Origin of the sequence: Aminipila sp., from assembly GCF_032051575.1 — a bacterium.
Lineage (GTDB): Bacteria > Bacillota > Clostridia > Peptostreptococcales > Anaerovoracaceae > Aminipila.
This window is the reverse complement of sequence record NZ_DAMBYD010000009.1, coordinates 57,672-173,014: the sequence shown is the minus strand read 5'-3', so window position 1 is coordinate 173,014 and position 115,343 is coordinate 57,672. Positions and strand designations below refer to the sequence as shown.

Annotated in this window: 108 protein-coding genes, 2 tRNA genes, 1 pseudogene and 1 riboswitch (2 of these 112 cut by a window edge); of the genes and pseudogenes, 36 read left to right on the top strand and 75 right to left on the bottom strand. The window is 35.0% G+C overall.

Annotation, left to right across the window (positions count from 1 at the left end; all coding sequences use genetic code 11):
• From RTW14_RS13565 to RTW14_RS13540, 6 genes are all read right to left on the bottom strand, one after another.
• Positions 1 to 421 carry the 5' end (the start) of a glutamine synthetase gene (locus RTW14_RS13565; protein WP_312652292.1) on the bottom strand. 1,490 nt of this gene lie to the left of the window's left edge, so 421 of the gene's 1,911 nt are visible here — the first part of the coding sequence; it begins with the start codon at positions 419 to 421; its stop codon lies off the left edge, out of view.
• A 161-nt stretch (positions 422 to 582) separates the two neighbouring features.
• Positions 583 to 3,486: a UPF0182 family membrane protein gene (locus RTW14_RS13560; protein ID WP_312652290.1), complete on the bottom strand. Its 2,904-nt coding sequence runs from the start codon at positions 3,484 to 3,486 to the stop codon at positions 583 to 585.
• A gap of 12 nt (positions 3,487 to 3,498) precedes the next feature.
• The gene (locus RTW14_RS13555) at positions 3,499 to 5,154 is read right to left on the bottom strand and encodes a phosphoenolpyruvate carboxykinase (ATP) (RefSeq protein WP_312652288.1); all 1,656 of its coding nucleotides are present in this window, start codon (positions 5,152 to 5,154) and stop codon (positions 3,499 to 3,501) included.
• Between the two features lie 213 nt (positions 5,155 to 5,367).
• Complete coding sequence (locus tag RTW14_RS13550) at positions 5,368 to 7,146, bottom strand: zinc ribbon domain-containing protein (RefSeq protein WP_312652286.1); 1,779 nt, start codon at positions 7,144 to 7,146, stop codon at positions 5,368 to 5,370.
• 23 nt (positions 7,147 to 7,169) lie between these two features.
• Positions 7,170 to 7,637, bottom strand: coding sequence for a hypothetical protein (locus RTW14_RS13545; RefSeq protein WP_312652284.1), 468 nt, complete (start codon positions 7,635 to 7,637; stop codon positions 7,170 to 7,172).
• A gap of 183 nt (positions 7,638 to 7,820) precedes the next feature.
• On the bottom strand, positions 7,821 to 7,979 hold the full coding sequence (locus RTW14_RS13540) for a hypothetical protein (RefSeq protein WP_312652282.1): 159 nt from the start codon (positions 7,977 to 7,979) through the stop codon (positions 7,821 to 7,823).
• A gap of 171 nt (positions 7,980 to 8,150) precedes the next feature.
• Between RTW14_RS13540 and RTW14_RS13535 the strand changes: the two genes are divergently transcribed.
• The 3 genes from RTW14_RS13535 (at position 8,151) to RTW14_RS13525 (ending at position 9,831) form a co-directional block, all read left to right on the top strand.
• Positions 8,151 to 9,485 carry a radical SAM protein gene (locus tag RTW14_RS13535; RefSeq protein ID WP_312652280.1) on the top strand — a complete coding sequence of 445 codons (1,335 nt, stop codon included), beginning with the start codon at positions 8,151 to 8,153 and terminating at the stop codon, positions 9,483 to 9,485.
• Between the two features lie 116 nt (positions 9,486 to 9,601).
• Positions 9,602 to 9,677: transfer RNA gene (locus tag RTW14_RS13530), tRNA-Lys, on the top strand.
• 78 nt (positions 9,678 to 9,755) lie between these two features.
• Positions 9,756 to 9,831 (top strand) — tRNA-Lys (locus RTW14_RS13525).
• A gap of 47 nt (positions 9,832 to 9,878) precedes the next feature.
• On the opposite strand, the gene RTW14_RS13520 is transcribed toward RTW14_RS13525, so the two are convergent.
• From RTW14_RS13520 to RTW14_RS13495, 7 genes are all read right to left on the bottom strand, one after another.
• Complete coding sequence (locus RTW14_RS13520) at positions 9,879 to 11,624, bottom strand: S-layer homology domain-containing protein (RefSeq protein WP_312652278.1); 1,746 nt, start codon at positions 11,622 to 11,624, stop codon at positions 9,879 to 9,881.
• 174 nt (positions 11,625 to 11,798) lie between these two features.
• Positions 11,799 to 12,119 carry a hypothetical protein gene (locus RTW14_RS18685; protein ID WP_331654457.1) on the bottom strand — a complete coding sequence of 107 codons (321 nt, stop codon included), beginning with the start codon at positions 12,117 to 12,119 and terminating at the stop codon, positions 11,799 to 11,801.
• 20 nt (positions 12,120 to 12,139) lie between these two features.
• Entirely contained in the window at positions 12,140 to 12,553 is a 414-nt protein-coding gene (locus RTW14_RS18680; RefSeq protein ID WP_331654456.1) for a tRNA threonylcarbamoyladenosine dehydratase, read from the bottom strand.
• A gap of 48 nt (positions 12,554 to 12,601) precedes the next feature.
• Complete coding sequence (locus RTW14_RS13510) at positions 12,602 to 13,267, bottom strand: amino acid ABC transporter permease (RefSeq protein WP_312652276.1); 666 nt, start codon at positions 13,265 to 13,267, stop codon at positions 12,602 to 12,604.
• A 31-nt stretch (positions 13,268 to 13,298) separates the two neighbouring features.
• Positions 13,299 to 14,114, bottom strand: a complete 816-nt coding sequence (locus RTW14_RS13505) for an amino acid ABC transporter substrate-binding protein (protein ID WP_312652274.1) — start codon at positions 14,112 to 14,114, stop codon at positions 13,299 to 13,301.
• 48 nt (positions 14,115 to 14,162) lie between these two features.
• Positions 14,163 to 15,305 (bottom strand): trans-sulfuration enzyme family protein, encoded by a 1,143-nt coding sequence (locus RTW14_RS13500; RefSeq protein ID WP_312652272.1) that lies wholly within the window; start codon positions 15,303 to 15,305, stop codon positions 14,163 to 14,165.
• Positions 15,306 to 15,329: 24 nt separating this feature from the next.
• Positions 15,330 to 16,082, bottom strand: a complete 753-nt coding sequence (locus RTW14_RS13495; protein WP_312652270.1) for an amino acid ABC transporter ATP-binding protein — start codon at positions 16,080 to 16,082, stop codon at positions 15,330 to 15,332.
• 305 nt (positions 16,083 to 16,387) lie between these two features.
• On the opposite strand from RTW14_RS13495, the gene RTW14_RS13490 reads away from it, so the two are divergent.
• On the top strand, positions 16,388 to 17,506 hold the full coding sequence (locus RTW14_RS13490; RefSeq protein ID WP_312652268.1) for an alanine/ornithine racemase family PLP-dependent enzyme: 1,119 nt from the start codon (positions 16,388 to 16,390) through the stop codon (positions 17,504 to 17,506).
• 33 nt (positions 17,507 to 17,539) lie between these two features.
• A complete protein-coding gene (locus RTW14_RS13485; RefSeq protein WP_312652266.1) occupies positions 17,540 to 18,034 on the top strand; it encodes a GNAT family N-acetyltransferase in 495 nt (164 codons plus the stop codon).
• 56 nt (positions 18,035 to 18,090) lie between these two features.
• Here RTW14_RS13485 and RTW14_RS13480 read toward each other — a convergent pair whose 3' ends face one another.
• From RTW14_RS13480 to RTW14_RS13460, 5 genes are all read right to left on the bottom strand, one after another.
• Entirely contained in the window at positions 18,091 to 19,611 is a 1,521-nt protein-coding gene (locus RTW14_RS13480; RefSeq protein WP_312652264.1) for a VanZ family protein, read from the bottom strand.
• A gap of 77 nt (positions 19,612 to 19,688) precedes the next feature.
• Positions 19,689 to 20,840 carry a sensor histidine kinase gene (locus tag RTW14_RS13475; RefSeq protein WP_442871576.1) on the bottom strand — a complete coding sequence of 384 codons (1,152 nt, stop codon included), beginning with the start codon at positions 20,838 to 20,840 and terminating at the stop codon, positions 19,689 to 19,691.
• Positions 20,824 to 21,519 (bottom strand): VanR-ABDEGLN family response regulator transcription factor, encoded by a 696-nt coding sequence (gene vanR / locus RTW14_RS13470; protein ID WP_312652259.1) that lies wholly within the window; start codon positions 21,517 to 21,519, stop codon positions 20,824 to 20,826. The genes RTW14_RS13475 and vanR overlap by 17 nt, the downstream gene beginning before the upstream one ends.
• 201 nt (positions 21,520 to 21,720) lie before the next feature.
• A complete protein-coding gene (locus tag RTW14_RS13465) occupies positions 21,721 to 23,130 on the bottom strand; it encodes a sodium/glutamate symporter (RefSeq protein WP_312652257.1) in 1,410 nt (469 codons plus the stop codon).
• Between the two features lie 20 nt (positions 23,131 to 23,150).
• Positions 23,151 to 24,317: an alanine dehydrogenase gene (locus tag RTW14_RS13460; protein ID WP_312652255.1), complete on the bottom strand. Its 1,167-nt coding sequence runs from the start codon at positions 24,315 to 24,317 to the stop codon at positions 23,151 to 23,153.
• Between the two features lie 381 nt (positions 24,318 to 24,698).
• On the opposite strand from RTW14_RS13460, the gene RTW14_RS18870 reads away from it, so the two are divergent.
• The 4 genes from RTW14_RS18870 (at position 24,699) to RTW14_RS13445 (ending at position 27,486) form a co-directional block, all read left to right on the top strand.
• Positions 24,699 to 25,019, top strand: a complete 321-nt coding sequence (locus tag RTW14_RS18870) for a helix-turn-helix domain-containing protein (RefSeq protein WP_442871575.1) — start codon at positions 24,699 to 24,701, stop codon at positions 25,017 to 25,019.
• 548 nt (positions 25,020 to 25,567) lie between these two features.
• Complete coding sequence (locus RTW14_RS13455; RefSeq protein ID WP_312652253.1) at positions 25,568 to 26,044, top strand: hypothetical protein; 477 nt, start codon at positions 25,568 to 25,570, stop codon at positions 26,042 to 26,044.
• Between the two features lie 50 nt (positions 26,045 to 26,094).
• Positions 26,095 to 26,439, top strand: a complete 345-nt coding sequence (locus RTW14_RS13450) for a hypothetical protein (protein WP_312652249.1) — start codon at positions 26,095 to 26,097, stop codon at positions 26,437 to 26,439.
• Positions 26,440 to 26,763: 324 nt separating this feature from the next.
• Positions 26,764 to 27,486 carry an IS30 family transposase gene (locus RTW14_RS13445; RefSeq protein ID WP_312652247.1) on the top strand — a complete coding sequence of 241 codons (723 nt, stop codon included), beginning with the start codon at positions 26,764 to 26,766 and terminating at the stop codon, positions 27,484 to 27,486.
• 83 nt (positions 27,487 to 27,569) lie between these two features.
• Here RTW14_RS13445 and RTW14_RS13440 read toward each other — a convergent pair whose 3' ends face one another.
• The 3 genes from RTW14_RS13440 to RTW14_RS13430 form a co-directional block, all read right to left on the bottom strand.
• Positions 27,570 to 28,994 carry a sigma-54 interaction domain-containing protein gene (locus tag RTW14_RS13440; RefSeq protein WP_312652245.1) on the bottom strand — a complete coding sequence of 475 codons (1,425 nt, stop codon included), beginning with the start codon at positions 28,992 to 28,994 and terminating at the stop codon, positions 27,570 to 27,572.
• A gap of 158 nt (positions 28,995 to 29,152) precedes the next feature.
• Positions 29,153 to 29,836 (bottom strand): YoaK family protein, encoded by a 684-nt coding sequence (locus RTW14_RS13435; protein WP_312652243.1) that lies wholly within the window; start codon positions 29,834 to 29,836, stop codon positions 29,153 to 29,155.
• 26 nt (positions 29,837 to 29,862) lie between these two features.
• Complete coding sequence (locus RTW14_RS13430; protein WP_312652241.1) at positions 29,863 to 30,291, bottom strand: Lrp/AsnC family transcriptional regulator; 429 nt, start codon at positions 30,289 to 30,291, stop codon at positions 29,863 to 29,865.
• 232 nt (positions 30,292 to 30,523) lie between these two features.
• Here RTW14_RS13430 and speB (RTW14_RS13425) point away from each other — a divergent pair, with 232 nt between their 5' ends.
• Positions 30,524 to 31,468 (top strand): agmatinase, encoded by a 945-nt coding sequence (gene speB / locus RTW14_RS13425; protein ID WP_312652239.1) that lies wholly within the window; start codon positions 30,524 to 30,526, stop codon positions 31,466 to 31,468.
• Between the two features lie 489 nt (positions 31,469 to 31,957).
• On the opposite strand, the gene RTW14_RS13420 is transcribed toward speB (RTW14_RS13425), so the two are convergent.
• Entirely contained in the window at positions 31,958 to 32,350 is a 393-nt protein-coding gene (locus RTW14_RS13420) for an NAD(P)-binding protein (protein WP_312652237.1), read from the bottom strand.
• A complete protein-coding gene (locus tag RTW14_RS13415) occupies positions 32,347 to 32,769 on the bottom strand; it encodes a potassium channel family protein (protein ID WP_312652235.1) in 423 nt (140 codons plus the stop codon). Before RTW14_RS13415 ends, RTW14_RS13420 begins: the two co-directional genes overlap by 4 nt.
• 243 nt (positions 32,770 to 33,012) lie before the next feature.
• On the opposite strand from RTW14_RS13415, the gene RTW14_RS13410 reads away from it, so the two are divergent.
• From RTW14_RS13410 to RTW14_RS13390, 6 genes are all read left to right on the top strand, one after another.
• Entirely contained in the window at positions 33,013 to 35,706 is a 2,694-nt protein-coding gene (locus RTW14_RS13410; RefSeq protein ID WP_312652234.1) for a sensor histidine kinase KdpD, read from the top strand.
• Positions 35,699 to 36,415 (top strand): response regulator, encoded by a 717-nt coding sequence (locus RTW14_RS13405; RefSeq protein ID WP_312652230.1) that lies wholly within the window; start codon positions 35,699 to 35,701, stop codon positions 36,413 to 36,415. Before RTW14_RS13410 ends, RTW14_RS13405 begins: the two co-directional genes overlap by 8 nt.
• A 311-nt stretch (positions 36,416 to 36,726) precedes the next feature.
• Entirely contained in the window at positions 36,727 to 36,804 is a 78-nt protein-coding gene (gene kdpF, locus RTW14_RS18865) for a K(+)-transporting ATPase subunit F (RefSeq protein ID WP_442871574.1), read from the top strand.
• A gap of 19 nt (positions 36,805 to 36,823) precedes the next feature.
• Entirely contained in the window at positions 36,824 to 38,542 is a 1,719-nt protein-coding gene (gene kdpA, locus RTW14_RS13400) for a potassium-transporting ATPase subunit KdpA (protein WP_312652228.1), read from the top strand.
• Positions 38,543 to 38,555: 13 nt separating this feature from the next.
• A complete protein-coding gene (kdpB, locus tag RTW14_RS13395) occupies positions 38,556 to 40,610 on the top strand; it encodes a potassium-transporting ATPase subunit KdpB (protein ID WP_312652225.1) in 2,055 nt (684 codons plus the stop codon).
• A gap of 52 nt (positions 40,611 to 40,662) precedes the next feature.
• A complete protein-coding gene (locus RTW14_RS13390) occupies positions 40,663 to 41,295 on the top strand; it encodes a K(+)-transporting ATPase subunit C (protein WP_312652223.1) in 633 nt (210 codons plus the stop codon).
• A gap of 94 nt (positions 41,296 to 41,389) precedes the next feature.
• Here RTW14_RS13390 and RTW14_RS13385 read toward each other — a convergent pair whose 3' ends face one another.
• From RTW14_RS13385 to RTW14_RS13370, 4 genes are all read right to left on the bottom strand, one after another.
• Positions 41,390 to 42,523, bottom strand: coding sequence for a pyridoxal-phosphate-dependent aminotransferase family protein (locus tag RTW14_RS13385; protein WP_312652221.1), 1,134 nt, complete (start codon positions 42,521 to 42,523; stop codon positions 41,390 to 41,392).
• 18 nt (positions 42,524 to 42,541) lie between these two features.
• A complete protein-coding gene (locus RTW14_RS13380) occupies positions 42,542 to 43,075 on the bottom strand; it encodes an ECF transporter S component (RefSeq protein WP_312652219.1) in 534 nt (177 codons plus the stop codon).
• A gap of 217 nt (positions 43,076 to 43,292) precedes the next feature.
• On the bottom strand, positions 43,293 to 44,999 hold the full coding sequence (locus tag RTW14_RS13375; protein WP_312652217.1) for a C69 family dipeptidase: 1,707 nt from the start codon (positions 44,997 to 44,999) through the stop codon (positions 43,293 to 43,295).
• A gap of 224 nt (positions 45,000 to 45,223) precedes the next feature.
• Complete coding sequence (locus RTW14_RS13370) at positions 45,224 to 46,009, bottom strand: YlmH family RNA-binding protein (RefSeq protein ID WP_312652215.1); 786 nt, start codon at positions 46,007 to 46,009, stop codon at positions 45,224 to 45,226.
• Between the two features lie 123 nt (positions 46,010 to 46,132).
• On the opposite strand from RTW14_RS13370, the gene RTW14_RS13365 reads away from it, so the two are divergent.
• Positions 46,133 to 46,387, top strand: coding sequence for a TIGR03905 family TSCPD domain-containing protein (locus RTW14_RS13365; protein WP_312652213.1), 255 nt, complete (start codon positions 46,133 to 46,135; stop codon positions 46,385 to 46,387).
• On the opposite strand, the gene RTW14_RS13360 is transcribed toward RTW14_RS13365, so the two are convergent.
• The gene (locus tag RTW14_RS13360; protein WP_312652211.1) at positions 46,363 to 47,682 is read right to left on the bottom strand and encodes a D-serine ammonia-lyase; all 1,320 of its coding nucleotides are present in this window, start codon (positions 47,680 to 47,682) and stop codon (positions 46,363 to 46,365) included. The two genes, RTW14_RS13365 and RTW14_RS13360, sit on opposite strands and share 25 nt — an antisense overlap.
• Positions 47,683 to 47,769: 87 nt before the next feature.
• Here RTW14_RS13360 and RTW14_RS13355 point away from each other — a divergent pair, with 87 nt between their 5' ends.
• From RTW14_RS13355 to RTW14_RS13335, 5 genes are all read left to right on the top strand, one after another.
• Positions 47,770 to 48,942, top strand: a complete 1,173-nt coding sequence (locus RTW14_RS13355; RefSeq protein ID WP_312652209.1) for a cation diffusion facilitator family transporter — start codon at positions 47,770 to 47,772, stop codon at positions 48,940 to 48,942.
• Positions 48,943 to 49,073: 131 nt separating this feature from the next.
• On the top strand, positions 49,074 to 49,205 hold the full coding sequence (locus RTW14_RS13350; RefSeq protein ID WP_312652207.1) for a rubredoxin: 132 nt from the start codon (positions 49,074 to 49,076) through the stop codon (positions 49,203 to 49,205).
• Positions 49,205 to 50,314: an FprA family A-type flavoprotein gene (locus RTW14_RS13345; protein WP_312652205.1), complete on the top strand. Its 1,110-nt coding sequence runs from the start codon at positions 49,205 to 49,207 to the stop codon at positions 50,312 to 50,314. Before RTW14_RS13350 ends, RTW14_RS13345 begins: the two co-directional genes overlap by 1 nt.
• Before the next feature lie 273 nt (positions 50,315 to 50,587).
• On the top strand, positions 50,588 to 50,992 hold the full coding sequence (locus RTW14_RS13340; protein WP_312652204.1) for a hypothetical protein: 405 nt from the start codon (positions 50,588 to 50,590) through the stop codon (positions 50,990 to 50,992).
• A 19-nt stretch (positions 50,993 to 51,011) separates the two neighbouring features.
• Complete coding sequence (locus RTW14_RS13335) at positions 51,012 to 51,467, top strand: hypothetical protein (RefSeq protein WP_312652201.1); 456 nt, start codon at positions 51,012 to 51,014, stop codon at positions 51,465 to 51,467.
• Between the two features lie 77 nt (positions 51,468 to 51,544).
• Here RTW14_RS13335 and RTW14_RS13330 read toward each other — a convergent pair whose 3' ends face one another.
• Positions 51,545 to 52,828: an L-cysteine desulfidase family protein gene (locus RTW14_RS13330; RefSeq protein ID WP_312652199.1), complete on the bottom strand. Its 1,284-nt coding sequence runs from the start codon at positions 52,826 to 52,828 to the stop codon at positions 51,545 to 51,547.
• Between the two features lie 174 nt (positions 52,829 to 53,002).
• On the opposite strand from RTW14_RS13330, the gene RTW14_RS13325 reads away from it, so the two are divergent.
• Both RTW14_RS13325 and RTW14_RS13320 read left to right on the top strand, forming a co-directional pair.
• Positions 53,003 to 53,632, top strand: coding sequence for a GntR family transcriptional regulator (locus RTW14_RS13325; RefSeq protein ID WP_312652197.1), 630 nt, complete (start codon positions 53,003 to 53,005; stop codon positions 53,630 to 53,632).
• A 12-nt stretch (positions 53,633 to 53,644) separates the two neighbouring features.
• Positions 53,645 to 54,478, top strand: coding sequence for a deoxyribonuclease IV (locus tag RTW14_RS13320; RefSeq protein ID WP_312652194.1), 834 nt, complete (start codon positions 53,645 to 53,647; stop codon positions 54,476 to 54,478).
• A gap of 38 nt (positions 54,479 to 54,516) precedes the next feature.
• Here the strand turns inward: RTW14_RS13320 and RTW14_RS13315 are convergent, their stop codons facing one another.
• Positions 54,517 to 56,040: a coiled-coil domain-containing protein gene (locus RTW14_RS13315; protein WP_312652192.1), complete on the bottom strand. Its 1,524-nt coding sequence runs from the start codon at positions 56,038 to 56,040 to the stop codon at positions 54,517 to 54,519.
• 336 nt (positions 56,041 to 56,376) lie between these two features.
• Between RTW14_RS13315 and RTW14_RS13310 the strand changes: the two genes are divergently transcribed.
• On the top strand, positions 56,377 to 57,294 hold the full coding sequence (locus tag RTW14_RS13310; protein WP_331654455.1) for a hypothetical protein: 918 nt from the start codon (positions 56,377 to 56,379) through the stop codon (positions 57,292 to 57,294).
• Positions 57,295 to 57,422: 128 nt separating this feature from the next.
• Positions 57,423 to 57,947 carry a DUF4489 domain-containing protein gene (locus tag RTW14_RS13305; protein WP_312652190.1) on the top strand — a complete coding sequence of 175 codons (525 nt, stop codon included), beginning with the start codon at positions 57,423 to 57,425 and terminating at the stop codon, positions 57,945 to 57,947.
• Positions 57,948 to 58,060: 113 nt separating this feature from the next.
• Here the strand turns inward: RTW14_RS13305 and moaC are convergent, their stop codons facing one another.
• The 4 genes from moaC to RTW14_RS13285 all read right to left on the bottom strand — a co-directional run bounded on the left by moaC (position 58,061) and on the right by RTW14_RS13285 (position 61,760).
• Positions 58,061 to 58,555 (bottom strand): cyclic pyranopterin monophosphate synthase MoaC, encoded by a 495-nt coding sequence (gene moaC / locus RTW14_RS13300; RefSeq protein WP_312652188.1) that lies wholly within the window; start codon positions 58,553 to 58,555, stop codon positions 58,061 to 58,063.
• 109 nt (positions 58,556 to 58,664) lie between these two features.
• The gene (locus tag RTW14_RS13295) at positions 58,665 to 59,594 is read right to left on the bottom strand and encodes a chemotaxis protein (protein WP_312652186.1); all 930 of its coding nucleotides are present in this window, start codon (positions 59,592 to 59,594) and stop codon (positions 58,665 to 58,667) included.
• 77 nt (positions 59,595 to 59,671) lie between these two features.
• Complete coding sequence (locus tag RTW14_RS13290; protein WP_312652182.1) at positions 59,672 to 61,327, bottom strand: acetolactate synthase large subunit; 1,656 nt, start codon at positions 61,325 to 61,327, stop codon at positions 59,672 to 59,674.
• Positions 61,328 to 61,490: 163 nt separating this feature from the next.
• Positions 61,491 to 61,760: a GIY-YIG nuclease family protein gene (locus RTW14_RS13285; RefSeq protein ID WP_312652180.1), complete on the bottom strand. Its 270-nt coding sequence runs from the start codon at positions 61,758 to 61,760 to the stop codon at positions 61,491 to 61,493.
• 340 nt (positions 61,761 to 62,100) lie between these two features.
• Here RTW14_RS13285 and RTW14_RS13280 point away from each other — a divergent pair, with 340 nt between their 5' ends.
• On the top strand, positions 62,101 to 63,717 hold the full coding sequence (locus RTW14_RS13280) for a methyl-accepting chemotaxis protein (protein WP_312652178.1): 1,617 nt from the start codon (positions 62,101 to 62,103) through the stop codon (positions 63,715 to 63,717).
• Between the two features lie 46 nt (positions 63,718 to 63,763).
• On the opposite strand, the gene orr is transcribed toward RTW14_RS13280, so the two are convergent.
• From orr to RTW14_RS13235, 9 genes are all read right to left on the bottom strand, one after another.
• The gene (orr, locus tag RTW14_RS13275) at positions 63,764 to 64,849 is read right to left on the bottom strand and encodes an ornithine racemase Orr (RefSeq protein ID WP_312652176.1); all 1,086 of its coding nucleotides are present in this window, start codon (positions 64,847 to 64,849) and stop codon (positions 63,764 to 63,766) included.
• A gap of 61 nt (positions 64,850 to 64,910) precedes the next feature.
• A complete protein-coding gene (locus tag RTW14_RS13270) occupies positions 64,911 to 66,623 on the bottom strand; it encodes a GlmL-related ornithine degradation protein (protein ID WP_331654454.1) in 1,713 nt (570 codons plus the stop codon).
• 110 nt (positions 66,624 to 66,733) lie between these two features.
• Positions 66,734 to 68,944, bottom strand: a complete 2,211-nt coding sequence (gene oraE / locus RTW14_RS13265) for a D-ornithine 4,5-aminomutase subunit OraE (protein ID WP_312652172.1) — start codon at positions 68,942 to 68,944, stop codon at positions 66,734 to 66,736.
• Between the two features lie 2 nt (positions 68,945 to 68,946).
• Positions 68,947 to 69,321 carry an ornithine aminomutase subunit alpha gene (locus RTW14_RS13260; protein ID WP_331654453.1) on the bottom strand — a complete coding sequence of 125 codons (375 nt, stop codon included), beginning with the start codon at positions 69,319 to 69,321 and terminating at the stop codon, positions 68,947 to 68,949.
• A 44-nt stretch (positions 69,322 to 69,365) separates the two neighbouring features.
• A complete protein-coding gene (gene ortB, locus RTW14_RS13255; protein WP_312652170.1) occupies positions 69,366 to 70,772 on the bottom strand; it encodes a 2-amino-4-oxopentanoate thiolase subunit OrtB in 1,407 nt (468 codons plus the stop codon).
• Positions 70,772 to 71,071: a 2-amino-4-oxopentanoate thiolase subunit OrtA gene (gene ortA / locus RTW14_RS13250; protein WP_312652168.1), complete on the bottom strand. Its 300-nt coding sequence runs from the start codon at positions 71,069 to 71,071 to the stop codon at positions 70,772 to 70,774. The genes ortB and ortA overlap by 1 nt, the downstream gene beginning before the upstream one ends.
• Before the next feature lie 187 nt (positions 71,072 to 71,258).
• The gene (gene ord / locus RTW14_RS13245; protein ID WP_312652166.1) at positions 71,259 to 72,317 is read right to left on the bottom strand and encodes a 2,4-diaminopentanoate dehydrogenase; all 1,059 of its coding nucleotides are present in this window, start codon (positions 72,315 to 72,317) and stop codon (positions 71,259 to 71,261) included.
• 332 nt (positions 72,318 to 72,649) lie between these two features.
• Complete coding sequence (locus RTW14_RS13240; protein ID WP_312652164.1) at positions 72,650 to 74,041, bottom strand: sigma-54 interaction domain-containing protein; 1,392 nt, start codon at positions 74,039 to 74,041, stop codon at positions 72,650 to 72,652.
• Positions 74,042 to 74,143: 102 nt separating this feature from the next.
• Entirely contained in the window at positions 74,144 to 75,034 is an 891-nt protein-coding gene (locus RTW14_RS13235) for a DMT family transporter (RefSeq protein WP_312652162.1), read from the bottom strand.
• A gap of 58 nt (positions 75,035 to 75,092) precedes the next feature.
• Here RTW14_RS13235 and RTW14_RS13230 point away from each other — a divergent pair.
• Positions 75,093 to 75,176, top strand: a pseudogene (locus RTW14_RS13230) (IS3 family transposase); the annotation flags it as partial.
• A gap of 33 nt (positions 75,177 to 75,209) precedes the next feature.
• Here the strand turns inward: RTW14_RS13230 and RTW14_RS13225 are convergent.
• The 4 genes from RTW14_RS13225 to RTW14_RS13210 form a co-directional block, all read right to left on the bottom strand.
• Positions 75,210 to 76,565 (bottom strand): APC family permease, encoded by a 1,356-nt coding sequence (locus RTW14_RS13225; RefSeq protein ID WP_312652160.1) that lies wholly within the window; start codon positions 76,563 to 76,565, stop codon positions 75,210 to 75,212.
• 29 nt (positions 76,566 to 76,594) lie between these two features.
• Positions 76,595 to 77,293 carry a cysteine hydrolase family protein gene (locus RTW14_RS13220; RefSeq protein ID WP_312652158.1) on the bottom strand — a complete coding sequence of 233 codons (699 nt, stop codon included), beginning with the start codon at positions 77,291 to 77,293 and terminating at the stop codon, positions 76,595 to 76,597.
• Between the two features lie 231 nt (positions 77,294 to 77,524).
• Complete coding sequence (locus RTW14_RS13215) at positions 77,525 to 78,895, bottom strand: sigma-54-dependent transcriptional regulator (RefSeq protein WP_312652156.1); 1,371 nt, start codon at positions 78,893 to 78,895, stop codon at positions 77,525 to 77,527.
• A gap of 32 nt (positions 78,896 to 78,927) precedes the next feature.
• Positions 78,928 to 81,264: an ATP-binding protein gene (locus tag RTW14_RS13210; protein ID WP_312652154.1), complete on the bottom strand. Its 2,337-nt coding sequence runs from the start codon at positions 81,262 to 81,264 to the stop codon at positions 78,928 to 78,930.
• A 385-nt stretch (positions 81,265 to 81,649) separates the two neighbouring features.
• On the opposite strand from RTW14_RS13210, the gene RTW14_RS13205 reads away from it, so the two are divergent.
• Complete coding sequence (locus RTW14_RS13205; RefSeq protein ID WP_312652152.1) at positions 81,650 to 82,339, top strand: hypothetical protein; 690 nt, start codon at positions 81,650 to 81,652, stop codon at positions 82,337 to 82,339.
• Positions 82,340 to 82,467: 128 nt separating this feature from the next.
• On the opposite strand, the gene RTW14_RS13200 is transcribed toward RTW14_RS13205, so the two are convergent.
• The 3 genes from RTW14_RS13200 to RTW14_RS13190 form a co-directional block, all read right to left on the bottom strand.
• Entirely contained in the window at positions 82,468 to 83,472 is a 1,005-nt protein-coding gene (locus RTW14_RS13200) for an S-layer homology domain-containing protein (protein ID WP_312652150.1), read from the bottom strand.
• A gap of 306 nt (positions 83,473 to 83,778) precedes the next feature.
• Entirely contained in the window at positions 83,779 to 84,006 is a 228-nt protein-coding gene (locus RTW14_RS13195; RefSeq protein WP_312652147.1) for a BhlA/UviB family holin-like peptide, read from the bottom strand.
• Positions 83,987 to 84,535, bottom strand: coding sequence for an RNA polymerase sigma factor (locus RTW14_RS13190; protein ID WP_312652145.1), 549 nt, complete (start codon positions 84,533 to 84,535; stop codon positions 83,987 to 83,989). Before RTW14_RS13190 ends, RTW14_RS13195 begins: the two co-directional genes overlap by 20 nt.
• A gap of 394 nt (positions 84,536 to 84,929) precedes the next feature.
• On the opposite strand from RTW14_RS13190, the gene RTW14_RS18675 reads away from it, so the two are divergent.
• Together RTW14_RS18675 and RTW14_RS18670 are read left to right on the top strand one after the other, a co-directional pair.
• Positions 84,930 to 85,382 carry a MerR family transcriptional regulator gene (locus RTW14_RS18675; RefSeq protein WP_331654452.1) on the top strand — a complete coding sequence of 151 codons (453 nt, stop codon included), beginning with the start codon at positions 84,930 to 84,932 and terminating at the stop codon, positions 85,380 to 85,382.
• A gap of 10 nt (positions 85,383 to 85,392) precedes the next feature.
• Positions 85,393 to 85,668 carry a GyrI-like domain-containing protein gene (locus tag RTW14_RS18670; RefSeq protein ID WP_331654460.1) on the top strand — a complete coding sequence of 92 codons (276 nt, stop codon included), beginning with the start codon at positions 85,393 to 85,395 and terminating at the stop codon, positions 85,666 to 85,668.
• 91 nt (positions 85,669 to 85,759) lie between these two features.
• Here RTW14_RS18670 and RTW14_RS13180 read toward each other — a convergent pair whose 3' ends face one another.
• The 5 genes from RTW14_RS13180 to RTW14_RS13160 all read right to left on the bottom strand — a co-directional run bounded on the left by RTW14_RS13180 (position 85,760) and on the right by RTW14_RS13160 (position 92,278).
• On the bottom strand, positions 85,760 to 86,314 hold the full coding sequence (locus tag RTW14_RS13180) for an RNA polymerase sigma factor (protein ID WP_312652143.1): 555 nt from the start codon (positions 86,312 to 86,314) through the stop codon (positions 85,760 to 85,762).
• A gap of 15 nt (positions 86,315 to 86,329) precedes the next feature.
• On the bottom strand, positions 86,330 to 87,175 hold the full coding sequence (speB, locus tag RTW14_RS13175; RefSeq protein ID WP_312652141.1) for an agmatinase: 846 nt from the start codon (positions 87,173 to 87,175) through the stop codon (positions 86,330 to 86,332).
• Positions 87,168 to 88,025, bottom strand: coding sequence for a polyamine aminopropyltransferase (gene speE, locus RTW14_RS13170; protein ID WP_312652139.1), 858 nt, complete (start codon positions 88,023 to 88,025; stop codon positions 87,168 to 87,170). Before speE ends, speB (RTW14_RS13175) begins: the two co-directional genes overlap by 8 nt.
• A 2-nt stretch (positions 88,026 to 88,027) precedes the next feature.
• Positions 88,028 to 89,473: an aminotransferase class I/II-fold pyridoxal phosphate-dependent enzyme gene (locus tag RTW14_RS13165; RefSeq protein WP_312652138.1), complete on the bottom strand. Its 1,446-nt coding sequence runs from the start codon at positions 89,471 to 89,473 to the stop codon at positions 88,028 to 88,030.
• A gap of 483 nt (positions 89,474 to 89,956) precedes the next feature.
• Positions 89,957 to 92,278: a putative bifunctional diguanylate cyclase/phosphodiesterase gene (locus tag RTW14_RS13160; RefSeq protein WP_312652136.1), complete on the bottom strand. Its 2,322-nt coding sequence runs from the start codon at positions 92,276 to 92,278 to the stop codon at positions 89,957 to 89,959.
• A 240-nt stretch (positions 92,279 to 92,518) separates the two neighbouring features.
• Here RTW14_RS13160 and RTW14_RS13155 point away from each other — a divergent pair, with 240 nt between their 5' ends.
• The 3 genes from RTW14_RS13155 to RTW14_RS13145 all read left to right on the top strand — a co-directional run bounded on the left by RTW14_RS13155 (position 92,519) and on the right by RTW14_RS13145 (position 95,080).
• Positions 92,519 to 92,848, top strand: coding sequence for an ArsR/SmtB family transcription factor (locus tag RTW14_RS13155; RefSeq protein WP_312652134.1), 330 nt, complete (start codon positions 92,519 to 92,521; stop codon positions 92,846 to 92,848).
• Positions 92,849 to 93,110: 262 nt separating this feature from the next.
• Complete coding sequence (locus RTW14_RS13150) at positions 93,111 to 93,956, top strand: copper amine oxidase N-terminal domain-containing protein (RefSeq protein WP_312652132.1); 846 nt, start codon at positions 93,111 to 93,113, stop codon at positions 93,954 to 93,956.
• A 221-nt stretch (positions 93,957 to 94,177) separates the two neighbouring features.
• A riboswitch (cyclic di-GMP riboswitch) is annotated at positions 94,178 to 94,262 on the top strand.
• A gap of 11 nt (positions 94,263 to 94,273) precedes the next feature.
• A complete protein-coding gene (locus RTW14_RS13145) occupies positions 94,274 to 95,080 on the top strand; it encodes a copper amine oxidase N-terminal domain-containing protein (protein ID WP_312652130.1) in 807 nt (268 codons plus the stop codon).
• Positions 95,081 to 95,148: 68 nt separating this feature from the next.
• On the opposite strand, the gene RTW14_RS13140 is transcribed toward RTW14_RS13145, so the two are convergent.
• The 7 genes from RTW14_RS13140 to RTW14_RS13110 all read right to left on the bottom strand — a co-directional run bounded on the left by RTW14_RS13140 (position 95,149) and on the right by RTW14_RS13110 (position 101,000).
• On the bottom strand, positions 95,149 to 95,616 hold the full coding sequence (locus tag RTW14_RS13140; protein ID WP_312652128.1) for an HD domain-containing protein: 468 nt from the start codon (positions 95,614 to 95,616) through the stop codon (positions 95,149 to 95,151).
• Positions 95,617 to 95,717: 101 nt separating this feature from the next.
• Positions 95,718 to 96,662, bottom strand: a complete 945-nt coding sequence (locus tag RTW14_RS13135) for a hypothetical protein (RefSeq protein ID WP_312652126.1) — start codon at positions 96,660 to 96,662, stop codon at positions 95,718 to 95,720.
• 244 nt (positions 96,663 to 96,906) lie between these two features.
• The gene (gene rlmH, locus RTW14_RS13130) at positions 96,907 to 97,386 is read right to left on the bottom strand and encodes a 23S rRNA (pseudouridine(1915)-N(3))-methyltransferase RlmH (protein WP_312652124.1); all 480 of its coding nucleotides are present in this window, start codon (positions 97,384 to 97,386) and stop codon (positions 96,907 to 96,909) included.
• Positions 97,387 to 97,388: 2 nt separating this feature from the next.
• A complete protein-coding gene (locus RTW14_RS13125) occupies positions 97,389 to 98,186 on the bottom strand; it encodes an MBL fold metallo-hydrolase (protein WP_312652122.1) in 798 nt (265 codons plus the stop codon).
• A gap of 15 nt (positions 98,187 to 98,201) precedes the next feature.
• A complete protein-coding gene (gene yycI / locus RTW14_RS13120) occupies positions 98,202 to 98,930 on the bottom strand; it encodes a two-component system regulatory protein YycI (RefSeq protein WP_312652120.1) in 729 nt (242 codons plus the stop codon).
• 17 nt (positions 98,931 to 98,947) lie between these two features.
• The gene (gene yycH / locus RTW14_RS13115; RefSeq protein ID WP_312652118.1) at positions 98,948 to 100,438 is read right to left on the bottom strand and encodes a two-component system activity regulator YycH; all 1,491 of its coding nucleotides are present in this window, start codon (positions 100,436 to 100,438) and stop codon (positions 98,948 to 98,950) included.
• Positions 100,439 to 100,466: 28 nt separating this feature from the next.
• Positions 100,467 to 101,000: a hypothetical protein gene (locus tag RTW14_RS13110; protein WP_312652116.1), complete on the bottom strand. Its 534-nt coding sequence runs from the start codon at positions 100,998 to 101,000 to the stop codon at positions 100,467 to 100,469.
• A 221-nt stretch (positions 101,001 to 101,221) separates the two neighbouring features.
• Here RTW14_RS13110 and RTW14_RS13105 point away from each other — a divergent pair, with 221 nt between their 5' ends.
• Complete coding sequence (locus RTW14_RS13105; RefSeq protein ID WP_312652114.1) at positions 101,222 to 101,773, top strand: ribonuclease H family protein; 552 nt, start codon at positions 101,222 to 101,224, stop codon at positions 101,771 to 101,773.
• Here the strand turns inward: RTW14_RS13105 and RTW14_RS13100 are convergent.
• Entirely contained in the window at positions 101,757 to 102,899 is a 1,143-nt protein-coding gene (locus RTW14_RS13100; protein WP_312652112.1) for an aminotransferase class V-fold PLP-dependent enzyme, read from the bottom strand. The two genes, RTW14_RS13105 and RTW14_RS13100, sit on opposite strands and share 17 nt — an antisense overlap.
• 212 nt (positions 102,900 to 103,111) lie before the next feature.
• On the opposite strand from RTW14_RS13100, the gene RTW14_RS13095 reads away from it, so the two are divergent.
• Positions 103,112 to 104,713: an ATP-binding response regulator gene (locus tag RTW14_RS13095; RefSeq protein ID WP_312652110.1), complete on the top strand. Its 1,602-nt coding sequence runs from the start codon at positions 103,112 to 103,114 to the stop codon at positions 104,711 to 104,713.
• Between the two features lie 19 nt (positions 104,714 to 104,732).
• Here the strand turns inward: RTW14_RS13095 and RTW14_RS13090 are convergent, their stop codons facing one another.
• The 12 genes from RTW14_RS13090 to RTW14_RS13035 all read right to left on the bottom strand — a co-directional run.
• Positions 104,733 to 105,455, bottom strand: coding sequence for a DNA alkylation repair protein (locus RTW14_RS13090; RefSeq protein ID WP_312652108.1), 723 nt, complete (start codon positions 105,453 to 105,455; stop codon positions 104,733 to 104,735).
• Between the two features lie 53 nt (positions 105,456 to 105,508).
• Entirely contained in the window at positions 105,509 to 106,681 is a 1,173-nt protein-coding gene (locus RTW14_RS13085) for a DUF362 domain-containing protein (RefSeq protein WP_312652106.1), read from the bottom strand.
• A gap of 11 nt (positions 106,682 to 106,692) precedes the next feature.
• Entirely contained in the window at positions 106,693 to 107,172 is a 480-nt protein-coding gene (locus RTW14_RS13080) for a methylated-DNA--[protein]-cysteine S-methyltransferase (RefSeq protein ID WP_331654450.1), read from the bottom strand.
• Positions 107,169 to 107,684, bottom strand: a complete 516-nt coding sequence (locus RTW14_RS13075) for a SprT-like domain-containing protein (RefSeq protein ID WP_312652104.1) — start codon at positions 107,682 to 107,684, stop codon at positions 107,169 to 107,171. Before RTW14_RS13075 ends, RTW14_RS13080 begins: the two co-directional genes overlap by 4 nt.
• Positions 107,685 to 107,746: 62 nt before the next feature.
• Positions 107,747 to 108,127 carry a GntR family transcriptional regulator gene (locus RTW14_RS13070; protein ID WP_312652102.1) on the bottom strand — a complete coding sequence of 127 codons (381 nt, stop codon included), beginning with the start codon at positions 108,125 to 108,127 and terminating at the stop codon, positions 107,747 to 107,749.
• Between the two features lie 17 nt (positions 108,128 to 108,144).
• Positions 108,145 to 108,513, bottom strand: a complete 369-nt coding sequence (locus RTW14_RS13065; RefSeq protein ID WP_312652100.1) for a GntR family transcriptional regulator — start codon at positions 108,511 to 108,513, stop codon at positions 108,145 to 108,147.
• A 1,786-nt stretch (positions 108,514 to 110,299) separates the two neighbouring features.
• Entirely contained in the window at positions 110,300 to 111,511 is a 1,212-nt protein-coding gene (locus RTW14_RS13060; RefSeq protein WP_312652097.1) for an ABC transporter permease, read from the bottom strand.
• On the bottom strand, positions 111,502 to 112,269 hold the full coding sequence (locus tag RTW14_RS13055; protein WP_312652095.1) for an ABC transporter ATP-binding protein: 768 nt from the start codon (positions 112,267 to 112,269) through the stop codon (positions 111,502 to 111,504). The genes RTW14_RS13060 and RTW14_RS13055 overlap by 10 nt, the downstream gene beginning before the upstream one ends.
• An 18-nt stretch (positions 112,270 to 112,287) precedes the next feature.
• Positions 112,288 to 113,397: an efflux RND transporter periplasmic adaptor subunit gene (locus tag RTW14_RS13050; RefSeq protein WP_312652093.1), complete on the bottom strand. Its 1,110-nt coding sequence runs from the start codon at positions 113,395 to 113,397 to the stop codon at positions 112,288 to 112,290.
• A gap of 460 nt (positions 113,398 to 113,857) precedes the next feature.
• Positions 113,858 to 114,145 (bottom strand): DUF1294 domain-containing protein, encoded by a 288-nt coding sequence (locus RTW14_RS13045; protein WP_312652091.1) that lies wholly within the window; start codon positions 114,143 to 114,145, stop codon positions 113,858 to 113,860.
• 117 nt (positions 114,146 to 114,262) lie between these two features.
• Positions 114,263 to 115,177, bottom strand: coding sequence for a ParB/RepB/Spo0J family partition protein (locus RTW14_RS13040; protein ID WP_312652089.1), 915 nt, complete (start codon positions 115,175 to 115,177; stop codon positions 114,263 to 114,265).
• A protein-coding gene (locus RTW14_RS13035; protein ID WP_312652087.1) for a ParA family protein crosses the window boundary here: on the bottom strand, positions 115,177 to 115,343 show its end. The gene runs 607 nt beyond the window's last position; the window shows 167 of its 774 coding nt (coding positions 608-774); the start codon falls outside the window, past its right edge; the stop codon is at positions 115,177 to 115,179. Before RTW14_RS13035 ends, RTW14_RS13040 begins: the two co-directional genes overlap by 1 nt.

Sequence of the window (115,343 nt, the reverse complement as noted above, 5' to 3'; positions counted from 1 at the left end):
TGGAATCTCTAAGGATAACTCTTGAGCCAACTTCATTTGTGTCATTGTGTACCAAGAAGGAAGGAATCCTCAAAGTACCAACAGGAAGCCCTGAAGGTTCGTGAATAAAATCGAAGTTATGATCCACATACCAATTAACACTTAAATCCGGAATAATATCTACCTTTGCGTTGTTTAGTTCTGCAATAATAGGCAGTACTACACTGGAACCATCCGTCTGAACTCCATCAGTTAAGAATTTCTCCATATCCTCTAAAAACCTAGGTACTGGAATCTTTTCATCAGTATTTTGGCCACCTATGTCAAGGCCAACAAGAGATACAAACATAACCTCCGGGTGGCTGTTTAAAATCTCTCTTACTTTTCCTGGTTCATGATCTTTAGCAGGAATATTAAATAACATCTTATCGTATGCCAGCATACTGCCCTCCTTATAATTTAACTTTTTGTAATAGTAACCATAATATTTAATTCTACTACTTTTTTGCCACTTTTTAAACAGTTTTTTATAAGTTTTTTGTTTTTTATAAACAAAAAGATGCCTAAATGAAGAATCAGGCATCTTTTTATAGTTTTATTAATTTACTCTGCTGTCTGCTGCTGAACCTGTTGACCTGAACTTAAAAGTGTCAAGTACTTTTCAAGAGCAGTTATATGCTCACCATATCCAGCCCAGTCTCCATTTCTCTGTGCATTTTGAGCTAATTCAAATTCTTCGTTTGCCTTAGTAATTAATTCTGTTGTTGACATCTGATCAGGAGCTGTAGTTCCTGGTTGTTCCACACCAGTTCCCTGGGCCCCGTCCTTTATCGTAGAGTTGTCTCCAAACAGTGAGTCTAATGCTTCATTTAACGTTTCCTTATAAGCAATCTTATCCCCATAAGCAACAATTACTCTCTTGACTTCCGGAATACTTTCCTTTGTAGCTTCCAAATATACCGGTTCTACATATAGCAAGGACTGCTCAATAGGTATAACAAACAAATTACCTCTGCTATAGGAAGAACCTGATGAATTCCAGAGTGAAAATTCCTTCGATATTTCAGTATTCTGGTCAATCTGCGCTTCTACCTGCATAGGACCGTAAACCGTCTTATCCTTCGGTAATTGATAAAGCACAAGCTTTCCGTAATTCTCACCATCGTTTCTTGCTACTAATAATCCCGTCATATTCTTCTTATTCTTAGGTGTATATGGAATTGTATTTACGAATTCTGCGCTAGTCTCACCTGGAAGTTTCATAATATAATAGTTTGGCTTTATTGTAACTTCATCAGTTCCATAAATTTCATTTGCAATATCCCAAAGGTCTTCACCCTGATAAAATACCTTAACATCGTTCATGTGGTAACGCTTATAAACGTTTGCCTGAATATTGAATAATTTGTTAGGATATCTAATGTGTGATTTAAGACTTTCAGGCATTTTCTTAAAGTCTTTAAACAATTCAGGGAAAATCTTTTTATAAGTTGTTGCAATAGGATCCTTATTGTCTACCAAATAGAAAGAAGTGTCCCCATTGTATGCATCAATTACAACCTTAACGGAATTTCTTAAATAATTGTGTCCTGATTCAGAAAATGGTTCCGAATACGGATAGTTTTTACTTACAGTATATGCATCAACCATCCAGTATAGCTTTCCATCTGCTGTTACAATATATGGATCATCATCATACTGTAAATATGGCATGATTTTCTGTATTCTCTCTTCAATATTTCTGTTAATTATAATCTTTGAATCTTTTGTAATATTAGTGGACACTAATAGTTTCAAGCTCTGTTCTCTGATTGCAAACATAGCACGATTTAAAAGATTTAGCTTAATACCAGCCTTACCGTTGTAAGTAGCATATTTGTTTTCATTTCCATCAGGGTAGTCAAATTCGTCTTCATTGGTATTCGTAAGGATATAATTATTTGTAAGCTCACCAAAGTAAATCTCAGGGCGTGTAATCTTTATTTCATCAATCTGGGATATAGGTGGAACACCTGCAATAAGCATATCTGGCTGACCGCTGTTCGTAACTTTATCTACTCTTGATAAGGTTATTCCATAGCCATGCGTATACTTTAAGTGTTTAATTAGCCATTCTTCTCTAATTAATGTCTCATCAATTTCTCTAGCTGCTAAGAAGGTTTGCGTATACTCCCCATTAACAAGATATCTATCCACATCTACATCATTAAAGGAGTAGTAAGTTCGAATACTCTGTGTCTGATTATAAAATTTCTTTGATGGATCATAGTCATTAATTCGAATATTGGAAATAGTTTCCATATTATTTAAAATATCATCTTTTGACAATGTATTGCTCGAAGCAAACGGTTTAACTGTTACATCTTGCAAGTCATAAGCCATCTGCGTGTATTTAATGTTATCCTTTAAATACTCGCTTTCTTTATTGATTTCATCTGGCGAAACAATAAGACTCTGGACTAATACTGCAGCTCCTGTTCCTACAACACCAATTGCAATCATAATAACAGGCACTGTAAGTATTACTCGATACTTCTTCTTTGCTATGCCTGCTGCAAATACTACAGCTGCAACTACAGAAAGTACCATTAGGGCTCTATAAACCCAAAGCGTAACATGTACAGCTGTAAAGCCAGCTCCATAAACAACTCCACCTGAATTTGTAAACATTAGGGTAAATTGTTTAAGTAAAAAGTCTACACCAATCATTAAAAAGAACAAGACGCCCAAAATAATTATCTGCCTTGAGGCAATGCCTAAAAGATGTTTAAAATTGCTATCATCAAATTGCTTTTTCTTCTTAAAGGGTTTGTTAATATTACCACGGCCGCCCATAGCATCATTAAACTTTTCAAACATGTCTCCAAAAGATCCACCAAAATGTGTTTTTCCAAAGTTTCCTTGTCTGACATTGTCATTTTCGTCCGTAGTGTGTTCTGGATCTGGGGATTGATTTTCAAAAAACTGTGGCTTCCTAAGAGAAAGCAGCACCGTATAGAAAATAAAGGTTAAAATTGCAAATGCAACGATAAGCCCTAAGCCCATGCTGTTTAAACCTCTGATAAACTGTAGTTTAAACACATAGAAACTTACATCATTTCCAAACAGTGGATCCTCTACCCCAAAAGCTGTGCTATTCTGATACTCTAATATCTGAAACCATAAATTTGATGCGATAGTTGTTGATATCAAGGCGCCAAATACTGCTGATAACCCTAATGCCACACGATTTAATGTCTTCTCATTAACAACATCATTTGACTGTACCTTCTTAAAGTATCCTCTTTTCAGAACTTTAAGGTATGAGAATGCTAATATGGTAATGATTACAAACGCAGGAATACCTATCTTCAACTGGGTAAACAACTTTGTAAAAAACACACTAACATAATTCAATTCCTTAAACCATAAGAAATCAGTAAAGAATCCTATAAGACTAACAAACAATCCCACTAAGATTATAAGCACCAGCAATATAATCGCTGGACTCTTCTTGCTCTTTTTCAAATGTTCTCCTCCTTATTTTATTTTAGCTATAATTGCTTCAATTGCCCCTCTAGCTTCTTCGGGAAGGTCATCTCTTCCGCCCTTAAATTCCTTTAAAGAGTTCAGATAATTTACTCTTCCCATCATTCCGCCTTTTAAAGCATTAATATAATTTTTATCTGTAAAATCAGGAATAAATCCTTCTACGTCCATAGATTTTATTTCTGAAATCATACCAAAATTTTTAAATTCAGCAGTCCCATCAACAATCTTTTCAATAATCCCAATAGTTACTTCCTTGGGAATCTTCTTATCCATAAAGTGTCCTGTATTGATTATGTAGTTAGAAACTGCTCTTTCTTCAAATAGCGCTTTAAACTTTTCATAATCCTGTTTTAACGGATACGTTCTAAATGGATTTGCATAAGGCTCAAATACTAAGGCATTCATATCTACACCATCAGCAAGTTTTTCTGCAGTAGAACGTTTTGTAGCAAGGCAGGCACCCATTACTGAAGCAAGTATTGAATTTTCAACCTTTACCACTGGTGGAAGGGTATGATCCTTCATCAGCCAAACAATTGTATTAATTGGTTCATCCATCTTGTCGACTCTGTTTGCCGCCCAAAGCTTTGACTTAATAGCTCTGCCATTACCATTTCGAATATCTTCTGTAACAAGCACTAGCTTCCCTTCATCATCAAGTGTTGCCCCACAATTCTGAACTGTAAGCAGATACTTGTTGTCCTTTGAAGTTAAAGGATAATCTTGAGTCTTGTCAAAATATGAAGGCTCTAGCGCAACAGTCGAGCCATTTTCACTTGAAATAATATAAGCATCGTCATGCAATACGGTTACATCGTATTTTCCTGCATGTTTTGCATGGGTTAATGTTGATTTCCCTGAACCAGATAAACCAAATACACCAAGGACATGCGCTTCTCCATTCTTCTTAACACATCGTTTAAGTCCTCCATGGCAGGATGCATACCCATTTCTGTTAGCAATGCCCCATGCCAGAGTAAGGGTACCTTTTTTATGCTCTCCAAAATATCTCATTCCTAACAAGCATGCACAGTTATGTTCTGGGTCAAAATATGCAAGTCCATTAGGGAACTTAGGATGTCTGTAGTCTGGATCTGACAAAATAAAAATATCAGGTTCATCTCCAATTTCTTTGGACTCCTTATACATATCATTATATTCAGCAGTTTTGTATTGGAAATTTAATAACCAATTTAATAATGTGTTTTCATAGGTTTCGGGAATTAAAAGGTGCGCTTTTACCATGAAATCCTTATCCAATCCTATGTACGCTTCTGAGTGATACATCTTTTTGTATCTTGTGTTGTATACAGCTTCTCTAAGTACCTTTGCAATCTCTGCTTCCTCAACGCCTACTTCACCAAGTATAATACGTGCGCCTGCAAATCTGCCTACTGTTTCTCCGTCATTAAACAGTAAAATTTTTGCATTTTCTGGAAGGCCAATCTTTTCAGGTTCATAGATTGGCATGTCTGTTTGAATAGTACCTGTTGCATTTCTTGCCATTTCATAGGCCTGCTTCAGGTCAAGAACCTTTTCCACATTATTCCCATAAAAAGCAGTCTCAATGGTTGTTCTGGATGTGGAAAATGCTTTGTTTCCTGTACCAATCTGCTCTCTCTTAAAGTTAGCTTTCGTCGCCATTTTTCTTAACTCTCCCTTTCTAACAGGTAATGTAATTTTTCCGTTTTCTACGGTACCTGCATAAAAAAAATAATTTAATTAATATAATTAATATAATAAACCCTTAAATTAATTAATTTCCGGCAGGATTTATTGAATTAACAGAGCTGCAACAAGCTAAAACTAGCTCAAATACAGCTCTGCTAATATAATTATCTAAATTGTTATTGCAGACTAAAGTTTTTTATAACTTACAATCTTCATCTGCTTGGCTACAGGTTCAAGGTAATAAATATAGTTGTAATTAACCTGCTTGACTTTTCCTTTTTCATTTGTGGTAATTGCTTCATATACCCAAATGTAAAAGCCATTACTTCCTTGTCTTATTTCCCCTATTTTCAATTCATCAAAGTCCTCTGTAATTTTTCTTAAATTCAAAAAGTTTTTAGTCTTTGTGTAGGCCTGAGAACCTTCTTTGGTGAATCCTAAAACAGAGTCATCTTTTTTGTTTACATAGTCAATCCATGCAGAATCAAACTGGATTATGGTTTTTACTATTTCTTTGTCATAATACACAGTATTTCCATTTTTATCTTGATACCAAATATTATTTTCAATTGGCTTAGAATTATTTATGTTTTTATCTCCATAATCCATATTTTCTTCATATGCAAGGCTATCATCTGCTATTATGGCTTTTATGTTTTTATTACATACTAATTCTTCTGCTATTAATTTTGCTTTATCAGGGTTCGGAACTGGATCAGGCTGCACAACTGCATTTACTTCTTTTGTTTCTTCAGTTTTACCCTTTTCTGCCTCTTTGTCTGGCTTTTTTTGTTCTTCTTGATCTTTGTTGCCGCTCTTTAACAAGTCTACCCAATTTACTGCAACACCCAGTTTGTCGTTTATAAAAGCTGCGGCGCTGCTTTCCGGCAAAAAACACTTTATCCCTAAAATGGCAACTTCAAAGGCAAGAAGCACAATTATAATGGATAAAATAACACCTATTGGTGAAATCTTTTTTCCTGCATCCTCGTCCGTAAATTCACCTACAGGGCTTTCCATTTCATCCCAAGGTAATGGGGAAGATACTTCTGCACTTTGCTCATCTTGTTTTTTATCTGATAAATCTGCATCTTTTTCTACAATCTGCTCTTCCTTTTCTTCACTCTGCTCTTCTTTTTGCTCTAAAGCATTCATTTCTATCTTTTCTATCTTTGTTTCAGGTTTTTCTTGTATTTTTTCAACTGTATTTTCGATTTTCTCTTCTGTTCTTTCTATTAGTGGCTCTAAACTCTGTTCAACAGGCCCATTTATCTCTAATTTTGCTATATTAGATGGGATTTTCGGCTCAGGATAAACAAAATCTGGTGCCTTCTTTAGACGTTCATATTCTTTATCCAATAGTTTTTGAAATTCCTCATTCTTTTTACTGAACGTATAAAACTTGTCAATTTGTTCTTCTACTGGAGTATGTAATTTATCATTTATACTATTTTTCGGCTTAAACAGTTCTTCTTCCAAAGTAGTTTCCTCTATAGGTTCCCTTTGGAATATAAGAGTATCTTTGTTATTGATTTTAGTGGCTTTCTCTTCTTTAAGCTGTTTATCAAATATTTCAAAAATATCAGGTTTAGTTTCTTGCTTTTCTTCATGCATTGTTTCAAATCTAAGCAATTCCCGTTTATCCCAGTCAACTTTTATATCTTCTGTTTTCTTAGGTTCTTCACCTGCCACTGGGAATCCTTCTAAATTCCAATGTGGTTTAGACTGCTTGTCCAGACTTTTGCCATTTATTTCGTGCCATGTCTGAGCGATAGTCTTTTGTGGCGTCCCGGTTGTTCCCATACTTTCAACTGGTATTTCTAATGTAGGTTCATCATTATATATAACTTCCTCTACACCTTCCCCAATATCTATGTTTTCACTTCTTTCAATGACTTGTGCACCACAATAGCTGCAGAATCTATCTCCATCCAGTAAGGTTTTTCCACATTTTCTACAAAACATCTATTTCCTCCCAGCAATTTTATCTAAAACTGTATTTGCTCACGTAGCATTTCTTCTGCGTAAATTTTCCCTGTTTTTCCTATGTTATATCCAGGTTTTATAATTGTCCGTTCATCTTTATCCATTTTATCAAAAACTATTTTTGCCGTTTCCACTTGTTTATCATCCTGTGTAGTTTTTGTTAAGCATTCTTCTTCCAAAGGTGTTCTTTGCTCCAAAATCTCAGCTTCCATTACTTTTATTGGTGCCTCCATTCCTATATTGTCAGGCAGAATTTGTTTAATTTCCTGTAAGTTTTTATCGATGTTCTCTAATGTCCTCATTTGATCATTTATTCTCCAATACCATAATCGCACACTCCTAAACAAAAAAAATATCAGACTTATCACCATCAAAAGTATAAGCGCAATAATAATAACTGCGCCAATCGCCTCCACTTGAAGGTTGTTTTCAATATATTGAATTGTTGATATTACATAATCTGTAACCATTTCAAATACACCTTCCTCTGAATACAGAATATACCTTTTTATATTATACAATAAATTTATAACAATAGCAATTGCCAGAACGACTAAAAACTACACAATTATCACAAAAAACAACAAAAAGAGCGGGGTTTCCCCGCTCTGTATCTAGAAGAGAGATTAGGCCCTGGCTCTTTTTGTGAGAACTTAGTAGTCTGAGTTTTCCATACTGGATTTAATGCTTGAAGAATTTCTACTCTTCTCTTCTGTCTGCTTATTGCTTCTTACCTTTGATGTTTCCATCTTGTCCTTACAGTTGTTTGCCCTATTTTTGTTATTTGTATTGTTGTTTGTGTTGTTTTTCATATCTAATCCCTCCTTAGTGAATATTTTGTGCAATATATCATTTGATATGTAAGGAAAAAAGAGGAATTTAATCATGAATGTTTGTCTTTTGCATAGACTTATTATATGTAAATTCATGCTAAATTAATAACGATTTGCGTTAAAAGTATAAAATTATTAGGAGGAATTGGTGTGAGTATAATAAAAGAAAAAGTTGAAGCTTTTGGTGTAAAGAAAACCCTTAAATACTTGGATTCCAACCCAGAAGAAAATATGCCAAAGGTTTTCAATTGGTTAAAAAAACTCGATTCCGAAAACAAATATACTGGAGCTTTTAACTTGGGAGAAAAAGCAGTAAATGATCCTAATGATGTCTGGCATAAATATTTAATCAGCTTATTTACGGATATTGATCGTGATGTTTCTAAAAAGTTTTTTGAAAATTTTTTAGTTAACTCAGTTTTAATTGGCAGCAAGACTCGGAGAAAACTCGAAAAAAAATATGACTGTAACATTCCCTGGACATTACTGATGGATCCAACGTCTGCTTGTAACCTGCATTGTAAAGGTTGTTGGGCTGCCGAATATGGTAACAACTTATCCCTAACTTACCAACAGCTTGACGATATTATAATTCAGGGTAAAAAACTTGGCATGTATATGTATATTTATACCGGAGGTGAACCTCTTGTTCGTAAAGAGGATATAATCCGCCTTTGTGAAAAACACGGTGACTGCATTTTCTTATCATTCACAAACGCAACTCTTATTGATCAACCTTTTGTGAAAGAAATGCTGCGGGTGAAAAATTTTATTCCTGCTATCAGTGTTGAAGGTTTCGAAAAGGAAACAGACATGCGCAGAGGAGAAGGTACATATAAAAAAGTAGTAGAAGCAATGGCTTTGTTAAAAGAAAACAAATTGCCATTTGGTTTCTCCACTTGCTATCATAAAGAAAACGCTGAAATTATAGGCAGTGAAAAATACTTTGATGATATGATTGAAAAAGGCTGCAAATTTGGCTGGTTATTTACATATATACCTGTTGGCACATCTGCTATACCCGAGTTAATGGCAACCGCAGAGCAAAGGGCATTTTTGTATTATCAGGTTAGAAAATTCCGCTCTAGTAAACCTATTTTTACTATGGACTTTTGGAATGATGGGGAATATGTAAATGGTTGTATTGCTGGTGGAAGATGCTATTTGCACATTAACGCAAACGGAGATATTGACCCATGTGCCTTTGTGCATTATTCTGATTCAAATATAAAAGAGAAATCACTACTTCAGGCTTTACAGTCCCCACTTTTTATGGAGTATCGACACCATCAGCCTTTTAACGAAAATAGACTTCGTGTTTGTCCTTTACTCGATAATCCTGGTGCACTTGCTGCGATGGTTCATGCCTCTAATGCTGCATCCACAGATTTAGAAAGCCCTGAAGATGTAGATATTCTTACAGAAAAATGCAGAACCTGTGCCGAGAACTGGCAGATTATTGCTGATAAAATTTGGTATAAATAGGTCCTATGCTGCCTTTACTTATTGGCAGCATTTTCTATTGCATTTTTGAAAAAAGTTGTTGACACGGCTTTTTAAAAATGTTATATTATAAAACGTGCCAATTATGTGTACAATGTGCATCGTTAGCTCAGTTGGTAGAGCACCTGACTCTTAATCAGGGTGTCCAGGGTTCGAACCCCTGACGGTGTACCAATCTAAAAAATACATTTTTAGGACAAGCTCCTATAAATGTTATAATACACAGACGTGCAAATTAGAGCACGCCAATGCGCATCGTTAGCTCAGTTGGTAGAGCACCTGACTCTTAATCAGGGTGTCCAGGGTTCGAACCCCTGACGGTGTACCAATAAATAAGAGAACCATAGCAAAAGCTATGGTCTTTTTATTTATCTTTTATATTTGCGGAATTTCAACTGATTCAACCTTATAATTTATGGTTTTGGTTTTAGTGATAGTTTTACCAGATGCACTTGTCAGTACAAATTCAAATGTGTTATCCCCTTCCTTTAGTGTATAGGACTTTTCCCAATTACGATTATAGTCTGCTGTAGCTGAACCCACTTCTGATCCATTTATAGTAAGTACTGTACTGTAATTTTTATCGTAAATGCTACCTCTTATTGTGACGTTATCACTTTTTACTTCTGATGGGCAATATGAAATAGTTAATTCCGGTTCTGCAACACCATAATTAATTGTCTTTGTCTGGGTACTTGTTTTACCAGAAGAACTGGTCAGCACAAAATTTAATTTATTTTCTCCTTCCTTAAGATCATAGGTCCAGTTCCAACTGCTACTATATCCTGCACTGGAAGAACCTACTTCTGTTCCGTTTATAGTTAATACTGTACTGTAATTTTTATCATAAATTGTTCCTCTTAATGCAACACTTTTATCTGACACTTCCGTAGGGCAGCTTAAAATCGACAATTCCGGGCCCCCAACAGTATAGTTAATCGTCTTTGTTTGAGTAGTTGTTTTTCCTGAGGTACTGGTCAGCACAAAATTTAGTGTGTTTTTTCCTTCTTTTAAGGTACAGGGCCAGAACCAATTACATGTTTTTCCCTTCGTGGAAACGTCTATTTTAGAGCCGTTTATAGTTAGCACAGTATCAGAATTTTTATCAGACATACTACCTGTTAAAGTAATATTCTTCTCGGATACTTCCGATGGGCAATAACTGATTGTTAAAACCGGGGCATCTAATTGATAAGTCGCTGTTACACTTAATGTTTTTGTTTTTCCTGATTTTGTTCCAACAATTGTAAAAGTTTTAGCCCCCTCTGCAGTAAACGTATATGGATATGTGCCCTCATATGCGCCAAATCCATTATTACTTACAGATATGGCTTTCCCATCAACTGTAACTTTTGTGCCTTCTTCTGCTTCAACTTGTACAGTTACATTCTTGGGGTCGTTACTACTAACAATTTTTGCAGTTATATTCAATTCACTATTTATTGACGTTACTGCCTGCTTAGTAGCTCTGTTTAACAAAACTACAGCTTCTGCTTTGCTTATGCCCTGTTGCGGCCTAAATGTGCCATCGCTATAACCAGATATTAAATTCCGTTCAGCCGCAATGCTTACATAACCTAACAAGGATGCTGAAATACTGCTTGCATCTGAGAATTTATAACTAGCACTATTTACATCCTGCGCATCTTTATCCGTAAGCCCCATCATTCTAACTAATGCAACAGCAATATCTTCTCGTGTAGCGGTCTCAGCAGGGTGGAATGCTGGCGTGCCGCCAAATGGATTGGAATACCCTGTCAAGAAGTCTTTACTAGTTTCCACATATGTATTTGACCATCTGCTTATTGGCACATCTGAAAATGTGGGCGCAGTAGTATTTTTCAATGGAGCATTAAATGTCAATACCAGCATTTTGGCGAATTGTTCTCTTGTAACCTTATTGGCAGGATTAAACTTACCATTCCCATCCCCCTCAATTATTCCTCGCGAAGTAAAAGAACTAATTGCCTCAGATGCCCAACTATACCCATTTAAATCATTAAATGAAACAGTATTTCCATTTCCAACTATCTGAATGGTAGTATCCGCATTAGCCGTAACCGTGCTAAACATCATTAACAAAAGAATAATAACTGATATGACTTTACTTTTTTTTAGCATTATAACATTCCTCCCTATATTTAGTTTTCTTAACTCTTGTTGTGAGTTGAATTGTAAATATAGTATATCATTATATTTAGCAAAATCTACCATATTAAGAAAAAACTCCAGGCACTAGCCTAGAGTTTTATTTTTCATACATCAGATGGTACAATTAGATTCCTTCCAAATATTTTACTTAATTAAATCTTTAATAACTTTACCAGCAATAATAAGCCCCACTACAGACGGGACGAAAGCGTTACTTCCAGGTACCTGTCTGCGTTGTGTACATTTTCTTGCTGTTCCTGGCGGGCAGATGCAATGGGCATGACAGCTTATTGCCATGTCTCTTACTGGCTCCAAAGGAGTTTCCTGCGAATAAACGACTTTCAGTGCCTTTATGTCATTTTGGCGGCATAGTTTACGCATTACCTTTGCCAATGGACATATGGAAGTTTCGTAAATATCTGCAAGTTTAAATGCTGTTGGATCAACCTTATTTCCTGCACCCATTGAACTAATTATTGGAGTTCCTAAAATGAGCTGTATCTTTTTACAAGTTCCATTTTACCTGTAACGGTATCAATTGCATCAATTACGTAGTCATATTTTAAAAAATCAAACTGCTGAGAAGTATCAGGCATATAAAATGTTTTATATTTATTTACCACGGTGTCAGGATTGATTTCTTTAATTCGTTCCTCTGCCACATCTACCTTGTATTGCCCTACAGTTTTATGGGTTGCATAAATTTGACGGTTAATGTTGGTCAAGCAGATTTTATCATCATCAATGATATCTACCGTGCCGATACCACTGCGTACAAGGGCCTCCACAGCATATCCCCCCACACCTCCGATTCCAAATATTGCAACACGCGAATGAGCAAGCTTTTCCATTGCCTCTTTACCAAATATTAGTTCTGTTCTAGAAAATTGAGTCAGCATCGTTCTCTCTCCAATATTTTTATCTTACAATTGTATATCATATAATTACTAGTTTGTCTGTAAATTCATCCTTTTTTCCCCATAATGCTGCAATTGTGTAAGTACTGTACAAAACATTAAGTAAATTACCGCTACTTCGCAATAAAGAATGAGTGGCTCATACAGTTTTGCAGCTATTTGCTGAGTCGCCATAAACATCTCTGTCACAGTAATACTTGCGGCTAGCGAGGTGTCTTTTACCAGTCCGATAAAAGAGTTAAATAAAGGGGGAAAGGCTGTTTTAAAAGCCTGGGGCAAAACAATAAGCCTCATTGCCTGTACATAAGACAAGCCTACACAGTATCCTGCTTCCAACTGACCTTTTGGGACCGATAATATTGCTGCTCTAAGTGTTTCTGAGGCATAGGCTCCAACGTTTAGAGAAAAGGCAATAATGGCGGCTGGAAATGGATTTAATACAATTCCAACACTAGGCAATCCATAAAATATAATAAAAATCTGTACAAGTAACGGAGTTCCCCGGATAATCCAAATATAAAATTTTGCAATCTGCTTCAGAACTCTGATATCTGCAATTTGTACGATTGCAGTGAAAAGAGCAAGAACTATTCCTAGAATAAAGGAAATCAATGTAAGCGGAATAGTATAGACTAATCCTGGAATTAGTATTTTAAAAAATGAATCTTGTAAAATTTCTATTATTCGAGCATCCATTGCTAGTACCGTCCTTTCGTGTTTTACAATTTTATTGTTTTACAGAAACATCTACACTAAAATATTTATTAGATATTTCTTTTAGTGTACCTTCTTCAGCAAGTTCAGCCAATGCATCATCAATAGCTTTTACCAATGTATCGTTTCCCTGTCTGATCAAAATTGCATTTTCACTGCTTTCTTCCGATAATGCTGCTATTTTCACATCAGCATCAGGTTTCTGGGTGACATAATCATAAAATGTTAAGTTATCGTTAATCGTAGCATCTGCTCTTCCTGCAAGCACCAAATCAATCGATTGATTGAATCCATCTGTTCCAACTAATTCAGCTCCGTAACTCTCTGCGGACTTGCCCCAATTACTTGTAAGTGACTGGGCGGATTTCTTACCTGCTAAATCTTCAAAGCTTTTAATATCTTTATTGGATGCTGCTACAATCAGTGCCCCTTTTGTATAAGTATAAGGCGTTGAAAAACTGTATTTTTGTTGTCTTTCTTCCGTTATACCAACCTGATTTACAATAATATCAAAGCGCTTAGCATCAAGACCCGCGATAATACTATCCCATTTTGTTTCTACAAATTCTGCTTTTACCCCTAATTTCTTTGCCACAGCCTGTGCAACTTCTACATCATATCCTACTAAATCACCCTCATCATTGTGAAAAGTATATGGGGCATATGTCCCTTCTGTCCCGACTTTAATAACTCCAGCGTCTTGAATGCTTGCAAGTAGGTCCTTCTCAGTGGTTTCGGCTTTTTCTGTTCCTTTAGCCGCACCGCATCCAGTTAAGGCTGCCGTAATTAATAGACCTGTTAATATAGTAGCAATTGTTCGTTTTTTCATCTTATTACCTCATTCTTTCTTATCTTTATATATCTTTTATTTTCTTCTTTATATTTTAGCTTTTACAAGAGCATTAGAAATATCTTCTAAAATGTCCTCTTCATGCTCCACACCTATAGCCAGCCTAAGTAATTTGCTATCAATTCCAATTTTCTCCTGCAACTCCAGAGCATAGGACTCATGTGTCATAGAAGCCGGATGGCAAATTAGAGATTCAACTCCGCCTAAACTTACTGCTAGATCAAAAATTTTAAGGTTAGCAATAAATTTTTTACTATCCCATCCATCATTTAGACGGATAGATAGGACCCCTCCATCACCTGTGGCTTGGGAACGCTGGATGTCATGATTTTTATGGCTTTTTAATCCAGGGTAATAAACATCTTTTACTGCTGGATGTTTCTCAAAATATTGAGCTACAAGTAAAGCATTCTTTTGATGTTTGGCAAGTCTTAGACTTAACGTTTTAATTCCTCTTGTTAATAAAAAGGAATCTATTGGACTAAGAATTCCTCCATATGTATTTTGAAGGAACTTTAACTTTGTAAAATGTTCATCATCATTCAGCAGAACAAGACCTGCTAGAATATCAGAATGCCCCGCATAATATTTTGTTGCTGAATACACAACAATATCTGCTCCTAAATCCAAAGGCTTTTGAAAATATGATGTTAGGAAAGTATTATCCACTACAGTTACGATGTTTCTTTTTCTGGCTTCCTTACTTACTTTTCTAATATCCGTAATTTCTAATAGCGGGTTGGAAGGCGTTTCTATAAAAATCATTTTTACGTTTGAATCAGCATCATTGAAATTATAATGATTAAAATCATTTACTACTTCATATTCAATGCCATGATCTGCAAAAATGTTTGAAACATATCTCCATGTTCCACCATATACATTATTATTTATTAAGACTTTGTCTCCTTGCTTCAGCAGTCCAAAGACAAGACTTGTTGCGGCCATACCAGATGCAAGTGCGAGTCCATACTTAGCACCTTCTAAGTCAGCAGCTAACTTTTCCACGTTGCTTCTAGTAGGATTACTGCCTCGGCTATACGCAAATTCCTGAAACTGATCAAGACTTGGTTGCGCAAAGGTTGAAGATAAATAAATGGGGTAATTTACAGCATCTTTCCCACTATCCTCAGATTTTCCGCCATGAATGGCTATTGATTCATATCTCATTTTTTAATCTCCTTTGTTTGATTTCTATATTGCATAATCTGTGTAATTATTTATTCTTCTTAAGAACTGCTTTGTTCGTTCCTCTTTTGGATGTGTAAATATATCAGCGGGGGGGCCCTGTTCTACAATTTTACCTTTATCCATAAAAATCACCTGGTTTGCAACCTCCTGAGCAAAGCTCATTTCATGGGTAACTACTAGCATGGTCGTTCCTTCCTTGGCCAGGTTTTTCATAATAGAAAGAACCTCTGAAATAAGTTCTGGATCTAATGCCGATGTAGGCTCATCAAATAAGATGACGTATGGATTAAATGCAAAAGCTCTTGCAATGCCTACTCGTTGCTGCTGCCCACCGGATAACTGTGAAGGATAAAAATCATATTTATCCTTCAGTCCCACTTTATCCAACGCGTTCTTTGATATTTTGTAGGCCTCTTCTGGCGAAATCTTTCTGGCATGAATTAATCCTATGGCAACATTGTCCAGTGCAGTTTTATTGTTAAATAAATTATAGTTTTGGAATACAAAACCAGTTTTTTTACGAAGTGTAGAAATATCCTTTTTTGTAATGTTAGTAAAATCTGCAGACACATCATCGAAAGTAATTAATCCACTATCCGCCTTCTCAAGAAAGTTAATACAACGAAGAAGAGTGGTTTTGCCTGAACCACTTGGTCCAAGAAGAACAACAACATCCCCCTTTTCAATTTTTATATTGATACCATCCAGAACCGTATTGTCTTTAAAAGATTTACAGATATTTTTAATTTCTAGCATGATTCCACCTCATTCTTATTCATACATTTCATATCGGATTAGTATGAAATGTAACTTGTTTTGTAGTATACAGATATCAAATAAACTTGTCAATGGAATTTAACTAAAATTTTTATATTTTCTGTTATGAGATACAAAACAGCCTTACTAATGGCTAAAAATTAGTGATTCCATAACTTCTTCTTTTATTATCCAAATCTTGTTATTCGCTGCAACATGATGTAGAATCTATTTAAATATTATATTTTTTATCTGCTTTTCCTAATTTAACCACTCATATAAGCAGTTTTAAAGGAGGTTTAGGTATGGAGACCTATCAAAGCTATCCAGTGTTAGAAATTAACCTGGAGGGAATTTATCATAATTCAAAAGCAGTAGTAGATATGTGTCAGAAAAAAAACATTCAAGTTACTGGGGTTGTAAAAGGAACAGACTCCTATGAAAACTCATATTTAGAAGTTGCCAAGCAAATGTTAAATGCAGGTTGTATCTCTATTGGAGACTCAAGAATGAATACCATTAAGCGAATGCGTGAATTAGGTATGACTGCTCCTGTTCTCCTAATCAGAATTCCTATGCCCTGTGAACTCGAGGACGTTATCACATACACAGATATAAGCCTTAACTCTGAAATTGAAAATATTAAAGTTCTTAATGAAATCGCTAAAAATCAAAATAAGAATCATAAGGTTATACTTATGATGGATTTAGGTGATCTTAGAGAAGGTTATATAAAAGAAGATGACCTTATAAAAGATGCTGTTTATATTGAAAGACAGTTAAGTAACATTACTCTTTATGGTATCGGAACAAACTTGGGATGCTTTGGTTCCATTAAGCCAAATGAAACAAACCTAGGTACACTGGTTTCTATAGCCAATAAAATATCAAAGACTATCGGGCGAAAACTTGATATAGTATCTGGCGGTGCAACCTCTTCTCTGCCTATGGTACTAAATGGGACAATCCCAGAAGGTATTAATCACTTGCGGGTAGGCGAAGGTATTGTAAATGCAAGAGACCTGCAAGATATTTGGGGGCTGGATCTTCCTATGTTCCGTAGAAATAATTACGTAATCAAAGCGCAAGTAATAGAGGTAAAAGAAAAGCCTTCCTATCCTATAGGAGAAATTTTTGTAGACGCCTTTGGCAACACACCTGAGTATATGGACAAAGGGTTAAGAAAAAGAGCTTTAGTGGCTTTGGGAAAGAGGGATATTGGAGATATTTTCAGTGTACTTCCCAAATTAAAAGGTGCATCAGTAGAAGGTGGTAGCAGTGATCATTTAATACTTGATGTTACTGATTGTGAAACGGATATTTCCTTGGGGAATATTATTGAATTTGAAGCCTGCTATGGAGCAATGATCCATTCTACATACTCCAGTTCCGTAACTAAAAAATATGTTTACCCAGAAGATTAATTTATAATTGTAGTCAGAAAGGATTGTTTTATTATGATTAAGACCTCTCGTCTAAATATTGTAGAAGCTGAAGAAGCTGACATTGATACCATCATTCAAATTGAAAGTCATAAAGATAATCGTGATTTCCTTTGGATAGGAACCTACGATGAGCACAAGTCGGAAATCAAAGATCCGAATCATCGGCTTTTGGTTTTTAGAACTAAGGATAATAAAAAAACGGTAGGCTATGCTTTGATTAGGCTGGATTTTAAATCAGAGATTTTCGAGTTACGAAGAATCGCCATTACCGAAAAAGGCATTGGCTATGGAAAAGAAGCTATGCTGTCATTATTTGCTTACGCCTTTAACGATTTAAAAGTAAATCGATTTTGGCTCGATGTTTACCCTGACAACTCTATTGGTATCAAACTATATGAAAGTCTTGGAATGCATTGTGATGGGGTTCTCAGGCAGAATTATAAAGCTGAAAGAGGTTATCTTGACCAAATAATTTATTCATTGCTTAAAAGTGAATACCCTTTATAATATAACAAGGAAAGAGCGCAATCAATATACCTAAGAATACGTTCTTTCCTTATTCTTTATCTTCCCCTTCTTTCTTCCATTTCATTGTATAATCCCAGGCTGTCTTTCCATCTACCTTCTTCTGTGCTTCCCATAACTACGCCGATGTATATATCCCCCTGTACCTTTGCAGCAGATACGAGACAACAGCCCGCGCTTTCGCTTTTCCCTGTTTTAAGCCCAATGGCTGGTTCATAATAATACGGACTTTCTGGATTTATTAATTCATTTGTATTGTGATACGTCACATTTTGCCCACTAATCCACTTGTCAGAAATGCTATAAGAACCAGCTATAGATTTCAATTTTCTGCAATCTAAAAATTCTTTTGCAATAAATGCAAGATCTTCAGCTGTTGTATATTGATTCTCAGAATCATACCCATCTGGACGTATAAAATTAGAATTTTTTGCACCAACCGATATGGCTTTTTTATTCATGGCTGCCATAAAAACTGTTAGCGCTTCATTAATGGAAAGATTTTCATCTCCGGCTATTTTTCTTCCTGTAAAAACCCCAAGAGCATAGGCCGCATCATTTCCTGATGGTAACAGAAGTCCATCGAGTAATTGGTGAACGGTTAATTCATTTCCCGGATAAAGCCAGGCTCTTGAAGCATTTTCTGTAATTAATTTGACTTCCTCGCCTACGTTTACCTCCTCATCCATATCACAATAATCTAATGCGGTTAAAGCGGTCAGCATCTTCGTTGTACTTGCAGGCGCAATTTTTTGTTGACTCTCCTTTTTATAATATACTGTATTTGAAGATACATTAATAAAATATGCATTCTTTGCTATAAGGTCTGGTGAAAGCATCTCGTCTGCGGTTTTTACCTTTGCTGCTGCTACTTTTGCAAGTACTTTTTCATGAAATTGATTTGTTTCTACCAAATTCCCTCTTTCTGCAAAACCTGTTGTAAATACAGAAATAGCAATTACAAAACATAAAGCAGTAATAACTCCAGTATCATTTAGTCTTCTTCGATACTTGCCATCTATTTTCTTTATTACGCCCACTCTCCGACGTAATGATGGAATGATAAGCAATAGTAATTTTCCCACTATATAACCTGCAAAGGTCCCAATTGTATTTAATATAACGTCATCCACGTCCGTACCCCGTGACTCAAACAATTGTATAATTTCAATGAATAAAGAAATGCCCATTCCTATCAATAACGTTACATGAAGCTTCTGACACTTGTACGACAAAAGTACCAACAAAACCCCTATAGGAACAAACATGAGCATGTTACCAAAAAAATTCATTGGGTTATTTGCTATATTTTTTAATACCATAAAAGGATTTAAATTTATGTTTTTCCCAACGCTGCTTATGGATACCCCCATATCAGGTGAAATGGTAACAGAAAAGACAATAGTTAGGTATAATCCCAAACATATTAGCAGTACCCTGTGAATCACCGCAACATGTTCATGCCTTCTTTTTAAATTAATTTCTGATGTGAGTAAAACAATTACACTTGCTATCAGCCCTGGTAAGATGTAACCCTTCATTGCCACAATATATGCCATAAAACAATATCCCCTTTCGACAAATTTATTTTATCACAAGGGGATAGTTAATGTTTTAATATCTAATTATTAATTTATTAAGAATTTGTGAAGAAATCTTTTATATTGGGTAGTGTTATTTTAAAAATTATTTTTCCTTCTTCACAAATTGCCTCTATGGAGCCTCCATGGAGCTTTATAATATCTTTGGCAATAGCCAGCCCCAACCCTGCGCCTCCTGTGGCGCTGGATCTGGCATAATCAAGCCGGTAGAACTTTTCAAATATTACACCAATCTTTTCTTTTGGAATAACACCAGGGTTTTCAAATCGAATAATTGCATTGCTCTCCTGAATTTCTCCATAAACATCGATGATACTATTGGGTGGACTGTACGAAATAGCGTTCTTTAATATATTGTTAAATACTCTTGCCAGTTTTTCTGAGTCCGCAAAAATTGTTAAATTCTCAGAAGCATGGATTTTTACTTTTTTATTGCTTGCCACTAATGCTGGATAGGCCTCGTCAGCAATTTGCACAAACATATAATACAAATCAATCCTCTCTTTATTTAATGGTATGGATTCAAGATTGTACCGGGTAATTTCAAAGAATTCATTTATAAGCTTTTCTAACCGATAAGCTTTTTCTAAAGTTATATGTACATACTTTGCTTTTTGTGCTATGGGCATGTCCATAATTTCATCCATCAAGCTTAAATATCCAATTACAGAAGTAAGTGGCGTTTTGATGTCATGGGCAAGATATACAACCAGATCATTTTTTCTTTTTTCAGCTTCCTCTTTTGCTTCTGCCCTTTTTGCCAGCTCTTCTTTTACCTGATTTAGTTTTGATTCCATAAAATTAAGTTCTGGAGACATAATTATTCTATTCTTATCTTCTCTGACCAGTTGATCTACACCTGATACAATTTCGTCAAAATATTTTGTAAACCAGGATAAAGAAAACCGGAACAGAATTATAAAGAAGATAATGCATGTAATCATCATTACTGTATCAATTTGACTTCTTATATATCCAAAATAAAGATCGCTTGCACGCTCCCAGTCTGCGCCCGTAATGGCGCAAATAACTTCAGTAATTTTATTTCCAATATATCCTCTTCCTGCGGAGCGAATGATGATAACCAACACTATGGCAACTAAAACAATCATCAGACACTGCAAGAAAATCTTTTGAATAAGCTTTTGATATACTTTATCTCCTAAAATACTATTTTTCAATTTTATACCCTACCCCCCATACCGTTTTGATATATTTAGGGTTTTCAACACAATCTCCCATCTTTTCTCTTAAATGGCGGATGTGCACAGTAATGGTATTATTCCCTTTGCTAAAATATTCGTCCCCCCAGATTTCATAGAAAAGCTGTTCAGAACTAACAACATTTCCTTTCTGCAAACATAGAATTTTTAAAATTGAAAATTCTGTGGGGGTAAGAGCCAGCGGCTTTTCATTCAATAAGCATTCATGAGTATTCGTATCGATCACCAGCCCCGAATGAACAATAACCGAGTCTGGCTCTACAGGAGCCGAATTATACTTGGTATATCGTCGCAGCTGCGCTTTAACTCTTGCAACCAGTTCTAGCGGCCTGAATGGCTTTGTAATGTAATCATCGGCTCCAAGAGTCAGTCCGGTTATCTTATCGGTTTCTTCCTCTTTTGCAGTAAGCATAATGACTGGATAGGTATACTTTTCCCTTATATGCTGACAGATACTAAACCCATTGCCGTCTGGAAGCATTACATCCAAAAGTGCCAAATCTATTTTCTCTTCATTAATGCAGGCCAAGGCTTCTGCAGCTGTATAAAACTTAAAAACTTTATACTCTTCATTATTCAGATATACTTCAACTAAATCGGCAATTTCCTGTTCATCATCTACAATAAGTATACTTTCCTTCATTTATTTCAATCCTCCTAACATGCTGGGTTTCTTCTTCTATTTTATCAGAACTAATTTACTATTTGTTATTAATTCCTTAGGAAAATATTAAGATTTTCATTAATTTTATAACAAAGGAATACAAAGAGCTAAAATAGAAAAACGGCGAGTCCTATATTTTATAGAACCTCGCCGTTTTTTTATTTTAGCTTTGACCTAAAGCTAAGCAATATCAGTTTTAGTTATTACACTATTATTCTCTTCAAATTGAACAGCTGATCTTCCACCAAGAGGTATCTTCCAATACCACCATTTAAAAATGGTATTAATGAAAATACATACTACACCTATTAATGCAAAAATCCCAACAAATGCCCAGTGCTGCCCTCCAAGTAACATGGCCGGCCCAGCAGACCACGCAAATAATTCTATTGGTGTATTCAGGGAACCAACTATGGCGGTATCCGAAAGAGTCTTAGACTTATTGTCTGGATCCACTACCCTTAATAATGTAAGCCCTATGGCAAATACACCAGTAGCATATCCATAAACAAATATTGACCGTTCAAACCAGCTTTCGTTGTTCATCACTGGTCCCATTACTCTTAACATTAATACAACTACCAATATTCCTGATATCATTAATAATCCCAGCGGTAATGCATATTCAACAATTACTGGTAAGTTTATTGAAGCTACCCCAAAAAATACCAAATAATCAGTTGCTGCGCTGCCTATTCTATTGATTATTTTATCGTCAACGTATTTGTATACACCTTTTTTCCCTTTTCCTAACAACATAAACATCACCAATGCAATCACAAATGCTACTGTAAATGTTGGGAATTCAAGGCCCCATCTTGTTGCAATATATGTATTTAATAAATATCCCAGGCCTGACGGTATAAGTATCAGTGCTGTATGAAATGCTAGCGGATCCAGAGCAATAGAAGAAACCGTATCTGCTCCCATTGCCACTCTATTTTCTTCTTTAACTAAGCCTGTCTTTAGGTCTTCTGATATCTTTGAAAAATCCTTAACATAGTGAGTATATCCTTTTTTTGTTGCCCATTTTATAAAGATAAGTCCTCCAAAAATACCTGTTAAAATACCTACCGTTGCTGCTGTCATAGCCAAATCCGTTGCTGCAGACCACCCTAATTTTTCAAAGGACGATCCTATTGCAGCCGCGGTTCCATGTCCTCCATAAAATCCTGCTACTAACACCATACCAAAGCCATTATTTATTTGAGGATTTATTTTTGATATTACTAAAATAGAAAAGGCAATAGGTATACAAAATTGAGCCGCCATAATTAAAATCTTATACGATGCATAGGCACCCATCCGATTAAGGTCTTTTTTCATATTCCCAGGAGAAAAAGAAAAGCCGTTAATACCTACTGAAGCAAATACAAAAATGGTTATTAACCCCGCATAGGTACTAATATCATCTGAAAAAGGCAAAATATTTAAGAAGTTTTTGCCTAAAATCAATCCCATAAATCCGGCTATCAGGCTTGCCGGAATAAAACTTTCCTGAATAAATTTGACTTTAGCTCGAAGCAACATTCCTATTAAAATAAGCCCACTTGCACAAGCTAAATCAACTAATAATGTGTATACTGTCATCACTTAGCTCTCCTTCTTCATTAGATTTTATAAAAATTATTTGATCTAGATACAGTAGCTGGTGGTGCCGGATCCAATATTTCATTTGATATTTTTAATATATCTTCAGGTCTTATCCATGGTCTGTTTTGAATCGCACTTGTTTCTTCATGAGTAAGATATCCTTTATACGTTGTTAAACTTCTCCTTAAATAGCCATCTCTTATACATGCTTTTTCTATTCCCAAGTTGAGAATGGAACGAAGGTGTGGCAATATGGAGGCCGCATATGCTTCTGATACCGACCTTGCAATGGAACCTGGAATATTACTTACGCCGTAATGCACAATCCCATTTTCTACATATGTTGGAGCTTCAAATGTTGTTTCATGAAAAGATTCGATTGCCCCAGGAGTATCATTACTTATGTCTACAATTACGGACCCTTTTTCCATTAAATTGAGCATATCACGATCAATTAAGTAATCTGTACAACCCTTAGGCCATTTTACACTATTGATAACCAAATCGGTTTCGGGAAGAATCTTTTTTATATTTTGCTTAGTGGAAAATTGAGTGTTTACTTTTTCATTATATACTTTCCCGATATCTCTTAGCGTTTCCATACTAACATCCATCACAGTGCACCATGCTCCAAGGGAATGGAGAACTTGCAGCGCAGATTTTCCAACTAATCCTGCTCCAAGTATAAGGACTTTTATTCCTGGTGCCCCAGCTAAACCACTTACAAATTTTCCTTTTCCTCCATTATAGGAAAGCATTGAATACAAACCCATTAAAGCCCCCTGTTTTCCAGCTGCTTCACAGTTAACCGAACCAAATCTATGTGAATCTTCCGCTGTAAAGGCAATGCACTTCTTATTAAGTAAAGCTTGGATTTCTTCTTCATGTGCCGCTGGATGTATACATGTGTATATGAGTTGTCCTTCTTTAAGTAATTTATACTCGGACTCCTCTATTTCTTTAACTTTGGCTATAAAGTCACATTCTTTGTAGACTTCCTCTGCCGTTTCTACTATTTGAGCGCCTGACTTTTGATAATCGCTATTTGTAAATCCTGCCTTTAGTCCAGCATCTTTTTGAACAAATACAATATGACCATCACTTTTAATACTATTTACTTCTGAAGGAGTTGCAATCACTCTGTTTTCTCCTTCTTTTATATCTTTTAGTACACCAAAGATCATTTCAGTACCACCTTCTTTATATTATTTTTTTTGTTTTGATACGTATCAACTATCTTTAATAGCAACTATGATGCCAAAATTTTCTGAATATGTCACATTTCTTTATAATAGTGACAAATGTTCAATTGCCAACAATTATTAGCTAATACTCATGGTTTTATAATCCTGCAATTTTTTTGTAAAATGAACAGAAGATAAGTTACTGTTAGGACAATTGGGGTATTATTGTTATATTTAGGGCACCTGTTTTTATATTTTGAATACGTAATGTTATATTTTGGGCACTTAATGTTATTTTCTGGGCACTTCGTTATTATTTTCAAAAATTTGTTCGGTTGTTTATATGGCGAATTTATAATCTAAGTGCAACGCATAAAAAATATGACTCATAAGAAAAATCCGAGTAAAATAGTCTTTGCGAATACAACTATTGAAAGGATTAATTCTATGAGCCAGTACACACATTTTACCACCTTTGAGAGGGAAAGAATATTATTTCTACTTGGTCAATGTAAATCTTTAAGCTTTATTGCAAGTAAACTCAATAGAAACAAATCATCTATATCAAGAGAAATCAAAAGAAACTCAGTTAGTAACGGTACTTATTCTCCTTCTATAGCTCAAAGAAAATATTTAAAGAGACGTAAAAACTGTAAACGTAAACAACTGCTATCTAATAAAGCAATTCATGATAAGGTATAGGAACTTTTTTTGCAACACCAATGGTCACACTATAAGAATGCACAAATTTATACAGATGTGGCATTGAAGGGCACAAAGAAGAAGCCAGTAAAACATACGGTAACGGTGAATACCTATGGTGTATGAAGATGATTGGACTGTAGACGGTAAAATGTAATGCTATGGTCATATGCGAAGGAATAACAACTTTTAGCACCTTGGGGATGCTTGTAGTCGGAGTTATTACCTTGTGTATGCCCCAAAATAGCAACAGCCGCTTAAACCTGAGAATTTAAGCGGCTTCGTTCATTTTAGGACTAACTGCCACTCTCAAGGCCAAGAAATGCATTTATAACTCAAAAAATAAATGTAGAAATATGTAATATTACGAAATAATATGTAATATTTTGAAATAATATGTATTATCTTATTTGATAAACACATGATTATATGATGATATACTTGGGGAACAGGATGAGATTATTGAAAGACAAAGGGGGAATTTTTATGAAATCTAAAAGGCACTTTCATGTATAAAGTTTAAGTAATAAACGAAAGGATGTATTCATATGAAAAAATATATTAAATCTATTTATTTGGTTTTGGCCATTGTTTTATGTTTCCAAACAACAGCTTTTGCTGGTGAAATATCGCCTTCCAGAATTGGAGGAAGTGGGGTTGGGTATACAGAAGAAGTCACAAGTGATGTTATCTATAAAAGTGATGCATTTATAGCATGGCATCCTGACTTTAGTGGTTATCAGAAAAATATCTCTGCGTATTTCTTCCTAAGAACAAAAGCATCAATTAATATTTCTATTGGAGGAACATATGCAAGTGTAAGTTACAATCCTGCTTCAAATGGTAGTGGTTTTGTAGTTGCAGCAAATTCTTCAAAAGCAACTAGACCTGCAATTTACGGAGATACTTATAAGATTACATACAAAGCAGGAATGTATAACTATAACACGAAGAAATGGCAAAGCTATTCTATTCAAACTCGTTATGCTGTTCGTGATACATATATCGTTGCTGTTGAAAAATAATAATTCTAAGACTGTTATTTATTTTTGTAGTTTATTTAGGAGGTATAATATTGAAAAATCGTTCGTTTGGCGTGTTTATATTAGCATTTGTTATTATCATTGGTGGAATTTTTGTTGCAAATATACTGAATAATTATAATTATGATTATTTGTTTTATAACGAGCGATATTATATTATTACCAACGAACCTGTTCAGGAAGACCAAATTGCCAATGAGGTTGGGCAGGTCAAAAGAAATATTTCTATCAAACCTATTAGTGGTAATCAAGATTGGGATTCTAATTTATTAACGGAAGGAACATCAATCTATAAAATGAAGAGTATTTCAGAACAAGAAGCATTGATTGCAAAATATAACGACAAGTATCGAAAAATTTCCCCTATCAATGATTGATTCTTGTAATTAAACATAAAAGGTGTGTTTGCAAACTAAAAGCTAAGAGCGTGTCTCTGCAATTATGTAAGCTCCATAGTGATATTGATAAAAATACCCTTCTTAAGGGTATTTTTATTAAATATTTTATTATAGTGATGACATGTTAGCTGGAGGTTGTTTTATATGTGTATGTTGTAAATAAAAATAAGCTTGTCTTAATGCTATTAATGATGTTTAAAGAGTAGATTTAACAGTCTGCTCTTTTTTAAAGAGACGTAAAAACTGTAAACGTAAACAATTGCTATCTAATAAAGCAATCATGATAAAGTACAGGAACTTTTTTTGCAACACCAATGGTCACCAGAAGAAATTTCAAACCGATTAAAACTAGAGAATAATTCTATAGTGATTAGCTATTCTACAATCTACAGAGGCATCTATAATGGCCTTTTAGAGGAAGGACTCTTATCACATGGTCAACGAGGTATTGCTCGTAAACTTAGACATCGGGGGAAAACAAGACGTGCAAAGGGTTACATTGAAAAAAGAGGAAAAATTCGTATTAGCCACCCTATAGAAGAGCGCCCTGAAGTTGCGAATAATCGTAAACGTATAGGGGATTGGGAAGCTGATACGGTTGCTGGTCAAACAGGTAAGGCATGTCTAGTAACACTTACAGATAGAAATAGCCGCTTTCTCTTATGTGAAAAAGCAGCTAAGAAAGAATCTCAAGCGGTATCTGATAAAATGATCAGTATGTTATCAGGACAACCTATACAAACAATCACACCAGACCATGGTAAAGAATTTGCACAACATGCTAACATTACCATGGCATTAGGAGGTATTCCTTTCTATTTTCCAGCACTACATCATCCATGGCAGCGTGGTACAAATGAGAATACTAATGGACTTTTACGTGAATATTTTCCTAAGAACGCAGATTTAACAGATGTCTCAGATCGTATTATTCAAGAAAAAGTATTGGAATTAAACAAGCGACCTCGTAAATGCTTAAACTGGAAAACACCTTATGAAATGTATTATGAAAAATTGTTCACTTGACTTGACAATTCGCCATAGAAAAAAATAGGTGGCCATGAAAATGCCACCTATTAAACTTTTATTTAAAGATATTTTTACATAAATTATGTTTTTACACAAAATTTTTGCTGTTCTATATTATATTTTATTATTTTCTTCTGCAGTGTTTGTCTAGGTATTTCAAGAAGCTTTGCAGCCTTCGATACATTTCCTTCCGTTAATTTTACTGCCCTTTCAATCATGTCTTTTTCAACAGATTCCAAAGCTGAATTCAATGGGGAAACCTGTACTTCACAATGCCCTTGTTCATCATTTGCCATGCCTTCTGTTCTATTTTCAATATGTTCCATATGAATGGTATTCTCAGAAACATCAACTAAAATCATTGCATACTCCACCAGATGTTGTAATTCTCTAACATTACCAGGCCATGAATACCCTCTGAGGTATTCATACACTTCTTTGGAAACCATCTTGATATTCTTACTAAAGGATATATTATATTCATTAATAAAAAAATTAAGAAGAATTTGTATATCGTCTTTTCTTTTCCTAAGAGGTATCATTTCTAGCGTTAACACGGAGAGCCTGTAATATATATCTTCTCGTAGCTGTCCATTTCTTAAGCATTCCTTTGGATGTAGGTTTGCAGCTGATATTACTCTTACATCAACTCTTTTCTCTGACTTATCACCGAGTCGTCTTATGTAACCATCTTGCAAGACTCGCAGCAATTTAGATTGTAGGTATATAGGCATTGAATTTATTTCATCAAGAAAAATAGTGCCGCCTTCAGCTAATTCAAATAAACCTGGGTTATCATAAGCACCTGTAAAGCTTCCCTTTGTTGTTCCAAACAATATACTTTCTAAAAGGTTTTCAGGGATAGCCGCGCAATTTTGTGTTATAAAAGGTCTTTCGGCTCGATTACTTGCATTGTGTATGGCATGAGCAAATAGTTCTTTGCCTGTTCCAGTCTCCCCATAGATAAAAACCGGTGCAGAGATATCTTTGATTTTTTTAATAAATTCTTTCTGTTCTAAAACATCTTTATTGCCAGATATTATATCCTCCAAAGTATAATGGGCTTTATTCGAATATAACCTTTTGTCCATGGGCTTATAGCCTTTAAATTCATCAGGTGTCATGATTACAACATTATTCAGAGATTGCTTGCTAAGATCTTTTGATACTTCAATAGCTCCGATAATTCTATCATTTGCTTTTAACGGTACCGATATATTTTTAGTAAAAATAGTATTACCGTATTCGTCCATCACGCCTTGCCTATTGCTATATACTGGTTTTCCAAGTTCCATAGCTCTCATTAAAGTACTGGTCTGCCCTTTAATATTTGGGAAAGCTTCACACAATTTTTTACCTATAACATCCTTGTTATCATCCTTTTTATCCGGATTAAAAGCTGGATTAAACTTTACAGAAAATAATATATTTCCGAAAGTGTCAATTATTGTAATCCCATCTGCATATTGCATGTCATTCAAAAAATCATTCTTTCCTATAGACATCGTGCTTCCACCTCTTCTATATTACCTACAATTTTCCTTATTTTTAAAATTACTTTACTTTATAAAATATTCTAAAATTCAAAATATTAATTATAATTAATCATATTATAGCACAATTTACCATTATTACCACCTTCATGGGCAACTCATTTATATGTTTAGGCGTCTTTCGACTTTTCTGGTTTTTTTATCATCAGTAAAAGTACGACGGCAAGTCCAAGGCAGGAAAAAAGTACAGACTTAACTTCATAAACATTTGTTAAATAGCAGCCTATTATGGCACCAAGAATAAAAAATAGAATCACAATAAGGTATTGAAGAGTAACTTTAAGATCTTCCATATTTTTTAAGCTGCTGTAACGGAAAAAATGCTCACTTGCACTTCTTAAGTTGCCTGTGCACATAGTTGAAGCATAGGCATTTCCATTAAATTTTCTAAAGCTCTGTGCCTGCAGTGAGCACACAAATGACACTACAATAGTGGCTATTGCATTGTATCTGCCTTCTGGTAAAAATGCTATGCCCAATAATAATATCAACTCTATAGCTATTGCAATTTGTCTCCAATGTAAAGTCTTGTTAATTTTAAACTTAGCTTTTATAAACTCCACAAAAAAAACTCCTACAAAAAATGTTATAATAGGTACTAGATAATACAACGCTCTTAGAAAATTTCCCTGAGCCAGTTGAATCCCCAAAAGTACCATATTTCCTGTTTGCGCATTTGCAAAGACTTGGCCTCTGCATATATATGTATAAGCATCTAAATACCCGCCTACTATTGCTAATATAATTCCTACTACATAAGTTTCCGACATTTGTTTTTCTTTGTTCACTACCATAATCTCATATCCCTGCCTTCCTCGGATTATTTAATTTCCCTTCGCTTAAAGTAACTTTTTAAAAGCACAGAAGTCTGAGATATTCCATAATCTTTTATGTGGCTTAGTAATACTTCAAGCTGATCCGAATTTTCTACTGCAACACGAAGCAAGGAATTATGCACACCAATTATATGATGATGTTCAATAATTGCCTCTGTTTCTTCGCAGAATTTGCAAAATAGTTCATATTTCTTTGGATAAACATCCACGTTCACGTAAGCAGAAATCGCCTTGCCCAGCTTTGACATATCAATTTGCGCAGCGTATCCAGTTATCACTTCTGCTCCTTCCAGCCTTCTTATTCTCTCCGTAACAGCCGGTGAAGTCAATCCTACCTTCTCTCCAATTTCCTTGATGGTACTTCTGCCGTTTTTCTGCAAAATATTTATAATATTAATATCCGTATTATCCATAATATCCCTCATATTGTTTTCTAGATTTTGTGCTTTATATAATAAAGTATAACCCTTAAATACTTAATTATATTAACCATTTTCATTATAACAAATTGTTTCCTCTATGTACACAATTTCTTTACAGAGTTATACTTGTTACAATCAAACAAGAAAAAACAACAAGAAAGTTTTTATTATATAAAAATTTAGAGCAAATTAAGTTATATATAACAAGTATGGAGGTAAGAAAATGGTAAAAATTAATCAAGCAATTACAGGTATTTGTTCCTTTGCAAAATTTCCAATTTGCATGGACTTAGATAATTTAGATGATGCAGATATGGCAGTTTTAGGTGTGCCTTATGACTTAGGCGTCGGCTTTCTTAGTGGTGCCAGACTAGGCCCACGTAGAATCAGAGAAGCTTCAACCCAGTACGCTAAAGGGCCTGCTGGATTTTATGACTTCGAGGAGGATGAACAATATCTTGCGGCTCCCTTAAAAATAGTAGATTGTGGTGATGCCGACATCCTTCAAGGTGATTTAGATTATTCTTTTGAAAGAATTGAGTATGCTGTCAGAAAAATAATTGAAAATGGAACGATTCCGATTATTATGGGCGGGGACCATTCCATTACTATTCCGGTGGGAAGAGCTCTTGAAAGTGTGGGAGAAAAAGTAAGTATTATTCAGTTTGATGCGCATTTAGACTGGACTGACCATGTAGGTCCTCAGGCATTTGGAAACGGCAGTCCCATGCGCCGTCTATCCGAAATGGATCATATAGACAAGATGGCTCAGATTGGATTACGCGGGATTGGCAGTGGTAAAAAGTCTGACTACATGGACGCGAAAAGTTATGGAAGCCAGTTGATTTCTGCAAGAGAAGCACATGAAATTGGTGTTGAAGGCGTCCTAAAGAGGATTCCAAAAGCAGATAAGTATTTTATTACTTTTGATATAGACGGGTATGATATGTCTATTGCTCCTGGCGTTGCATCTCCTTATCCGGGTGGGCTGTTTTATGACCAAGCTATGGATATATTCAAAGGAATCTGTGGTATGGGACAAATCGTGGGAATTGATCTTGTGGAAGTTGCTCCTCAATATGACCCTTCTGGTATCACTGTAAGGCTTGCAGCTTTAACCTTAATTAATATGATGGCGCAAATTGGAAAACTTCAATTGAAAAAATAGATTTATGTCAAAAAATAGCATTGTACTATTAAATTAATACAGTGTTACAATACTAATGTTAATTTTGTATTATTGTATTAAATGATTAATACAAAAGTACAATTTTACCCTTATGCCATATTATCTGTAATTTCGACATCCCAGTTATTGCAGATATATGATAAATGCCCCGAAACTTGCTGGCTGATAAAGCAAGGGCCGGGGCATTAATTTTAAGGAATATTTTTTATGTTTTTTATTTTTTAATTAATTATTTTAGCTTTTTTTGATTTGGCGTTTATAATTTAAAATTTATTATTTTTTAATAATTTTTGAATTTCAGTTATAATAATCCAAGAATTCGTGAATTTTTATATTTTTGAATTCTTGGATTATTGTTTTTTGTTTTTTATTTATTTTGATCTTTGATATTGATTAATTTTTGATTATCGATTCTATTTATAATTTTTATATTTTTTGTTTTTCCTAAATTTTGAGTTAATAATAAAATTAATTATTAATACAAGACAAAACAAATGTATTCGTATCTATAACAATGTTTACACCTAATTTATGAAATATGTCTGTATTTTTAGGGCAATTTATTATAGCCGCAGTATTTTGTATATGAAAGGTATTTTTACATAGTTCGCAAATCACAAGATTCTCAGAGTCATTAAGTGACATAGCAATTACCATATCAAACTTTTTTTCGTTTGCTTCGCCTAATGTTAGCAATTCCGTACTATCGCCATTAAGTATTAATATCTCTTCATATTGGTCTGCCAGTTGTTGGCAATATGTTATATCTGTATTTAGAACAGTCACACGATGCTGTTTTTCAAGTAAAGTATTTATAATATTCCAAGACCGTTTGCTGTCACCGGCTAATAAGATTTTCATAGAGTTACCTCCTCCTTAAAAACATCCAGCCATAAATCTGACGTCCATATTGTTTTAATCCCAAGTTCCTGATATGCATCTTTTCGATTATGATCATAAAGGCTCGCAAAAACATTTTTTACATGATAAATATCTTTTGCAACTTTTGATACAAACATATTTAAAACGTCATCCCCTGTAACAGCAATTATTGCATCTGCATTTTCAATTCTTGCTTCCAGCAAAACGCTGGCATCATTTGCATCCCGGTCTAAAACAAATCCACCAAAATAAGCTGGCAATTTCTCAAAAGTGTTTTTGTTTTTATCAATTACAGTTACACTATTTTCTTCTTCTGACAATTTGCCTGCAATATAGGCTCCCAAAGAACCACAGCCTACAACGATGATATGCGGGCTATCTTTTTTTAATCCAAACACCTTATTTATCTCCTTTCAAGAGTTTTACAAAAGCATAACGCAGAAAATCCGTAAAAGCCATATTTACGGCATCAAGATTTTTTCCTCCGCATTAAGATTAAATAAGGGTTTAAGGTCTATATTATGTATTGTATTCCGTAATTTTTTGTATCTTAATGTAATCTTAATACCACAGTGAAAATTATAACGCTACGCTGATTTTGGTTATGTTATACTATTTAAAAAAGAGAGGAGTATATATCAATGTCCATACATCAAACTAATTCTTATTCCCTGCTAGAACAGCTTTCCACCTTACCGACAGGTAAAAAACGGGGCAAATTGAGAATCTATTTTGGTTATGCAGCTGGTGTCGGTAAAACTTGCGCAATGCTAAATGATGCTCATGAAGCAATGTCAAATGGAATTGATGTGGTTGCCGGCTATATTGAGCCTCACATTCGCCCAGAAACCATGGCGCTCTTAGAAGAATTGCAATCTTTATCTCCTCTAGAATTTTCATACAAAGGCATACTCATAAAGGAGTTTGATTTGGACCGTGCCCTGCAAAGAAGACCCACTCTTATCCTTGTGGATGAACTGGCTCATACTAATGCAGTCGGCTGCCGCCATAAGAAAAGATACCAGGATGTAGAAGAGCTTTTGCAGGCGGGAATTGACGTATATACTACAATTAATGTCCAGCACATCGAAAGCCTGAATGACATCGTAGAATCTATTACTGGCATCTATGTACGGGAACGTATTCCGGATAGCGTATTTGACAGTGCTGATCAAATTGAACTGGTTGATATTGAACCTGATGACCTGATAGACCGCTTGAACAAAGGAAAAATATATCGGGAAGAACAAGCTCAAAGGGCTCTTGTCAATTTTTTTACTAAAGAAAATCTCATAGCACTGCGTGAAATTGCACTTCGCCGAACAGCCGATCATATAAACAGGATTTCAGTGCAAAATGAGCCTTCAAAAAATAACAGCTCTTATGCGAATGAACATATTTTAGTATGCCTGTCATCAGCTTCCTCCAATGCTAAGGTTATCCGAACAGCTGCAAGGATGGCGGATGCTTTTCACGGCACATTCACAGCATTGTTTGTGGAAACATCGGATACAAAAGAATTGGAAGATAAAAACAGGGCAGCATTAAAAGAAAACTTAAGGCTTGCTGAACAGCTTGGAGCACAAATTTCTACAGTGTATGGTCAGGATATTCCCACACAGATTGCAGAATACGCAAAAGCGAGCCGAGTTTCTAAAATTGTCTTAGGGCGTTCATCTCGTACGAAAAGATGGTTAAAATCAAATTACGTCGATAGGCTTACTGAGTTGGCTCCAACGATTGATATTTACATCATTCCTGACACGCAGCCATCTTTCCATATCAATATACTTAAGCTTTCGAAACCGTCAAATCTGTCGCTAGCTGATACCGCTAAATCCATTGCTCTTTTATTTATTTGTACTTTTATAGGGTTTTTGTTTGATTACTTAGATTTTAGCGTGGCCAATATTATAACCGTTTACATTTTGGGCATCCAGTTAAATGCTGTACTTACAAAAGGCAGATTATACAGTGCCGCGTCCTCAGTTTTATGTGTACTGATATTCAACTACTTCTTCACAGAGCCGCGCTTTTCTTTGCAAGCATATGATCCTGGCTATCCGGTAACATTTTTGGTTATGCTGGCAGCCTCTCTGATTACCAGCACGCTGACAAAACGGGTAAAGGAACAGGCACATCAATCAGCGCAAAAGGCATTCCGGACAGAAGTTCTTCTGGAAACAAGCCGTAAATTGCAGCAGGCCAAAGATAAAGAAGATATTTTGAGTGAAGCAGCACAACAAATGGTAAAATTATTAGACCGAACTATAATTTTCTATCCTTCACAACAAACCAATTTGGCGGACCCTTTGATATTTACAAAAAAAGATGCCACAACTGACACTAAGTCATATCTCAAAATGGAAGAACGTGCCGTGGCCGAATGGGTATACAAAAACAATAAGCGTGCTGGTGCTACAACCAATACTCTCTCTGCTGCCAAATGCTTATACTTTGCTATCAGAGGAAACGGTACGGTGTTTGCCGTTGTGGGTGTTGCCATGGATAAAGAATCGCCCTTGGAGACGTTTGAAAAAAGCATACTAATTGCCATGTTAGGAGAATGTGCTTTAGCTCTGGAAAAAGAAGATTTGAACGAAACTCAAAAACAGATTTCCATGCAAATGCAACAAGAACAGCTCCGCGCTAACCTGCTTCGGGCAATATCCCACGATTTGCGAACTCCACTCACAAGCATTTCCGGTAACGCAGGTATTCTTATGGGAAATTCCAAAGTATTAAATGAATCTAAAAAGCAAAGCCTTTATACCGATATTTATGATGATTCAATGTGGCTTATTAACTTAGTAGAAAACCTGCTTTCCATAACCCGAATTGATAACAGTACGCTGAATTTAAATATGCAGCCCGAGCTTCTTGAAGAAGTTATAACAGAAGCCCTGCTCCATATTAATCGAAACAGTGTATATTACCAAATAGAAACTATTCTGAGTGATGATCTTTTAATGGCAAAAATGGATTCCCAACTCATTATTCAGGTAATTATTAATATCATAGACAATGCTATTAAGTACACTCCACCTGGTTCACATATTACGATTTCAGCTAGAAAAGACGGACAATTTGTTCGCGTAGAAATATCAGACGATGGTTCTGGTATTTCGGATGAAGCAAAGGCTAAACTATTTGATATGTTCTATACTGCTGATAATATTCGGGGAGATGGACGGCGTGGACTTGGGTTAGGACTTTCTCTATGTAAATCAATTATTAATGCACACGGTGGCATCATTTATGTAAAAGATAATATTCTGCATGGTACAGTCTTTGGCTTTACTTTGCAGGCAGAAGAGGTGAATATACATGAATAAACCTTTAATTTTGGTTGTGGAAGACGATAAAGCCATAAGGACGCTAATCACCACAACTCTGGAAACACAGGGATATCTCTATCACACGGCTGAAACAGGCGAAGCTTCAATATTTGAATCTGTCTCTAAGCCTCCAGATATCATTATCTTAGATTTAGGACTGCCTGACATGGACGGAGTAGATATCATCAAAAAAGTACGTTCGTGGTCAAACACTCCTATTATTGTTGTCAGTGCCCGTAGTGAGGACAAGGATAAAATAGATGCACTGGATGCCGGTGCGGATGATTATCTGACAAAACCATTCAGTGTGGATGAACTCTTGGCAAGACTCCGAGTAAGCCTCCGCCGTATCCGTTACGATAATGAAAAGCTACTCAAAGATTCAACAGTTTTTACAAACGGTAATCTGAAAATTGATTACGCTGCGGGGTGTGTCTGGCTGGACGATGAAGAGATTCATCTTACCCCCATTGAATATAAACTACTTTGTCTTCTTGCTAAAAATGTAGGTAAGGTTCTGACCCATAATTTTATCCTACATGAAATCTGGGGAAACTACACTAGTGATGTTCCAGCATTGCGTGTTTTTATGGCAACTCTGAGAAAGAAAATCGAAAAGAATCCATCTCAGCCTAAATATATTCAGACCCATATCGGTGTTGGATATCGAATGCTGCGAGTTTTAGATGACTGTAAATCTATTTAGCTTTTCTCAAATTAAGTATCATAAGTAAATATATACAAAAATAATCCGTGTCAGCAATTGCACGGATTATTTTTTAGCATTAAAATCGAGAAATCATAATTCTTATCTTAATATCATTTTAATTCTGCCCGAAAAACCCTAACACCAAACTAATAGTAAAAATGCTAGACTGTATGAAAATCTAAATAAGAGGAGGAATAAATATGGATTTTTTAATGCTTGGAATTTTGGCAGTCAGTTATCTTCTAATCAAGCTGCTTACAAACTGGTGCGGGCGCCAGATTGAAAAATTATAGAGGAGGTCTTGTATTATGATATTTCTTGGAATTCTTATTATTTCACTAGGAATGTATTTATTATATGCCTTGGTTAATCCAGAAAAATTTTAAAAGAAAGGTGAAAAAAACAATGTTACAAATTATTTTAATTTTGACAATATTTGTTGTCCTTGTTATTCCCATGGGCAAATATTTATATCATATTGCTGTAGGAGAGCCAACATTTGCCGATCCTGCATTTAACCTGATTGATAATTCCGTTTATCGTGTGTGCGGTATTGATAATAATGGCATGAATTGGAAGCAGTATGCGCTAGCTATGCTTGCAACTAACGCAATTATGATTTTCATTGGTTATCTGATTCTTAGGATTCAGTGTCTTCCGATTTTAAACCCAAACGGCATCGGCGGAATGGAACCCAGCCTGTCATTTAACACGATTATTAGTTTTATGACCAATACAAACCTTCAGCACTATTCTGGAGAATCAGGACTTTCATATCTTAGTCAAATGATGGTAATTATCTTTATGATGTTTACCTCTGCAGCTACTGGCTTTTCCGTTTTCATGGCCTTCGTGCGCGGACTTGCCGGAAAAACAAAAACCGTAGGGAACTTTTATGTTGATCTTATCCGAATCACAACACGAGTTTTGCTGCCTCTTTCCATACTAGGAGGATTGGTTCTCGTTTCTCAAGGTGTGCCGCAAAATTTATCTGCGAATATGGTAGTTCAAACGGTTGAAGGCACCTATCAGGACATTGCTATGGGCCCCGTGGCTTCCCTTGAGATCATCAAACATCTGGGTACAAACGGTGGGGGCTTTCTCGGAGCCAATTCAGCCACACCAATTGAAAATCCCAATATAATTACAAATATGGTAGAAATGCTTTCCATGATGCTGCTTCCCGGTTCATGCATCATAGCTTTCGGTCATATGGTACGCAACCGTATAAAAGAAACAAAAAAAGGTAAAGAGAAAAAGATTCTAATTGGCAGCGAGGCAAAACCTATTTTTGCGGTAATGTCTATAATTTTTGTAATTGGTCTGGTTATATGCTTTGTAGCTGAAAGTGCTGGTAACCCTTCACTGGAAAATGTTGGATTAAGTCAGAGCATGGGCAATATGGAAGGTAAGGAAGTCCGATTTGGAATTGCCCAGTCAGCCCTTTTCACAACGGTTACTACTGCCTTTACCACCGGCACTGTCAATAACATGCATGATACACTTACACCCTTGGGGGGTGCCGTCCCGCTAATGAACATGATGCTTAATGTTGTGTTTGGCGGCAAGGGAGTCGGCCTGATGAATATGATTCTGTATGCTATTCTTTCTGTATTCATCTGCGGACTGATGATTGGACGTACGCCAGAATATCTGGGCAAAAAAATAGAAGGAAAAGAAATGAAGCTGACAGCATTGGGAATTATCATTCACCCTCTGCTGATTCTTGGCTTTTCCGCTTTGGCTGTTGCTGTACCAGCCGGTTTGGCGGGAATCACCAATCCAGGGTACCATGGCTTGACACAGGTGCTGTATGAATACTCCTCTTCTGCCGCCAACAATGGGTCCGGTTTTGAAGGCTTAGGAGATAATACATATTTTTGGAATATTACCACAGGACTGGTTATGTTTTTCGGACGCTATCTGTCTATTATTATTCAATTGTCCATAGCGGGCTCACTAATGGTGAAACAACCAGTTAGCGAATCTACCGGTACATTAAAGACAGATACAAGTACATTTACCATATCGCTGCTCATGGTAGTCATTATTATTGCTGCATTGACTTTTTTTCCGGCAATGGTACTAGGCCCCATAGCGGAACATTTAACCCTGTGGCGTTAAGGAGGACACTTTCATGAGTAAAGAATTAAAAACAAAATTTATTACAAAGGATATTTGTAAAGCTTCTATTAAAGGGTCCTTTGCAAAATTAAATCCGAGATACATGATGAAAAACCCCGTTATGTTTGTGGTAGAAATAGGGTTTGCCATAACACTGTTACTTTGCTTTTTTCCTAATATTTTTGGAAATGAAGGAAGCAATCTGAGGCTGTATAACGGCGTCGTATCTTTCACTCTTTTCGTTACTATACTGTTTGCAAACTTTGCAGAAGCTGTTGCGGAAGGCCGAGGCAAGGCTCAGGCTCAAAGCCTCAAAAAGACTCAAAAAGACATGCAAGCTCGTATTGTAAGTAATGACGGCAGAGAAACGCTCATAAGTGCAAGCATTCTTAAAAAAGGAGATATTGTACTGGTTAAGACCGGTGAAATCATCCCTAATGACGGTGAAGTCATCGAAGGAATTGCCTCGGTAGACGAATCTGCCATTACCGGAGAATCCGCACCTGTGTTAAAGGAAAACGGCGGTGATTTTGCCTCTGTCACTGGTGGAACAACAGTAGTTAGTGATTGGCTGAAAATTCAAATCACATCCAACCCAGGAGAATCTTTCCTTGACAAAATGATTTCTTTGGTAGAAGGTGCTTCCCGGAAAAAAACGCCTAATGAAATCGCTTTAAACACCCTGCTAGTAAGCCTGACCATTATCTTCTTAATTGTAATTGTCAGCTTATACCACATTGCTGCTTACATCGGTGTTCATCTGCAGATTTCCACCCTTGTTGCCTTGACCGTATGCTTAATCCCAACGACTATTGGCGGACTGCTTTCTGCAATAGGCATTGCTGGCATGGACCGCGTTACACGCTTTAATGTCATTGCTATGTCAGGAAAAGCAGTAGAAGCCTGCGGTGACGTTGATACAATGATCTTAGATAAGACTGGAACTATTACTTACGGAAACCGCATGGCCTCCAAATTTATTCCAGCAGGCAATACGAGTGAACAAGAACTAATCCGGTATGCTGTCCTCAGTTCACTAAAAGACGATACCCCTGAAGGAAAATCCATAGTAGAGCTTGGAGAACGACTGATTGGTGAACATCATGAAGACATACTGGGTATGGAATTTATAGAATTTACAGCACAGACACGTATGAGTGGTGTTAATTTTTCTGATGGTACAAGAATACGCAAAGGCGCTTATGACGCTATTCAAAAATATATACAGAATCTGGGAGGACCCATACCGAAGGATTTGGATACCAAAGTCAATGAAGTCTCCAAGCTAGGCGGTACCCCGCTTGTGGTCTGCACTGGGAACCGAATTCTGGGAGTTATTTACCTGAAGGATACCATCAAGCCGGGCCTTGTGGAAAGGTTTGCAAGGCTTCGTGATATTGGGATTAAAACAGTTATGTGTACTGGTGATAATCCACTGACTGCGGCCACAATTGCACAGGAAGCTGGTGTAGACAGCTTTATTGCCGAATGCAAGCCGGAGGATAAGATTCAGGCCATAAAAACCGAACAATCTAAAGGAAAAGTTGTAGCTATGACAGGTGACGGTACAAACGATGCTCCTGCATTGGCACAAGCTGACGTAGGGATTGCTATGAACAGCGGAACCTCAGCCGCCAAAGAAGCGGCAAATATGGTTGATCTGGATTCTGACCCCACCAAAATACTTGATGTTGTGGAAATCGGAAAACAACTTTTGATTACCCGGGGCTCTCTGACAACTTTCAGTATTGCCAATGACGTCGCCAAGTATTTTGCAATTATTCCTGCCATGTTCATGGCCGTCATTCCACAAATGAAGGTGCTAAACATCATGGGATTGTCAACACCATACAGTGCAATACTCTCTGCCTTGATTTTTAATGCCATCATCATCCCTTGCCTGATTCCCCTTGCTATGAAAGGGGTTAAATATAAACCGCAGCGCTCGGAAAAACTGTTGTGCCATAATATGTTGGTTTATGGGCTTGGGGGGATCATTGTCCCGTTTATAGGCATAAAGATCATTGATTTAATCATCAGCCCACTGCTAGTGGTTTTAGGACTTTAGCTTGTGGTAGTTTAGTTGTTGCGCTTTTCTAATTAAAATAGGAGGTTTCATAATGAATAAATTTTTGAAAGGAATAAAAAGGCCTTTTTTGGTAACTTTAGCGTTGCTCCTGATTTGTGGTTTGGCTTACCCTTTGCTGCTCACAGGAGTCAGCCAAGTAATTTTCCCAAAGCAGGCCAATGGCAGTTTGGTTACTATTAATGGCAAGGCGGTGGGCTCAGAGCTTGTAGGTCAGGATTTTACTGATGCACGTTTTATGAAATGTCGCCCATCTGCAGTAAACTACAATACTTATACTCAAGAAGATAAGAAAAATGGGGATTATACTGGCATAGCTTCTGGATCTAAAAATTACGGTCCTACTAATCCAGAGCTTTCCCAACGTGTTCAGGAAGATATGACTGAATTTTTAAAGGCAAATCCTTCAATAAAAAAAGAGGATATCCCCACCGATTTATTGACGGCATCTGGTTCCGGACTTGATCCACACATCAGTCCAGAATCAGCTTCTATACAAATACCAGCATTGGTACAATCAACCGGTTTATCAGAGGATAGGCTGAAAGAAATTATAAAGGAAAACACTCAGGGAAAATTTCTTGAAGTATTTGGCGAAGAGACGGTTAATGTGCTGAAAGTAAATTTAGAAATTGCTAAAGATTTAAATCTGACAAATAGCATATAATAACACTTCATACTCATAATAATTCTTTATCATAAAAAACAAAAGGCATTGAATAACAAAATTTTTCTGTTACCCAATGCCTTTTTTATCACTTCTAGTTATTTAATTCTTCTAGAAAAACTTCTGCCATGTTGCATTTAACAGGAAAATCTATATCCTGTAATGTTTTAGTCAGTGCCTCAAGAACCGCCGCCATATCTTCTCTATTTGAATTTTCTCCCATGTGGCCTATTCTGATTACTTTACCTGCTAAAACATCGAAACAACCAGAGATCATAATATTATACTTTTCTTTTATAGTATCAAGTATTTGTTTATCTGTAAAACCATCTGGAACTCTGACTACTGTAACTGTATTGGAATATCCATCTTCAAGATAAAGATCTAAGCCACCTTCCGTTATAGCTTTTCTAGTTGCTTCTGCAATTCTGGCGTGTCTTTCTAAAATATTTTTATCTGCAATAACATTGTCTACCGCTGCACGCAATCCGTAAATGTCACTTATTGGCATAGTATATGGAAACCATTTTTCCTTATAATAATCTTTGAAAGTCAAAATATTTGCATAGAATGCAGCAATTGGTGTCTTTCTGTTTTCCATTGCTTCTATAGCTTTATCACTTACCCACAGCATTGTTAATCCTGGAGGTGCTGACAATGCCTTTTGTGAACCACCACACAGAATATCAATTTTGCTTTCATCCACATTTACATATTCCCCAAACATACCAGCAACAGAATCCACCACAGTTAAAATCCCATAGGAAGCAAGTAAATTACAAATATCCTTTATAGGATTTAGTACACCACTTGGTGTATCGCAATGAACAACTGTAGCATATTTAAAACTGGAATCCTTTTTCAGAAACGCTTCTAGTTCTGTTACAGAAACTGGTCTATGATAGTCCGAAACAAAAGATACTGCTTCGCCACCATACATTGTGACAAAATCGGCAAATCCTCTTCCGAAGATACCATTATCAATTACTAATGCCCTGTCCCCCTGCTCTGTTAATGAAGCACATGCTGCTTCTAAACCTAAAATCCCTTCTCCACCTAAAATATAAACATTATTTCTCGTATACATCAACTGGCCTAAAAGGTCACAGGTTTCCTTATAAAATTCACAAAATGCTGGATCTATATCTGGATTAGTTGTTTCCAAGCTTCTTGCCATACGCACATTCTGCCTAACGTTAGTAGGTCCTGGAGTCATGGTTTTATACATATCTTATCTCCCCCCTGATTATATAGCCAGCTTTTTTAACCGTTCTACGATTGGAATGACAACAATTCCTCCCACTGCGACCTGCAAAACGTTGGCTGGAATGGATCCCAATGGAAGATACCAATTCCCGTATATAATTACTTCTGCAAAATAATATCCTACAACCTTTATAATAAGTGCCACAACAATAGCAATCGTATTTACCACAACTGGTTTAAAGTGAAGTTTTTCTGTAATAAGACCTACCATAAATCCCATAATTCCTACTATTACAAAGGTAAATGGTGCCCATATAGCCCAGCCAGAAACAATGTCAAACATTCCCATGCCAAATGCACCTGCTATAGCCCCCGTCTTTTTACCATAAACAATAGCCGCTATAAACAATGGAATGTTGCCAAGATGTGCAAGTGCTCCATTCCCCATACCCATAAACGGTATTGTAACATTTATAAACGTTGCTACCAATGTAAGTGCAATAAATAATGCGTTTATCACTAATGTCTTGGTTGCATTCCTTGTTGAAGAAATAGTCTGTGTATTTGTGCTCATTGCTTTGCCCTCTTTCATAAATGTATTCATTACAATCTATTTTGTATATATATTACATTAAAATTGACAATATTAAAATATGCAATTTCAACTATTTTGTTATATACAATTGCTTATTTTCTCTTTATTTTATTCAACTGTATACATAAAAAATAACCATTTTAGTTTTTACACTGAAATGGTTATTTTTTTCATATTATTACAAAGTTTTTAATGATTAAAAGGTCATTGCTAAATCCAAAGGAATATAAGTAGTTCCCTTTTCTTCCAATGGAGCAAATGATAATTTAACTTCTGTTGCCTTTCCACCCTTAGTAACTGTGCAAGTGTCCTTGCCAACAGTAAAGCTATAAGAGGAAGAACCGTTTGTTAAAACAATTGGATTGTTAGTTCCAGTCCATTTTACAGTATAGCCCTTGGCAGTTGCTGCATCACGAATTGAAATCTCTGGAACAAAAGGTCCACCAAGCTTTGCAGCTGTGCGTCCAAACCGATCCATCATAAAGAATAATAAGTTATCGTATAAGTGATCTGCATCCTTACAAGCTTTTTCAGCAATCTGCATATGTAAATCTGTTACGTACTTCTTTGCCTTTGCAGGATCCTCAGCATATAACTTTATCATCTTTTGTTCTGCAATCTTCATATCGTTATAAAGATCTTCTTCATAGAAGTTCCAGTAATCCTTTACACCTTGACCATAGAAGCTTCTGTTCTGCTCTGCTAAAGTACAGATTCTCTTAAATTTCCAATATGCACCTGCTGGATTGTAATCTTCTCCGTCCACTTTGTAAGCTGAATAGGTATCCGTAATGCCGCTAAAGTTTGGAAGGAATACGGAATGTTCTGAGTTACCAAAAGCTAGCCACTGTAATGCAGAAATTTCCTTAGGATAATTATCCTTAATCTGGATTACATGAATTTGTGACTGACGTTCAACTCCAATTACTCTTAAACCTTCATTTCCTGGCAGGGAAGCATCAAATTTAGTTCCTTCATATCTGTTACGAAGTACATCCATAACTTCTAAAGCAGATACTTTCTTTGCTGAATCATAGAACAATGGATACATTGTATCTGTTTTGTATTCTCCAACGGTTGCTGGTGCAAGAAGTTTATGTCCCATCCATGTACGCATGTTTGAATAGTCTTCTCTTGGTTCAGCAAAAGTTGCTGCCAAATGAACCTTTCCATCTACCAGCTTAGTCCATTTATTTGCATCCGCTGTTTTAAATAAGTCTTTCTGATACATAAAGTTTTCTGTATCAGCAGGATCAACAGTCCCAATCATAAACTGATTTCCAAATACAGCCACCTTATTTGTAGGCATTTTCTGAGCAGCCCATAAGTGTCCACTGTAAACTTCAAAAATCCAAGCTTCCTTCTGGTCAGCAAGCATAATAACATTGCCTTCCTCAGAACCATACTTTTCAATAATACTGGCAAGTTTTTCTACGCCTTCTTTTGCAGTTTTACAAGTGGAGGCAACAATGCCTGTAAGAACAGCTTCTCTAAGGCTGCCTTCAACAAAAGGATCCACCTTTTCAACTTCAGGTCTTGGGGAAGCAGAAACTGTAGCCGATATACTTAGACCGTATTCATTTGTACAAGCTCCCATATAAGGACCGTCTCCTGCACCAGAAGTATCAGGAACCATTGTGTACTTATAAGTAGTTGCCGGTAATGGATATGAAAATCCCTGTACGTCATCTAAAGTACGACCCGGTACATTTTCTACTCGGTCTACAACAAGAAACATTTTGTTGTAAGCTCCTGTTCCCTGGTCTTCACTTCTTGCAATAATTGTACTGCCGTCATTACTTACGTCTTTACCCACGTATACTGCTGTACATGCAAACGCACTAGTTGTGCCAAGTAGTAGTGTTACTACCATAGCAAAGGCTAAAACTCTAAGTTTCCTCATTTTTTCTCTCCTCTTCTTGTCGTCAAAAAAAATAATAATAATAACGAGTAAGGAACTGTTTGTGACTTCTCCTTATAAATATTATTTTACAATATAAGTAAAAATGAGTCAAAGTATTCCAAATAAAATTCAAAATTATATGAAAAAAAGAGCAATTCTGTATATTTTCTTGCTCTTTATAAATAAAAACCACTGCTTAAATAGCAGTGGTCTGTGTTATCACTTTACTTCATTATCATAAGGGTAATAAAAATACGATCCTTTCTAGTACTCCCTCCAATTTCTTTTAATATAACTTTGCCTTTTCCTCTTAAAACCAGTTTATCTCCTTGGTTTACAAGTTTTTCAGGTTTTTCAACCTGCAAATTATTCACAAAGACGATTCCACCTTTTATTGCCTCTGCCGCATTGCTTCTGGAGGTTCCAAAAGCGGATGCCACAACATTATCTAGCCTTAAAGACGCAACTGTATCACTTTTTTCTACCACACGCCCCTCTGGAATAGCTATATGCTCTATATCCGCAACGGTGAGCTCCAAATACGTCCGCCCTGCTTTCCCGTAATTTATCAAAATAAATTCAGCCATTTCTCGAAGCACGAGAACATCGGCACCTTCTTTATCAACAAGAATATCCCCTATGGCCTCTCTTTTTATACCCATTGCCGTTAAAGATCCTAAGTAATCCCTATGTGATAAGTCTTTATACCCATTATGTTTTGCCCTTATTAAGGTTAAGGGGTTATCTTCTTTATTCTTTAAAAAATATTCATGCAGATCTTCTTCTGTTTCGGCTTCAATATATTCTGGTATAAAAATGGTAATCCTCCGCTCAGCATCTGGGTATCCCCCATAGAAAAACCCTTTCACCTCAGCATTATTCCTTAACAATTTTCTGCAAAGTGTCTGCTGTCTCATATCTAAGAACCCTGTATTTGTTATCATGTAATTTTCTTGGCACTGCATGATCTTGTCCTCTGCAATTGCCACAATCAATTTGTCCTCGTTCATAATCTCCTCACCTAAGTTGCTTTCTAAAACTTGTTTAGATACTTTTTCTTGTGGTATAATAATTTCTGATGGACTTTTTAAAAGCATCGAAACGTATTATATATAATGAAAGGAAGTAATACTATGGAATATAACTTTAATCCTCGTGGCGTATGCGCTCAAAGCCTGTCTTTTGAAATTGAAGATAACAAGATCAAAAATGTGAACTTTCACGGTGGCTGCAACGGCAACCTAAAGGGTATTGCCACTCTTGTGGAAGGTATGCCAATTGATCAGGTAAGAGATAAATTGTCTGGTATTAAATGCGGGCACAAAACTACATCATGTCCTGACCAATTAGCTCAGGCGCTTAATCAAATTTTAGAAGCTAAAGAATAATAGTGCTTCATTTCATCTTCAGGAACCATACTTCCGCCGGTCGCCCACAATATGTGAGTGGCCGTTTTTATTTTATCATGCAACCCATATAGTTCTAAGTAGTCTTCATTTTGCATAACTCTTGCAATAGTATCGAAGGTTGCACAAGCAGATGGTTCTATATAAATTCCCTCTGCATCTGCTAAAGCCTTTAAATAATTATAAAGCTTATAATCGTCTATTGTCGATATACCATCCAATAATGTTTCCAACGCTTTTCCAACAAGTCTAGAGGCCCTACCTACTGCAAGTCCATCCGCAGCAGTTTTCCCATCAAGTCCTATATTCTCTACACAAATTCCATCGTGTAGGCCTGTGGACATACCTAATACCATACATGGTGCATGGGTAGGTTCTGCAAAGAAGCAATGTACATTTTCTCCAAATACTTTCTTTATTCCATAGGCAACTCCTCCCGGAGCTCCACCTACACCACAAGGAATATATACAAATAGTGGATGTGCATAATCCACCGTTACATTCAATTCTGCTAACTGTTTTTCTAATCTTTTTCCAACAGTTGCGTATCCAAGAAATAAATCTAAAGATCCTTCATCATCTACAAAATGACACATTGGGTTGCCCTCTGCCTCTTTTCTTCCTTCTGCCACAGCCTTTTGATAACTGTCAGGATATTCAATAACCGTTGCTCCCCTTGAGCGAAGTAAATCCTTTTTCCATTGCCTTGCATCGGCAGACATATGAACGGTCACATCAAAACCAAGCTGAGCACTCATAATTCCTATGGATAAACCCAGATTTCCTGTAGAACCTACCGCCACACTATATTTGCTAAACAGTTGTTTAAACTTATCTTCTGCTAATATTTCATAATTGTGGTTTTTGGTAAGCATTCCAGCTTCAAAAGCTACATCCTCTGCAAACTTTAAAACCTCATGGATACCTCCACGTGCCTTAATAGAACCCGATACCGGTAAATGGCTGTCACACTTTAAAAGTAATCGTCCTTCATGTGTATAACCAAGCATATCAGATAAAACCTTCTGCATATTGGGAATTTCTTTAAGGGGTGATTCTATAATTCCACCACTTTTTTCTGTTTCTGGAAAAACCTTTTTTATGTATGGTGCAAATCGTTGTAGTCGTTCTTCTGCTTCATCGATTTCTTTTTGAGTAATGTCTTTATCAAAAGTATTTTCCATCCCTTTGGGATTTATCCAAAGAGTTTCTTTTGCATCCGCTAATGCCTGCACAGTTTCATTATATTTCCCTAGTTCTTTTAACTTGTTTAACATTGCAACCTCCCAAAATTTAGCATACAATAAAATAGTGTATTTACCCTTAGTTTTGCACATATTATATCATAGTATAGGGAGATTGAAATGGGTACATTTTTGTTTAAATTTTTTATAAAAGATTTTCAAAACACAAAAGATCCTATCGTAAGAGATCAATATGGCAAGCTGGCCGGGGTTGTTGGTATTATTTCCAATGTGATTCTATGTGCCATGAAAGTACTGATTGGAATTTTTACAAACAGCATTGCAATAATAGCAGATGGAATTAATAACTTAGCAGATGCTTCTTCTTCCATTATCACCTTGATTGGTTTCAAACTTGCGGCAATGCCCGAAGACCAAGACCATCCTTATGGACATGCCCGAATTGAATACCTTACAGGGCTTCTTATTTCTGCTGTAATTATTGCCCTTGGTTTTCAACTAATAAAAACTTCTTTTGATAAGGTTTTACATCCTGACCTTATGCAGTTTAGTTACATTACCATAGTAATTTTAGCTATTTCTATTGCCGTTAAAATCTGGCAGGCACGATTTAACCGTTCTGCGGGCAAAAAAATTAACTCTGTAGCCTTAATGGCAACAGCCACAGACAGCCGAAATGATGTTATTTCTACCAGTGCTGTTTTAATCAGCATCATCATCGGTAAACTTACAAACCTCCAACTGGACGGTATCATGGGCTGCTTCGTAGCCTTATTTATTATTTGGTCTGGTATCCAGCTTATTCGTGAAACCTCAAGCCCTTTACTTGGGGAAGCTCCTGACCCTGCGCTTGTTACCGCAATACTAGAAGGGGCTGAATCTTATGAGGGAGTTATTGGTACGCATGATTTAATGGTTCACAATTATGGTCCTGGCAGAATTTTTGCTTCTATACATATTGAGGTGGATTCTGAACGAGATATTATGGAAAGTCATGATATGATAGATAACATAGAAAGAACTTTAAACCAAAGTCTTAAAATCAATTTAACTGCGCACATGGACCCAGTAAAACTTAATGACCCCCTTACTGCTGAACTTCGTTCCATTTTAAAAGAAACCATTGCTCCTTTAGATGGAGTCCTGGGAATACATGATTTGCGAATAATTCCAGGATCAACTCACACAAATATTATTTTTGATGTTGTTCTGTCCTCGGAATGTAAACTAAAACAATCAGCGGTGCAGGCTATAATCAATGAGAAAATTAAAGAAATAAATAAAAATTATTTTGTATCCATTACCTTTGATAAGGCATATACAAAACCTTAGCGTTACTTCTTTGTTTAATTTTTACCATAATTGTGTATAAATAAAATAGACATGCAACATAAGGTGAGGTATAATCAAGGCAAAATTATAATAGTTTTATAAGCTAAATAAAAAGAAAGGAACTGAGTGATATGAAAAAATATGTATGCGAAATTTGTGGTTACGAATATGATGGAGAAACTCCATTTGAAGAACTTCCAGATGATTATGAATGTCCCATTTGCGGTGTAGGTAAAGACCAGTTTGAGGAGCAGGAAGCATAATGAAAATTACTGACAATGTATACAGCGTAGGAGTTGTGGACAAGGATGTAAGAATATTTCATGGTTATTATACTCCTATCGGGACTACTTATAACTCTTTCTTAGTTCTTGATGAAAAGATTACGTTAATTGATTTTGTAAAACAAACATTTACCGATGAGTTTTTAAAAAATATTGAACAGGTTCTTCAGGGAAGAACCATTGACTATATCATCTGTAATCACGTTGAACCAGATCATAGTGGGGCTTTACCTAAAGTGATGGAAAGATATCCTAAGGCCATGGTTTATGGAACTGCAAACTGTGAAAAGGGTTTAAAGGCCTATTATCCAACTGAAAAGTATGACTTCACAGTTGTAAAACTGGGGGATACTTTAAATACAGGTAAGTATAATTTTAAATTTATACCTATGCCTATGGTTCATTGGCCTGACAGCATGTCTACTTATTTGGAGGAAGAAAAAATATTATTTTCAAATGATGCTTTTGGACAACATACTGGTACCGGTGAGATTTTTGATACAGAGAATGGCCTAGATAAGCTGATTGACAGGGCCGCTGACTACTATGCAAATATTGTTTTGCCCTTTGGCATGCAAGTTGGAAAACTTATTGCATCTGTCTCACCTCTTGATATTAAAACAGTTTGTCCCTCTCACGGAGTTATCATAACAAAGTATCTTCCTGAAATCCTTCAGAAATATATTTTTTGGAGCCAAAATCAAACAGATGATAAAAAGGTTTTAATTGTATATGATACCATGTGGGGTACAACGAAAAAACTTGCAGAACAGCTTAATGAAGAATACAAAACAAAAGGGTTTGACGTGGAACTCATAAACCTTTCAGAAGATCACTATTCACACGCCATGTCAAGAACATTGGAGGCCAAATATATTTTTGTAGGTTCCCCTACTTTAAATAACACCATGCTGCCTTCAGTCATTGCTTTTCTCACCTATATGAAAGGTCTGAAGCCTAAGGGGAGAATTGGCAAAGCCTTTGGTTCCTACGGCTGGAGTGGAGAATCTATTTCTCAAATCAATGATATCTTATTATCTTGCGGTTTTGAGACAGAAGAACCTTTAAAAGTGATGTGGAATATTTAAGCAAAATTAAAATGCTTTCAACTGATATTTAAATGTCGGCTGGAAGCATTTTTTGTTTTAATTTTTATAATAAAGAAGAACAAAAATTATTTTTTAGAATAATATGAAAAAGTATGGAGCCTCGCTTCATATCTCAATCAATTTCCCTTTAAAAATTGATTTCTATGCAAGTAAAATTTTTTTTAAATGAATATGACTATAAGAGATTATGTCTATGTAAAAAAAACTAATCCATGTATACTATGGATTATATATCTTGGGAGGATTTTAATAATGGCAAATGCTATAAGTTATGAATTATTTACTGCAAAACAAGGCGCAGCTAATGGGATTGCTTCACTTGATGCTACAGGTTCAGTTCCCGTTGCACAGTTACCTGCCGGAGATGCCAATGGAGTAGCTTCACTAGATATAAACAGTAAGATTCCAGTTGCCCAGCTACCTGACGTGGCTATTGACAGTTATAAAGGTGTATTTGCTGATTCTGCTGCATTAATTGCCGCATATCCTACAGCAGAAATATCTGACTATGCTTATGTAACAGCTACAACTTCTTATTGGTACTGGAATGCTGCATTAGGAACACCTGCGTGGGTAAACCAGCAAATCACAGAAGCTGCCTATACTGCATTGACAACCGCAGAAAAAGCAGGAGTGCCTTATATTGTAATTGCTTAAACTATGAATGGGAGGAACTATGAGCGGAGCAATAAGTTATGAACTGTTTAGTGCACGAGTCGGCAGCACCAGCAGCGGATTTACTCCAGAAGGCGGAATTTATGAAACCTTTGTCAATAACACAGGCACTAGCGTAAAAGGTACTATTGTTATTGCATCTACTACGACTAATAATGCTGTTGATATTGCACCTACAGGTTCCACAATGCCAATCGGAGTTATCTATGAAAACGCGGTTCCTAATGGCTCGCCTGTAAAGGTTGTAGTTTATGGTAAGGCGGAAGTTCTTCTGGAAGACAGTCAAGATGCTACTGTTGGTTATTGGTGTAGTGTAAGTACTACAGATTCTGGCAAAATGTCTCAACAAATTTCTGAACCAACTGACACGAATCATAATCGTGAAATTGGTCACAGTCTTCAGTCTGTAACTGGTGGTACTGACGTGTTGGCATTAATACAATTGCATTTCAATTAAGCAATCTGCTATGTATAAACGGGCTCCTGGTTCATATACCTCTGTATGTTAACCAGGAGTCCTTATTTTAAGCTAATTTAACACTCATCACCAATCATCAAATGGAGAATCTCCGTATCCGTTTCTCTCATACCATCTCGGCCAATATAGCCTATATTTTCAATCGTTTTCTCTATATCGTCTGTAACAATTCCTTCACCGCTTTGAAACTTTCTTTTCTGAGTGGTCATACTATGTGCCATAATTGCTGCATCCAGTGCAGATGCAATTTTTGCAGCGCATGAGGCCTTTGCTCCATCGCATAAAATGCCGCCAACATTACCCACTGTATTGATGATTGTGGAGGAAATATCTTCAAAAGAGCCTCCATGTAAATATGTTATGGCAGCACCACTGCCACAAGCCGCGCTTACGGCACCGCAAAACGCGGACAGCTTTCCAATGTATTTTTTGATATGTATGGAAATCAAATTGCTGATAATCAATGCACGATACATTCTTTCTTCACTAACACCTAGTTCTTTTGCATATTCTACTACAGGGACTGTGACTGTAATCCCCTGATTTCCGCTGCCGGAATTAATGACTACGGGCATTGAACTTCCCGCCATACGAGCATCAGAACCTGCCGCTGCTTTTGCTTTTGCTCTGTTCTTTATATCATTGCCATAAGACTCCAACAAGGTTTTTCCTACAGAAGCACCATATTCATTAGCTAGACCCTCTTCTGCAATAGCGGTGTTCACACAAACCTGATAATCCAGCATATCTCTTACATCATCTATCTTTACTATATCAGCAAAATCAATGATGTTTTTTACGTTAAGAAGCTTTTTCTTTTCCTCTAGTTCTGTGCTGATTTCTGCAGAATTCTTTTCAAATAGGATGTCTGCATCTTTTTTTATTAAAACAATATTTGTATGACTATCCTTTACTATAACTTGAGCACTATGTTCCCGGCAAGTAACCACGATATCAATATATAAGTTACTTTCTCCATCTTGAAGCATACACTTGCAAAAGTTTTCCTGCACAAGTATCTTTGTTTTTTCTAAATCAGATTTAGTAACATGATTTAGCACCTCCAGCTTATGGTCTGTCGCACACTCTCCTGCTATAGCTCCTAAAATAGCTGCTGCTTCTATTCCTCGAAGCCCGCCTGAATTGGGTACAACTACACCTTTTACATTTTTTATTATGTTCCCACTGCATTTTATGCTCATGTGCTCTGGGAAATCCCCCAATGTCTCTGCCGCCTTTGCCGCTGCATAGGCAATCGCTCCAGGCTCTGTACACCCTAGAGCTGGAACTAATTCACTTTTTAGAATTTCAATAAAGGCAGTATACATTTCTTTATTCATATCTTTTTACCTCCATTAACTTCCTGTTTTATGGGTTAATTTACTTATTAATTTCTCACCTTATTACTAATAATATCAGAGATATTATTATACGTCAACTATGCAAATCCCTTGAATTTCTTTCGGCTCTCTGCTATGATTAAGTAATCAAATTAAAGAAAATTAGGAGAAATTATGTCTAAAAACACTAGTTTAAAAGGGATGATATATAACGAAGTATTCCAAAGCATTATCAAAGGGAAATATGCTGCAAATGACATAATCAGTGAAAAAATGCTTGTGGAAAAATATCAGGTTAGCAAGTCACCTGTCCGTGAAGCCTTGGTAGAACTTTGTAATGAAGGTATTCTCAGAAGCATGCCGCGCTACGGTTATGCAGTAGTCCAGTTGACTAGAAATGATATAGAGAACATTTTAAAATACCGTGTCATACTAGAAGGTGGTTCCCTGCGTGACTGTATACACAACATTACTGAAACACAACTTGTAATGCTGGAAGAAATCGATACAGCCTGTGCCGCACATGAATGTTCCTGCGATTTCTTTACCCACTGGGAGCATAACATGGAATTTCATCTAAAATTAATTTCTTTTTGTGGTAATGAGTTTTCATACAATATGTTGAAGAAATCCCTAGATACTTTAACTCGTGCCTATGCACAGTTTTACTGGAACAAGTGGAATAATATAGAAATACCTACAGATACTAAATACCATGTGAAAATTATAGATTGCTTAAGAAAAAATGATTTAGAAGGTGCTATTCATTTTTTAAAGGAAGATATAAGCGATTTTGGAATATAAGGAGGCACAAACATGCTTAACATAGGATGCCACTTGTCTGCTTCAAAGGGATTTGAAAATATGGGAAAGATTGCACTTTCCATTGGTGCGAATACTTTCCAGTTTTTTACAAGAAATCCCAGAGGTGGTAAGGCTAAAGAAATAGATGAGAAAGATGTAGAAGCTTTTTTATCCCTTGCAGAAGAAAATAATTTTGCAAAATTAGTAGCTCACGCTCCATATACAGTTAATCCTTGCTCTAAAGATACGAAAACCCGTGAATTCGCCCGTATGATTATGGAAGACGATTTAAAAAGAATGGAATATATTCCTGGAAACTATTATAATTTTCATCCAGGCAGCCATGTGGGACAGGGAATTGACACGGGCATTGAAATCATTGCAGAATTACTAAATGACATAATAAAACCAGAGCAATCAACCATCGTTCTGCTGGAAACTATGTCTGGCAAGGGAAGCGAAGTAGGCAGCAGATTTGAAGAATTAAAAACTTTAATTGACAGAGTTGAATTAAAAGATAAGATTGGTGTTTGCATGGATACCTGCCATATTAATGATGCAGGTTATGATATAGTAAATAATCTTGACGGAGTTTTGTCAGACTTCGACCAAATCATCGGGCTTGATAAATTATATGCGATGCATATAAACGACAGTTTAAATCCTCTTTCTGCACACAAGGACAGACATGCAAAAATAGGTGAAGGCCACATAGGACATGAGGGAATTTGTAAGGTTATAAACCATCCTAAATTGTGTCACCTGCCCTTTATTTTAGAAACACCAAATGAACTAGATGGATATGAAAAAGAAATAGCAATGCTTCGCAGCAGCTGGCATTGCTAAGCATATTAAGAAAGAGCGGAACTCTACCGCTCTTTCTTCTACCCTTTTAATAAACGTTCAACAATCGATTTATTTTTCTCATATTCAAGTTCTTTCTTTAATTGATTGTTCTCTTCAATTAAGCTCTCTATTTGCTGTTTTATCCCTGTATTTTCTTGTTTTATTACTCGATTTTCTTCTTTATATTCGTTTAATTTATTTTGAATACTCAATATCGTTTTTTTACCCTCCACCGACTGCCGTTCACTTTCTTCTAGGTCATTTTTCATTTTCTGCTGTAATTCCATAAACACATCACAGTTTTCATCAGACTTCTTTTTTTGTTCTAAGAGTTGAGTAATTTTTTCTTTATAATCATCAATAAATTTTTGCTTCTTCTGCATTTGAATTCTTAAAGATGCCATTGTCTTTTTTAATTGTTTATTTTCTGATTTATCCCGATATAATTGTATTTTCAAATTTTGAAGTGCATCTACTTTTTCCGGTACATTTATTTGCTTTACACGGTCTTGATTTTCTTCAACCTGATTAGCCTGGTATTTTACTGTTTTCTGTGTTTTTACTACAAATTGACTTGGAAAAAATAAATTTAACCCAGATTGACCCACTCCATAAACTTCTCTTTCTTTAATAGCTAATTGTTTGTCGCAAGCTATATAAAAATGATACCTCTCAACTTTATCATCATTACCCTTGTTAACGTTGATAGGTTTGCTCCAATTTATGCCATCGAATACTGAATAGGCTATTTTATTTTCTTCCAGCCAGCAGGAATATAATTTATTATTTAGTTCAAATAAAAGAGGTTCTCTCAGTTCCATTTTACTTTCACAAATTCTGAACTCCTGAATAGCCCCGCCCACCTTTACATGTACATGTTCCAGGTAATAGGTAGAACCTTCTCGGTACTTGTTTAATATATGCATATTCTGCTGATCATTCAGCATATCAAAATCGATGTCATCTCCCTGAATACTATAAAGCCTTTTTTCAACAGTCCATCTATGTTTTTTATATCTGCTATAATTTAAAGAAATTTCTTCACCTTCATCTGTTATAAAAAGCATATCAATATTATTCATCTTGTCTACTTTTACTATATAATTTTCCTTTACTTTAGGGGTCAAAATAATATCCAATAACTTGGGATCTTTAACTTCTTTACCATCCCATACACTGTGTATTAATACTCCGCGATTACTATCACTGGTTTCTACTAGTAGATAGAAGATATGCATCTCACTGCCAATAATGTTGATTTTTAAATCATGTATTTCAAATTCATCACTATCCATTAGGTAGACTGTTTTTCCAATCCACTGGTTATCCTTCAATGTACAGTATTTTATTTCTCCTTTTGTATTGCTGTATATAATATGTATCTTCCCATCTTCTTCTACATAAACAGCAAAACCCAGGATGTTTTTATCAATGGTACTTTCCTTGGTCCATTTCCCTTCTCCATACATAATGCTATAGCACAACTCTTTATTGTCATTTTGTGAAAACTTCCATATATTATTTGTATAATCAACATATATCCAAGAATATAAACCACGCATAATCTCTATCACCCCTTCGTTCAATTATATTCTTATGAAAGCTGATTATTCTCTTTTAGTAATCCATAGACCACTTTTTCATTCCATTTCATATAACATATGCGGTTTCTTGCAGAGTAATATTTACTCTAGAATAAAAAATTTTTTTTATTCTATTTTTATATTGTCACCTCTTTTTTATTATTACATATGATGGAGTATAACAAAAATCTCTGTAGAGATGAATCAGGGTAAGACCCCTAAGTACATGAGGAACTGCGAAAAATATTTAAAATACAGTGCTCTTGTATTTTAAAATTATATAAAATCATAACCTTTTAATAAGGAGGAAAACTTATGTCTATTAACTTTAAAAAATTTGTACCACGTCCCGGTCTTGTTAATAAACAGGGGCTTTTACCAGACCCTTCAGAATTGGTTTGCATAGAAGTTCCTAAGATTTTTGATCAATGTTTAATTAAAAGATGTCTAGTTTATGGCAAAGGGCTTGATACAGATACAACAGATTGCGAATTGAGAAGCGATCCACTTGATAATCCAAAGAGATACATTCGTAGTAGAGACTTTAATGTAACACTTATTTCAGTGGACAAAATTCCACTTAGGAAAAAAGCTAACTTCAAAAAAATAATACTTCATTACATGATATCTTTTTATGCCGACTATATTGACTGCGATGGCGTAAACAGAAGCGAATTCTATGAAATCAATAGAACTGATGTAATTGGTAAATTCTATTGTCCTGATTCTATAGCTCAAATCTCAGCTAATTATGTACCAGATAAACACTCAAAAGATGTAGATGGAAATATTATAAAAATTGAAATGGTAGCTGAAGCACTAGATGGCAAATTGTCACAAGATAAAGAAGAGAACTGTTACCTAGATATTACTTTAGGGTATTTCATTATTGTAAAATGTGAGCTTATTGTTCAGCTCCTTGTCCCAGCTTATGGCTACTGTCCAGTTCCAGAAAAACCATGTGAAGAAGAACCTGAAGAAAATCCATGCAGCAGATTTAACAACGCGCCAATTCCAAAATTCTATCCAGATCAGAACTTAAGACCATTATTCCCTGACTATTGTGAAAATGATCGATACAATGATGAGAGATACAATGATGAAGAATACGACGAAGAACCTGATGATGAGGACTTTGAATGTAGGGGATTTGAATGTAAGGAATTTGGCTGTAACCAATGTAATGATAATGAACTTGATGATAGATACGTGAATGATGAAGATGATAGGTAGAATATAACCATCCTCTATCTTCACTAATACTATGATTATTCTTAAGTTATAGTAAATACACTTAAAATGCCAATACTTAGATTATCTTTTAGATAATTTAAAATTTAGAAAATATGGAGGTTTTCACTATGAATTCTAATTCAAGATATAATGACGATTGCGATGCTTGTGCAAAAGATCGAAAAGATTATTACCGCCCTAGAAAAGAAGCATGCCCAACTATTATTAAATGCAGCTGCCCTGGTGCAGTTACAATTCCTGCTGCGACTGTTGTAAACACTACTTTCACACCGGCTTCTTTAACGATTAATACTTCTAAGTTAGAGAGTCCATGTGCTAAAATTGAATTTACAAGTAACGTTGTTGGTACACTTTTTTCTGGTACTTTAAGCTTCCAATTGTTCAAACAATGCTCAAATCAATTGGCACCAGTCCCTGTAGGCCCTGCATTCAGTTATACAAGAGCTGTCGCAATTACTACTTCAGATACATTCACATTCTTTGTCTGTGATTGTGACTCTTGCTTCAATGACTGCTGCACTTATACAGTAGTTATAACTGTAAATGCTGTTACAGCTGGCGTTTTGTCTATCAGCAATGCAACTATTGGAGCAATTGCTACTTGCAGCTCATGTAATAGTGGATGTTGCTAAGATAAAAAGTGTTAAATAATTATTGACACTTCTTTTAGATTGTTAATTTGGAAAAAGCTCTATCAGCTCTGCTCATATCGAGCAGGGCTCAATTTTTATCTGCCGCGTTATCACTAATCGTTACCACACCAGCTGTATAACCCACTTTTTCCACCTTTTTTTGTTACTAAATGAATATTTTCAATACAAATATCCTTCTGTACTGCCTTGCACATATCATAAATGGTAAGTGCTGCTACGGAGACTGCCGTCAGTGCCTCCATTTCAACACCTGTTTTTCCATTGCAGCTTACTTTACTTGTGATTTTAATTTTTCCGTGACTATTGCCAACTTCTATCAGTTCAAAGTCCATATCTGCGCCTGTTATGAATAACGGATGGCACATAGGTATGATATCTGATGTCTTCTTTGCACCCATTATTCCTGCGATTTGTGCTGTACCAAGTACTTCACCCTTCTTATTCTTGCCATTTTTTATTATCTCAAGGGTTTCTTTATTTACTAAAACGTAACCAACTGCCTCAGCGATTCTCTCGGTGATGTCCTTTTGTCCTACATCCACCATTTTTGACCGTCCCCTCTTATTTATATGTGTAATTTCTCCCATCTTCACTTACACTCCTTCTATATTCATCATTCTTTACGGCCAAACTTAAATTCCTAGAAATCAAAAAAGCAGACATAATAAACGTTATCATGTCTACTTTCATTTTAAATTAATGATTTTCGGTTAGCTGGTCAATTAGAGATACTAATTTGCCAATCTCTGGCTTACTAATCTGTTCGTCAGCGCCCAGCTGCTTTCCTTTGATACGCATTTCCTCACTTATTAATGATGAGAATAGAATTAAAGGAATCTTTTTAAGCACTAAATCATCCTTAACAAGCTTTGTTAATCGGTGTCCATCCATCAAAGGCATTTCGATATCTGATACGATACAAGCCACATGATCTTTTATCGGATCTCCAGATTCTTTTGCTTCCAGTAGATAATCCCATGCTTCCTGTCCGTTATCTGTTTTAATTGTATTTTTATAGCCAGCCTTATGTAAACACTCAATAATTAGTTTTGAAAGCAGCATAGAGTCTTCCGCTACCAAAATAGTTTTTTCCATAGTATGGCGTTCTCCCATTTTCTCAATGCTTTCAACCTGTATACTGGACTCAGGACTAATTTCTGCAATAATTTTTTCAAAATCTAGTATTGTTATAAGACGTCCCTGAAATTCTGCGATTCCTGTTGCTGCTCCATCCTGTCCACCATAAACTGCTTTATCCGGTTTTTTAATTGCAGTCCAAGATATTCTATCAATACCTACAACTGTATGTACGTGAAAAGCAAAGCTTAAATTATTAAAATGTGTAACAACAAAAATGTCACGGCCAGAGTTTTCACATTCAGGAAGACCTAGATATTTAGCAAGACTTATTACCGTAATAATCTCATCCCTTGGCTTAAATACCCCTTCTACTACGTGATGTGAATTAGGCATCGGTTTTACCGCTTGAGCCACCATAATCTCACGCACTTTAGCAACATTTATTCCAAAAGTTTCATCTGCAACGGTGAATTCAATAATTTCAAGTTCATTTGTCCCTGACTCTAAAAGTATACTAGTCTTATTAGCACTCTCTGGAATTGCCATATCCATTCCTCCCATACAAATTTAATTTGTAAAACTTAACATATAATATTGTTAAAATATTACTTCATTATACAACATTAAATCTCACTTGCATAGACTTCTTTTAAATGTGCCGTTAGTTTTGTGTTTTCATCATAATCAACCCTGCAATCAATAATGCAGGCAACGTCTTGCCTGAACGCTTCTTCCAGCGTAGGAATTAGGTCCTCAGCAGCTTCAATTCTATAGCCTTTAGCTCCAAAGCTTTCAGCATATTTAACAAAATCAGGATTTGTAAAATTCACATAGCAGCTTTTATTAAACTTATCCATTTGCTTCCACTTAATTAATCCGTAATTGCTATCATTAAAAATAAGTACTACAATTGGTGTCCCAATCCTTAAAGCTGTTTCTATCTCTTGTGAATTCATCATAAATCCACCGTCACCAGTTATAGCAAGAACCTTTTTATCTGGGTTAATCAGTTTAGCCGAAACTGCACCAGGTACAGCGATTCCCATAGTTGCAAATCCATTTGAAATAACACATGTATTTGGTATCCTACAATGGTAATGTCTTGCAATCCACATTTTATGTGCACCTACATCGGATATTACTATGTCATTGTCACCCATTACTTTTCTAACATCATATAAAATTTTCTGAGGTTTCATTGGAAAACTAGTATCATTTGCATAAGACTCATATTCCGCCTCCATAGCAGCTCTAACCTTTAATGCATATTCAGGCTCAGTATTTCTATGTACTCTTCTTCTGATCTGAGTAAGAGAATGGGCAATATCTCCTACTACTTCAACCTCTGGTTCATAAAATTTATTTATGTGTGTTGGCCGTGTATCTACATGAATTATTCTGCGCTGCCCCTCCTTATTCCATCTAACAGGTGCATATTCTACAATGTCATATCCAACCGCTATAACAAGGTCAGCCTGATCAAGTACTTTGTTTGCATAATCCTTCTGTGGAATACCAATTGTCCACATTGAATATTTATTGTCATAAGGGATAATGCCCTTTGCCATCATCGTATTAATTACTGGAATTTTTAAACTTTCAGCAAACATTGTCAATGCCTCACAGCACTTACCTCTTACTGCCCCGCTTCCTACTAATAAAACAGGATTTTTTGATGAAAATATTGCTCCTGCAGCATCTTCAATACTATTTATATCTGCCATTTCCTGTGGTGCCGTCCTTTTTTCAAGCGGCCTTTCATCGTCACTAACTTCCATCCCAGCTATGTTAACAGGTAAATCTATATGGCAGGCACCTGGTTTTTCATTTTCAGCATATTTAAAGGCTATTCGAACAATTTCGCTAACTGTATCAGGTCGTACAATTTGCTTACTTCTTTTGGTAATAGGTTCAAACAATTTGCATAAATCTAAAGCTTGATGGGAAGTAATATGCATTCTCTCCGTTCCAACCTGACCCGTTATGGCAATTAGCGGCGCCCCATCTTCATGAGCGTCAGCCACACCCGTAACTAAGTTTGTTGCTCCAGGTCCTAAAGTTGATAAACAAACACCAGCCTTACCTGTTAATCTTCCATAAACATCGGCCATAAATGCTGCTCCCTGTTCATGTCTTGTTGTAATAAATCGGATTGGTGAATCATACAATGCATTCATTACTTCAAGGTTTTCCTCTCCAGGAATACCAAATATGTACTCTACATCTTCTTGCTCCAAGCATTTTACTAACATCTGCGCTGTGTTTAACTTCTTACTCATTTTAAATAATCCTCACTATTTTTTTGGTTAAATAATATTTTCCTTGGAAAGTGTTTTTTTCTTGGAAATCGTATACATTTTTAAGTTATTTTTATTCTAGCACAGCTATTTTTTAATTCAATGACTTTTTGGCATTGTACAATTTAAATACAATTACTTAATTTTATAAAACTATCTTGCTGTCAATTAAGTCTTTTTTCCCAGCTTTAGTTAATTTTTTAATTGAACATTCTCTTTTTAGTGCTTCTGATTTATTTTCATATTCTTCAAAATATACTAATTTTACTGGTCTCCTGCCCCTTGTGTATTTTGCTGCTTTAGGTCCAGTCCCTTCATTATGGATCCTAACTCTTTCCTCAAGGTTTATAGTCCACCCAGTATAATAGGTCCCATCACTACACTCTAATATATATACAAAATTTTTCTTTTCCATAAATACCTTCTTGCTATTTTTAATTTTTCATTTACTAATAGGTTTTTACCGTATAATACCATATAATTGTTCATTTAGATAATAAAAAACAATTAAAGCAACTTTTCAGTTGTATCAGAAGATTCAAATTCAGATTTTAGTGATAAGTAATTAGTCTCATATAGTCCTATAATTTGCAAAAAGATGCCAATTTACGGCATCTTTTTTGATGTTTACATAGACACTTATCATTTAATGTACTATACTGTAATTAAGATGTATTTTTTGTCCGAATTTGTTTTAAAAATGCATTTAGATTATTATATTTAGCAATTACATAGACATTGTGAGGTGTATCATTATGGCAAAAAATAAAAGTTTATCTACAAGAATAGCTACAATTTCCGCTATTGCTTTAGGTGTTGTTTTTATTCTACTTATTTTAATTACAACCTATCTTAAGGCAACAGCCTTGACAAATTCTATTGGTTTTCTCATAGGATTTTATCTGGTTGCTCTTGTGATCTTAGTTCTAATTATTTTTAATGTAACAAAACAAACCTTGAAACCATTTAACGATATAGTTTGTGCCGCAGAAAATCTTACAAAGGGTATTCTTGACGTAAATTTAGATACCAACAGAAGTGACGAAATAGGACAAGTATCTATAGCTTTAAATACCTTTGCAATAGCTTTGAAGAATTTTATTTTAGATTTAAATTCCTTGTTATGTGAGATGGCAAATTATAATTTTGATATAAAAAGTAAAGACACAAATATTTATGTAGGTGATATTAAAAGTACTCTAGGTTATCTCACAAACATAAAAGCTAATATGTATGATATGATTTCTCAAATACAGAAATCTTCATCTCAGGTCAATCTTGGTGCAGAACAAGTGTCCTCAGCATCTCAGTCTCTATCACAAGGTGCTGTACAGCAGGCAAGTAGTATAGAAGAACTATCTGCTACAATTTCTGAAATTGCAGAGCATGTTAAGCGCAATGCTAAGAATGCACAAGATGCTAGTTCTCAATCAAACGAAACAGGTGCTGGTGTTATGGAAAGTAATGCACAAATGGCAGAAATGATTTCCGCTATGAATGACATCACTGATAAATCCAATGAAATTGGTAAAATTATTAAAACAATTGAAGATATCGCTTTCCAAACAAATATCCTTGCCCTTAATGCTGCTGTTGAAGCCGCTCGGGCAGGCACTGCCGGAAAAGGGTTTGCCGTTGTTGCGGATGAAGTTCGTAACTTGGCAACAAAATCTGCTGAAGCAGCTAAGAATACTACAGACCTTATAGAACAGACCGTTTCTGCTGTTGCCCATGGTTCAAAAATTGCAGATGAAACAGCAACATCTTTACTTACAGTAGTTGATAAAGCTAGTAAAATAACTGATTTAATTGGTGAAATCGCTAAGGCTTCTGAAGAACAATCAAATTCTATTGCCCAAGTAAGTGCTGGCATAGATCAGATTTCAGGTGTTGTTCAGAATAACTCAGCTACAGCAGAAGAAAGTGCCGCTGCCAGTCAGGAACTAAATGCTCAGGCTGATTTATTAAAAAACTTAGTTGATAAGTTTACAATTGATAACAATTCTAATACACATATTTCGGCAACAGTGGGTGGATCTAAGGATTCTGTAAAACCAAAAGCGGTTACAGTTACTCCAGTCTCACCTTTGAAAGATGTTAAAACAGATTCACTTGTTAAAACACAAAAGAATCCAGAAAAAATAAAAGTTAAAGAAAAAGTTAAACAACCGGAAATCAAAGTTAAAAAAGATTCCGAAACACTAAGTGATATACAATCTGAAAAATCATCAGAAAGTTTAGTTATAAAAAAAGAAACCTTTAAACCAATAGTAGAAAGTCCAGTATTTGAATCAAAAAAAGAACCTACTACAGTTCCGAAAGCAGTTACTCCAGCAGGTACTGCCATTAACGACTTTAGTGATAAATATTAAACAAAAAAGTAAAGGGGAGATTCCATTGTGGAATCTCCCCTTTACTTTATTTATACCCCTTCTCAACATATGGGCTTGTAGAAGTCTTTAGCATACCGCCGTAACCCAGTTCAAAGGTCACAATATCGCCTACCTTATAAACTATACCTGACTTTGTTACATCAAGTATCGTATGGTCTGAACTTCCCCCTAGAATTTCAATTTTTTTATCCAGCGGTATCATACTATCCAAGTCAGTATCTTGTTTGCCGATACCAATAATCGCACGCTTTATAATGCCCCTATCCTCATAATAAGGTATCTGTCCAAAAGCATCAACACCAACTTCACCAATCGGTAAAGAAGGTTTTTCCTGAAGTTCTATAATCTGTGCTTCCAATAATAAAGCATCCCCTGTAGTCCCATCCAATTTGTCACCATACGCAGTATCATTACCAAGAAGGAAAGCCTCTCCTAATCTTAAATTGTTTATGCCTTCTGGCAATTCCCCCTTACCAACTAAGTAAATTGAACTGGAATTACCACCTGATACCATACTTAGTTTAATATCAAATTTCTTTTCTATCTTTTCAGCTAAACCAGTTAATACCGATAAATTATCATTCTTAGGAATAATAGCTCCATAGCAAGTCAGGTTTACACCTATTCCGTATAATTCTATATTGGACATAGCTAAAATTTCCTTAATCGTACTGAAAATTTTATCTTCTTCCTTAAAGAAAATGCCCTCTCTTAAATCACCAAGGTCAATCATTAATAATACTTTATGTTTTTTCTGCTGCTTTATAGACTCTTCATTTAGCAGGCTTATTGTAGATATTTCAGAATTAAAACTTAAATCTACATACTTTATAACCTCCTCAATTTCACTATGCATTGGAAGTCTTAAAAGTACAGTCAGTTTACCATTTGCTCTTGCCATATCTGCATAGGTAGCAATATTCTTTACTCTGGAATCTGCCATAAAATCTACCGCCTTATGTTCTGCAACCAGCTTAACCATCTGTGCATCTGCACAAAGACCTTTTGTAACAATCATTAGGGAACACTTTCCCTGTTCTTTGGTTATTTTAGCTACAGCATCAAGATTGCTACTTAGCTTCTTTAAATCAATTATTAATCTAGGATACATTATTTTTACTCCTTTTTATTATATAAAAAAATATCTTTTAGAAACTGATTCTTTATCGTTCTTAACAATTCTTACGATTTGGACAGTGAGGTCTTGTACAGTGTCTGCAATCATGATTGCAGTCTCCCATGTTTTGTTGTCCTGCCCATTTGCCCTGCACACCTTCTCCGCTTCTTATGCCTGTTTTTTCATCGTCTATGGCTGCTTCCACGGCATTTATCATCTTCTTGTTTGCTCCTCCTATTTGCTCTTCCTCTTTATACGCACTCATATCGTAACCAAGAGCTTCGCATTCTTCAATATGTTTCTTATATTCTTCTTCTTTCTTTTTAGCTTCTTCACTTGTTCTATTGATTTCATCAATATACATTGCTTGATAAGAGGTTTCCTTTTTTTCAGGGAATTGATAATTCAAGCTTTTTTCCAGCAGCCGGATAGCCGCTTCTTTGTACCGCTTTGATAAAACACCAAGTGATGCCATGATATAATCATTATCTACCAATATCTCCGCATGCTCTCCAGGAAACAACATCATTCCGGTTTCGTTATGTTTAGCAATTTCCTGCATGATTTCCACCCTATGAGGCAGTCTTGTAAGTGCCCCGCCTGTGCCTACAATATATTTTACTTGTGTCAAGTCCTTTCCTTCAGCAACAGAGCTTCTTCCAGTCGGACCATAAATATACCTTATCTTTCCTGCATGTCGTTCCACCGCTTTCAAAACAGCTTCCTTTGTAAGCCTTTCCACTAGTTTAAATTCATCGTCATTCTTGGGAATGGCTACATAAGACTCCAGAGTTTTGTCAAAGTCAATTCCCATTTTTTCACATTCTTCTCGGAGTTTTTCTTCGCCAATGGACTCTATTACCTTCATTCGGTTTACATAAACACCAAGGTCTCCTTCTACCGTCCTCTTTGCCTTAGGCTCAGGTGAAATCATAATTCTTGCAATCTGATCAGATTCCGTTGCTACGGAATGGAGATCCGTAGTAGCGCCTCCTACATCAAGGACAATTAAATCACCAATACATTCATATAGAAGCTTTGTGCACTCCATTACTGCCCCTGGAGTAGGTATAATAGGGCCGCTTACCATATCTCTTACATGTTCCATCCCTGGTGCGTTAGTAATGTGTTCTTCAAAAGCATTCTGTATAACCTTTCTGCAAGGTTCTACATTTAGGTCATCTATCTTAGGGTATACATTTTCTACATTATATAATTTCATCCCGCTTTCATCATCGAAAATCAGCTTCATTTCATCTTGGTTTTCGCAATTTCCAGCATATATAATCGGGGTTTTTAGCCCCATTGAACGAATCATTTCTGCATTGTCAATGGCAGTATCCCGTTCACCATAATCAACACCACCTGCTATAAGTATTAAATTGGGGTTTATTTCTTTTATCTTTGCAAGGTCAGTTCTACGAAGTTTTCCTGCAGTAACATAATGAATAATACCGCCAGCTCCCAAAGCTGCTTCCTTAGCTGCTTTTGCTGTCATATCGTATACTAACCCATGTACTGTCATTTTTAATCCGCCTGCTGCTGATGATGTTGCCAGCATTTCATCATATTCAAGCTTTTCTATATTTGTTTTCTTACATAAGTCGTCAATTGCACCTTGAAGTCCAATTCTTACATCTCCATCAAGCACAGATGTTGGTGCCTGGCCTTGTGCCCAAAATACAGGATTGTCTGTATTTATATCAGTAAACGCATTTACTACTGTTGTGGTTGAGCCTATTTCAGCTACTAAAATATCAACTTTCATCTTTGCTCTCCCTCTCTAACACTAAAAAATAAGGGCGGGCATGATGCCCGCCCTTATTCATACATATTTTAAAATCAGCTTTTTATTAAATTGGCAAGTGTTTATTTAAACTATTTTCTACGTCTCATTGCCTCTTCTGCTAAGAATGTAGCAACGTCAATTCCGTGAGAATCTCTTCCAAAACCTTCATCAATGCCTGTCTTACGTGCTTCTTCAGGAATAACCTGTGTACCACCTGCAGCAATGATAACCTTATCACGGATGCCTTTTTCAATAGCTAGCTCGTTGATTCTCTTCATGTTCTTATAGTGAACATTATCATGTGAAATGATTGTAGAAGCAAGGATTGCATCTGCATTCAATTCTACTGCTGCATCAACTAGCTTTTCTACTGGAACGGAAGTCCCAAGATATTCAACCTGAATACCCCACTTTTCAATACCCCCGTGCTTAATGTTGATGATTTCACGAAGTCCTACAGAGTGTTCGTCTTCTCCAACCGTACCGCAAACAACCTTTAGCGGATGATCGTTAAATTCTTTGTAAAGAACTTCATCACTTAGATAGTGTGGTTCCGGTGGAATAACAAGAGTGGCAGGATCAATATCAAAGGCAACTTTACCCTTCATTTCGATTCTTGTACCTTCTGCTTCCTGAAGAACTTCTTTACTGATTACTTCAGGGTTTTCAAGTCCAAGCTTTGCACCAATCTGAAGTGCCGTTGCTTCTGCAACTCTCTTATTTGCAGGAATGCACATAGTAAGAAGGATTGTTCCATCTCCACACCATTCTACTTCTGGCTTGATTGCTTCGCCATCTAAATACTTTTTAACATTTTCAAGTCTTACGTTAACGCTATCTGTTTCATCTAACTCATCGATGAATACGATCTTGCTTCTGTCTTCAAATGTACAACCACCGATTAAAGCTGCTGGATTCTTAGGATCTCCGCCATACTGTTCCACGTTATTGTATCCATAATGAGCAGTTACAGGAGCCATATAGTCTTCTTCTCTTTCGAAAATGTAACCATATCCTACGCCGCCTTCGATTTTTCTTGCGATACCGTCACCATTTCTTTCAGGATATCTTGCTGAGTCAACAAAGAATCCTTCCTGTACGGCCTGGAAGTAACCACCAACTTCAATGATTTCTTCCATGAACAGACAAGCTCTTTCCTTAAGTTCTCTAGCCATATCTCTTAATGGACCGTCTTTCTTTAATTCAACCATGTCCATTAAACCATCAAGACCTACTAAAGTCTGTTTCGCATTGTCACAAGCTTCTATGTTATAGATATGCCAAGGAACATTTCTTCCTTCGTCCGGTGTAATAGTGGACTGAATATCTGCACTTGTAAGCTTTGAAATCAGCATATTTAAAACATGAGTTACTGTTGCTTCTCTTGCAGAAGAACAAATATACTTAGTGTTTTGCTGTGCTCTCATCTTATATCTACCACAAATGTCTCTAAGTGCAACCGCATATGGTAAATCCATGTATACACAAGGAGCAGGAGTTGCAGTAGGCGGTACTGTTGACAAACTGATTAAATCAGGGCTAATACCAACCTTTTCTGAGAACAGGGAGTTGATTGAATGCTGCACTATAAGCTCAGGCATGATTTTCCAAGCTTCTCTTGCTGTTGCATTGGCATTGTGAGCTCCATCAATCTGTAGCATTCCTGCCCAAGCCATAATTTTTTTGGATTCGCAAGCATCTACAAATGATCTTACACAGTTAATGTCTCTGTAAAGTACGTTGTACTGAGGATCCTGATGGGCACCATTGATACCTTCTTCTGCAAACATTACAGCTACGTCTGGACCCGCAACGCCAGACACATAAGAATGGTAATTAATTGGACGTCCAACTTCATCTTCTATAATGTCAAGAGCCTTTCTCTGTGCTCTAACCTGTTTTCTTGTAATAGGAACACCACCAATACCCTGTGGAGTACCTTCCATTAGTCCATCAATATGTGATTGGCCCATGTGTCTGATAACCATGATATGGTCAGCGCCATGCCAAGCGGCCATTCTCATTCTTCTTACATCATCTTCAAATCTTCCAGAAGCAATTTCTGTTGTAATAACAGGAAGTGGCTGTGGATCGATGTCTCCAAAAAATTTAGCAGGAGGAAGTCCTACACTGTTCTTTAGAGGTTCTGAGCAGTCTTTATATTCAAAAGGTCCCATTTTGATTCCAGGAGCAGGTTTTCTCCAGGTCCAGCCTCTTCTTCTTGGAGCATATTGATCAAGGTCTTTCAAGATGTTTCTTACATCCAATTTTTCGTTTGTTTTTAATTCCATGTCTGCCATCTCTATTTACCTCCTTTAAATAATGCTACTGCTTCATCCCAGCCTTCACCTTTGGATAACATTTCTCCTGTTTCTCGAATGGAAATGCCTTTTTCCTTTGATAACTTATATACAACATGCCCTGTTCCGTGTCCCATAAGACCTCTATCCATACACCCTTCTACAATCTTCTGTGTGTCAAGTGATGAAATGCCCATTCTTAATAGCACGGCTCTCTCAACAGAAGGTGTTGTATTTTTTCTACCAAGTTCAAGTAGAGGAGTTACAACCTGCTCTGTTAAATTCCAAAATTTAGCATAAAGTTCTTCGTCAGTTAGACCAGCAATATGCTTACGTCTTTCCTGAAAATCATCGTCTCTTCTCATTCCTGATTTCATTCTTGAATCTCCTTTTTATCCTTATTATAAAAGTCTACTCGGTTTTATAAACTCTTAATAACTTCCTTAACAAAGTCTACATCTGTCTTTGTTTCTACTGCAAGGAACTCCATGTCAGCTTCTGAAGGATTTGTCACATTATGTACTTTACAAGCTTTCTTAATTAAAGAAGCTCTGAAGTGGTTAATGTCAGCATCTACACACTTAAAGAAGCTTGGATCCTGTGGAAGTATAACATTCACTCCTGGTTTTTCATCTTTTGGATTTCCGAAAAGTACTTCTACTCCGTTATCTTTTGCAAATGAAAGCTGAGGCTGAACATGCTTTCCAGCTCCTGTGTATTCTGTTTCACTTACAACTAGGATTTCATCTTCAGGAAGTTCCTGAGCAAGTGAGAAAGCTGCTGCCAATGAAGTGTTTCCTGCAGGACCTCTTTCAATACCTTCTAAGTTTGCAAGAGCTTCTGTCATATACATAACTTCGCCCTGTGATACTGTTACATAACGATCCATGTAACGGAGTGGTCTTGCCGCACTTCTAGGTACATCTGAGTGGTCGGGATCTGTAGCATAAGGAACACCAAATCCAGTATGGCCAGTTGTACATGACTTTAAGTTGAACTGTTTGTCTGAAGCCATATGTAATCCTGTAAGGTCTATGGAAGCTGCTACCACTTTTGTATCCTTAGCACCAGCCTTAATCAAACCACGTGCAGTACCAGTAACCATTCCGCCGCCAGCATTTGTACAAACTACCATAGCAGGATCTTTACCTAACTTTTCACGGCACTGAAGCGCAATTTCATATCCTAATGTTTCTACACCTGCAATACCAAATGGTGAATATAGTGATGCATTAAAGTATCCTCTGTCTTCTAGTATGGATAAGAATGTATAGAACAGTTCAGGTCCAACTGTAAGCTGAACAACTTCTGCGCCTAAAGCTTCGCACTTTCTTGCTTTTTCTATAATTTCAGGCTGTCCAACACCATGTGAATCAAAGCATTCCTGACAGATAACACATTCAAGTCCCTGCATCGCTGCCTGTGATGCAACTGCCGCACCATAATTTCCTGAAGTTGCTGCAATAACGCCCTTATATCCTAACTTCTTAGCGTGTGCAACAGCACAAGCTGCTCTTCTGTCTTTAAAGCTTCCGGATGCATTTGCTGCTTCATCTTTAGCAAAAATTCTTGCACCATATCCTGGCTTTGCATACTTTCTTGCAAGTTCTGTTAAATTTCTTAGTTCAAGTAATGGAGTGTTACCTACTCCAGTTCTGCTCTGGATTCTATTGATTTCATCCAGTGTATACTCTGTTGATTTCATCAGAGCTTCATAATCAAATGCGATTGAACCGGATTCAAATTCCTCATAGTCCAAACCAAGTGCTTTTTTCATTATATCGTTAGATCTTCCCATAACGGAATCATAATCTTTTGCTAATGCCATTATTTGTCACCTCCGAACATGATATCTCTTAACTGCTTATCAATCTGAACCAATTCAGGGATAAACTTGCCATAGCTATGTTTCCAATATGGGTTAACCTCAATAAGAGTACCCTTTTCCAAACGGTTAGCAGCAGTTTTTACTGTAACTACATCACCAATTTCTGCATCTTCCTGTAAAAATCCTTTTGTCCACATTTCAAGTGGGCATGCCTGTGTGTCCGATGGAAGCTTTGCAGTTCTTGCAGATGCTTCAAGAACAATTGAGTGAATTCTGACCCATTCTCCTTTTTTAACCATTTTAATTCTCCTTTTTATATTGTATAGGACACTCCTGCCGATCCCAAGAGTGCCCCTTACAATTTTTTAATTTAATTATTTTTCAAAGTTTTTTCAAAATTTTTCAATTCAATATTTTAATTAAGACTATTCATTATCTAGACTTATTCTAAACTCAACTTAACTTTTATATAGTCCTAAATTTTAACTATTTTACAATCTTAGCTTCTGGGCTGATAAGATCTCTCATATCTCCCATGATAACCCTTGGAACTGGAAGGTCAATCATTGTATGTAGACCTGGTCTAGCATTAATGATGTGAGGAATCATGTTTACGCACATTGCGATAGTTCCAATTCCTCCTGGAACTTCTGGTGAGTTAACCATGTTAATGTTTGGAGTACCTTTGATGATTACATAGTCACCAGTATTTACGCCAACCTGTTCAGGTTCAATCTGCTGAGGGTGATCCATTTCAATTCTTAATTCGCCGTCAACATAGCCAGCACCCTTCATTGCAACACCAGCAACATTTCCTGCAGCAGCAAATCCATAAGGTGATTTTCTGTCAACATCTGTCATAATTGGTTCCATTGAAGTTGTAATCTTTTCAACTGGCCAGCCAATAGCGTCACCAATCATTCTGATTGATTCATGGAAACCAACATGTCCTGATAAGTGTCCAGTCTTAACGCCATCTTCAAATTCTTTCTTAGTGATACCAATACCCTGTTCTTTCATTACAACAGGTCCGAAAGGAGATAAGCTGTTAACTCTTCTTGAAACGATATGTTCAACTTCTTCGCAGCATCCAGTCATAGTAACTACTAGTAAGTCCATGATAAGACCAGGGTTGATACCAGTACCGATAATGGATACTCCGTTAGCCTTTGCAATTTCATCTAACTGCTTAGCTAGTTCAGGTTCCTGTGCCATTGGGTATGACATTTCTTCTGCAGAAGAAACAACATTGATTTTCTGTTCAAGGACAAACTTAAGTCTGTCAAATGCAACTTTTGTAAATGAATCTGTGCAGCAAAGAACTACGTCAGCAGCGCCTTCTTTGATTACATCTTCAGGAGCACCAATAATAACGTCAGGTCTGCTGCCTCTTTCAGTTTCAATGAAATCATACATTGACTTACCAATTTTAGAACCTCTGCCAACAGCGCCAACAATGTCAACACCTTTTTTCTTTAGTAGCATGTCAGCCATACCGCCGCCCATTGCGCCAAGACCCCAGATAATTACTTTTACATTTTCCATAACATACTCTCCTTTTCACTTTCAATAAATATTAGATTCATTCTAATTTATTAACACAATTTATTATGGCTTGGAAATGTCCTAATACTTCTTTGGACATGCCCGTACAACACCTATATAATACGCAAGTCTCGTGCCAACAAAAAACAATGGCTAAATTTCAGCATTCTTTGTTTTTGATAGGGCTGCTGTTCATTTGAAAGTTGTAAATTTTCTGTTATATTTATAAAAAACGCAAATATATTTGCACCTATTGTGCAAATATATTTGCGTTTTTTACTATTATGCTATTATTTTTTATCTTTTTGTACAATCGTGCACAAAAGTTTTTATTAAATTTGGTACTTTTTTATTTTATGTTGTAGCGTCTGCCTTTTAATTCCAAGGACTTCAGCAGTTTTAGAAATATTTCCGCCAAAATCAGCCATTCTTTCTTTAATAATATTTACCTCTAAGTATGCCAAGTAGTTGTCTATACTCATTTCCTCTGGATTGTAATCTGCCTGTATGTTTGCCATTGCAACCTCTTGAGGCATCTGAAGAAACTTTTCAGTAAGCACATGCTCCTTATCAGATAAAGATACTGCTGACATGATAAAGTTTTCCAGTTCTCTAATATTTCCTGGATAATCATAGTTTTCAAGCTTTTCTAAAGCCCCATCCGATAACATCCATACTTCTTTTTTAAATCTTTTATTATGTTTTTCAAGAAAATGTTCTACTAAGGTAGCTATATCATCTTTTCTCTCTCTAAGTGGCGGAATACTGATATTTACAATATTTAAACGATAGTATAAATCTTTTCGCAGTAAACCATTTTTAATAAGTTCCTCAGGTGTTTCATTAACGGTTGCAATGATTCTTACATCTATTGGAATATCACGGCTTCCCCCTACACGTCTTATGTAATCTTCTTGAAGTACACGTAACAATTTACTCTGCAATTCATACGGCATAGCACTGATTTCATCTAATAGAAGAGTCCCCCCATTTGCTTGTTCAAATAATCCCGCACGGTCTACTGCTCCTGTAAATCCACCTCTTGCAGTACCAAAAAGTATTCCCTCAAGCAAGCTTTCTGGTAAAGCTGCGCAATTTTGTGCGAGAAACGGTTTATCCTTTCTATTACTGTTAAAGTGAATACTTTGCGCCATTAGTTCTTTACCAGTACCAGTTTCTCCATATATAAAAACGGCTGCATCCGTTTGGGAGGCTCTGGCAGCAATATCAAGCTGATGCTTTAACTTCCTGTTTTGCCCAATTATGTCTTTAAAACTATACTTTCTTATCTTAGGTGCTGTAACCTTGTGCTCAGGTATAGCTTCTCTCTGAAGTTCTAAAATAGTGTTAGACATAGTTTTTATATCCGTAATATCCTTTGCAATTTCAAGGGCTGCAACAACTTTCCCATAATCATTTAAAATGGGGACTGTTGTATTTACAGTTGTGATTTCCTTTCCATATCGGTTTAAATATGTCTGTTGAATATTCAATGTAGATTCTGCTTGTTTTAAAGCTCTGAGAAGAGTACTTTCCTCCTCTGGAATATGTGAGAAAACTACCCTAAAAGGCTTGCCAATAACATCTTCTCTATTGGTCTTTTCAAGATTTGCCATAGCTTGATTATAAACTATACTTTTTCCTTCTTCCGTTACTATATGAATCCCTTCATCAATAATATTTGAAAGCTCCTGTATAATTTTTTCATATTGCTTTGCGTTCACTTTTTCACCCTGTAACTTTCTACAACCAAATATAAAAATCGTTAATTATTCTCTACATATATCTTACCTTAAAAAAAAATAGAGTGCAAATATTTTTGCACTCTATTTTAATATTTGTTTTTGTTTTTTAGGAAGTTCACTTATAATTATTGCAAAAATCATAAATATACATCCTGTAATCATTCTTTTTGTGAAGATTTCACCTGCAAATACAATTGCGAAAATTGTTCCAAAAACAGTTTCTGTCGATAAGATTATTGCTGTATGATTTGCAGGTGCTATTTTCTGGCATATATTCTGAAGTAAAAATGCCCCAGTTGTATTTAAAACAATTAAATATAAAAGACCTTCCCATGCAATTTTAGGTAACGTCATTAAATCTGAGGGTGTTTCAAAAAGAAAGGCCGCTATAATGGCTAGTACAGCTGTAACTGTCACTTGAGTAAAAGTTATAAGCCAAGGATCCAATTCTTTTACCAATATACTTATAAAAACAATCTGTGCTGAAAAGGTTATGGCAAATATAAAGGTAAGCCAATCTCCCATGCCAATGTTTAAGTTTTCATTTAAAGTAAGAAGAGTTATTCCCACTAAAGCCAACGCAGCCGCAAGCATAACATTTGGTGATGGCTTTATCTTTAAAAATAGCCATGACATGATTGGCACAATAACAGTATATAAAGATATAATAAAGCTTTGATTACCTGGTGTAGTATATTGCAGTCCTATGGTTTGCAATGCAGTACCTATGACTATAAGAACTCCTATCACACTACCTGCCAAAAAAGTTTTCTTTGTCATATTTTTAAGTCTTACAATGCAGAAGGGAATAATAAAAATAGTTGCACCTAAATACCTATATGCAACTGCTGTAAGGGGCGTTAATCCTTCTAAAGCAAATTTTCCTGCCACAAAACCCCCTCCCCAAAATATTGCTACTAGCAACAGTCCTAAATCTGCTAGAATCACTTGTCTTTTCGCGTATTTTTCCAAATCAATTCCTCCATATATAGCCGTAATCTTTTTATTATATCATTTACTTTATAGTACTTCAAAAAATGAATTAGAAAATTACATAGATTATTACAACAACAAAAGAATTAAGCGTAAATTAAAAGGAATGAACCCTGTTTAATACAGAGCGCATTCCTTGAACTTTTTTACTAGTTTAATTCTTCCCTCCATTATTATCTGGGGAGAGAACAATTGGAGTCCAGTTTTCTGGATCTGATTTTTGTTTACTTTTTGCATATGCCCAGAATGGTAATGCAAATGCAATGTAAAGAACTAGTACTACCCATGCCCCTGTATCCATTGCAGTGGTTGAAACATAAATTACATAAAGTGTAAATAGCATTCCTATAATTCCCATTGCCAAGCCTGCTTTTGCTTTATATGGCCTGCTCCATTCAGGATGAATCTTTCTAAGTTTAAGGAATGATAATACTACCATTAAATAAACAATGCCTGCTGCGACTCCGTATATTGTATAAATATAGTTAATCCACGCATCTGGAGCAAATACTGTAAAGTATACTGCCAGTATTCCTACAATTAAATTTGCTGTGACTGGCTGTCCATTCTTGTTAAGCTTTGTGAATTTTTGTGTAAGCTGATGCTGCTGTGCTGCCCCATATAATATCCTTGATGCGCTTAACCAGAAGGATGAAAGTGTTGTTAAACAGGTTAATATACCCATAATTACTATTATTAGTCCTAACCAATGCATTCCTATAATATCCGCTACTCTAGGGTCAACAATATCGGTTTCTGCCACCCATTCATTTGAAACTATACCCGATACACCAATTATTGCCATACAGTATATTAAAGTCGTACAGCCCAGAGAGCCAACAAATGCTTTCCAAAGATGCTTTTTAGGAAAGTTAGATTCTTCTGCTAATTGAGGTACTAAGTCAAATCCTACAAACTTCATTATCAAAAGACCTACAGCAGCAGAATAACCTGTAACACCGTTAGGGAACCAATTAATACTTTCGAAGTTCCAGTTTTTATTCGTGATAAATATAAATGATGCTATTAGAGATACCGCTAAAGTACTCCAAAATAATACCGACTGCAGTTTTGCAATTATTTTTAATTCTTGATTTGTTAAGAAGAACCATATTATAATTATTATGGAAGCAAGAATTTTTATCTGCAATGCGGTTGCTGGATAAAAATATGAAATCATACTAGCGATTCCATAAGCTACAGTAGGCATTGCCATTATGTAAAGTAACATAATAAACCAACATGATGCAAATCCTGTATTCCAGCCAAATGCATTAGATACCCAAATATTTTGTCCGCCTGCATACGGCATCATGCTTGTCATTTCAGAATAAATCAGGCATAATGGCAAAATTAGTAATGCACATGTTATAAATGAAAAAACCGATCCCGGACCACTCAATTCAAACCAAAGTTTTATTTCAACCATCCACGCAGCAATCATGCCGCCTGCTGCCATAGAAATCATATTTGATAACTTGAGTTCTTTTCTTAAACCATTTCCGCTCATTTTTTCCTCCATATCCTTTTCTACCCTAGCTACATGTTCATTTCAATTAGTTTAATAGTTTCATCAGTAGATAAAACGTCACAATAGATGCAGCTCATAATTTTAAGTTCTGCTTCATGGTGCTCAATGCTTCCTGCCGCACATGCGTCTTCAACACATATAACTTTAAATCCTGCATCCGCCAGACCACGCACAGTTGATGCTACACACTGGTCAGTAACAATACCTGTTACAACAACAGTTTCAATCCCCATAAACTGTAATAATGTTAAATAGTTTGTCCCTGTTGTAACACTATCTGTAGTCTTATTCACCACTATTTCATTATCAAGGGGTGCAAGTTCCTCAACCATCTGCGCACCATATGAATTTACAGGAATAAGCATTCCATTCCAGCCCTCCGACTTTTGAACTGGAGATCTGTCTTCGCCATCTTCTCTTAAGCAAGCAATTCTTCCATAAGATACGGTCATTTTATTTTTTCTAAAAAATTTTAATAACTTTTTATTATTAGGTATAACAATGCCATCCAGTCTGTCGTGAAAAGGTATCCACCTCTCCCATTCTCCTGCTTCTTTAAAGGTTATAGCTTCTCCGTAGTCTCTCGATACAAATTCATTCTGCAAATCAACCAGCAATAAAGCTGTCTTTTTAGGGTTAATTTTTATCTCTGGGAACTCCTTAACTGTCTCGTAATAAAAACTTACATATTTTTTATTTGGCTGCATAATAACTTCCTCCCTCACAATTACAAAAGATAAATTTATAAATTCATTTGCACATATATATCGCAATGCGTGTGCCAATTTTCTGAATTTAATAAAATTTCATTCTTATACTGATTTTTCAACGTTATACGCCATTTCATTTTTTTACATATAGGTGATTCGCTTATTATCTTGTTACTTTTTAGTAACATAAACAGAAAAAGTGTAACTCAATGGTTACACTTTTTCTGTTTATGTTATTTCATATTCTTTTAATTTCTTATATAAATTTTTCCTTGCTAGACCTAATTCCTGTGCCGCTCTGCTTACGTTCCATTCGTTTCGATCCATGCACTTTATAATATATTGCTTTTCAAATTCTTTTGTAGCATTTTTTAACTTATATCCTTCTAAATCCTCTTCTGTTGTTTCATCTATAGGCCACTTATATCCGCTGATTTCATCGGGCAAATCTTGTATTAATAGTCTCCCTTCATTGGATAATACTACTAGCCTCTCCATAACATTTCTTAGTTCTCTGACATTACCCGGCCATTGGTATTTCATTAATATTGAAATTAAAGCTACATCTATTTTATTCACTTTCTTTTTCATCTCAATGGATAACTCCCTGACAAAACTATCCACCAGAATAGGAATATCATCCATTCTTTCCCTCAGTGGAGGGATCGTTAAAGGCATAACATTAATTCTATAATACAGATCTTCACGAAATTTAAAGTCTTTAACATCACTTTTTAAATCTCGGTTTGTTGCTGCAATTAGCCTGAAATTACTACTTATAGTTTCTGTTCCACCAACTCTTTCAAAGGACTTTTCCTGCAAAACTCTTAATAACTTTGCTTGAGTATTTAAAGACAATTCTCCTATCTCGTCGAGAAAAATCGTTCCCCCTGCGGCTAATTCAAATCTCCCTTTTTTAATTTTATCCGCACCTGTAAATGCCCCTTTTTCATATCCAAAAAGTTCACTCTCAAATAAGTTCTCATTTAGTGCAGCACAATTTATACAGATAAAAGGTTTTTCTTTTCTTAAACTATGTTGATGAATAAAGTTAGCTAAAACTTCTTTTCCGGTTCCACTCTCTCCTAAAATTAATACAGCTACATCACTTTTCGCTATTTTCTCAGCGTCTCTGCAAAGACTTATAATCTTTTCACTTTGCCCTATCAGCATTCTTGTGTGTAAGTTTTCAGTAATCTGCAGCTTAAGTTCACAATTTTCCTCTTTAATCATAAAAATTTCATATGCTTTTTTTATATTTGCAATTAAATCGTCAATATCTACGGGTTTTTTCAAATATGAAAAAGCTCCATTTTTTACAGCCTCGACAGCTCCAGAAATTGAGCCCTCTGCAGTTAGCATAATAACCTCTATGTTAGGTCTTATTACTTTTATAGCTAATAATAATTCTAATCCATTTAGCTTAGGCATAATAATATCTGATATCACTACTGCAATATTTGTGGTCTCCACAGTTTTTAATGCTCTCTGGCTATCTGCTTCAACCAAAACATTAAATCCATTTATTGTAAAAATTTTTTTATAAACTTTTAGTAGCTCTGTATCATCATCTACAAGTAATATCGGTATATTATACATGACCACACCTCCTTAGTTTCTATAAGTATCACCTATTCTGTTATAATTGGTAAAATCACTTTTATTTCTGTTCCATTAGATATTTCTTCATCTACGGATATACTGCCTGCCATTCCATCCACTAGAGTCTTAGTAATCCATAGCCCTATTCCTGTCCCTCCACTTTCCTTTTTGGTGGTAATAAACGGTTCAAAAATCTTTGATCTTGGCTGCATAGTTATACCTGAGCCATTGTCCTTAATCTTAATCAAAAGTTCCTTTCTACCTGCTTTTCCTGCATAAATAGAAACTTGTCCATTTTCCGTAATGGCTTGTATGGAATTATTAATTAAATTTTGGAGGATTATTTTAATTGGTTCTATCTTTCCGCTATAGAAAAATGCCTCTACTTCAATATCTACAACAACTTTTATATCTTTTTTAATAATTTCTTTTTTAGCAACCATCAAAATTTGCTCAACTAGCTTTTTTAAATTTACAAACCCACTGACCTCCGTGTCCTTTGCAGAAAAGTCTAATAACGTTGCAATAACATGCTCGGCTTCTTTCACAGCGTTTTCCACCAATTCTATTTCCTCAGTATATGCTCCAGCCACTGTGTTCACGTTATTATAAGTATTCATAATATATGTTGCTCCCTTTATAACAGCGAGAGGATTCTTTATCTCATGAGCAATTGCAGCGGAGAATTGGCCAATTTCAGCCATTTTTTCAATTTGCTGCAATTCCGTTTTCATTGCAATACTCTTTGTAATACACTGACTTAAAATTACAACTTCTTTAATTTCGCCTGATGCTTCTATTATTGGGTAACAAATATTTTTATAGATTTCACTGCCTATAGTAAGTTGTTTTTCAATTTGTTGCTTCTCTTCTAAAATTTTATCTAAAATACAATTTTCACATACGTCTTTTCTATTTGCCAAGATTGTATAACATTTATGACTATTCCTGTTTTCCTGTAATAGTTTTTCTTCAGTCCTTTCATTTGCAATTTTTACATTTCTATCTGTATCAATTATCATTAAAATCCCATCTATGGCATTTAATACCGTTGTTATTTCATTATTTTTACGCAAAATACTCTCTGTGTATTCTTGAATATTATCGTTCATGTTATTAAAAGCTTCTGATAACTCATTTATTTCAGAAAAGCTTGTATTATTCCGCACTTTTCCAAAACCTCCACCTGAAATAGTTCTCACTCCCTCAACTAATGACCTCATCGGTACTGAGAATTCATAATATAAAATTACTACAAGAACTACAGCTAATACCATTCCAATAAATATTAACTGACTTAATGTTTTTCCATCTATACGATTTTGAGATAAAAATTCTTTTTTGTTTATTTCAATTATTAATGTCCACGGCTGTCCATCTATCCTGCAACTGGACAGCATTTTATCTTGGCCGTGATCAGTAAATTGAAATAGTGATTGTTTTTGCTCCAAAGCTCGTTTAAGTATTTTTATTTTAGCTGGACTCAGGGTTTTATCCTCAAAGATATTTTTATTATATAACTCCCCTTGCTTCTCCGCTCTTATTTGATAATCTGGATGATAAATAATACTTCCTGAATCAGTCAAAAGATAGATTTTACCTGATTCTCCAAGTTTAAATCCTTCTAAAAACTTTTCCCTTAACTCTTCTATTCCTACATCAGCACACACTACTCCGAACATATTATTATTACTATCGTATACAGGATGCGAGCAGCTTATTGTCCAGCCTGTCCCCAAATAATCCACATACGGAGAAGTCCAAACACTATTACGTTGTGGATTATTTTTTTCTTCCGCTATTTTATAAAAGGTATCCTCAGTCTGCCAATGATCACTTTTAAATACGCCTACATCATAAAATGGTAATACACGTAAAAGTTCATTTTTGGTGGCAATGTACACCCATTTTAACATTTTCTCATGCTCTAAGACTTTATTAAATATCGGATCCAAATCCTCTGTAGAATTTATCTCTTTAACAATTTGAGGTGTGATTGATATATTATTCGGCAAAAAAATTGCACTGTAATTATTATCACTTCTATTGATTGGTTCTTTTCTTATCAGTGCTCCATCTTTTTCTTTTGCATAATATGCTACTGCCATTTCTTCTGAAACCTCCTGGTTCAAAAAATATTCCATCCAGTCTGCCATGGTTTCCGTTTTGTCCTCTATATTTTTAAGTGAGATAGATATTAGTTTTGCTTTTTCCGTTACTATTTCCAATAAACTAGTTCTTGCACTACTCAAAGCACGCTCTTCATCTTCATACTTTATGGAAAATGTAAGAATCATTAAAGATGAAATATTAAGTATTATAAACGCCCATAAAATAGTAGTGGTAAATGACCTAGTTTTTTTCATATTATTCACAGACTCCTTGTTCATATTTTATTACGATTACAACAAAATCTCCCAACTTGTACTTATATTGTCTAATTTCAAATAATTTATAATGCTATTAATAATTATATTCCAATTGTATTACATCTTGTACTTAGATTGCTACAATTATTTGTTATCTTCATAATTAAGAAAGACTTCATTTATAAATACTTAAAAAACTACGCTAATAAAAAACCAAGTGCACCTAATTTGCACTTGGTTCATTATTTTGCTTCTAAAAATTTTTACTTTTGGTTTACACTTACCTCCTAATTTTCGTTTTTATTTATGTATTTTTAATCGATTAAAGTACAAAACAATTATTCCAATTTATTAATTTTACAGAAAGAAAGAGGTAATAAAAATGAGTGGTGGAGCACATATAGTTTTTAGAAAATCACCAGCCAAAAATATTTTCAATGCGGTATCAAGCGAACTAACTGTACCGACAGCTGCTTTAGCATCATACCCAAATCCAAATGATGCAAGCTATAATACAGTTCCAGAATTTTTCCATGTTTTTTTCGATGGAACATACACGATTGATGTAGGTGTTGCATATGAAAACAATGGATATTACAGACTGTTTGCAAATGTGGACTCAAAATGGCATAGCGGCCCCCTTGCTAAAGCAACAGGGACTAAAACATTAAAAAGCTGGCTTTCTGCTGAAGGTAATAACCGATATATTGTAACTCAGTTTGGTTCTGTCGTAGATAAAGCACCAATTTCACCTGCAATGTATAACTCTTTAAATAGGGGATGCCAAATCTATCGTGAAATGGTAATTGCATCAAATACAAACGCAACAATACCAGCAAATGCGTATTATAAAAATGCAAAATTCTCAAATACAACATTTACCAAAACTAACGGTACGTATCTTGCACTTGATTCCAAATCAGAGTGGGTTCCAAACAAACTAGATCCTAATATATCTAGGACTACTTTTAACACATACTGCAAAGGTGTTAATACTCCAAGCGGAACGACTTTTGTTTCAGATACATCAAGTGCAAGCTTTAATCAGAAAGATCCCAACTTTGCAGTTTAATATATAAAAATATGAACTGTAAGAAATCAAAAGAGCATTGGCGCAGGTTTAATTTTTGGTATCCCTTCCTTGAACTAATGCTCTTTTGATCATTAAAAATGTTTAGTAGTCTTTATTTCATAGGGATTTCACGGATGATTTTGAGGAGATGGAATAGGCGGCACGTCACCTAGTCGACTCGCATCTTCAAAACGAATATATGTTTTATTTTCAATTCCACTCACCCATATCTCATATTCCTTGACCGTTAGCTTTTCACTGTCAAATGTTCCTTGAGTCTCTTTACATTGTTTCGCCTTTATCACAACATCATTTACTTGTTTAATTTGAGTATTAAATCCTTTAAATCTTTTATTCAACATATACTCTAAATCTTTTTTGGTCTTTTCTGGGTCAGTGACATTATTCCAGTCAATTCGCAATTCAAAAGCAACATTCCCAGCAAGTTCATACTGTATTTGTGTATCATTTGGAAGTAAAAATCCAAACACATATATGTCTTTAGATTTAGTGATCCAATTATTCTTAATGGCTATTCTGTCAAGCATAGTAATAGCTTGCTCTACAGTGGTGGATTCTTTAGGCTGTAATTGATTTTGAGCCCCTTGGATTATCTGGTTATCCACGCAATAAGACAATGAGTCAAAAGACCAATTGCTTATATCATTTTTATCCGTAAAACTATTTAAGTTATTAGTTGAACTTGTATCTATTTTTTTAATATTTAAAAATCTAGTCAACATTGTTGCTATCTGCTCTCGCGTTATATTACTATTTGGATCAAATGTAGTTTTACCTACTCCTTGAATAATCCCCAGAGAATAGGCTCTTTGCACATCTATATTTGTAGTATCTTTGAACGGATTCTCTTTTATTTTTATACTTTTTTTATCCATATTGTTAGACTTTGCATAAATTCCAACAATTAGTTCAGCAAATTCTTCTCTTGTTATTTCTAATAGGTATTTCTCATCTTTTAAAACGGTTGGTGCGTCTATCTTATTTGATAAAAAATCACTTATGGCCTGCGCTGACCAAGAATTATTTGCTGCAAAAACAGGACTGAAATTCAATGCAACAGTTCCACAAACCACACAAGTCATTAATATTTTAGTAAATTTATTTTTTCTCATTTTTACTCTCCATTTCCTAATAATCTCCTAATCTTATTATAAAACTATTAATTTAAACATTTCCTTCCTTTTATTTAGTTACCATGGATTTCCCCTGTACAATTTGTAGGTAGTTATCTTATCCTCATTTGTTGCCAAATAGCCTAAATATACAGAAGTCTATGCTACTAAAATAAAATACCCCCTATATAAAGACAATACTTCCACTAATTTTGTTTCAATAATTTAAAAATATTTTAATGTTTTTATAAACAAAAAAACAACTTACAAATAATCATTTTATAAGTTGTTTTTTTTTATAACTTTTCAGATTTTTTTTATGGCTTTTTTAATCTCTGCGATATCTGTTTTTATTTCCTGTACAATATTTAATTTTTCTGCGAGCTGTCCTAGCAATTCCTGATATTTTTGCTCTCTATCATTTTGCTTTTCATCTCTTTTTTCCTGAGTGCGTATGATGTAAAAAAGTAAAACTACAGATAATACTGCCCAAATACCTTGCGATAAAGCCGCTTCAATTATTTCGTTTTCCATTTTCCTCCTCCTTTATTTGTAACTTTAATTTTTCTAAAGCTTTATTTTTTAACTTGTTTACTGCTTGTCTGGAAATCCCCAGGCTTGTCCCAATCTCAGCATCTGAATATCCATAAATATATTTTGATACGATTACGGTTCTATGTTTATCCGGTAAAGTATTTATCAATTGATTCAAGTCCATCTGATCTTCAATCTCCAGCTTATTTTCTACGTAACAATCTTCTTCCGTATGGATTTCTTCAAGTGCTAAACAGTTTTTTCTATAAATATCAATTTTTTTATTTCTTAATAACTTTATTATGTAATTTACAATCTCACCCTCAGATAATCCGCTCATTTTTTCTATGTCCATTTTTTTAATGAATTCTAGTAGATAAATGATTAAGTCCGTTTCAGCACAATCATAGTTCAGCTGCCTCGCAAATTTTTTTATAAGCAGTTGAAACTTTTTAATGAAATAACAAATGGCTTCTTGGTTACCACCTTTAGCCAGTTTTAATACTTCCTGCAAACTTTTCTTATCCATAAATTCACTCTCCCTTTTCTTTTAAAGGAAAAAACGAATTTAATGGACAAGTTGTAAACCTTATCTTTTAATTCTCTCTATCTAATTAGATAGCTTTTATTTAAGGCCGTTTCACTTTTTTGATAATTTAAGAAAAATATATTATTTCAGTCTCTAAATGTTTTAAGCTTCGACTTTGTTTTGCAATTTTACCAAATTAATTGTTACAATCTTGTTTTGATTTTTATAAGCTTATTGCTGTTTAAGCGAAAAGGCGGTCTCAAAATAAATCGGTATCTAATATTACCGATTTATTTTGAGACCGCCCTCTTTTATTTGTTTATTGACTCTCACACTATGCTATACTCTACACTATAGTTGAGCTCAAAAACACATATATGTGAGGTAATATATAATGTTAAAAATTGGAGATTTTTCAAAGCTATCACTTATCAGCATTCGTATGCTTCGACATTACAATGAAATAGGCTTGCTTATACCTGAGTGCATAGATAATTTTACAGGCTATCGTTATTATAGCGAATCACAATTACCTATAGTAAATCGGATTACTGCCCTTAAAAATATGGGGTTCAGTTTAGGGGTAATTCGTGAAATCCTTGAGAAATATGAAGATGTGGAAGCCTTAAAAACTTACCTTACTCTAAAGAAGTGTGAAATAAAAGACCATGCGGATAGCTTAAACCAACAATTAGTATTATTAGAAGCAACGCTACACCGGCTTGGAATGAATGGTATTGTTATGAATTATAACGTCACATTAAAAGAATTACCGAAAAGATATGTAGCCAGTGTACGCAAGGTCATTTCAACTTATAATCATGAGATGGATTTATTGAGAATATAAAGAAGATGATATAGATGTAGAGGTTCAAAAATCTGTAAAAGGCACCTATAAAAACACAGAAAATGTAGTATTTAAAACAGTTGAACCTATTCAAATGGCCTCAGCCACATATAAAGGCAGCTATGATCAAGTTACTGAAGTTAATGAAGTTGTTGCAAATTGGATTCGCGACAATGGATATGAATTTAATGGATCGTCTTTTTGTATATATCATCTAAGTCCTCATGAAACACAAAATCCTGAGGAATGGGTAACAGAAGTGTGCTATCCTGTAAAACCAAAGTAAAAAATAATCAAAACATGATAATTATTATAACAAAAAACAGATTGCAGTGTACCTGCAATCTGCTTTTATATATGTAATAAGATTTTTATTATCATAAACCAGTCTTTTCTTCTTTACCCATTAAATCCAGATACACCTCTTTAAGAACCTGCAGTCCTCTGTGTAAATAAGTTCTAGCTGTGTTGTAATTAATATCAAGTATATATGCAATTTCTTTAATTTCCAGTCCTGATATGTAGCGTAATATAATAATCTGAGAATACTTTTTCTCTAGTTTTTTTAGTGCCTCCAAGAGAATATTGCTTTCTTCTGTTTTCACTAAATAATCTAATATGTCCTTCTCGGTTTCTTTTGACCATTCTTCTTTTATATCAGGAGAAACGATTTCATAAATTTCTCTTCTGCTTGTTTTCTTATAGCATGTTTTAGCTTCATTTCTGGCAATCCGAAACAACCAGCTTTTAGCTTTACTTACATCTCTTAAACTGTTAAGATACTTCCATGCTTTCTCCATTACATCCTGTGATAAATCTTCAGCTGTAGTCCTATCCCCTGTTAATACCCTAAGAAACCTATATATGTCTTTATAGTAAATTGCTATATTATTTTCAAAGAAACGCTTCTTAACCTTGTTATTAAATATCACATTAATACCCCTGCTTTATTTTATTGTTAACACCAGCTCCCGTAGTATTTTGCACGCGGTTATTGTAGACATGCCACTCTGGTCATAATGTGGTGCAAGTTCATTTATATCTGCCCCTACAATGGTAAGTTCATTAAGCTTATGCACCGCCTTCATTAAATCCATAAATGAAACACCGCCTGGCTCAGGAGTACCTGTTCCACAAAAATATGCCGGATCAAGTACATCTAAGTCTAGAGTAACATAAATTGGCCTTCCCTTCAATTGTTCAATAACATTATCAAGCCCCTCTAAACTATATTTTACTTGTATCGTGTGTGTTTCTGCAAACTCATCTTCATCCCGTGTCATGGATCGGATGCCAAACTGAAAAATTCTGTTATCTCCTAAAAGTTCATGACACCGCCTCAAAACGCATGCATGCGAGAGTCTTTCCCCTAAGTATTCTTCTCTAAGATCTGCATGAGCATCAAAATGTACAATGTGTAAATCTGGGTATTTTATAGCCATGGCTTCAATACAACCTAAAGTAACCAAATGCTCTCCTCCCAGCATTACCGGAATTTTATCATTTGCTATAATTTTTGCTGTCATGTCTCTAATTTCATCTATTACCTTCCTAGTATTTCCAAAACCAAACTCCAGGTCACCCGCATCAAAAACTTTAACATCTTCTAAATCCTTTTTTAAGTATGGAGAATAAGTTTCAATTCCAAAAGATTCATTTCTTATGGCTGAAGGTGCAAAACGTGTACCCGGCCGATAACTGACCGTACCATCATAAGGTGCCCCAAAAATAACAATGGAGGCACCTTCATAATCACTATCACATGCCATAAAACAATAGTGCTGGTTATTCATTCTTTGCCTCCTCAAGCAAGTTCCTTACATAGTTAGGAATAGCAAAACAGCCTGCGTGTAATTCTGTATTGTAATATTTTGTAGTAAGATTTAGTGCATTCCATTGTGCTGCATTAAAATCTTTTATCGGGTCTAATGTTTTTGAGGCGAATCCAAAAAGCCAGTGGCCTGATGGATAAGTCGGAATATGTGCCTGATATACTTTAACAATAGGGAAAAGCTCACTAATTCTCTTATGCGCGCGTTTCATTGAATGAGCGAACGCTTCATAGTATGGGCATTCATGCTGATTTACCATGATGCCATTCTTGCTGAGTGCCTTGTAACAGTTCCCATAAAACTCTTTAGTAAAAAGCCCTTCTCCAGGACCAACTGGATCAGTACTATCAACTATAATTAAATCATAACATTCCACTTTGTCCCTTATAAACTTTAACCCATCTTCATAAAATATGCTCACTCTTTCGTCATCTAAAGAACAAGCTGTCTGCTGTAAAAATTCACGGCTGACATCAACAACCACTTTGTCAATCTCTACCATATCTATCGTTTCAATTGTTTTATATCGAGTAAGTTCTCTAACTGTGCCGCCATCACCTGCGCCTATAACAAGTACACTTTTTATATCTGGGTTGGTGGCCATTGGTATATGAACAATCATATCATGATAAATAAATTCATCCTTTTCTGTTACCATCATTAGTCCATCTAATGTCAAAAATTTTCCAAACTCTTCGGCTTCAAATACATCCACCCTTTGAAACGGACTCTGCTCTGAAAATAGTTGTTTTTTTACTTTGATTGAAAACCTTGTATTAGGGCTGTGCTCCTCTGTGTACCATAATTCCATAATTATACCTCCATAACTTCAATAAATTTCATATCCATATCCTTTGTGCCCATCATTACACACCCTTTTTCTTTTGAATATATGATGTGTGTCATAATCTCTTCTGTAATCAGCTCCCCTGGAGCTAAAATTGGAATGCCGGGCGGATATGCCATAACAAATTCTCCACTAATGCAGCCTGCGCTTTCTTTTACAGGTACTGCTTTTTTCTGTCCATAAAAAGCCTTTTGCGGCTCCATGATTACTATAGGATTAATATATTCATATACTAATAATCCCATCGGGTCTTTTTTAAATCGCCGGCTAGTTTCTGCCAATGCCCCGAGAAGCCTTTCAATTTCAAGCTGACGATCCCCTACTGATATAATGGCAAGGATATTACCAATATCGCCCATTTCAATTTGTATACCAAATTCATCTCTTAGAATATCATAAACTTCAATACCTGCAAGGCCAACATCCCTTGTATGTATACTAAGTTTAGTTGTATCAAAGTCATATATACAATCTCCATCAATGATTTCACGGCCAAATGCATATAGCCCTGGAATTTTATTTACTTCCTTCCTTGCATATTCGCTCATATCCATAATTTTGGAGAATAATTCCCTTCCATGCAAAGCTAAATTTTTTCTGGCGATATCTACTGACGCCATTAAAAGATAGCTTCCACTTGTGGTCTGAGTCAAGTTTATAATTTGTCTAACTTCATTTTCATCCATACTCTCTCCTATTAAAAGGCTAGAGCTTTGCGTCAGTGAACCTCCTGTTTTGTGCATACTAACTGCCGCCATATCTGCTCCTGCCTTCATAGCAGAAATTGGTAGGTTGCTGCCAAAATAAAAATGAGTCCCATGTGCTTCATCCGCTAAAACTTTCATTCCTGCCTCATGGGCCAGCCTAACAATTTCCTTTAGGTTACTGCACACACCATAATACGTTGGATTATTAACAAAAATGGCTTTTGCCTCTGGATTCTGAGCGATAGCTTCTTTAATACTTTCTACAGACATACCCAGACTAATGCCTAACTCAGAATTTACACCTGGATTAACATATATAGGCACAGCTCCACAAAGTACTAATGCATTGATAGCGCTTTTATGAACATTTCTTGGCAGAATAATTTTATCCCCTTGTTTACAGCAAGTGAAAATCATAGTTTGTACAGCACTTGTTGTACCGCCAATCATAAAAAAAGCATGGTGAGCCCCAAAAGCCTCAGCCATTAGCTGTTCAGCTTCATATATGACACTTGTTGGCTGTGTTAAATGGTCCAGTGGCTTACTTGAATTTAAGTCCATTGAAAGGCATTGTGCTCCAAATGCTTCCAATAATGCTTTATGGCCTTTACCTTGTTTATGCCCAGGCACGTCAAATGAAACGATACGATTCTCCCTATATTTTATAAGTGCATTATAAATAGGGGTTTTATCTTGATTCTTCATAAAGCTTGCTCCCTTCACAACATATATTAGAAAACAAAAAACAACCATACTTAAAGATTTAAGCTATGGCTGTACTTGATTATGATCTTCACTATGAATTATTATATTAAACAATTTCTTGCTTTTTATCTGTTTAAATTCCTTAGTATTTAGAGCCTATACAGTAATTTCTACTTTTACTGCTCATGTTGATCATTCACAAGTACATTTTTCTTATGAACACATTTCGTGGGTTCACCACAATAAATATGAGTTTTTCACTCATCAACACGAATATTACATCGCTAACTCGGCATTTGACCCGGCTGTCCGTATGGCCTATTCTCACTGTTTATACAGTTAGGTCAAAAATAACTATGTAAATATAGGCTGTAAAACCTTTTTATTTTAATTACGGTGGAATTGTATCATATAACCATAAAATATGCAATAGTTTTAATATGCACAATTTTTTCTATTTATACAGGTTTTTGATGCACATTCTTATGATTTTTTATTTATATGTTCTTTTTCAAACTCTTGGGCTGGCACTGGCTTTCCAAAAATATATCCTTGTATTTCGTCACACTCCAGTTTTTTTAGTATTTCTAACTGCTTTTCTTCTTCAACCCCTTCTGCTATGGTTTTTATCTCCATTCCCTTTGCCATCATCACAATAGACTGGATTATAATCATTGCATTTTTATCTTCGGCTATATTATCAACCAGCTCCTTTGCTATCTTCAACCGATCAAAATCAAATTTTTTGATATTGCTAAGAGAAGCATACCCCGTACCAAAATCGTCAATAGAAGTGCTTATTCCCATTTGAGCAAATAAAGCAAACAGTTCTTCATTAGTTTCATTTGAGTCCATAGCACTGCTTTCAGTTATTTCCAGATCAACCCAATCAGGATTTACATTTTCTGAGTTAAGCTTGTCCTTAAACCAACTAACAAAGTTAGTCTTCTGTATTTGTATTGGAGATACATTTATACTGATTTTTAAGTTTAATGAATAGCTCTTATTCCACTTTTTTATTTGCATAAAAGCCTGATCAATAACCCACTCACCTATCTGAATAATGGCACCACATTCTTCTGCAATTGGAATAAATTCTCCTGGAGAAATAAACCCTTTTTCAGGATGTATCCATCTTAATAGTGCTTCCATACCAATTAGTTTGTGCTCATTTGTACTATACTGTGGCTGGTAATATAATACAAATTCTTTATCGTAATCTGCTCTTCTTAAAAAAATTTCTATTTCATTCTTTCTGACTATTTTTTCACTTATTACTGAATCAAAAAATAAGTAATTGTTTCCTTGATATGCTTTCTTTGCTTCATACATTGCAATATCAGCATAACGCATAAGAAGGTTCTTATCTTTGGCATCCTCTGGGTAGGCCACAATTCCAATACTGGCAGTAACCGTAAATAAATATGAGGATACGGCGATGGGCATTTGTATTAATTCCAGTAGTTTTTCTGCTACTGAAGAAACATACTGTTTTTCAATATTATTATCTATAATTACAGCAAATTCATCCCCACCAATTCGAAATACTGTACAATTTGCCATACAGTTCTTTAGAAGCCGATTACCTAAAGCACATAAAACATGATCTCCAATTTGATGACCATAAGAATCATTAATTGCTTTAAAGCGGTTGGCATCTATGTAAAATAATCTGAATGGAGTTTCTGTTTCATTTGAAATTAATGTATCCAGATACTTAATAAGCTGTCTTCTGTTATATAAACCTGTTAACGGATCTCTATTGGATATTTCTTCTAGGCTTTTATTTGCCATTATAAGCTCTTTTGTACGCTCTTCTACAAGTTTTTCAAGCTGCTCCTTCAACTTAACTTCATTTTTAAGAAGATGCTTGCTCTGAGCGCCGTCTTGTATTTGTGCCGTTAAAATCCAGTATAATATAGCTAGTATAAAGCAATTAATTAATATACCTAACGATAAAAAATTCATTATATATAAAATACAGAATAAGATAAGGAGGAAAACTATTTTTTGTGGTTTTCTAATGTTTTCTGGAATAATATCTTTATCTATGTCTTGCTCTTCTTTCGCGGATTCTGGTGATGTCTCATAAATAGCTCCTAAAGCAAACAGTACGTTACCCATCATATAAATGCCATCAACAATAGTATTGGCCTGATAAAGATTCATCAAATATAGGTATGCATAATAATAATCGATAAATGTAACAACACTTATCCCCAAAAGGATTAGAAAGAATCTTTTACATGTCTTTTTTATTCCTCCGGAAACAAAAGCTACATTTATTCCAGCAAGAATATAAAAATCAAAGAAAACAAAAATTATTGTATTGATATATTCAAAACTCATATGAAATTGAAGTGTGGTTTTGGAAAAAATAAAAGACCAAAGCAAAACTGCAAATATACTTGAAATCGCCAGCATGTCTAAAACTAACTGATATAAATTCCATTTTTTTAAATTCTGAGCATAGTAACACGTTATTGCGCCAGCCAGAAATATATTTGGAAATGTATAAAGAAGATTTATGAAATTTACCTTTTGGGGATCTATTAAAAGTAGATTATCGCAAATTAACCATAAGAAGTCTGCTATACCCCATAAAAATGGGTAGAAAAATAAAAGAACCCAACAACCTTTATAAGCTTTTATTTTCTTTACAGAAGTTAGTATTATACCTGCAGATAAAAATGCAACTACAGGAGACAAAACATTTCCCCAAAGGTTACTTTGTAATATCACACTTGTAAAATACACGGAAAATATAACTAGCAATGTAAATACCATATATTTCTGCTTTAGCAATTTCTACTCCCCCTGTTCAGATTTATAGCCCAATAATTAGTGTTTAGGATCCAAAATGCGTAAAAAATAGCTCTTTAGTTACTTTGTATTCTATCATATTACTAATTTTAGTCAAATATTTTTGGAGTTTTATGACAATAAAATTGTTGCTAAAACACTTCTTTTCTACAACTATTGACAATAAACTTCTATAATAGTAAAATGTGCATTGTTAATAGACAATACACAAGGAGAATTATTATGAGATTAAGAAAAGAATCAGATGATATGCAGGAAGAAGAAATATTATTGGTCGCTCAGGTTTCTGACGCATTAGCCCATCCTGCCAGAATAAAAATATACCAGTACATCATGCAGTGCAACAAGGATCGTGTTCCGGTTTGTAACAAAGATGTTGTAGCTGCTTTTAATTATTCTCAAGCAACAATTTCGCAGCACATAAAGAAATTGATACAGGCAGAACTTGTTCAGGCTCAGAGTAAAGACAAGTATTCTTATTATTTCGCAAATATAGGCATTCTTATGAAATATCTAAATGCAACTAAAAAGTTCAGTACTTTCCAAGCTTAATGATTATATAGCGGGGTACCAGACATGACAAATAAATCACTCTTACGAACACTATCTACAACTGTTTTTATTTGTCTTTATTGTTGTTACTTAAAATTGTATGCTGACTGTAAATTATTATTAATAAATATTTAATATATATGTAATATGCTAAATATTGGTTTTTCCCCAATATTATGTTATACTATTCAGCATTAAGGAATAAAGTGGCAGGGCCTAAACATATTGTGCAGGGTAACCTAGCTAATGGAAGGAGATTATTATGAAAAAATTATGTTTTGTCATGATTTTTGCTCTAGTGCTTTCTTCAAGCGCATTTGCTTTTGCAGCAACAGCAAAAACTGACAATGGAAAAACTACTCAAAAAGAATCAACTCAAACAACTCAGTCTGCAATTCAGACAACTTCAGGTGCAGTTAAGACTACATCAAGCGCTGTTGATACAACTTCAAGTGCAGTAAAAGCTACACCAAGCGCTGTTGATACAAAAGAAAAGACAAAGCTTACTGTTGCTGAGAAAAAAGAACTTATTTTAAAGAAGTATACTGCGGACGAGCTTTCATCCGTAAAGAGTGCTGGAGACGCTATTAAAAAGGCAGACTCTACAGTAAAAGTTCTTGATGTTAACAGTATTGTTTCTGATACTAAAGAATTTAAGTTTGATACACCACCAGTTATTAAAGGCAGCAGAACTTTAATTCCTGTAAGAGCTATTACAGAAGGCTTAGGTGCAAAGGTTGCTTATGATCAGGCAACAAAGAAAGTTACTATCACAAAAGATGGAACTACAATTGAATTAACACTTGGCAGCAATGTTGCTGTTGTAAACGGTAAACAGGTTACTCTTGATACAAGTGCTAATACAATGAACAATAGAACTTATGTACCAATGAGATTCATCATGGAAACATTTAATTTAAAAGTTTCCTATGAAAATGACGGAACTATTCAGGTAGAAGATGCAGCTGCAACAACTACTACAGTTCCTGCAATTCAGACTACAACTAGTGCAGTTCAGACAACTTCAGCTGCAGTTAAAACTACATCAAGTGCAGTTGAAACAACTTCTGGTGCAGTTAAAACTACATCAAGCGCAATTCAGAAATAAACGAATAACGAATAAAAGGTGTTGCCTAAAATTGGACAACACCTTTATTTTTTTTCTTTAATATTTTTTGTAGGTTTGCTTTAGTTTTAGCCTTTATTTTAGCATCTTGTACAGACAGAACTTATTCAGACCCAAAGAAAAGATAAATATTCTTTTTTCGACAAAATTCGCTAAAATATTGGTTTTTTTCTTTTTCGTGATATAATTACTAAAATTATTTTCAACGATAACGGCAAACCTTTTGAAAATTAGGGGCGCAAAGCAACAGGGCCTAAACACATAGTGCATGGCAGCCTTGCTACCGAAAGGAGATTTTTATGAAAAAATTATGTTTTGCCTTGGTTTTCGCTTTAGTGGTTTCTTCCACTGCTTTTGCTTTTGCAACTTCTGCAAAAAACCAAAATGGAAAAAATGTTAACGCTCAAAAAGACTCAAAGCAGACTGTTCAGACTACAGAGAGTAAGACTGATAAGCAAAAAGAACAAAACTCTGACGCTGCGGTTCACACAAAAGAGAAGGAAAAACTTACTCTTAGTGAGAAAAAACAACTTGTATTAAAGAAATATACTTCAGATGAGCTTTCAGCTGTTACAACAGCTGGTAAGGCGATTAAAGAAGCTGACTCAACAGTAACAGTTCTTGATGTTAACAGCATTGTATCTTCGACAAAAGAGTTTAAATTCGATACTCCACCAGTTATTAAAGGTAGCAGAACTTTAATCCCTGTAAGAGCAATTACAGAAGGTTTAGGGGCACAGGTTGCTTATGATCAGGCAACAAAAGAAGTTACTATCACAAAAGATGGAACTACAATACAGTTAACTCTTGGCAGTAACGTTGCTCTAGTAAATGGAAAAGAAGTTACTCTTGACACCAAAGCTAATACAATGAGTAACAGAACTTACGTACCAATGAGATTTATCATGGAAACATTTAAATTGAAGGTTACATATAATGATGGAACTATAGAAGTAGAAGAACCTGCAGAAGAAACAACTTCAGGTTCAGCAATTCAAACTACAACTAGTGCCATTGAGACCACTACAAGCGCGGTTGAGACTACAACAAGTGCAGTTCAAGCTACTACTAGCGCTGTTGAAACAACTACAAGTGCTATTCAGTAGCTTTAAAGGAAATAAAAAAGGTGTTACCTCTTTTGGGGATAACACCTTTTTTTAATGTCAGGGTCAATTTACTTTTTACTTAATAACTGTTCTAATCTGGCCTGTTGTTCTGGTCTAGCCATCTTATATCCATATTGATAAAAATCTAAAACATCTGCATCTTTAACAATTTCCTCAATAGGGCTCCCCACTTCGCTCTTATTGCTGTGATTTTTAACAGCTAGTGATAGAATCCCGATTTCATCTTCTGTAAAAAGATTAGTTTTTTTAAGAAATTCCTGTACAGGCAGATATCCTGCTTCTGCATGATCAGCCTGCTTCCCTGTTATGATTCTTCCATAATCATGTATTGCACATGCGGAAGCTGCGAGTATGGGCTCTACCCCTCTCTCTTCTGCCATCAAGTATCCAAGCTTTGCACAGCTTGATATATGTACACGTTCCCAATCAATAAAATGATCCCTCTCAGAAACAAGTTTTTCATATTTGTCAATTTCCTTTAATAATGCGCTTTGCAATTGTAATAATTTATGCATAATACTTCCTCCCTCCAAAATAAACTGTATTATTTTATTAATACAGTAATACATCATAGGTTAACGAATTGTAATTGTTATAGGCGTTAGTAATGCAAAAATTAATCTAAGCGTGTCATTTCATGCATAAGATTGGAATTTTTATAAGTGGAAATAATCGTTGAGCCACTTGCAACCAACATCAAAATGTATCCAATTACTAAATCTCCAATGAAAGCCCCTCTAAAACTTGCTTCCTCTTGTAATAAACTTGGAATCAATCGAAATGCATCAAAGAAAGTAATAGCATATTCCTTTTTAAATTCATTAAATATTTCAAGAGCTACAGCAATATTTTCTGCAAAGTAGAGCATTGCAATTGCGACTACCAAAGAAATAATTACACCTACAATATTTAATTTGCCCCCAAATTTTTCATACCCCTTCATAGAGCAAACTGCCATTACCAGCCCAGCGATTCCTGCTATGTAACCAAGTTGATATACGATTACCCAAAGCACAACTCCAATTAACGAACCAAGCAATGATCCTACGATGCCTGCAATAACATTGCTTTTTCTTTGGTTGTTTTCAAGTTGAGCCATTGATAAATCTGCCTGTGCTTTTTCAAAACAATCGTTGCACATAGTTGCATATTGACTGTTGATGCTAAACATGCTCAAATTTGTCTGACTGCCACAGTATTTACAACAGCTTACCATACCATTAGTTCTGCAATAGCGGGTAACAGCATCCAGCACCTCACGTATATTTTGCAAATTATTCTTCATTTTAAATTTTACACTTATAGAAATTGTGTTGTCATCAAAACTAGCAAATTTGACATAAGGTTTTGTCTGAGACAGTGATAGCAAATATTGAGAAATAGCTTGTTCTTGCTCAGGTGATTCCATACCAATGTTCATTGTAATAATAAACAGTTTTTGTTGGGCGGCATTCTTGATTATTGTATCATATCCATGATATTTACCGTATGCCAATAACCTTTTACTATTATACGTCAGACCTACCTCTTGTGCGAAAGTTTTTAAATTTTTTAGTGACATGAAACATCCTCCAATATATATTTTTTATAATAACTATGGTCTGAACTTTTAAATACAATATTAAGACCAAAAACTTATTTTACCAAGTTATTCCATATTGTGCAAGTATTTTTAGTGACATTTTTTTATCAGGAAACAACTTCTTACTGAAACGGTGCATCCGCTGGGGGGATAGAACAGAAAAAGGGATACCATTTTTTTGAAAATGGTATCCCTTATCCATACACTATATGTTATATGAAAGTTACTTGTGGTAGCTTTCATTCTTAATGATCTTAAACGCTCGATAAACTTGTTCCAATAAAAATACCCGCATCATTTGATGTGGAAAAGTCATAGCAGAAAATGAAAGTTTAAAATCTGATCTTTGGCTAACTTCCTCTGATAAGCCCAGAGAACCGCCTATAACAAATACCAGATCACTTTTTCCGTCTAACCCTAGCTGATTTATTTTATCCGCCAGCTTTTCAGAACTTAGCTGATTGCCCTTAATCTCCAACGTTATAACATAAGAATCTTTCTTTATCCTTTTTAATATGTTTTTGCCTTCTGCAACCTTAACCGCCTCTTCTTCCGCCGTTGAGGCATTGTCAGGCAGTCGTTCCTCCTTTAATTCGTCTATTACCAATGTACAATATTTGGACAATCTTTTACTGTATTCCTCTATTGCACTCACCCAGTACTTTTCTTTTAATTTACCTATACAAACAATTGTAATGTTCATTTTTATACCTTATAAATCATACTGATTTCATCCTTCATCATAGTATTTAGCTGAAGCTGTTTTCCTAAATAATGTTCTGATTCCTCTAATACATTTTTTATAGTTTGATATGCCATCTCAGGGAAATTATTTTCTCTGCTTAAATGAGCAAGTAACACTCTTCTAGGCTTGCTATAGCATTCGTCTAATAATCTGCATAAACAATTTCCTGCCGCAACATTCGATAAATGGCCCTTATTTCCCAAAATTCTTTGCTTAACGTTCCAAGGATATCTTCCTACCTTTAGCATATTCTCGTCATGGTTTGCTTCCAATGCTAAAAGGTCCGCCTGCTTCATTTCTGTAAATATTTCTTCTGTTATGTATCCTGTATCTGTGACAATACTTATCTGCTTTCCCTCTGCAAAAAAGGAAAAGCCTACAGGTTCTACTGCATCATGAGATATATGAAAAGGTTTTACTTGTATATCTCCAATAGAAAAAATCTCTCCTGTAATAAAAATCTCCCGCTGTGTCTCAGGAACATTTCCTTCAATCTGTGTCCATGTTCCTGCGTTGGCATAAGTTTTAACCTCTGGCAGTTTTTTTGATATAACACGAAGACTTTTAACATGGTCTATATGTTCATGGGTTACAAGTACACCCTTAACCTGCTCTTCCGGGGTTTCCGTTGCACTAAGCCCTTCAATTATTTTTTTCCCACTTATTCCCACGTCTATCAGTAAGGCTGTATTGTTACTTCTTATCAAGTAACAATTCCCACTGCTTCCACTAGAGAACGAACAAAAACTAAATGCCATCTATATATTTTCCTTTCATGCTTTATATGCATCAATATATTTCGTCTTACCACCATTATATGTAATCTCCCATGCCGGGAAAGCTGTATCCGATACAAGTGATTCTCCATTAAATCCCGAATCATTTATCCAGAATACCAATTCCATCTTTTCTACATGAATTGCTTCTTCAGAATCTTTTTCACTCATAAACATTAATAATGCTTCTTCAGGTGATGTAACTTTTATTTTTTTCTTACTTTTTGGTGTTGGTGTTAATAGCTGCCTTGTAGCATCTTTTATTTTTCCATGAAGAAAAGTCACGGCCATAAAACTATCCCCTATGGCAATGTTTTTATAACAATTTTTATATCGCACCACCGTAGACTTTCCTTCTGTCACCACCTGGTCAAAAACAAGATTATCATTAAATAACTGGCAGTCTTTTAAAAACTGATTCGCAGTTTTATGGTAAGCTTCCATTTTAGAATCTGCTGATATATTATATATATCACGCTTCAAATTTTTTTCAATGAGGTCCTGCTTATCATTATTATACTCAATAGTAATAGCCGGCATATTTTCATATTTATCAGGTATTTCTGTATTCACAAAAATATTTTTTGCCTCAAGCACAGCAAATAAAACGTCTTTATCCACTATCTTATGATCTGTTTCATTCTTCGTAAGATAGGTAAATAAAAGAAATATATTTGTTGCTATCAAAGCTACTATTAAAATGTTTTTTGCTTTAGACCAATCCATTATTACCTCATCCCCTGTTAATATTTCTTAGCATAGCCTTCAGGCTGACCGTCATACAAATCAAAATACAAAAGAATATCATTCACTTCCACAACCCACACCGGAACTAACTGTAACTTTTTTGCTGTATTTGCGCTATCATCAGCTGACACCTCAACTGCAGGTTTTAAGTACCCTGTATACAGGTTGTCAATTTTATTTGCAATATCTTCAAAAGAAATATCCTTTGCTTCTTCTTTGTCAATCAAACCGGCCTTCGTTAAAGCCTCTTTCATATACTCATAATTCATTGTCAGCATATTTATAGCAGAGATGCCCTCTTTATTTGACTTCCTCTGAACTTGATTTTCATCAAAGTTTATAAATTCTCTTCTGAAATAAGATACCTGGCCATCTACTACCTCTATTATAATGGGCATCTTCTCTTCATAAAACAATTTATTTTTTCCAACCATAAAACTGAATACAAATCGATAACTATTTTTCTCATCGCCTATAGGCGATGCACTTTCTAAATAAGGCTTTATTTCTTGTCCTGCAATTGTTCTAAACCCTTTATGAGCCCCCACAAAATCCAACGCAGTATCAAGGGCTTCAAACATAGAGTTCTGCTCTGGATTATCGTTTTTTACTTCCTCTTTATACTCAATGGAACCGTCATTTGGATTGATAATTAAGACCTTTTGTCCATATCCATACATATATATGGTTGTTCCATTTGCCTCCTCTACCTTTCTTACAAAATCAAAGGTCTCTCCAAAATAAGTCTGTGCCATGGCACTATTATTTTCGTTTTCACCTATCTCACTCTCTTTTTTATACTCAGCCGGCATGATAGCTGGCGGCAACTCAAAAGGAACCAGTGTATCATTGGTACTTTCTTCACCCAGAACCGTTTTTAATGGGTAATATGTAGTAGCCTCCTGCTGCGCAAAGATGGTATCCAGTTTACTGAAAATATCCAAAGGTCTGTTGCCTACTATTCCATAATATTTTTTCTTATTTCCATCAAAAATAAATGCACTTTCTTTACTGCCCTTAGAGAACCCAATCTCTGTCATGTTGCTGATACTGTCATACCCCTGAAACTTCTTTATTTTATACTTTTCACAAAATCCAGCAAAAGGTATGTTATATTGAAATTTTGCAACAATAGAAGGATACTTCATAACTTCCTTATATTGCTGTTCTGTTATTTCGACAACTGCAATGTTCGTGCCTTTCGAAAAATTTTTAAATGTATTTAATACTTCATTAGTCCAAAGTTCTTCCTTTTCTTCAAACGCAACCGTATAATCTTCATTTCCTTTTCCTAAAATGATTTGATCTGGCAGGATTACTTCATCGCAACTTAAGACTTCATAGGTCTCATCGTTGTCATTAAAGATAAAATCCTCAAGACTCTCGCTTCCCCACAAAAAATATAATAGTAGTATCGTTGTAAAAACCAATACTACTAGCAATATATTTTTAAATTTTTCAATTCTATCTACTTGTAATTTTTCCATTTTTTATCTCATTCCCAAGTTTCACTTGCTAATTAAAAATAGATTTAATTAAATTTTGTAAAAATGCCCCGGTTCCTGATTGGGAATCAAAAAGCTTACTTTCTTCTGATGATTTACTCTTTATAGTAACATAGCTCCGGCTTGAGTAAACAACCTTATTCTGATATATGGTTTCTACTTTAATTAAATATAAGCCAGGATTAATATTTTCTAGTTTCTTTGTATAAAAGCTTAACTTATTTGCAGATGAAAAATTTTCAGCTGAACCTACAGGCTTATAACCTATGGTACCTGAAAAGGTTCCGTCCAAAATAGCTTTCATATCACTTTCTCCCAACGCTGTTTCAACATCTCCAACAGTTTTTTTCACTTCATACGCAGATACTCTTATGGTTTTCGGTGCTGTTATTTTAACGGAAATAAGGAGATTACTTGATGTAATAGAACTGTAACTCACTGGATTTACGATGGTAACATCTTGATCAGCTGCTGCAAAAGATACAGTTAGACTGCTGAATACCAAGGTTAATATTAAAATAAATGTACGTATACACTTCTTCAAAGTTTTGTCTCCTCCTTTCCCATAATTTTGCTATTTGTCCTATATGAATTTGTGCCACAAACTGGCATAGGGCATAAAATTCACCAATTTACTTCCAATAGTATACATTACTATTGTTACAACCGTGTTACAACCGTTTTAAGATGCTTTTACATTTGCAAAATTACTGCTTTTATTGCATAATAATATTATCCTAAAAATCAAGAGGAGTAACTTAACAAATGAAAATTTTAAAGATTTATACCGATGGTGCTTGTTCTGGAAATCAGAGTGAAAATAACATAGGCGGCTGGGGTTCAGTTCTAGAATATGGTGAACATCAAAAAGAGCTATACGGTGGACAGGTTAACACCACCAATAACCGTATGGAAATGATGGCTTTAATTGAAGCCCTGAATGCGGTAAAAAAGGATAACCAAACCATTGAAGTTTTTTCTGATAGCTCCTATCTAATGAACTGTTTTAGAGAGAAATGGTATGAAGGATGGCTAAAAAATAATTGGGTGAATTCAAGTAAAAAGCCTGTTGAAAATCGTGACCTTTGGGAAAGGTTACTATTCCTTATTGAAGGCCACAATATCTCTTTTTACAGAGTAAAGGGCCATGTAAATTTGAATAGTAAAACTACAAATTTTAATGCCCTTTACGAAAAATTTATTCAAATGAATGGTGCTGGATTTTCTTTCGAAGATTTTAAATATATCACCGAAATGAACAACAAAGTTGACGCTCTTGCCAATAAAGGAATTGACCAAATCAGAGAGTCCTTGTAATTCTATTAACTGCCTCAATGGCAGTTTTTATTTGTGCTTTTGTATTGAAAGGTCCCACACTAAGTCTAAGGGCTCCTGTTTCCCAGGTTCCAATAGTCTTATGTGCCAGCCCTGCACAATGAAATCCAGCCCTTCCTGCGATTCCGTATATTTCACTGAGCTCATCTGCTACTTGCTCGCAACTCTTTCCCCTTATATTAAAAGTTACTATTCCTGCTTTTTTTGCGCAGTCCTCTACTCCATAAACTGTTACATTTTGCATGTTTCTGAGACTTTCATCCAGCATCCTTGTAAGGCCTTCTTCATACTCATGAATCGATTTAATGCCATTTTCAAGTAACATTTCGACGGAACATCCGAGCCCTACTATTCCTGGCGCATTTACAGTTCCCGCTTCATACCCTTCAGGCATTTCTTTAGGTTGTATTCTATCTTTAGAGGAAGTCCCCGTGCCTCCAAGCAAAAGAGGTTCTAACTCCAATCCATCTCTCACATAGAGAAACCCCGTGCCCATTGGACCCAGTAGACCTTTATGGCCAGGTAGTGCCAATAAATCGATGTTCATTTCAACAACATTGATTGGTATACATCCACCTGACTGCGCGCCGTCTACCATAAACAATAAGTTATTTCTATGTGCAAGCTCGCCAATTTCTCTTATAGGCATAATCGTTCCAGTTACATTTGATGCATGAGTACAAATAATCATACAAGTATTTTCTTTTATAGCTGCTTTTATATCTCTTAAATTTATACTGCCTGTTCTGTCACATTTCACAATAGTATGCTCTACACCTTTTGATTCCAGCATTTTTAAAGGTCTAAGAACAGAATTATGTTCCATAGAAGTTGTTATAACATGGTCACCCTGCTTAAGCAGCCCTTGAATGCCTTGGTTTAAAGCTCCTGTTGTATTAATAGTAAAAATAATTCTTCCAGGATTTGCAATATTAAATAATTTAGCCAGATTTTTTCTTGCTTTATAAACTTCCTCCCCGGTTTTCATGGACATATAATGCCCAGAGCGTCCGGGATTACCACAATACTCCGCCATACATTTATACATGCACTCAAGCATAGCTTTTGGTTTAGGAAAAGACGTTGCACCATTATCCAAATAAATCATATTTTCTCTCCATACATACACTTTTTAAGTTGTTTTAGGAAGCAAACTGCTCCCTATATGTAATATATGGTTTTTGTTCCAATTATGTTCCTATATCAATGATTTAGTGCCTCGGTAAAATGTGACATATTATCTTATTAATCACTTTACTCATGTACTGGCATAGGTGTATAATTATGTCCATATAAAGAAAAGGAAAGAGAGGGATTATAATGAGTCAATATGATAAAAATCAAATGAAATTACACCAGCTAGATCTTGCATTAAGTAATCTTTACACTCTGGTAATATCAGCAAACTATACTCAGAATATCTATTCCGTATTAGCATCAAAGGTCCCGGACCTTCCGATTTCTGAAAGTTGTACAAATTTTATAAAATTTGCCTCTAATTACTTTAATTCCTGTCATCCGGAGGACCTACAAAACTACCCTCTTATTTGTGACTTTGATTCACTTATTGAGCATCTTCAAAATAATAAGGGTGTATATAATTTTGAAGTAAGATTTGAAGTGCTGCCTTCTGTTTACAATTGGTTTGAAGGTACTTACTTTATAGTTGACAATTCAGAAAATGATGATTTAATTTTACTACTTCTTTTTAAAGATATAAATGATAAGAAAGTTATTGAAGAAAACCTTAGAGATGCCTTTAAAGCAACAGAAATTGCTGCGAAAGCTAAAACTGGTTTTTTATCAAGAATGTCCCAAGATTTTCGTACACCGATTAACCTTATTGTAAGTATGATTGATATAGCTAAGAAAAATATAGAAGATAAAGAAAAAGTTATGGATTGCCTGATAAAAATGGATATTTCTTCAAGATATTTATTTCAGATGATTGATAACGTTCTAGATATGTCACAAATTGAAGCTGGAAAGTTCAATATAGATAACCGCCCATTTAGCATTATTAATACACTTGAAGAAATTAAGCACACTTATGAAGAACAAGCCATCTCTAAAGATATTATTTTTGACGTTCTTATACATAATCATGGTCTGAACAATGTTATAGGCGACGCTTTTCGATTAAAACAAATCGTAAAAAGTTTAATTTCTAATTCATTTAGATATGTACCAACCAAAGGTAATGTTACTGTTGAACTGCTTTTAAATAAGGTTCTATACAACAGAGCATTTTTTAGTATTATTGTAGAAAATGACGGACCGCCTCTTGATGAATCTCAAATTGAAAGATTATTTTTTCCTTTTGAAACAGGTAACATGTCCACGCAGATATATTCATCAAAAGGTCTTGGCTTGGGCCTTTCAATTTGTAAAAATACGGTAGAACTTCTTGGCGGTACGATTACAGCTTCAAATAAGCCCTGTGATTCTGGCGTTAAATTTGAAGTTGAAATTGCTTTTGAACTTGATGAAAATAATGTGCCTAATAATATTGAACAATTATCCGATGCTGCCTTTATCAGATTTCCTAAAACACATATTTTGGTTGCAGAAGATGACCCGGAAAATTTTGAAATCATAAAAGCCTTACTTGAAAACCGGAATATAACTGTAGATTTAGCTATAAACGGCATTGAGGCAATAAAAGCTTTCGAGAATTCTGATCCAGGTTATTATAATGTAATCTTAATGAACATTGACTTGCCACTAATGTCGGGCATCGATGCTGCAAGCGCAATTCGTAACAGTTTCCACGAAAACGGCTCTACTATTCCGATTATAGCCATGACCGTAGATGTCTTAGAGCAAAATATCATGCTTGCATTGCAGGCAGGGATGAATGATCACATACTAAAGCCTATTGATGTTAATCGATTGTTCTTAACTCTGAATAATTATATTTAATAACTTAAAAAGCTGTTCCTTAATTGTGAACAGCTTTTTTCCTTTTTAGTTGATTTAAATAGTCCTTGTCTTCTTTAGATACCCTATAAGATTCTCTGATTTTTTGAATAGCCTTATTGAATGTAAAATCATCCATCTTGTTATGTTCTTTTTCAAAAAACTTCCCTGTTACTTCTGGATATTTTACAAAGCAGACGGAAATAGCCCAGGCCACTGCCATTTTTACATAATACCCCTCGTGATTAATATTTTCCAACAAGTCTAAGTTTGTTTCAATATGTTCTTCATCTATAAAATAGTCCATTAACATGACAACACCGAAGCGTATATAAAATTCGCGGTTATCCTTTAAATAGGGTTGAATAAATTGCCACACTAGTTCTTTATTCTTTTGTGTGAACTTTAGACCGGCACAAAATGAATCACAGACAGCCCAGTTATTAATCTTAGGTATAAAGGCTTCAACATATTTTAATTTTTCTTCTGCAGATTCTTTAATATATCCAATTGTTAATCCCCACAACATGATTTCTTCATAATAAATATTTTCAAAATCTGTACCATTAACCTCTTGAAAATATTCATCATAATCTACCTTAGCTATGCCTTTAGCCAGCTCTTTTAATGCTGCCATTCTTACACCTATAGCATTCTTAACTCCTGGTATAATTTTGTCATTAAACTTTTTATAGCTTTCTTCTGCCTGCTGCTCCAATAAAATTTTTACCTCTGTCCTATTCATTTACTACCCCTTTCTATTTTCTTACCTAACGCAATTAACCCTAAACGCAATTATCATAATTTCCAGTTTCTATCCATAAGTTTTGCCACAAAAGGTACTTTTACATCGATAGCTTTTTGTGGACACATTTCTTGGCAACAGTAACACCTTATGCACAGCCTGTAATCATATTGTGGATAACCCCTAAGTTTTATCGCCTTTTTTTCCAAGGGACAACTATTTACACAGATTCCACATTTTACGCATTTTTCCTTAATTATAAATGGTTTTTTCTGTAATAAAGGCTGTAAGGGCTGTAATAGTCTAATCTGAGTTTTTTTATCCGTTCCTCTATATACATCATATCTCTTGTTTCCATATTTTTCAGCAGCTTCCTGTGCTGTTATGTTCCCCTGTGTTGTGACTATTTCAATTTCTTCGCTTCTCATGGTGCCTACACCGTATTCATTTCCATACCGGTTAGTAGGAACAAGCTCTGGTTTTAAATCTATCAGATTGCAAAAAACTGCATCAAGTGCAATAGGGTCTTTTGCCATTAATATTAATCTCATTTCAATAGGAGTTCCTGATTGTGGTCCATTTCCTTCCATGGCTAAAATACCATCCATAATATGAAGTCTTGGTTTTATAAAATTATTCAAATCTGCAATCATTCTTGCAAAGCTGTCCGCATCAGTGTATTTCGCATGAAATGCTCCCTTATTTATTCCATAAACAGCTCCAAACATATTTTTTGCTGCTCCTGTTATTCTTTCCAGTTGATGAGTTTTCATCTTGCAAACATTTACAATTGCATCACATTCTAAAATCCCATTACTTATAACAAAATTCTGCTCCGTTATTCCTTGTTCAAACTTAACTTCTTTACCCACGCTAAAATCTGCTGGAATGATATTCAACTCTTCTGCAGGCTCTTTAATCCCACATCCAGCTGCAACTCTTGAGACTCCTCCTATAGGATTGCCTGGAGAATCTCCATAATATAAATTTTTATACCCATGCTCCCTTAAATACTTTCCTACCGCACTAAATACTGCAGGATGTGTCGTCACTGCTTTTTCAGGTGAAGACTTAGACAACAAATTCGGTTTTATGAGAATCTTTTCTTCTTTCTTAAAAAATACCTCTATACCGCCAAGCAGTTCTATTCCATCCTGAATAGCCTGATCAACATTCTTTTCACTATAATCCTCACAAACTAGCAACGCAACTTTACTTTTCTCCATAGCTTATTTCCTTATCTTCTATTTATTTTAATACCCTCAATCTCTAGCAGCTTTATTTTTTTATCTATGCCGCCACCATATCCTACCAGATTTCCGCTGGCTCCAATTACTCTATGGCACGGTATAAATATAGGAATTGGATTTTTATTATTGGCAAGCCCTACTGCTCTGGCACCTTTTGGGCACCCAATCTGCTTGGCAATGTCTCCATAACTTACAGTTTTTCCGTAGGGAATCTGCTGAAGAGCAAGCCAGTCTTTTTTTTGAAATTCTGTGCCACTTGGATTTAATTGAAGCTCAAATACTTCTCGGCTTCCCTGCAAATATTCCTCAAGTTGTCTAAAAGCTATCTTCAAGATTTTTGTCTCTTGCAAAATAATATTTGCATTTATTTTTTCAGATTCAAATATCAGATTGGTGATTTGTCCATTTTCTTCTGCTATTCCTATTTTCCCTAACACGGTATCATAATAATAAATGTATTTCATCATTTAATCCTTTCCAATTTACCCCCACATCGGCATCTATAGTTTGAAGGATGCTTTACAACATTAGACATCCGTGTCCTTGAAATTCTTGCTCCACAATTTTTACATACCAATACATAGTTTTCTTTTAAAAGCCGCCTTTTAATTTCTGGCTCTTCTATTATTCCTAATTGTTCCGCCGTATCTGTCCGTTTTATATTATAGCCATATGCCTGGTTCATCTTATACGCATATTTTTTCCATGTATCCCCATGATTATCGCATCCAGGACAAGTATGTAAAATCTCATGTGCTAAAGTCTGCTTAATAAAATTTGGTTCGCATTGTAACAGTCTATGCGAAAGTTCGATCTCAAAAGTTTCTGTGAAACCCTTCCTTATTTTTTTACAGCACCCAAACCTGCTTTTAGCTCTTTTATTAATTATAATACTATTATTTACTTTATTTGAAATAGGCAGATTTAATTTTTTAGCCTCTTCTAATACTTCTTTATATAAATCGTTTATATGATTCATCTAAACATTCTCCAACCCTTAATATTTTAAAAAGCCAAAAGTGTGTCACTCCACTCTTGGCTTTATTCCTCTTCCTTAAATGTATAAGGCAAAAAGTCTATTATTTCTTCTTCTGAGTACCCCAGACTCTTCATTTGTTTTATAAAGCCCTCAGTAATACTTTTGGCTTCCTTATATCGAATACTTTCAATAAGAAGCTTATTGGTTGTTACAAATCTGCCTGCAGTTCTTTCCGCATGAAGTAGTTCCTCCCGTTCAAGTTCAGATAATGCCTTTTGCATGGTATTTGGATTTACACCAAATCGTACCGCAAGGTCTCTTACTGAATCTATTTTTGCTCCTGGCTCTAATGATCCGGAAATTATATCATGCTTAATTGTTGCCATCAGCTGCAGATAAATCGGCATGCTCTCATTGAACTGTGCCTCTGCTGTATTTGCCAAAAATCCACCTCACTCTCTTATGCCGTTCCCATTACTCTAGACAATTCAGGTTCTGCAAAAAGTCTTACCAGTTCATCTGGCTGAATTCCCAAATGTTCTAAATTTGAAATAAACTCTTCTGTTACTTTTCTAGCTTCCTTATACCGAATGCTTTTTATGAGCAATTTATTGTCTGTAACATATTTGCCTGCTGTTCTATTAGAACGTAATAGTCCTTCCTCTTCTAAATTAACTAAAGCCCTCTGAATGGTATTTGGATTTACCTTATATTTCTTAGCTAATTCTTTAATAGACTCAATTTTTTGATTAGGCTCTAATATTCCTGAAACAATTTCCTGTCTTATAATTTGCATTATTTTAATATAAGTAGGTAACGTAGTTTCCAATTATATATTCCCCCCTAACCCTTAGTTTTAGGTATTGCTCTTATAATGCAGCTTAATTTTAGCTGTACCATGTCTATAATACAATAATACAGTTATTTTTGTTTGTCAATCCCCCAAAGATTACAATTTGTAGTTTTTTGTAGTGAAACAAGCTTATTGTATTGCTTATATAATACAATAGTACGTAATTTCTTTGCTTATTTTTCCGAAATGTATCTATGTACCATAAAATACTGTGTATATTTGTATTACTTAAATAATACACTATTTTTTATATGCGTTTTAAGAAACCTAGTATTTACAACGTTTATATTTATGTATTTTTTTAAAATTTCTACTTCAATTTTAAAATTTGTTTTTTATTTTGGATTTGACGTTAAAACTGAATTTTACTATTATTTTAGAGTTCACCAGAATTCTGCTTATTAAAATTTTTGATTTAAGCGATTTTTTTATAAAAAATCTGTTATTTGTCTTTTCGTCTTTATCATTTGCTTTCTTTTTTCGACTTTTTACACTAAATACCTTCATACTGTACCATTGTCTTAATACAGACTTATAAACTTTTTCGACTTTTGTTATTAAATTATAGTTTTTCAAGTACCATTGTATTATTCTAGTCATACAATTTTTGTTTTATATTTAGTCAAAAAAGTCCAAATTTCAACATTTATCTTTAATTTACTATGTTTTGTGCAAGAATTTTTTCCGATTATTGAATTTTTTTGTTTTCTTGTGTTTTCGACATTTTAGCTTTTATATGAAATTTAAACAAAACAGCATTTATATAAATTGGCTTAAAATAGCCGATTTAAGGGTTACTTACAGATTATGTAAATATTTTTTATTCGTTTTCTGTTTTCTATTACTACTTTCCATTAATACTTTTATTAAATTCATTAGTTTTTAGATATTTTATGGCAAATTTTGTACTGTTTTAATAATACAATTATACAATTTCTAAGCAATATATCTTTTTGATTATCCCTTAGGTTTTTCCTTTATTTTGAATGCTTTTTAAGCCTTTTAGAGGTATTTTTGTCCATATTTCCTGCTTTTTTGTATGTACTATTGTATGAATTAAATAATACAATTTATATTTTGTGAATGTTCATTTTTAAACATTCTTTCAATTGCCTTATTTCATTTGGTTGAAGTTTATCTCAGATTTTAGCCAAAAAAGTTAGTTTATAATTGTCTTTTAAGCTAAATTATCCTTTTACGCTTCATTTATAGCTATTTTATAAAAAATATGCAAAAACTTAAGTCCAATATTTTTAGTTCACGTGAAAATTTTCAAAATTATTGTTTTAAAGTTCTTTTTTTTGTGGGAAATATATGATTATATATTTCCCACCGTATCAATAAAGCTAACAATAAGAAAGATTGGGTATATAATAATCAATTGCAATTAACTGTAATTATTTTTAATATCAATAAATTTTGTTGTTTGAAGTTAATATTGTTTAAAATTATTCATGTTAGAAAATAATAAAAGAAATAATCAAAAATTTATTTAAACAAAAACTGAAGAATAATTGATATAATTAATTTAATAATTTTTTAATTTACTTATGTTTTTTTCAGGAATTAAAATGCATATTTATTTTGTAAAATAATAAAAAATGTGCTTATTTTGATATTCGTCAATTATAGTAACCGACATTTCCCACATATTAAAAAACGAGGCTTAAACTTGCGTTTTAAGCAAATTTTAAGCCTCGTTGATATGTTATATTAAGTTCTTGTTTTGTTGTGCTTATACCTTGATTTAGTACGTTACTTTTTACTCATATCGCAGCGCCTCAATCGGATCAAGCTTTGCTGCTTTCTTAGCTGGGAATATACCAAAGAAAATTCCAACAAATGCGGAGAAGGCTACTGCTACTATAATTGCAGTAGGATTTATTACTACGCCTACTCCAGCAATAGTCATACCTATTGCAGCAATTCCTACTCCAAGACCTGTTCCAATCATTCCTCCTATAATAGAAAGAATCATCGCTTCTATTAGAAACTGTGTTAGTATATCATTTGTTTGTGCCCCAAGAGACTTACGTATACCGATTTCTCTTGTCCTCTCTGTTACAGATACTAACATAATATTCATAATGCCTATACCACCTACTAAAAGTGATATGGCAGCAATAGCCCCTATGGCTATCGATAAAATACCCAGAACATTATTTATCATTCCCAACTGTGACTCCGCAGTTTCATATCTGTAAAATCCTTCAGGCTCTTTTTTTATTTTGTTCAAATAATTTATAAAGTGTTCTGCCTGTGTAGTTTGATCCATATTTTCATTTGCGTAAATATTAATATATTGTGACCCTTCGCCAGAACCCATTGTTATGGAATACGGCACAAAGCAATAATAGTTAGTAGAGTGATCTAACCCTGCGAAAACAGATTTTTCTTGTTTATACACACCTACAATAGTTAAATCTTTATTTTCTCCAAGAATTGTTACAGGAATTGTTTTCCCAACTACATCCTCTTTATTAAAGAAATATCTTGCCGCTTTATCTTCTATCACAACGACATCTTTACTTGAGGCAACATCACTTTTATTAATTCCTCTGCCATAAATAATTTTATTTTTTATATCAAATTTAAAATAGTCGGCATCAATGCCTGTCATATCAAATTTACCTTTTAATCTTCCAATCTTACTATCACTTGATGCGCTACCATAAGGCGCTATATATTTTATTTCATCAGGAAATCTGGCTTTAAGCGCTTCTATATCTTCCTTGTATATTAAGTCGTTATTGTTTATATAGTCATCAACCATTTCCCAATTAATCATGATATACATGTTGGCACTATATCCTTCGAATTCCTTGCTTACTGCTCCTTTAGCACTATCTCCGATAGACGTTATAGCTATTACTGAGCTTATACCGATAATGATTCCTAGCATGGTTAAGAAGGAACGCATTTTATTTACTCGGATAGCAGACAAAGCCAGCTTAATATTTTCAATTAACAGCATGTTCCCACCTCCTCATTTTTAGTGGGAGCACTATCTCTTGTTTTATATTTTTCCATCTGTTCGCCGTTTTTAGTCAAATGATCACTTATTATCTGACCATCTTTAAAAGTAACTATTCGGTCAGTAAATTCTGCTACATCCGGCTCATGAGTTACTATAATAACGGTATTGCCATTTTCTCTGTTTAGTTTTGTAAAAAGTTCCATAATTTCAATAGAAGAACGTGAATCTAAAGCCCCTGTTGGTTCATCTGCCAAAAGAATCTGTGGATTGTTAGTCAATGCTCTAGCTATTGCTACACGCTGTTTTTGACCTCCTGATAATTCGTTAGGCATATGCTCTGTTCTTGAGCCAAGGCCTACGCTTTCCAAAAGCTCCATAGCTCTTTTTTTTCTTGCGCTAGAACCTATTTTTGCATAAACCATAGGAAGTTCTACATTCTTCAGCGCACTAGTTCTTGAAATAAGATTAAAAGACTGGAATACAAAACCAATCTTTTTATTTCTTATGTACGATAATTCTTTATCACTTTTATCACTAATTGAGATTCCCTCCAGTAAATATTCCCCGCTTGTAGGCCTGTCTAAGCAGCCAAGTATATTCATCAGTGTGGATTTTCCTGATCCTGAAGTTCCCATTATTGCAACAAATTCACCCTTATTAATTGAAAGATTTATACCATTTAAAGCTTGTACTTCAATGCTCCCATTTTTATATGTTTTCATTAAATCACATATGCTAATTACTTCATTACTCATTTTAGTCCCCTACTTTCTCTACATTGCACTTGGGTCTGAAATAGTAACTTCCATTCCACTCTTTAAATCAAAAGTAGGTGATAATACAACCTGATCACCAGATTTTAATTTATCAGAGATTACTTCTATATTAAAATCTCCTTCAATACCAGTCTTCACTTTTATCTTTTTTAATTTATTATTTTTTATAACAAATACATACTCTGTACCGTCATTGGCATCTTGCAAAATAGCATCTACTGGAACTGCTAATGCATTGTCCTTCTTTTGAATTAATATCTCTGCTTTTGCACTAACGCCGGCAATTAATTTTTTATTCGTATTATCAATGTTTATGTCTACCGGAATAACCTTTTCACTAGTTCCACTGGAACCACCAGAGTTATCTTTACTTTCACCTGAAGGTGCTATTTTTGAAACAACGCCCGAAGCAGTTCCTTCACCAAGCACATCAGAAGTAATTGTAACTGTCTGCCCTTCTTTAATTTTGCTTATATCGTATTCACTAACTTTTACTTTTAACTGTAAATTTTGCAAATCCTCAATTACAAACATAGACTTGTTATCTGAAGTATTATTTGCGTTACTTCCAACGGTGACATTTATCCTGGTTACTGTACCAGCTATAGGACTGGTTATGTTTATTTTGTCAAAATCATATGTATCAAGTGTAAGTACATTGGACTCATAAGTTGCTTTTGCCTCTAAATAGTCGTTCTGTGGTAATGCTCCCTGCTCATATAATAACTTTGCATCATCATACTTTCTCTTGGATTCAGCTGCAGTTATTTTAGCTTTAGAATACTGTTCATTTAAATCACCACTATCTAAAACAGCCAGTAATTGTCCTTTATTTACTCTATCACCTTCATCCACATAAACAGCTTTTACTTCCGCAGTTTGTGTAGATTGAATTTCTGCCTTTTCAGAGCCTTCTACATTTCCTTTTACTGCAACAAGTTGCTGTAATGTCATCTGCTCAGCAGCCCCAGCTGTAACTGGAATTCCTACAGGTTTAGATTTTCCTAAATTTTGAGTTAAAGCGCAAACAATAGCAACAACTGCAAAAATTATTATTGGAACTATAATCCATTTCTTTTTTAATTTTTTACCATTTTCTTTTGTCATATAAAATCCCCCTCTTATAATACTCTCTGTATTATACCCCAAAATTTTCCCTAAAGTTATTAATTCTTTCTTAACATTACTTATTTTTACATTTTCACATTGTTTATTTGCGATAAGCAATGTGTGTTCTTTTAATGTTATCTACTCTTATATCGTATTTTTCTATCCAGCTAAAAATTTATCAAATTTTGTAGATAAATTTTCAGAAAATACTTGCAATTCTAAAATTTGATGCTATAATAAAGCCATAACAACTAAAGATACTAAAACTAATATAGAAATCCAATTGTTGGAGTGTTATTACTATTTTAGAAGCTGGTATCGTGAGAAAGGAGTGATTCCACCAGAAATGCTAACTGAACAGAAGTAGCACCGTTTACTTGTAGTTTTTAAGTAATTGTAAACGGTGCTATTTCTATTTTATTTTACATGTTTTATGATAATAGTTTTTTAATCATATTTACAAATAAGTAAGAGTTAAGTAATTATTTGATACTAGTACGTATAATACCCCCCAATTACATAATACAGATAATGGTAGAAGTAATTTAAATTTTGTTTTCTGAGTTTTATGTCTAAAAATATGAGAACCTATTAAACTCCCCAACCCACCCATAAAGAATGCTGTCAATAATAACGTTGCTTCACTTATTCTCCATTTGTTGTGTTCTGCTTTATACTTATCTATACCCATTATAGTAAATGTTATAATGTTCCATATTATATATATCGCCATTACATATTTCATATAATCCTCCATTAAGTTTTACTAATATATTTATCAAAATGTTTCACGTGAAACATTTTGATAACAAACAACAAATCGCATCCACAGTCTACCTATGGATGCGATAATTACTATACCTTACCTTGGATTTCTTAAAAACTCAATTAATCTCTCTAAATCTTCTCTATTATAATACTCGATTTCGATTTTTCCTTTGTTTCCAGAATGCTTTAAGCTAACCTTCGTCCCTAAAGCCTCCTTTAGTTCTTCTTCAACCTTTAAGACATCAGGAGATTTAATCCTTTTTTCAGTCTGTTTCTTGGTTTTCGGTTCACCTATGGTTTTTGCAAGGTTTTCAACTTCTCTAACCGATAATCCTTCTTCAACAGCTTTATCAGCCACAAACACTTGCATATTTTCATCTTCTATTCCTGCTATAGCTCTAGCATGTCCGTTGGTAAGCTTACCCTCTAGCACATATGCTCGTACCTCAAAAGGTAACTTTAGAAGTCGTAAGGCATTAGTGATATATGGTCTACTCTTTCCAACACTCTTTGAAACCTGTTCCTGACTTAATCCAAATTTTTCAATCATCTGCTGTAATGCCTCTGCTTCTTCTATTGGATTAAGGTCTTCCCTCTGCATGTTTTCTATAATAGAAATAACCATATTTTCTTCTTCGGTTAATTCCTTAAGTATACATGGGACTGTTTTTAAATTAGCTTTCCTTGCAGCTCTCCATCTTCTTTCACCTGCAACAATTTCATAACCAATTTCGGATTTTCTCAACACAATAGGTTGAATAACACCATATGTTTCAATTGACGCTGCTAATTCATCAATTTTCTCATCATCAAATCTTTTTCTGGGCTGATTTATATTTGGTTTAATCTCATTTATGTCTAAATACAATATAGAATTAATGTTAGATTTATCGCTTCCATTGTCTTCATTAGACTGATTTCTATTGGATACTTCTGATGCATTAATTTCAACCGCACTAAAAAGTTGTTCTAATCCCCTACCTAAGCCTCTATTTTTTGGTGCTGCCATTATTCTTCTGCCTCCAAGTCTAAAAATTCCTCAGCAAATTCATGATATGCCGCAGCTCCTGCTGATTTAGGATCATATTCAGTAATAGGCATACCATAACTTGGTGCCTCAGCAAGTCTAACATTTCTTGGTATAACCGTAGTATAGACTTTTTCTCTAAAGTATT

Coding starts and splice junctions, on each gene's coding strand:
- RTW14_RS13555 (WP_312652288.1), bottom strand. CDS start 5,154: ATGGCGACGAAAGCTAACTTTAAGAGAGAGCAGATTGGTACAGGAAAC.
- RTW14_RS13550 (WP_312652286.1), bottom strand. CDS start 7,146: ATGTTTTGTAGAAAATGTGGAAAAACCTTACTGGATGGAGATAGATTC.
- RTW14_RS13545 (WP_312652284.1), bottom strand. CDS start 7,637: ATGGTTACAGATTATGTAATATCAACAATTCAATATATTGAAAACAAC.
- RTW14_RS13540 (WP_312652282.1), bottom strand. CDS start 7,979: ATGAAAAACAACACAAACAACAATACAAATAACAAAAATAGGGCAAAC.
- RTW14_RS13520 (WP_312652278.1), bottom strand. CDS start 11,624: ATGCTAAAAAAAAGTAAAGTCATATCAGTTATTATTCTTTTGTTAATG.
- RTW14_RS18685 (WP_331654457.1), bottom strand. CDS start 12,119: ATGGGTGCAGGAAATAAGGTTGATCCAACAGCATTTAAACTTGCAGAT.
- RTW14_RS18680 (WP_331654456.1), bottom strand. CDS start 12,553: ATGCTGACTCAATTTTCTAGAACAGAACTAATATTTGGTAAAGAGGCA.
- RTW14_RS13510 (WP_312652276.1), bottom strand. CDS start 13,267: ATGGATGCTCGAATAATAGAAATTTTACAAGATTCATTTTTTAAAATA.
- RTW14_RS13505 (WP_312652274.1), bottom strand. CDS start 14,114: ATGAAAAAACGAACAATTGCTACTATATTAACAGGTCTATTAATTACG.
- RTW14_RS13500 (WP_312652272.1), bottom strand. CDS start 15,305: ATGAGATATGAATCAATAGCCATTCATGGCGGAAAATCTGAGGATAGT.
- RTW14_RS13495 (WP_312652270.1), bottom strand. CDS start 16,082: ATGCTAGAAATTAAAAATATCTGTAAATCTTTTAAAGACAATACGGTT.
- RTW14_RS13490 (WP_312652268.1), top strand. CDS start 16,388: ATGGAGACCTATCAAAGCTATCCAGTGTTAGAAATTAACCTGGAGGGA.
- RTW14_RS13485 (WP_312652266.1), top strand. CDS start 17,540: ATGATTAAGACCTCTCGTCTAAATATTGTAGAAGCTGAAGAAGCTGAC.
- RTW14_RS13480 (WP_312652264.1), bottom strand. CDS start 19,611: ATGGCATATATTGTGGCAATGAAGGGTTACATCTTACCAGGGCTGATA.
- vanR (WP_312652259.1), bottom strand. CDS start 21,519: ATGAAGGAAAGTATACTTATTGTAGATGATGAACAGGAAATTGCCGAT.
- RTW14_RS13465 (WP_312652257.1), bottom strand. CDS start 23,130: ATGACAGTATACACATTATTAGTTGATTTAGCTTGTGCAAGTGGGCTT.
- RTW14_RS13460 (WP_312652255.1), bottom strand. CDS start 24,317: ATGATCTTTGGTGTACTAAAAGATATAAAAGAAGGAGAAAACAGAGTG.
- RTW14_RS18870 (WP_442871575.1), top strand. CDS start 24,699: ATGACTCATAAGAAAAATCCGAGTAAAATAGTCTTTGCGAATACAACT.
- RTW14_RS13455 (WP_312652253.1), top strand. CDS start 25,568: ATGAAAAAATATATTAAATCTATTTATTTGGTTTTGGCCATTGTTTTA.
- RTW14_RS13440 (WP_312652245.1), bottom strand. CDS start 28,994: ATGTCTATAGGAAAGAATGATTTTTTGAATGACATGCAATATGCAGAT.
- RTW14_RS13435 (WP_312652243.1), bottom strand. CDS start 29,836: ATGGTAGTGAACAAAGAAAAACAAATGTCGGAAACTTATGTAGTAGGA.
- RTW14_RS13430 (WP_312652241.1), bottom strand. CDS start 30,291: ATGGATAATACGGATATTAATATTATAAATATTTTGCAGAAAAACGGC.
- speB (WP_312652239.1), top strand. CDS start 30,524: ATGGTAAAAATTAATCAAGCAATTACAGGTATTTGTTCCTTTGCAAAA.
- RTW14_RS13420 (WP_312652237.1), bottom strand. CDS start 32,350: ATGAAAATCTTATTAGCCGGTGACAGCAAACGGTCTTGGAATATTATA.
- RTW14_RS13410 (WP_312652234.1), top strand. CDS start 33,013: ATGTCCATACATCAAACTAATTCTTATTCCCTGCTAGAACAGCTTTCC.
- RTW14_RS13405 (WP_312652230.1), top strand. CDS start 35,699: ATGAATAAACCTTTAATTTTGGTTGTGGAAGACGATAAAGCCATAAGG.
- kdpF (WP_442871574.1), top strand. CDS start 36,727: ATGATATTTCTTGGAATTCTTATTATTTCACTAGGAATGTATTTATTA.
- kdpA (WP_312652228.1), top strand. CDS start 36,824: ATGTTACAAATTATTTTAATTTTGACAATATTTGTTGTCCTTGTTATT.
- kdpB (WP_312652225.1), top strand. CDS start 38,556: ATGAGTAAAGAATTAAAAACAAAATTTATTACAAAGGATATTTGTAAA.
- RTW14_RS13390 (WP_312652223.1), top strand. CDS start 40,663: ATGAATAAATTTTTGAAAGGAATAAAAAGGCCTTTTTTGGTAACTTTA.
- RTW14_RS13385 (WP_312652221.1), bottom strand. CDS start 42,523: ATGTATAAAACCATGACTCCAGGACCTACTAACGTTAGGCAGAATGTG.
- RTW14_RS13380 (WP_312652219.1), bottom strand. CDS start 43,075: ATGAGCACAAATACACAGACTATTTCTTCAACAAGGAATGCAACCAAG.
- RTW14_RS13375 (WP_312652217.1), bottom strand. CDS start 44,999: ATGAGGAAACTTAGAGTTTTAGCCTTTGCTATGGTAGTAACACTACTA.
- RTW14_RS13370 (WP_312652215.1), bottom strand. CDS start 46,009: ATGAACGAGGACAAATTGATTGTGGCAATTGCAGAGGACAAGATCATG.
- RTW14_RS13365 (WP_312652213.1), top strand. CDS start 46,133: ATGGAATATAACTTTAATCCTCGTGGCGTATGCGCTCAAAGCCTGTCT.
- RTW14_RS13360 (WP_312652211.1), bottom strand. CDS start 47,682: ATGTTAAACAAGTTAAAAGAACTAGGGAAATATAATGAAACTGTGCAG.
- RTW14_RS13355 (WP_312652209.1), top strand. CDS start 47,770: ATGGGTACATTTTTGTTTAAATTTTTTATAAAAGATTTTCAAAACACA.
- RTW14_RS13350 (WP_312652207.1), top strand. CDS start 49,074: ATGAAAAAATATGTATGCGAAATTTGTGGTTACGAATATGATGGAGAA.
- RTW14_RS13345 (WP_312652205.1), top strand. CDS start 49,205: ATGAAAATTACTGACAATGTATACAGCGTAGGAGTTGTGGACAAGGAT.
- RTW14_RS13340 (WP_312652204.1), top strand. CDS start 50,588: ATGGCAAATGCTATAAGTTATGAATTATTTACTGCAAAACAAGGCGCA.
- RTW14_RS13335 (WP_312652201.1), top strand. CDS start 51,012: ATGAGCGGAGCAATAAGTTATGAACTGTTTAGTGCACGAGTCGGCAGC.
- RTW14_RS13330 (WP_312652199.1), bottom strand. CDS start 52,828: ATGAATAAAGAAATGTATACTGCCTTTATTGAAATTCTAAAAAGTGAA.
- RTW14_RS13325 (WP_312652197.1), top strand. CDS start 53,003: ATGTCTAAAAACACTAGTTTAAAAGGGATGATATATAACGAAGTATTC.
- RTW14_RS13320 (WP_312652194.1), top strand. CDS start 53,645: ATGCTTAACATAGGATGCCACTTGTCTGCTTCAAAGGGATTTGAAAAT.
- RTW14_RS13315 (WP_312652192.1), bottom strand. CDS start 56,040: ATGCGTGGTTTATATTCTTGGATATATGTTGATTATACAAATAATATA.
- RTW14_RS13310 (WP_331654455.1), top strand. CDS start 56,377: ATGTCTATTAACTTTAAAAAATTTGTACCACGTCCCGGTCTTGTTAAT.
- RTW14_RS13305 (WP_312652190.1), top strand. CDS start 57,423: ATGAATTCTAATTCAAGATATAATGACGATTGCGATGCTTGTGCAAAA.
- moaC (WP_312652188.1), bottom strand. CDS start 58,555: ATGGGAGAAATTACACATATAAATAAGAGGGGACGGTCAAAAATGGTG.
- RTW14_RS13295 (WP_312652186.1), bottom strand. CDS start 59,594: ATGGCAATTCCAGAGAGTGCTAATAAGACTAGTATACTTTTAGAGTCA.
- RTW14_RS13290 (WP_312652182.1), bottom strand. CDS start 61,327: ATGAGTAAGAAGTTAAACACAGCGCAGATGTTAGTAAAATGCTTGGAG.
- RTW14_RS13285 (WP_312652180.1), bottom strand. CDS start 61,760: ATGGAAAAGAAAAATTTTGTATATATATTAGAGTGTAGTGATGGGACC.
- RTW14_RS13280 (WP_312652178.1), top strand. CDS start 62,101: ATGGCAAAAAATAAAAGTTTATCTACAAGAATAGCTACAATTTCCGCT.
- orr (WP_312652176.1), bottom strand. CDS start 64,849: ATGTATCCTAGATTAATAATTGATTTAAAGAAGCTAAGTAGCAATCTT.
- RTW14_RS13270 (WP_331654454.1), bottom strand. CDS start 66,623: ATGAAAGTTGATATTTTAGTAGCTGAAATAGGCTCAACCACAACAGTA.
- oraE (WP_312652172.1), bottom strand. CDS start 68,944: ATGGCAGACATGGAATTAAAAACAAACGAAAAATTGGATGTAAGAAAC.
- RTW14_RS13260 (WP_331654453.1), bottom strand. CDS start 69,321: ATGAAATCAGGAATGAGAAGAGACGATGATTTTCAGGAAAGACGTAAG.
- ortB (WP_312652170.1), bottom strand. CDS start 70,772: ATGGCATTAGCAAAAGATTATGATTCCGTTATGGGAAGATCTAACGAT.
- ortA (WP_312652168.1), bottom strand. CDS start 71,071: ATGGTTAAAAAAGGAGAATGGGTCAGAATTCACTCAATTGTTCTTGAA.
- ord (WP_312652166.1), bottom strand. CDS start 72,317: ATGGAAAATGTAAAAGTAATTATCTGGGGTCTTGGCGCAATGGGCGGC.
- RTW14_RS13225 (WP_312652160.1), bottom strand. CDS start 76,565: ATGAGCGGAAATGGTTTAAGAAAAGAACTCAAGTTATCAAATATGATT.
- RTW14_RS13220 (WP_312652158.1), bottom strand. CDS start 77,293: ATGCAGCCAAATAAAAAATATGTAAGTTTTTATTACGAGACAGTTAAG.
- RTW14_RS13215 (WP_312652156.1), bottom strand. CDS start 78,895: ATGTATAATATACCGATATTACTTGTAGATGATGATACAGAGCTACTA.
- RTW14_RS13210 (WP_312652154.1), bottom strand. CDS start 81,264: ATGAAAAAAACTAGGTCATTTACCACTACTATTTTATGGGCGTTTATA.
- RTW14_RS13205 (WP_312652152.1), top strand. CDS start 81,650: ATGAGTGGTGGAGCACATATAGTTTTTAGAAAATCACCAGCCAAAAAT.
- RTW14_RS13200 (WP_312652150.1), bottom strand. CDS start 83,472: ATGAGAAAAAATAAATTTACTAAAATATTAATGACTTGTGTGGTTTGT.
- RTW14_RS13195 (WP_312652147.1), bottom strand. CDS start 84,006: ATGGAAAACGAAATAATTGAAGCGGCTTTATCGCAAGGTATTTGGGCA.
- RTW14_RS13190 (WP_312652145.1), bottom strand. CDS start 84,535: ATGGATAAGAAAAGTTTGCAGGAAGTATTAAAACTGGCTAAAGGTGGT.
- RTW14_RS18675 (WP_331654452.1), top strand. CDS start 84,930: ATGTTAAAAATTGGAGATTTTTCAAAGCTATCACTTATCAGCATTCGT.
- speB (WP_312652141.1), bottom strand. CDS start 87,175: ATGAATAACCAGCACTATTGTTTTATGGCATGTGATAGTGATTATGAA.
- speE (WP_312652139.1), bottom strand. CDS start 88,025: ATGGAATTATGGTACACAGAGGAGCACAGCCCTAATACAAGGTTTTCA.
- RTW14_RS13165 (WP_312652138.1), bottom strand. CDS start 89,473: ATGAAGAATCAAGATAAAACCCCTATTTATAATGCACTTATAAAATAT.
- RTW14_RS13155 (WP_312652134.1), top strand. CDS start 92,519: ATGAGATTAAGAAAAGAATCAGATGATATGCAGGAAGAAGAAATATTA.
- RTW14_RS13150 (WP_312652132.1), top strand. CDS start 93,111: ATGAAAAAATTATGTTTTGTCATGATTTTTGCTCTAGTGCTTTCTTCA.
- RTW14_RS13145 (WP_312652130.1), top strand. CDS start 94,274: ATGAAAAAATTATGTTTTGCCTTGGTTTTCGCTTTAGTGGTTTCTTCC.
- RTW14_RS13140 (WP_312652128.1), bottom strand. CDS start 95,616: ATGCATAAATTATTACAATTGCAAAGCGCATTATTAAAGGAAATTGAC.
- RTW14_RS13135 (WP_312652126.1), bottom strand. CDS start 96,662: ATGTCACTAAAAAATTTAAAAACTTTCGCACAAGAGGTAGGTCTGACG.
- rlmH (WP_312652124.1), bottom strand. CDS start 97,386: ATGAACATTACAATTGTTTGTATAGGTAAATTAAAAGAAAAGTACTGG.
- RTW14_RS13125 (WP_312652122.1), bottom strand. CDS start 98,186: ATGGCATTTAGTTTTTGTTCGTTCTCTAGTGGAAGCAGTGGGAATTGT.
- yycI (WP_312652120.1), bottom strand. CDS start 98,930: ATGGATTGGTCTAAAGCAAAAAACATTTTAATAGTAGCTTTGATAGCA.
- yycH (WP_312652118.1), bottom strand. CDS start 100,438: ATGGAAAAATTACAAGTAGATAGAATTGAAAAATTTAAAAATATATTG.
- RTW14_RS13105 (WP_312652114.1), top strand. CDS start 101,222: ATGAAAATTTTAAAGATTTATACCGATGGTGCTTGTTCTGGAAATCAG.
- RTW14_RS13100 (WP_312652112.1), bottom strand. CDS start 102,899: ATGATTTATTTGGATAATGGTGCAACGTCTTTTCCTAAACCAAAAGCT.
- RTW14_RS13095 (WP_312652110.1), top strand. CDS start 103,112: ATGAGTCAATATGATAAAAATCAAATGAAATTACACCAGCTAGATCTT.
- RTW14_RS13090 (WP_312652108.1), bottom strand. CDS start 105,455: ATGAATAGGACAGAGGTAAAAATTTTATTGGAGCAGCAGGCAGAAGAA.
- RTW14_RS13085 (WP_312652106.1), bottom strand. CDS start 106,681: ATGGAGAAAAGTAAAGTTGCGTTGCTAGTTTGTGAGGATTATAGTGAA.
- RTW14_RS13080 (WP_331654450.1), bottom strand. CDS start 107,172: ATGATGAAATACATTTATTATTATGATACCGTGTTAGGGAAAATAGGA.
- RTW14_RS13075 (WP_312652104.1), bottom strand. CDS start 107,684: ATGAATCATATAAACGATTTATATAAAGAAGTATTAGAAGAGGCTAAA.
- RTW14_RS13060 (WP_312652097.1), bottom strand. CDS start 111,511: ATGCTGTTAATTGAAAATATTAAGCTGGCTTTGTCTGCTATCCGAGTA.
- RTW14_RS13055 (WP_312652095.1), bottom strand. CDS start 112,269: ATGAGTAATGAAGTAATTAGCATATGTGATTTAATGAAAACATATAAA.
- RTW14_RS13050 (WP_312652093.1), bottom strand. CDS start 113,397: ATGACAAAAGAAAATGGTAAAAAATTAAAAAAGAAATGGATTATAGTT.
- RTW14_RS13045 (WP_312652091.1), bottom strand. CDS start 114,145: ATGAAATATGTAATGGCGATATATATAATATGGAACATTATAACATTT.
- RTW14_RS13040 (WP_312652089.1), bottom strand. CDS start 115,177: ATGGCAGCACCAAAAAATAGAGGCTTAGGTAGGGGATTAGAACAACTT.